This window comes from Segatella copri, assembly GCF_026015625.1.
Lineage (GTDB): Bacteria > Bacteroidota > Bacteroidia > Bacteroidales > Bacteroidaceae > Prevotella > Prevotella copri_H.
In genome coordinates this window covers 2,240,343-2,355,685 of sequence record NZ_JAPDVG010000001.1, presented here as the reverse complement: position 1 = coordinate 2,355,685, position 115,343 = coordinate 2,240,343, and the positions used below count along the sequence as shown (strand labels likewise).

The 115,343-nt window shown below is 43.3% G+C and carries 101 protein-coding genes and 5 pseudogenes (2 of these 106 cut by a window edge); 63 read left to right on the top strand and 43 right to left on the bottom strand.

Annotated elements, in window-relative coordinates:
* Window positions 1-524 carry the 3' portion of a site-specific integrase gene (locus ONT19_RS10110; RefSeq protein WP_264952112.1) on the top strand. The gene continues 508 nt to the left of window position 1, outside the view, so the window shows 524 of its 1,032 coding nt (coding positions 509-1,032); the start codon falls outside the window, past its left edge; the stop codon is at window positions 522-524.
* Between the two features lie 32 nt (window positions 525-556).
* Here ONT19_RS10110 and ONT19_RS10105 read toward each other — a convergent pair.
* A pseudogene (locus tag ONT19_RS10105) lies at window positions 557-1,525 on the bottom strand (IS4 family transposase); the annotation flags it as partial.
* A gap of 161 nt (window positions 1,526-1,686) precedes the next feature.
* Here ONT19_RS10105 and ONT19_RS10100 point away from each other — a divergent pair.
* The 3 genes from ONT19_RS10100 (at window position 1,687) to ONT19_RS10090 (ending at window position 3,479) form a co-directional block, all read left to right on the top strand.
* Window positions 1,687-2,310: a vWA domain-containing protein gene (locus tag ONT19_RS10100; RefSeq protein ID WP_264952534.1), complete on the top strand. Its 624-nt coding sequence runs from the start codon at window positions 1,687-1,689 to the stop codon at window positions 2,308-2,310.
* A gap of 363 nt (window positions 2,311-2,673) precedes the next feature.
* Window positions 2,674-3,129: a hypothetical protein gene (locus ONT19_RS10095; protein WP_264952535.1), complete on the top strand. Its 456-nt coding sequence runs from the start codon at window positions 2,674-2,676 to the stop codon at window positions 3,127-3,129.
* Window positions 3,126-3,479 carry a hypothetical protein gene (locus ONT19_RS10090; RefSeq protein WP_264952536.1) on the top strand — a complete coding sequence of 118 codons (354 nt, stop codon included), beginning with the start codon at window positions 3,126-3,128 and terminating at the stop codon, window positions 3,477-3,479. Before ONT19_RS10095 ends, ONT19_RS10090 begins: the two co-directional genes overlap by 4 nt.
* Before the next feature lie 96 nt (window positions 3,480-3,575).
* On the opposite strand, the gene ONT19_RS10085 is transcribed toward ONT19_RS10090, so the two are convergent.
* From ONT19_RS10085 to ONT19_RS10055, 6 genes and pseudogenes are all read right to left on the bottom strand, one after another.
* Window positions 3,576-3,860, bottom strand: coding sequence for a hypothetical protein (locus ONT19_RS10085; protein WP_264952537.1), 285 nt, complete (start codon window positions 3,858-3,860; stop codon window positions 3,576-3,578).
* A gap of 1,338 nt (window positions 3,861-5,198) precedes the next feature.
* A complete protein-coding gene (locus tag ONT19_RS10080) occupies window positions 5,199-5,384 on the bottom strand; it encodes a hypothetical protein (RefSeq protein WP_264952538.1) in 186 nt (61 codons plus the stop codon).
* Between the two features lie 22 nt (window positions 5,385-5,406).
* The gene (locus tag ONT19_RS10075) at window positions 5,407-5,805 is read right to left on the bottom strand and encodes an A1S_2505 family phage non-structural protein (RefSeq protein ID WP_264952539.1); all 399 of its coding nucleotides are present in this window, start codon (window positions 5,803-5,805) and stop codon (window positions 5,407-5,409) included.
* Between the two features lie 398 nt (window positions 5,806-6,203).
* A pseudogene (locus tag ONT19_RS10070) lies at window positions 6,204-6,374 on the bottom strand (IS982 family transposase); the annotation flags it as partial.
* Between the two features lie 369 nt (window positions 6,375-6,743).
* Window positions 6,744-7,445 (bottom strand): hypothetical protein, encoded by a 702-nt coding sequence (locus ONT19_RS10060; RefSeq protein ID WP_233338427.1) that lies wholly within the window; start codon window positions 7,443-7,445, stop codon window positions 6,744-6,746.
* Window positions 7,446-7,653: 208 nt separating this feature from the next.
* Complete coding sequence (locus ONT19_RS10055) at window positions 7,654-8,343, bottom strand: FadR/GntR family transcriptional regulator (RefSeq protein ID WP_264952540.1); 690 nt, start codon at window positions 8,341-8,343, stop codon at window positions 7,654-7,656.
* A gap of 325 nt (window positions 8,344-8,668) precedes the next feature.
* Between ONT19_RS10055 and ONT19_RS10050 the strand changes: the two genes are divergently transcribed.
* From ONT19_RS10050 to ONT19_RS09975, 16 genes and pseudogenes are all read left to right on the top strand, one after another.
* Window positions 8,669-11,794, top strand: coding sequence for a SusC/RagA family TonB-linked outer membrane protein (locus ONT19_RS10050; protein ID WP_264901373.1), 3,126 nt, complete (start codon window positions 8,669-8,671; stop codon window positions 11,792-11,794).
* Window positions 11,795-11,809: 15 nt separating this feature from the next.
* Window positions 11,810-13,318 (top strand): RagB/SusD family nutrient uptake outer membrane protein, encoded by a 1,509-nt coding sequence (locus tag ONT19_RS10045; protein WP_264952541.1) that lies wholly within the window; start codon window positions 11,810-11,812, stop codon window positions 13,316-13,318.
* 25 nt (window positions 13,319-13,343) lie between these two features.
* Entirely contained in the window at window positions 13,344-15,011 is a 1,668-nt protein-coding gene (locus ONT19_RS10040; protein WP_264952542.1) for an IPT/TIG domain-containing protein, read from the top strand.
* 25 nt (window positions 15,012-15,036) lie between these two features.
* Window positions 15,037-17,199 carry a chondroitinase-B domain-containing protein gene (locus ONT19_RS10035; protein ID WP_264952543.1) on the top strand — a complete coding sequence of 721 codons (2,163 nt, stop codon included), beginning with the start codon at window positions 15,037-15,039 and terminating at the stop codon, window positions 17,197-17,199.
* A gap of 1 nt (window position 17,200) precedes the next feature.
* Complete coding sequence (locus ONT19_RS10030; protein ID WP_264952544.1) at window positions 17,201-19,399, top strand: heparinase II/III domain-containing protein; 2,199 nt, start codon at window positions 17,201-17,203, stop codon at window positions 19,397-19,399.
* A 15-nt stretch (window positions 19,400-19,414) separates the two neighbouring features.
* Window positions 19,415-19,756, top strand: a complete 342-nt coding sequence (locus tag ONT19_RS10025; protein WP_117693322.1) for a cupin domain-containing protein — start codon at window positions 19,415-19,417, stop codon at window positions 19,754-19,756.
* Between the two features lie 7 nt (window positions 19,757-19,763).
* Window positions 19,764-21,227 (top strand): MFS transporter, encoded by a 1,464-nt coding sequence (locus ONT19_RS10020; protein ID WP_117693320.1) that lies wholly within the window; start codon window positions 19,764-19,766, stop codon window positions 21,225-21,227.
* 46 nt (window positions 21,228-21,273) lie between these two features.
* The gene (locus tag ONT19_RS10015; RefSeq protein ID WP_117693318.1) at window positions 21,274-22,029 is read left to right on the top strand and encodes an SDR family NAD(P)-dependent oxidoreductase; all 756 of its coding nucleotides are present in this window, start codon (window positions 21,274-21,276) and stop codon (window positions 22,027-22,029) included.
* Window positions 22,030-22,046: 17 nt separating this feature from the next.
* Window positions 22,047-23,240 (top strand): alginate lyase family protein, encoded by a 1,194-nt coding sequence (locus ONT19_RS10010; RefSeq protein ID WP_264952545.1) that lies wholly within the window; start codon window positions 22,047-22,049, stop codon window positions 23,238-23,240.
* Window positions 23,241-23,294: 54 nt separating this feature from the next.
* A complete protein-coding gene (locus tag ONT19_RS10005; RefSeq protein WP_264952546.1) occupies window positions 23,295-24,290 on the top strand; it encodes an alpha/beta hydrolase in 996 nt (331 codons plus the stop codon).
* A 148-nt stretch (window positions 24,291-24,438) separates the two neighbouring features.
* Entirely contained in the window at window positions 24,439-25,461 is a 1,023-nt protein-coding gene (locus ONT19_RS10000; protein WP_264952547.1) for a PfkB family carbohydrate kinase, read from the top strand.
* Between the two features lie 234 nt (window positions 25,462-25,695).
* Entirely contained in the window at window positions 25,696-26,361 is a 666-nt protein-coding gene (locus ONT19_RS09995) for a bifunctional 4-hydroxy-2-oxoglutarate aldolase/2-dehydro-3-deoxy-phosphogluconate aldolase (RefSeq protein WP_117693310.1), read from the top strand.
* A gap of 25 nt (window positions 26,362-26,386) precedes the next feature.
* Window positions 26,387-27,748: an NAD(P)-dependent oxidoreductase gene (locus ONT19_RS09990; RefSeq protein ID WP_117693308.1), complete on the top strand. Its 1,362-nt coding sequence runs from the start codon at window positions 26,387-26,389 to the stop codon at window positions 27,746-27,748.
* Window positions 27,749-28,157: 409 nt separating this feature from the next.
* Window positions 28,158-28,351: pseudogene (locus ONT19_RS09985) on the top strand (5-dehydro-4-deoxy-D-glucuronate isomerase); the annotation flags it as partial.
* Window positions 28,352-28,362: 11 nt separating this feature from the next.
* Window positions 28,363-28,515 (top strand): annotated as a pseudogene (locus ONT19_RS09980) (gluconate 5-dehydrogenase); the annotation flags it as partial.
* Window positions 28,498-29,514, top strand: coding sequence for a hypothetical protein (locus ONT19_RS09975; RefSeq protein WP_264963890.1), 1,017 nt, complete (start codon window positions 28,498-28,500; stop codon window positions 29,512-29,514). The pseudogene ONT19_RS09980 and the gene ONT19_RS09975, both read left to right, overlap by 18 nt.
* Before the next feature lie 314 nt (window positions 29,515-29,828).
* Here the strand turns inward: ONT19_RS09975 and ONT19_RS09970 are convergent, their stop codons facing one another.
* From ONT19_RS09970 to ONT19_RS09950, 5 genes are all read right to left on the bottom strand, one after another.
* Window positions 29,829-31,115 carry an IS1380 family transposase gene (locus ONT19_RS09970; RefSeq protein WP_264952548.1) on the bottom strand — a complete coding sequence of 429 codons (1,287 nt, stop codon included), beginning with the start codon at window positions 31,113-31,115 and terminating at the stop codon, window positions 29,829-29,831.
* A gap of 916 nt (window positions 31,116-32,031) precedes the next feature.
* Window positions 32,032-32,844 carry an ADP-ribosylglycohydrolase family protein gene (locus ONT19_RS09965; RefSeq protein WP_264952549.1) on the bottom strand — a complete coding sequence of 271 codons (813 nt, stop codon included), beginning with the start codon at window positions 32,842-32,844 and terminating at the stop codon, window positions 32,032-32,034.
* Window positions 32,845-33,160: 316 nt separating this feature from the next.
* Window positions 33,161-33,457: a hypothetical protein gene (locus ONT19_RS09960; protein ID WP_264952550.1), complete on the bottom strand. Its 297-nt coding sequence runs from the start codon at window positions 33,455-33,457 to the stop codon at window positions 33,161-33,163.
* Between the two features lie 2 nt (window positions 33,458-33,459).
* Window positions 33,460-33,996 (bottom strand): tetratricopeptide repeat protein, encoded by a 537-nt coding sequence (locus ONT19_RS09955; RefSeq protein ID WP_264952551.1) that lies wholly within the window; start codon window positions 33,994-33,996, stop codon window positions 33,460-33,462.
* 37 nt (window positions 33,997-34,033) lie between these two features.
* Window positions 34,034-34,423, bottom strand: a complete 390-nt coding sequence (locus ONT19_RS09950; RefSeq protein ID WP_264953078.1) for an A1S_2505 family phage non-structural protein — start codon at window positions 34,421-34,423, stop codon at window positions 34,034-34,036.
* A gap of 1,007 nt (window positions 34,424-35,430) precedes the next feature.
* On the opposite strand from ONT19_RS09950, the gene ONT19_RS09945 reads away from it, so the two are divergent.
* The 3 genes from ONT19_RS09945 to ONT19_RS09935 are packed head-to-tail and all read left to right on the top strand — an operon-like array spanning window position 35,431 to window position 36,935.
* Window positions 35,431-35,970 carry an RNA polymerase sigma factor gene (locus ONT19_RS09945; protein WP_264952552.1) on the top strand — a complete coding sequence of 180 codons (540 nt, stop codon included), beginning with the start codon at window positions 35,431-35,433 and terminating at the stop codon, window positions 35,968-35,970.
* Between the two features lie 47 nt (window positions 35,971-36,017).
* Window positions 36,018-36,404 carry a hypothetical protein gene (locus ONT19_RS09940; protein WP_264952553.1) on the top strand — a complete coding sequence of 129 codons (387 nt, stop codon included), beginning with the start codon at window positions 36,018-36,020 and terminating at the stop codon, window positions 36,402-36,404.
* Window positions 36,405-36,437: 33 nt separating this feature from the next.
* Window positions 36,438-36,935 carry a hypothetical protein gene (locus ONT19_RS09935; protein ID WP_264952554.1) on the top strand — a complete coding sequence of 166 codons (498 nt, stop codon included), beginning with the start codon at window positions 36,438-36,440 and terminating at the stop codon, window positions 36,933-36,935.
* Window positions 36,936-37,082: 147 nt separating this feature from the next.
* Here ONT19_RS09935 and ONT19_RS09930 read toward each other — a convergent pair whose 3' ends face one another.
* The 3 genes from ONT19_RS09930 to ONT19_RS09920 form a co-directional block, all read right to left on the bottom strand.
* Window positions 37,083-38,249 carry a DUF3810 domain-containing protein gene (locus ONT19_RS09930; RefSeq protein WP_264952555.1) on the bottom strand — a complete coding sequence of 389 codons (1,167 nt, stop codon included), beginning with the start codon at window positions 38,247-38,249 and terminating at the stop codon, window positions 37,083-37,085.
* Between the two features lie 458 nt (window positions 38,250-38,707).
* Window positions 38,708-39,406 carry a M15 family metallopeptidase gene (locus ONT19_RS09925; protein WP_264952556.1) on the bottom strand — a complete coding sequence of 233 codons (699 nt, stop codon included), beginning with the start codon at window positions 39,404-39,406 and terminating at the stop codon, window positions 38,708-38,710.
* 11 nt (window positions 39,407-39,417) lie between these two features.
* The gene (locus tag ONT19_RS09920) at window positions 39,418-39,894 is read right to left on the bottom strand and encodes an Lrp/AsnC family transcriptional regulator (protein WP_022120603.1); all 477 of its coding nucleotides are present in this window, start codon (window positions 39,892-39,894) and stop codon (window positions 39,418-39,420) included.
* A gap of 223 nt (window positions 39,895-40,117) precedes the next feature.
* Between ONT19_RS09920 and ONT19_RS09915 the strand changes: the two genes are divergently transcribed.
* Together ONT19_RS09915 and greA are read left to right on the top strand one after the other, a co-directional pair.
* Window positions 40,118-41,248 (top strand): 5-methyltetrahydropteroyltriglutamate--homocysteine S-methyltransferase, encoded by a 1,131-nt coding sequence (locus ONT19_RS09915; protein ID WP_264952557.1) that lies wholly within the window; start codon window positions 40,118-40,120, stop codon window positions 41,246-41,248.
* A 156-nt stretch (window positions 41,249-41,404) separates the two neighbouring features.
* Window positions 41,405-41,869 carry a transcription elongation factor GreA gene (greA, locus tag ONT19_RS09910; protein ID WP_006848453.1) on the top strand — a complete coding sequence of 155 codons (465 nt, stop codon included), beginning with the start codon at window positions 41,405-41,407 and terminating at the stop codon, window positions 41,867-41,869.
* Window positions 41,870-41,939: 70 nt separating this feature from the next.
* On the opposite strand, the gene ONT19_RS09905 is transcribed toward greA, so the two are convergent.
* Complete coding sequence (locus tag ONT19_RS09905) at window positions 41,940-43,805, bottom strand: MutS-related protein (protein WP_264952558.1); 1,866 nt, start codon at window positions 43,803-43,805, stop codon at window positions 41,940-41,942.
* A gap of 204 nt (window positions 43,806-44,009) precedes the next feature.
* On the opposite strand from ONT19_RS09905, the gene ONT19_RS09900 reads away from it, so the two are divergent.
* Window positions 44,010-45,317, top strand: coding sequence for an ATP-binding protein (locus ONT19_RS09900; RefSeq protein ID WP_264952559.1), 1,308 nt, complete (start codon window positions 44,010-44,012; stop codon window positions 45,315-45,317).
* On the top strand, window positions 45,304-45,792 hold the full coding sequence (locus tag ONT19_RS09895; protein WP_117695573.1) for a hypothetical protein: 489 nt from the start codon (window positions 45,304-45,306) through the stop codon (window positions 45,790-45,792). The genes ONT19_RS09900 and ONT19_RS09895 overlap by 14 nt, the downstream gene beginning before the upstream one ends.
* A gap of 67 nt (window positions 45,793-45,859) precedes the next feature.
* On the opposite strand, the gene ONT19_RS09890 is transcribed toward ONT19_RS09895, so the two are convergent.
* Both ONT19_RS09890 and ONT19_RS09885 read right to left on the bottom strand, forming a co-directional pair.
* On the bottom strand, window positions 45,860-46,405 hold the full coding sequence (locus tag ONT19_RS09890) for a nitroreductase family protein (RefSeq protein ID WP_264952560.1): 546 nt from the start codon (window positions 46,403-46,405) through the stop codon (window positions 45,860-45,862).
* A gap of 108 nt (window positions 46,406-46,513) precedes the next feature.
* Window positions 46,514-47,203: a hypothetical protein gene (locus tag ONT19_RS09885; RefSeq protein WP_147347014.1), complete on the bottom strand. Its 690-nt coding sequence runs from the start codon at window positions 47,201-47,203 to the stop codon at window positions 46,514-46,516.
* Window positions 47,204-47,429: 226 nt separating this feature from the next.
* Between ONT19_RS09885 and ONT19_RS09880 the strand changes: the two genes are divergently transcribed.
* The 5 genes from ONT19_RS09880 to ONT19_RS09860 all read left to right on the top strand — a co-directional run bounded on the left by ONT19_RS09880 (window position 47,430) and on the right by ONT19_RS09860 (window position 55,133).
* Window positions 47,430-47,693 (top strand): BRO-N domain-containing protein, encoded by a 264-nt coding sequence (locus ONT19_RS09880; protein ID WP_264952561.1) that lies wholly within the window; start codon window positions 47,430-47,432, stop codon window positions 47,691-47,693.
* A 190-nt stretch (window positions 47,694-47,883) separates the two neighbouring features.
* Window positions 47,884-51,090, top strand: a complete 3,207-nt coding sequence (locus ONT19_RS09875) for a SusC/RagA family TonB-linked outer membrane protein (RefSeq protein ID WP_264952562.1) — start codon at window positions 47,884-47,886, stop codon at window positions 51,088-51,090.
* Between the two features lie 45 nt (window positions 51,091-51,135).
* Window positions 51,136-52,863 (top strand): RagB/SusD family nutrient uptake outer membrane protein, encoded by a 1,728-nt coding sequence (locus ONT19_RS09870; RefSeq protein ID WP_264952563.1) that lies wholly within the window; start codon window positions 51,136-51,138, stop codon window positions 52,861-52,863.
* Between the two features lie 37 nt (window positions 52,864-52,900).
* The gene (locus ONT19_RS09865; protein WP_264952564.1) at window positions 52,901-53,818 is read left to right on the top strand and encodes a hypothetical protein; all 918 of its coding nucleotides are present in this window, start codon (window positions 52,901-52,903) and stop codon (window positions 53,816-53,818) included.
* Between the two features lie 34 nt (window positions 53,819-53,852).
* A complete protein-coding gene (locus ONT19_RS09860; RefSeq protein ID WP_264952565.1) occupies window positions 53,853-55,133 on the top strand; it encodes a C10 family peptidase in 1,281 nt (426 codons plus the stop codon).
* Between the two features lie 93 nt (window positions 55,134-55,226).
* On the opposite strand, the gene ONT19_RS09855 is transcribed toward ONT19_RS09860, so the two are convergent.
* Window positions 55,227-56,870, bottom strand: a complete 1,644-nt coding sequence (locus tag ONT19_RS09855) for a DUF6377 domain-containing protein (RefSeq protein WP_264952566.1) — start codon at window positions 56,868-56,870, stop codon at window positions 55,227-55,229.
* A 216-nt stretch (window positions 56,871-57,086) separates the two neighbouring features.
* On the opposite strand from ONT19_RS09855, the gene ONT19_RS09850 reads away from it, so the two are divergent.
* The 4 genes from ONT19_RS09850 (at window position 57,087) to ONT19_RS09835 (ending at window position 63,765) form a co-directional block, all read left to right on the top strand.
* Complete coding sequence (locus tag ONT19_RS09850) at window positions 57,087-59,189, top strand: glycoside hydrolase family 97 protein (protein WP_264952567.1); 2,103 nt, start codon at window positions 57,087-57,089, stop codon at window positions 59,187-59,189.
* Window positions 59,190-59,255: 66 nt separating this feature from the next.
* Window positions 59,256-60,983 (top strand): alpha-amylase family glycosyl hydrolase, encoded by a 1,728-nt coding sequence (locus ONT19_RS09845; RefSeq protein ID WP_264952568.1) that lies wholly within the window; start codon window positions 59,256-59,258, stop codon window positions 60,981-60,983.
* 269 nt (window positions 60,984-61,252) lie between these two features.
* Window positions 61,253-62,071: a carboxypeptidase-like regulatory domain-containing protein gene (locus ONT19_RS09840; RefSeq protein WP_264952569.1), complete on the top strand. Its 819-nt coding sequence runs from the start codon at window positions 61,253-61,255 to the stop codon at window positions 62,069-62,071.
* Window positions 62,072-62,199: 128 nt separating this feature from the next.
* Complete coding sequence (locus ONT19_RS09835) at window positions 62,200-63,765, top strand: ATP-binding protein (protein ID WP_119238396.1); 1,566 nt, start codon at window positions 62,200-62,202, stop codon at window positions 63,763-63,765.
* A 71-nt stretch (window positions 63,766-63,836) separates the two neighbouring features.
* Here ONT19_RS09835 and ONT19_RS09830 read toward each other — a convergent pair whose 3' ends face one another.
* Window positions 63,837-64,970, bottom strand: a complete 1,134-nt coding sequence (locus ONT19_RS09830) for an AAA family ATPase (protein WP_264952570.1) — start codon at window positions 64,968-64,970, stop codon at window positions 63,837-63,839.
* Window positions 64,971-65,341: 371 nt separating this feature from the next.
* On the opposite strand from ONT19_RS09830, the gene nhaD reads away from it, so the two are divergent.
* Window positions 65,342-66,712: a sodium:proton antiporter NhaD gene (gene nhaD / locus ONT19_RS09825; RefSeq protein ID WP_264952571.1), complete on the top strand. Its 1,371-nt coding sequence runs from the start codon at window positions 65,342-65,344 to the stop codon at window positions 66,710-66,712.
* A 175-nt stretch (window positions 66,713-66,887) separates the two neighbouring features.
* Here nhaD and ONT19_RS09820 read toward each other — a convergent pair whose 3' ends face one another.
* The gene (locus tag ONT19_RS09820) at window positions 66,888-68,774 is read right to left on the bottom strand and encodes a VapE domain-containing protein (protein ID WP_264952572.1); all 1,887 of its coding nucleotides are present in this window, start codon (window positions 68,772-68,774) and stop codon (window positions 66,888-66,890) included.
* Between the two features lie 251 nt (window positions 68,775-69,025).
* The gene (locus tag ONT19_RS09815) at window positions 69,026-69,481 is read right to left on the bottom strand and encodes a DUF6078 family protein (protein WP_264952573.1); all 456 of its coding nucleotides are present in this window, start codon (window positions 69,479-69,481) and stop codon (window positions 69,026-69,028) included.
* Between the two features lie 626 nt (window positions 69,482-70,107).
* On the opposite strand from ONT19_RS09815, the gene ONT19_RS09810 reads away from it, so the two are divergent.
* Window positions 70,108-71,157, top strand: a complete 1,050-nt coding sequence (locus tag ONT19_RS09810) for a hypothetical protein (protein ID WP_264952574.1) — start codon at window positions 70,108-70,110, stop codon at window positions 71,155-71,157.
* Window positions 71,158-71,302: 145 nt separating this feature from the next.
* Here ONT19_RS09810 and ONT19_RS09805 read toward each other — a convergent pair whose 3' ends face one another.
* On the bottom strand, window positions 71,303-71,488 hold the full coding sequence (locus ONT19_RS09805; protein ID WP_117586369.1) for a hypothetical protein: 186 nt from the start codon (window positions 71,486-71,488) through the stop codon (window positions 71,303-71,305).
* 179 nt (window positions 71,489-71,667) lie between these two features.
* Here ONT19_RS09805 and ONT19_RS09800 point away from each other — a divergent pair, with 179 nt between their 5' ends.
* The 9 genes from ONT19_RS09800 to ONT19_RS09760 all read left to right on the top strand — a co-directional run bounded on the left by ONT19_RS09800 (window position 71,668) and on the right by ONT19_RS09760 (window position 81,518).
* Window positions 71,668-72,228 (top strand): hypothetical protein, encoded by a 561-nt coding sequence (locus ONT19_RS09800; RefSeq protein ID WP_264952575.1) that lies wholly within the window; start codon window positions 71,668-71,670, stop codon window positions 72,226-72,228.
* A gap of 97 nt (window positions 72,229-72,325) precedes the next feature.
* Window positions 72,326-75,061 carry a leucine-rich repeat protein gene (locus ONT19_RS09795; protein ID WP_264952576.1) on the top strand — a complete coding sequence of 912 codons (2,736 nt, stop codon included), beginning with the start codon at window positions 72,326-72,328 and terminating at the stop codon, window positions 75,059-75,061.
* A 2-nt stretch (window positions 75,062-75,063) separates the two neighbouring features.
* On the top strand, window positions 75,064-75,405 hold the full coding sequence (locus ONT19_RS09790) for a hypothetical protein (RefSeq protein ID WP_264952577.1): 342 nt from the start codon (window positions 75,064-75,066) through the stop codon (window positions 75,403-75,405).
* A gap of 48 nt (window positions 75,406-75,453) precedes the next feature.
* Window positions 75,454-76,710 carry a protein kinase domain-containing protein gene (locus ONT19_RS09785; protein WP_264952578.1) on the top strand — a complete coding sequence of 419 codons (1,257 nt, stop codon included), beginning with the start codon at window positions 75,454-75,456 and terminating at the stop codon, window positions 76,708-76,710.
* A gap of 10 nt (window positions 76,711-76,720) precedes the next feature.
* Window positions 76,721-77,323, top strand: a complete 603-nt coding sequence (locus ONT19_RS09780; protein WP_264952579.1) for a DUF6939 family protein — start codon at window positions 76,721-76,723, stop codon at window positions 77,321-77,323.
* Window positions 77,324-77,352: 29 nt separating this feature from the next.
* Window positions 77,353-77,934 (top strand): DUF4433 domain-containing protein, encoded by a 582-nt coding sequence (locus ONT19_RS09775; protein ID WP_264952580.1) that lies wholly within the window; start codon window positions 77,353-77,355, stop codon window positions 77,932-77,934.
* Between the two features lie 78 nt (window positions 77,935-78,012).
* Entirely contained in the window at window positions 78,013-78,816 is an 804-nt protein-coding gene (locus ONT19_RS09770; RefSeq protein ID WP_264952581.1) for a hypothetical protein, read from the top strand.
* Between the two features lie 5 nt (window positions 78,817-78,821).
* Window positions 78,822-79,628 (top strand): hypothetical protein, encoded by an 807-nt coding sequence (locus tag ONT19_RS09765; RefSeq protein ID WP_264952582.1) that lies wholly within the window; start codon window positions 78,822-78,824, stop codon window positions 79,626-79,628.
* Window positions 79,629-79,700: 72 nt separating this feature from the next.
* Window positions 79,701-81,518 carry a leucine-rich repeat protein gene (locus ONT19_RS09760; protein WP_264952583.1) on the top strand — a complete coding sequence of 606 codons (1,818 nt, stop codon included), beginning with the start codon at window positions 79,701-79,703 and terminating at the stop codon, window positions 81,516-81,518.
* A gap of 28 nt (window positions 81,519-81,546) precedes the next feature.
* Here ONT19_RS09760 and ONT19_RS09755 read toward each other — a convergent pair whose 3' ends face one another.
* Window positions 81,547-81,693: a hypothetical protein gene (locus ONT19_RS09755; RefSeq protein ID WP_437183502.1), complete on the bottom strand. Its 147-nt coding sequence runs from the start codon at window positions 81,691-81,693 to the stop codon at window positions 81,547-81,549.
* Window positions 81,694-81,872: 179 nt separating this feature from the next.
* On the opposite strand from ONT19_RS09755, the gene ONT19_RS09750 reads away from it, so the two are divergent.
* Window positions 81,873-82,001, top strand: a complete 129-nt coding sequence (locus ONT19_RS09750; protein WP_264952584.1) for a hypothetical protein — start codon at window positions 81,873-81,875, stop codon at window positions 81,999-82,001.
* Window positions 82,002-82,018: 17 nt separating this feature from the next.
* Entirely contained in the window at window positions 82,019-82,354 is a 336-nt protein-coding gene (locus ONT19_RS09745) for an ADP-ribosylglycohydrolase family protein (RefSeq protein ID WP_264952585.1), read from the top strand.
* A gap of 393 nt (window positions 82,355-82,747) precedes the next feature.
* Here ONT19_RS09745 and ONT19_RS09740 read toward each other — a convergent pair whose 3' ends face one another.
* Together ONT19_RS09740 and ONT19_RS09735 are read right to left on the bottom strand one after the other, a co-directional pair.
* Window positions 82,748-83,107: a hypothetical protein gene (locus tag ONT19_RS09740; RefSeq protein ID WP_264952586.1), complete on the bottom strand. Its 360-nt coding sequence runs from the start codon at window positions 83,105-83,107 to the stop codon at window positions 82,748-82,750.
* Window positions 83,108-83,415: 308 nt separating this feature from the next.
* A complete protein-coding gene (locus tag ONT19_RS09735; RefSeq protein ID WP_264952587.1) occupies window positions 83,416-84,078 on the bottom strand; it encodes an ATP-binding protein in 663 nt (220 codons plus the stop codon).
* Between the two features lie 448 nt (window positions 84,079-84,526).
* Between ONT19_RS09735 and ONT19_RS16335 the strand changes: the two genes are divergently transcribed.
* Window positions 84,527-84,646: an SHOCT domain-containing protein gene (locus tag ONT19_RS16335; protein ID WP_367399994.1), complete on the top strand. Its 120-nt coding sequence runs from the start codon at window positions 84,527-84,529 to the stop codon at window positions 84,644-84,646.
* Window positions 84,647-84,765: 119 nt separating this feature from the next.
* On the opposite strand, the gene ONT19_RS09730 is transcribed toward ONT19_RS16335, so the two are convergent.
* The gene (locus ONT19_RS09730) at window positions 84,766-84,948 is read right to left on the bottom strand and encodes a DUF4372 domain-containing protein (protein WP_264952588.1); all 183 of its coding nucleotides are present in this window, start codon (window positions 84,946-84,948) and stop codon (window positions 84,766-84,768) included.
* A 225-nt stretch (window positions 84,949-85,173) separates the two neighbouring features.
* Between ONT19_RS09730 and ONT19_RS09725 the strand changes: the two genes are divergently transcribed.
* The 4 genes from ONT19_RS09725 (at window position 85,174) to ONT19_RS09710 (ending at window position 88,315) form a co-directional block, all read left to right on the top strand.
* Entirely contained in the window at window positions 85,174-86,694 is a 1,521-nt protein-coding gene (locus ONT19_RS09725) for an alpha/beta hydrolase (protein ID WP_264952589.1), read from the top strand.
* A 121-nt stretch (window positions 86,695-86,815) separates the two neighbouring features.
* Complete coding sequence (locus tag ONT19_RS09720) at window positions 86,816-87,292, top strand: ADP-ribosylglycohydrolase family protein (protein WP_264952590.1); 477 nt, start codon at window positions 86,816-86,818, stop codon at window positions 87,290-87,292.
* 22 nt (window positions 87,293-87,314) lie between these two features.
* Window positions 87,315-87,485, top strand: a complete 171-nt coding sequence (locus tag ONT19_RS09715; RefSeq protein ID WP_153072619.1) for a hypothetical protein — start codon at window positions 87,315-87,317, stop codon at window positions 87,483-87,485.
* A 377-nt stretch (window positions 87,486-87,862) separates the two neighbouring features.
* A complete protein-coding gene (locus tag ONT19_RS09710) occupies window positions 87,863-88,315 on the top strand; it encodes a PepSY-like domain-containing protein (protein WP_264952592.1) in 453 nt (150 codons plus the stop codon).
* Window positions 88,316-88,414: 99 nt separating this feature from the next.
* On the opposite strand, the pseudogene ONT19_RS09705 reads toward ONT19_RS09710, so the two are convergent.
* Window positions 88,415-88,549 (bottom strand): annotated as a pseudogene (locus ONT19_RS09705) (exonuclease); the annotation flags it as partial.
* 55 nt (window positions 88,550-88,604) lie between these two features.
* Window positions 88,605-89,810 carry an ATP-binding protein gene (locus tag ONT19_RS09700; RefSeq protein WP_022120340.1) on the bottom strand — a complete coding sequence of 402 codons (1,206 nt, stop codon included), beginning with the start codon at window positions 89,808-89,810 and terminating at the stop codon, window positions 88,605-88,607.
* A 277-nt stretch (window positions 89,811-90,087) separates the two neighbouring features.
* Between ONT19_RS09700 and fldA the strand changes: the two genes are divergently transcribed.
* From fldA to ONT19_RS09660, 8 genes are all read left to right on the top strand, one after another.
* Window positions 90,088-90,582 carry a flavodoxin FldA gene (gene fldA / locus ONT19_RS09695; protein ID WP_118312892.1) on the top strand — a complete coding sequence of 165 codons (495 nt, stop codon included), beginning with the start codon at window positions 90,088-90,090 and terminating at the stop codon, window positions 90,580-90,582.
* Window positions 90,583-90,663: 81 nt separating this feature from the next.
* Complete coding sequence (locus ONT19_RS09690) at window positions 90,664-91,017, top strand: DUF2023 family protein (RefSeq protein WP_022120342.1); 354 nt, start codon at window positions 90,664-90,666, stop codon at window positions 91,015-91,017.
* A 315-nt stretch (window positions 91,018-91,332) separates the two neighbouring features.
* On the top strand, window positions 91,333-95,694 hold the full coding sequence (locus ONT19_RS09685) for a cobaltochelatase subunit CobN (RefSeq protein WP_437183503.1): 4,362 nt from the start codon (window positions 91,333-91,335) through the stop codon (window positions 95,692-95,694).
* Between the two features lie 39 nt (window positions 95,695-95,733).
* On the top strand, window positions 95,734-96,429 hold the full coding sequence (locus ONT19_RS09680) for a hypothetical protein (protein ID WP_264952594.1): 696 nt from the start codon (window positions 95,734-95,736) through the stop codon (window positions 96,427-96,429).
* Between the two features lie 54 nt (window positions 96,430-96,483).
* Window positions 96,484-97,074 (top strand): MotA/TolQ/ExbB proton channel family protein, encoded by a 591-nt coding sequence (locus ONT19_RS09675; protein WP_118201665.1) that lies wholly within the window; start codon window positions 96,484-96,486, stop codon window positions 97,072-97,074.
* 35 nt (window positions 97,075-97,109) lie between these two features.
* The gene (locus ONT19_RS09670) at window positions 97,110-97,454 is read left to right on the top strand and encodes a DUF2149 domain-containing protein (RefSeq protein ID WP_089543796.1); all 345 of its coding nucleotides are present in this window, start codon (window positions 97,110-97,112) and stop codon (window positions 97,452-97,454) included.
* Window positions 97,455-97,517: 63 nt separating this feature from the next.
* Window positions 97,518-98,018: a calycin-like domain-containing protein gene (locus ONT19_RS09665; protein ID WP_153084980.1), complete on the top strand. Its 501-nt coding sequence runs from the start codon at window positions 97,518-97,520 to the stop codon at window positions 98,016-98,018.
* Between the two features lie 6 nt (window positions 98,019-98,024).
* Window positions 98,025-100,199: a TonB-dependent receptor gene (locus ONT19_RS09660; RefSeq protein ID WP_264952595.1), complete on the top strand. Its 2,175-nt coding sequence runs from the start codon at window positions 98,025-98,027 to the stop codon at window positions 100,197-100,199.
* Between the two features lie 105 nt (window positions 100,200-100,304).
* On the opposite strand, the gene ONT19_RS09655 is transcribed toward ONT19_RS09660, so the two are convergent.
* From ONT19_RS09655 to ONT19_RS09620, 8 genes are all read right to left on the bottom strand, one after another.
* Window positions 100,305-101,333 carry a hypothetical protein gene (locus ONT19_RS09655; protein WP_264952596.1) on the bottom strand — a complete coding sequence of 343 codons (1,029 nt, stop codon included), beginning with the start codon at window positions 101,331-101,333 and terminating at the stop codon, window positions 100,305-100,307.
* A 7-nt stretch (window positions 101,334-101,340) separates the two neighbouring features.
* Complete coding sequence (locus ONT19_RS09650; protein ID WP_264909099.1) at window positions 101,341-101,844, bottom strand: hypothetical protein; 504 nt, start codon at window positions 101,842-101,844, stop codon at window positions 101,341-101,343.
* Window positions 101,845-102,041: 197 nt separating this feature from the next.
* Window positions 102,042-103,337 carry an ATP-binding protein gene (locus ONT19_RS09645; protein WP_203068957.1) on the bottom strand — a complete coding sequence of 432 codons (1,296 nt, stop codon included), beginning with the start codon at window positions 103,335-103,337 and terminating at the stop codon, window positions 102,042-102,044.
* A 254-nt stretch (window positions 103,338-103,591) separates the two neighbouring features.
* Window positions 103,592-103,906: a hypothetical protein gene (locus ONT19_RS09640; RefSeq protein WP_147347506.1), complete on the bottom strand. Its 315-nt coding sequence runs from the start codon at window positions 103,904-103,906 to the stop codon at window positions 103,592-103,594.
* Window positions 103,907-104,106: 200 nt separating this feature from the next.
* Entirely contained in the window at window positions 104,107-104,592 is a 486-nt protein-coding gene (locus ONT19_RS09635) for a hypothetical protein (RefSeq protein ID WP_117728492.1), read from the bottom strand.
* A 61-nt stretch (window positions 104,593-104,653) separates the two neighbouring features.
* Window positions 104,654-105,493 (bottom strand): energy transducer TonB, encoded by an 840-nt coding sequence (locus ONT19_RS09630; protein ID WP_264952597.1) that lies wholly within the window; start codon window positions 105,491-105,493, stop codon window positions 104,654-104,656.
* A gap of 40 nt (window positions 105,494-105,533) precedes the next feature.
* Window positions 105,534-106,775: a tetratricopeptide repeat protein gene (locus ONT19_RS09625; RefSeq protein WP_264952598.1), complete on the bottom strand. Its 1,242-nt coding sequence runs from the start codon at window positions 106,773-106,775 to the stop codon at window positions 105,534-105,536.
* Between the two features lie 39 nt (window positions 106,776-106,814).
* Window positions 106,815-107,297 (bottom strand): hypothetical protein, encoded by a 483-nt coding sequence (locus ONT19_RS09620; RefSeq protein ID WP_153082873.1) that lies wholly within the window; start codon window positions 107,295-107,297, stop codon window positions 106,815-106,817.
* A 470-nt stretch (window positions 107,298-107,767) separates the two neighbouring features.
* Between ONT19_RS09620 and ONT19_RS09615 the strand changes: the two genes are divergently transcribed.
* Entirely contained in the window at window positions 107,768-108,322 is a 555-nt protein-coding gene (locus ONT19_RS09615) for a hypothetical protein (RefSeq protein WP_264952599.1), read from the top strand.
* On the opposite strand, the gene ONT19_RS09610 is transcribed toward ONT19_RS09615, so the two are convergent.
* From ONT19_RS09610 to ONT19_RS09585, 6 genes are all read right to left on the bottom strand, one after another.
* On the bottom strand, window positions 108,307-109,530 hold the full coding sequence (locus ONT19_RS09610; RefSeq protein WP_264952600.1) for a serine/threonine-protein kinase: 1,224 nt from the start codon (window positions 109,528-109,530) through the stop codon (window positions 108,307-108,309). The genes ONT19_RS09615 and ONT19_RS09610 overlap by 16 nt on opposite strands.
* Window positions 109,531-110,863: 1,333 nt before the next feature.
* Window positions 110,864-111,811, bottom strand: coding sequence for a cysteine synthase A (cysK, locus tag ONT19_RS09605; protein WP_118085561.1), 948 nt, complete (start codon window positions 111,809-111,811; stop codon window positions 110,864-110,866).
* A 99-nt stretch (window positions 111,812-111,910) separates the two neighbouring features.
* Entirely contained in the window at window positions 111,911-113,206 is a 1,296-nt protein-coding gene (locus ONT19_RS09600; protein WP_217745900.1) for an O-acetylhomoserine aminocarboxypropyltransferase/cysteine synthase family protein, read from the bottom strand.
* Between the two features lie 422 nt (window positions 113,207-113,628).
* The gene (locus ONT19_RS09595) at window positions 113,629-114,522 is read right to left on the bottom strand and encodes a hypothetical protein (RefSeq protein WP_264952601.1); all 894 of its coding nucleotides are present in this window, start codon (window positions 114,520-114,522) and stop codon (window positions 113,629-113,631) included.
* A gap of 63 nt (window positions 114,523-114,585) precedes the next feature.
* Complete coding sequence (locus tag ONT19_RS09590; RefSeq protein WP_264952602.1) at window positions 114,586-115,032, bottom strand: DUF6108 family protein; 447 nt, start codon at window positions 115,030-115,032, stop codon at window positions 114,586-114,588.
* A 66-nt stretch (window positions 115,033-115,098) separates the two neighbouring features.
* Window positions 115,099-115,343, bottom strand: partial view of a hypothetical protein gene (locus ONT19_RS09585; RefSeq protein WP_264952603.1) — the 3' end only. Its footprint extends 274 nt past the window's final position; the window shows 245 of its 519 coding nt (coding positions 275-519); its start codon lies beyond the right edge, outside the window; it ends in the stop codon at window positions 115,099-115,101.

Below are 115,343 nucleotides of genomic sequence, written 5' to 3'. Positions count from 1 at the left end.
CTGTGGATAGTGTGCGCATAACCCATGAGCCATATACCATACGTCTGTTCGGAAAAGGACGCAAAGCACGAATAGTACCGCTTGTAAAGGAACAGGTGTCAATTCTATGTGAATATATGGAAGAGAATCATCTTAACGATTGCAACAAAGCTGCGTCTCCACTTTTCTATAATGGCAGAAATGAAAAGCTAACGCGTGAGGGTATCACATACATTCTTTGTACTTATGCAAACATGGCAAGGAAGGTGTCTCCAGAACTTATTCCGCAAAGGATTAGTTGTCACTCTATACGTCATAGTCGAGCTATGCATCTTCTACAGGCTGGAGTCAACCTTATTTATATTAGAGATTTGCTAGGACATGTCTCTATTCAAACAACGGACATTTATGCTCGTGCAGACTCTAAAGCAAAACGTGAGGCGTTCGAAAAGGCGTATACAGATCTCACACCTAACCGAGAGGCTGATAAATCTTGGGAAAACAATAAAAATCTCAGAGATTGGCTCAGAGGTCTGAAGAAATAGTTATCATTATGAGAAGTCGAACGGAGAAGCATTCTCCTAAAGTTCTGATCTTCAATAATACTTTTCCATTCACTTCTCATAATGTTATTCTTGTCATAAAAGTAAAGTTCCACGTTCCATCTTTCCCTATATAATTCAGATATGGTAAGCGCTTCATATTCCATGTTGTTTGTGAGAAACCTATACACCTTACTTGTTGCATAGTCCTCATAGGTTACCATTCTAAGTTCTTCAGGATACCATTTGGCAGTATGTAGTCCTGTTAATTTGATACGTTCATCAGAAATGATACCAGTACTCTTGTCAACTTCGGCTTCTGATACAACTTCAAAAAGCATGTTATCTTTTGCCCTAGTAACAAAGAATGCATTCTTCTTAGTTATCAACTTGAAGAGTCTGTTGAAATCTACATATCCTCTGTCCATCAAATAGATAGCAGAAGGTTCTATGTAGAGATCATCAAGAGCTTTTACATCATTAACCGATGCAGAAGTCAAATAAACTGAGACTGGAAGATTTCCTCGCAAATCGACTAATGTGTGCATTTTGATGCCACCTTTGTTTTTGCGATACTTTGCCCAAGGACATAATTTGAGACACAGACTTATAGTACTGCTATCAAAAGCATATACCATGTTGTCTAGGTCTAATCTGAACTTGTCTTTGACATAAAGAGGACGTACTTTTTTCAAAAGAACGTCTGCAAAATCTTTATAGATATGCCAATCTCGCTTCTCGTTAGCTTTTGCTAGAGTATTACGTGGTACAGCATAACTAATACCACAATGGTAAAGTTTGCAGGAGAGTGCCGTAAGGCAGTTTTCTATATCTCGAAGACTATCACGACCTGTTAATTGAGCATAGCTCATTACTAGGAATTGGTCTTTGCAAGAGAAGTTTCTTGCTCTGTAGTTTCCCTTATAACGGTCTACACAAGTTTTGAAATCACGTTCTGGTATAAGTGACATAATCTGAGAGAATATAGTTTTGCCTTTGTTCATCGCACACGTATTTTAAATATGCGTGCAAAGATACAAAATCAAATCGAATACACTATAAAAAGTCCGTAAACTTTTGAGTATTAATAACTTATTTAATAATCGTCTCGTTTTAACGGGACACTAGTGTGTTGAACAATTAAAATAAATAGGAGAAACAAGTTATGAAACGAGTATTCAATCTTTTGGTAGTAGATGAGAGTGGCAGCATGAGTATTATCGAGCACCAGGCACTGGTGGGCATCAACGAGACCCTGACCACGATTCAGAAAATGCAGAAGGCGCATAAGGACATGGAGCAGCGTGTAACGCTCATCACCTTCGACAGCACCCACAAGAATCTGTTTTATGATAATGTGTCTGCCCGCCATGCTAAGCCTTTGAAATCCAGGGATTACAACCCATGTGGCGGCACCCCTCTTTATGATGCCATCGGTATGGGTATCGCCAAGATCAACGCCCTGACCACCGAGTATGACAGCGTGTTGGTGACTATCATTACGGATGGTGAGGAGAATTGCAGCGAGGAGTATGATCTGAAGATGATCAAGAACCTCATAGAGAAGCTGAAGAAACAGAACTGGACCTTTACCTTTATCGGCACCGATGATCTTGATGTGGAGAACATTGCTCATGGTATGGGCATCGACAATCATCTGCAGTTCTCGGAAGATGAGGCTGGCACCAAGGCGATGTTTGCCAGAGAAAACAGAGCCCGAGAGCGCTACAACAAGTGCCGTGCGATGGATTGCAAGATGGAAGCAGGTAGTTATTTTGAGGAGAAATAAAGATAAAAAAGAAAAAGTTGACGAAAAAAGTGAATGGTAAATGCTGATTATTCAGAAAGTTTTTGTACTTTTGCAATCAGAATGAATTCTCGCATGAGATTGACTTCTATTTTTTTGATGGTTAAATTAGCGTTTGCTATTCGGTCATGCACATTGGAACGTAGGAAACTTCAATAAAAAGCAGGAATACCGGCAGATAGTAAGCGTCCGCTATAGCGTGGGCGTTACTTGTCGTTTTCCTCAGCTTTTCCTACGGCTGCAATGTGGACAAGTTTCGTCCACGTGTTTTGTATCCGTAGGTGATGTAGAGAACGATGGCTTCGCAGTATCAACTATCGAATGTGCTAATAAATTCTTATGTGTATGAAGCAACAGTCTGATAAGACAATACTTGATAAAATTTCTTCTTCATGGAGAATGGCACTTGCTATATTGTTTTTTATAGTAGGTGGAGTTATTTATGTGTCTTATCGTGTGAAATCACTCTATATGTTTAACTGGTTTAACATCTTGGGACTCGATAATTATGTTGATTATCTTCGTTCAAATATTGGTGCGTATAGAATTCCCAATTTTGTGAAATACTCTTTGCCGGATGGGTTGTGGCTTTTTGCATATTTCCTTGTAATAAAGACTATATATGGCACAGAAATGAGCAAAGTTGCTATAATTTCTTATAGTGCCCTTCCTTTGATTGCAATTGGTTCTGAAATCCTCCAAATCTTTAATTTGGTTCCTGGTGTCTTTGATATATATGATTTAATTTGTTATATATGTTCTATATTAATATTTTATTATCTTAATACGTTTAAATTATGAAAAAATTAAAGTATCTTTTGTCATTATTGACTTTTTTAGTATTTGTTCTTGCAGCAGGAGGTTCCGATGATTCGTCAAGTAGTAATACTCCACAAGTGGGAGAAATGTGTAAAATGACTCATAGTTGTTTTGGAGCAGTTTCTGAAGACGCATATGATGAGGTGATTAAGTGTTGTAATGCTAAAGATGATGTCGGTATGGCACAGTTAGTTTCTTTGGGATTGGCGGCTCCAGTTAATGAGGGTGAACAGGGTAAAGTCTTGGAACTTGGCTTCTTAAAAACTCAGGTTCGCTTTGATAATGGTGTTGCATTATATGTTCCAACAGATTATGTTCAAAAATGGGAATAGAGTAATAACAGGTGTTTTTCATGAGAGTGTAAACTAACTGTGCCAAGTTACATAAAAGTAAATTGATAAAGTTGAGTTTACACTCTCTTTGTAAATTCAACTTTCTTCTTGGATCTTTCCAAGTTGCTGTTCTCTTTTGAAACTGTGTTCTGGCGCAGAGAGTTGATCTGTGCCAACTTCTGCTCCCGCGAGTAAGGATGCAATAACATGTATTGTTCCCCCTTTAACGCAGCCAAGCTGCTCTGACGGTGAAAATCGTTTATATAAGATCTTTCCAGTACTGAATTGTTCTGCATAATCATCTAATTTTGCTAGACCTTCAGATGTAAATCCTTCATTGATTATGTCGCTGATGGACATCCAAAAATCATGGTTTGTCATAAATTATATTGTTTGATAAATTCTATTGGTGGCAAAGTTATAGTTTTTCTTCGATAACACCAAATTATTTGGGCTTTATTTCGCATTTACCAGCAAATTGTTTCAATACATCTTTCATTTCCCGTTGTCCTTGAAATTACATGGCGATGTAGGAATCTCTGCGTCGGGACGTAGGAAAGATTACGTCGCCATGTAGTAAAGTCTACATCGGGACGTAATTTTTGGGGTATCTATAAGGTATCATATCAGATTCTTTTTAGATTTAGCGTCGAGTTTTTACGCACACGGAAAAAGTTTTTTTTATGGAAAAAGTCTCAAAGTATCATCTTTTGGGTTGAGTAATGGTATAAATAACTGATATATAATAATATACAAGAATGATACTATTCGGATTACTTTACAAAAAGTATCATCGAAGTATCATGAATGTGATAGAAGTATCATGAAATTGCCATAGAAGTATTACCAAATCATCATAAAACCATCACAAAATCGTCATAAAGCATCATGCATAATATCGAAGCCGCCGACTTGCGAGAAGTGCCCAAAGTCGTCCGATACTTTGGGCACTCGATGCCTATTATATGGGCAATGAGTGCCCGTTACTTGTTCTCTCAATGCCCGACACTTGGTCCCTGAGTGCCCACTTGATGGTCTCTTACAGACCGCTTACTGGTCTCTTACAGACCACTTTATGTGCTTTTATTCCTAATTCAGGTTGTCAATCTTTTCTCTTATTCCTAGTTTGTATTGACATTCTTTACATTCTGAAAAAGTAGACGCTATTAATTTTATAAAACTGGAATAGTAGATATTTCTTTTTAGCCTTTTAATTTACCTCAAAGCCGAAATTTATGATACTTCTTGCAATTTTATGATACTTCGATGATACTTTTCTGTAAAATATTTCGAAAGTCTCATTTTTGTATGTCGCAATGTATCAGATGTTTAGAATGTTATTTTCTCTAAATAATGATACTTTGATACTTTTCTCACAAAAAAAACTTTTATGTGCAGGAAATAAATGTGGAGAAAATGCAGAAGCTGAGTGCTATTGTGACCACGATTTCTGATAAGCAGTATCAAAGCGATTAACTGTCTGGAGAAGCTTGTAGATAGGGTTGATTTAGTAGAATGAGTCGGTTCTACTGGATGACGGAGTCGGCTCGATGGGATAAAGGAGTCAACTCTATAGGTTGATGCAAGCGTCTTCGTGAGTTAAAAGATATTACTCCTCGGGTTCCAGAAGATACCTTCTCAGCAGTTGCCACTAGGCTCAGCAGGTCTGCCGAGCCTAGTCGGCAGGTCTGCTGACTGCAGTCAGCAGCTTTGCTGAGCCTAGTTGCTACACTTTATTCTAGCCGATATTTCTCTCATTTCATCCGGAAGAAAAGAGACTGCCTTCTCTTTCATATCTTGCGGAATGCCGAATCGGGCTTCGCCGAACATCTCGAAATCATAATCAAACGTATTGTTGAACTCATATTTTGAGCCAGCAATATCTCCTATTATTGCTCCTAACATAAGCTGCTAATTCTCTATAACTTTATTCTATCACCTCCCAGAAACTCTCCGGCAAGCTGATGTTCTTCATCTCCTTTGCCTTCTTGAACAATGGGGCGATGTCTTCGACTTCGAAGCCGGCGATGCCGCAACCTATTGGGGTTACCAGGAAATGAAACTCGGGATGCTGATGGGTAAAGATAATGAATTCCTCCACGTATGGACGGATGGTTTCCACGCCGCCCTGCATCGTAGGGATGGCATAACTCTGCCCCTGCAAGCCTACGCCCTGTCCCATGACGGCACCGAAATGCAGGCGGGCAATGCGGGCTGCTCCACCACCATGCATGCCAGCCAGATTGCTGCCAAACACAAAAATCTCGTTCTCTTTTAATGAATCAATCCAGCTAGGAGTGATTCTTCCCTTCTTCATATCTTCCATATTACTATTATTTAATGTGTTATTTTCTTCAGCCGCTTCCTCATAGCATATTCTCGAAGCCATCATGCTCGGCATCCTTGAAGCCCTGCAGAATCTCATCATCCGATAAACTTTCTAAATTCTTTTCTTTCTTCATATCGATATATCTTTTTGATATCCGCAATTCGATTGCAAATATATACTTTTTTGATGCGAAAGTACGTATTTTTTACAAGTGAATGAGAATGAGATAAGTTTTTATCTCATAAAAAGAAGAGGTTACGAATTAGAAATAAACAGAATGTAGCATCTTGCTGTGATTTGCATAACCACCCAAAGAACTCTTTCGGTTGCAAAGGTACGATATTTAATCGGGGATAAAGAATGTTTTAAGATTTTTTATCCTCGATTTTTTGGATAAAATACAACAGGATTGTCATGATTTCACTGTCTGACAATGAGACAGAACGCCTTCTACGCTTGATGTCACTGCTGTCTTCCAGCAAATTTCCTGCGTTTTCTGCTTCAAAATATTTGCAAAACTCGTCTATAATACAAAATAATTCTGTAACTTTGTAATCGGTAGTCATATCAAATATTTTTATAACTGTTTGATTTTTACCTATAAAGATACAAAATATTTGTGAGACTACAAACTTTTTATTGAACTTTTCTTATCCCGAACTGGGGGTAAATTTTAGTAAGGATAGTATCGAGTCGGCTTATTGCTTCTTTCATCAGAAGCTGCGTGTGTATGAATTTTCTCATAGTCATACGCAGCGTGATAATATAGAATATGCCATTAGCCAATATATAGAGAGAATGAATCCTTTGCTCTATTAATGGTTGGTTAATGGCACTCCGCATTATCTGCTCGACCATACTACTTTTGAGCAAGATATGCTCCATGCCATCGAGTTGCTCGATGGCATGATGTAGAATAAATGTATGTTAGTTAATTATTTATTGGTGTATTTCTTTCCATTGGCAATGATGATGCCTTTGTGTGAGGGTTTCACTTGCTTGCCGTCGAGCGTGTAAAACTTATCGTTGCCTGATGGCTTGCTGATAGTTGTCTGCGCAATGCCCGTGGCGTCGGCTGCGCTGAGGCTGATAGAATAGACGTTCATGGCGTTGGTGCAGCCAATGACGATGTCGCCGTCGTTTATCACTTCAGCTTCGCTGGTTTGTTCTTCTACTGTGGGCTCCATACCGCTTGTCACCTTGAGGTTTTCTTCTGCTGTAAAAGTACGAGCTTCGGTCTTACTTCCGCTCAGCCCCACGATAGTGAGCTTCTGCCCCTTCTTGAGGTTGCAAATCTTGATTTTAGCTTTATTATTGTTCAGCTTAAAATAGTTTTTGTTCTTGCTGCTGATAGAGAAAAGCAATTTGCCTTCACCTCCAATAAACATAAGCCCTTTGGTTGCTGGAATCTCTTCGCCATTGGCTTTCAAGGTGCTCCATTCAGTAAAGGCGATTTTGTTGCTCCACTGTATAGGGACATCAGTGGTATTTGTTTGATACTTGTCAACATTCCAGTTAATGTCATCTGCCTCGATGAGAGGGATAGATTCACTCAGGTCTAAAAAGTCCCATGTTTTTTGTGCTTGCGCACTGAGTGAGAGCAAGCATACGGTCATTAATGATAATAAATGTTTCATAATCGTTTATATTTTATTTTTGGTAACTAAAAACGGTGCAAATATAAACAAAAAAATTGGTAAACCAATTAACGTTTAATAATATTTAAGTGTATTATGGTTTAATTATAATTAATTAATATACCAATATAGCCAATTGTGCTTTTATTATAATAGGTTATGAAGCCAAAACAGCACCCCGATTGTCAGGGTGCTGTCAGGTGTTTGTTCAGTCTTTTCTTTGTGACTTAGCAAAGTTTATCTGATTAGCTAAGTGGCTTAGTACCAACTCTCTCATGCCTTCTGTATCGCGTGCTTTCATCTTAGCAATATAGTCTCTGTGTTCTGTGATTACCTGTCGCTCAGGCACGGAGCAGAATCTATATTTATGATAGAACTTCATGATGTCTGGTGTGATGATAAGCAGTAGAGAAGCCAATACGGGGTTATGGCTACTGCAAGCTATGGCGTGATGGAATGCAAAATCCTTCTCGATCCTTTTCTTAGGATCTTGGCAGTCCTCCAACTCTCTGAGTGCCTTTTCCACTTTGTCGATGTCTTCGCTTGTGCAGTTGGTGGCTGCAAGGGTGCAGGCATCTATTTCTAATAGTACGCGCACGTGTACAAGACTATAAAAATCGTACTTGTCAACCTTCAGAGTTTCGTTGAATAGATTGTCAATTTGACTTTTAGAAAATTCGGTTACGATGGTTCCGCTCTGTGGTCTTGTTTCTACAACACCATAAGTTTCAAGCTTTTGTAGTGCTGCTCTGATGTGCGGTCTTCCTACTTTCAGGAGCTCTGATAGCTTTCTTTCAGAAGGCAAGCGGTCGCCAGGGTTGACTTGTTTCTCTGCAATCTGAGTTTTGATGTAGTCTACTACTCTGTCGACTGGTGAATGGTTGATTTCTTGTTTCATAGACATATTCTGCTTTACTTGTATTTTAGCGCAAAGGTACATAATTATTCTGTATATTTCATGAAACCGGAATCGAATTAACGATAATTCACATAAAGGCAAGAAAAAAATAACGAAACGTTAAACTAATATAATTGGTATACCAAAAAGTTTTGTTTATCATATTTAAGTATTATCTTTGCAGACGATAAGCAGCATCTCAGCATAACATTCAAGCGAGCTTGATGATTCTGCATTCGATTTGCATTATCTTTGCGCATAGAAACTAAAATATCTATAATTCTTAAAAAGAAAGCCTATGAGACTTTTAAAAACAAACTTATTGATGACAATGATAGCACTATGTCTTAGTGCTGCTGTCAATGCTCAGATAGTGATACATGGTACCGTCACTGATACAGAAGGACCTTTAGTAGGTGCTACTGTTGCTGTGAAAGGTGATGCAGGTAACACTGCTGGCACTATTACCGATATGGATGGTAAATATTCCATAGAGGTGAAAAGCAAGAAGACTGTTCTTGTTTTTTCTTATATTGGTTACACTGATCAAATGGTAACGGTTGGTGACAGAAAGAAAATCGATGTAAGATTAGAGATGAACGACACACAGCTGGACGAAACAGTGGTGATCGGTTATGGCGTACAGCAGAAATCTCACCTTACGGGTTCTATTTCCAAACTGGATGGTGGCTCGTTGACCAAAGCTCCTGTTAGCGATGTCACTCAGGCGTTACAGGGTATGATGACAGGTCTTACCGTGAGCAATGAGACTTCCGAGGTGGGTGTTACACCTTCTATTCGTGTGCGCGGTACAGGTTCTATCTCAGCCGAGAGTTCTCCATTAGTGATTATTGATGGATTCCCTGTAAAGGGTGGTTTGTCGCAGGTAAATGCTTCCGACATTAAGTCTGTAGAGATTCTGAAAGATGCTGCTTCTGCAGCCATCTATGGTTCACGTGCAGCCAATGGTGTTATTCTTATCACCACGAAGCAAGGTACTCCCGAACAACCTAAGTATAAGTTCAATTTCTATCAGGGTTTCAAGTATGCTTACCAGTTGCACGACATGATGACCTCTACCGATTGGTTTAACTTGATGCAGCAAGAAGAAGCGTTAGGTGGACGCCCTGTTATGTCTCAGGCACGTAGTGCGGCTTATCTGGAGTCGTTGTATGGTGCTACCGACTGGCAGAAGGAGGGTCTTAACGATGTGGCTTCAATGACCAATGTGCAGTTTAGCGTATCTGGTGGCAAGAAGGACACTAAGTATTTTGTGTCGGCTGCTTATATGAAGGATCAGGGTATCATGCGTTCCAATACACTCGACAAGGTGAACTTCCGCGCCAAGTTAGACACACGCTTATCTAAGAGTGTGGGCTTCGGTGTCAATTTCTCTGGTACTTACAAGCGTGCAGAGCGTCCTCGCAACAACTTTATCGACTTCTATCGCACACCATCATTCCTGCCTGTTTATCACAACGACATCACAACAGCACTTACTGGCTATAGTGGTTTTGCTCGTGGTAGCCACTTCAATAATATAGAAACCCCAACAGGCGAGGTAGACGAAGAAGGCAATCCTTTGACAGAGCGAACCTCACCTTTCTCTTCTTCCAACAACAATCCATGCAGCGTGATGGCCAACACCATGCGTTGGAGTGAAGATTTCCAGGGATTGGGCAACTTGTATCTGACGGTAGAATTGGCTAAGGGATTGACCTTTAAGACTTCTAATGGTTTTAATGTGCGCTTCTCACCTTCTTATACTTATGATAATAAGAATGCAACCAAGGATGGTGAAGCCAGCCGTGCTACTTATTTCAGCAACTTATACATCGACTTGTTGACAGAGAATACCCTTTCTTATCACCTCAACTTGGGAAGTCAGAAGCAGCATAGCATTGATGCCCTCTTGGGCTATACAGCAGAGCGTACACGTGTACAGCGCGTGGCAGAGACAGCCTCAGGTTTTGCTACCGACAACATCAAGACCCTGAATGCAGCTACTATCTTCGAGTTGGCTACATCGGACAATGGCGATAAGGCTGGTACTGGAACCTTCCGTTATCCAGACGTCGTTTTAGAATCTTATTTAGGTCGTATCAACTATAGTTATTTGAGTCGCTATTTGATGTCAGCATCTTTGCGCCTTGACCGTTCATCGCTCTTCGCTAAGGGCAATCGCAACGCTTGGTTCCCTTCTATATCTTTGGGTTGGCGTGTCAGCGAAGAAGCCTTCATGAAGTCTATTGAAGCTATTTCTAATCTGAAGTTGCGTGCCTCTTATGGTATGACAGGTAACAATCAGATTTCTTATCAGGCAGCCTTAGAGGTGCTCAACTCTGCCAATTACGCTTTGGGCGCAGGCAATGGAAGTTTGGTGAATGGTATGGCTAATACATCTTCTACTTTGGCAAACTCTAACATTACTTGGGAGAAGACCAATGAGTTTAACTTTGGTTTCGACTTAGGTCTTTTCAGAAATCGCATCAACTTGTCGCTCGATGCTTACTATTCTGAGACCAAGGCATTGCTCTTTGCACAGCCTACTCAGTCGTTTACAGGTTATTCCAACTATTGGAACAACATCGGAAGGGTGAGCAATAAGGGTGTGGAGATTCAGATTGATACACACAATATTCGCAATAGAAACTTCAGTTGGGAAACCAACTTTAACTTCTCGCTTTCACGCAATAAGTTGTTGGAAATCGGAGGAGAGAGCCAAATCATCAGCCAGGGTGAGCGCAATGAGTGCTACATCGCTAAGGTGGGTTCACCACTTATCCAGTATTATGGATATAAGACCCAGGGTGTGTGGAATTCTCAGGAGGAGATAGATGCTAACCCACACTTTGCTGACGATGTTCCAGGTGGACTCCGCATCGTAGACACTGACAACAGTGGAACACTCGATGCTAACGACCGTGTGCCTCTCGGAAATCCTTATCCAGACTTCACATGGGGTCTTACCAACAACTTGCGCTACAAGAATTTCGACTTCTCTATCCTGATTCAGGGCGTGCAGGGTATTACAGTTTTCAATGGCGACGTGTACTATAACGAAACTTTACGTTACAACAAGGCCTACGCTAAGAACCGCTGGATTAGTGCAGAGCACCCAGGTGACGGCAAGACTCCTTATGAGAAGAATGGTCATAACCTCTTGCTTACCGACTATCCTTTGCAGAACGCTTCGTATGCCTGCTTGCGCAACCTTACCATTGGTTACACCATGCCAAAGGACATTGTCAAGAAAATGCATCTCAACGACTTGAGATTCTATCTCTCGGGCAACAACCTGCTGTATATATGGAGTGGCGACTATCGTGGTATCAACCCAGAGTCAAGATTCACGACAGGACCTTACACCAACACCCTGATAGATGGTTATCAGCGTGGAGGTTTCCCTCTCACATCAACCATATCTGTAGGATTTGACGTAAACTTCTAAAAAACAACTAACAAGATGAAAACAAGAATATTTGCAATATTAGGTATCGTGGGAGCCCTCAGCTTCTCCTCATGTAACCTTGACCAATATCCTTATTCGGAGGTTGCTTCTGACGAGTATGTGACTGAAGACAACTCTGTCAACGATCTCGTGATGGGATGCTATAATGGTCTTCATGACGTGATGTATTACGAATGGGCGATGACAGAACTGCGTTCTGATAATGCCAGAATGTACAATAACAACTCTTCCTCCAACACGACCAAACTGATAGAGCAGCTCGATCAAAGCGTCATCAACACAGAGCACGAGTGGGTGGAGAGTTATTGGAAAGCATGCTATGCGCTCATCACAAGAACCAACAATGTACTTGCCAGTGTGCAGGTGGTGAAGAACGAAGCCAATAAGAAGATGTATGAAGGTGAGGCACGATTCCTGCGTGCGCTGGAGTACTTCAATCTCGTGCGACTTTGGGGACCTGTATTTATCGTAACCAGCAAGACTCCGTCTGACGTGGCTCGCAATATGCAGCGCTCTTCTGTGTCTGATGTCTATGCGCTCATCGAGGGCGACTTGGAGACAATCGTCGACCAACAGCTGCTGCCAGCCAAACAGACTGACGCCCTTCTCGGTAGAGCCGATATGAATGCAGCCAAGGCGCTCTTAGCTAAGGTTTATGCCACCCATTATGCAGTGGGCGATGAGAAGTATCAGCAGGCGCTCAACTTGTGTAAGGATGTGTTGGGAAGCGAGACGGTGGGCAATCCACAGACTGCTGCCGACTTAGTACCTTATGCCTCTGTCTTTGACATCAATAACGAGATGAATAAGGAGATTATCTTTGCTGTGAGATACCTCTCTGGCAAAATAGGTTTGGGCTCACCTTTCGGCAATCTCTTTGCACCTATCAACAATGGAGCTAACGTCATCGTAGGAACAGCCAACTGGTTTAACTCTCCAAGCGACAATCTCATCAATGCCTATATTATGGAAGGTGACGAGACAAGACGCAACGTCAATATCGCTCAGAAATATTACAATGCAACGACTGGTCAATGGGTGGAGGCTACTTACTGCTGCAAGTACACCAACCCTGTGACAACAAATTTTGATGGTGAGAGCGATTGGCCTATTATCCGTGTGGGCGACATCGCGCTGCTCTATGCTGAATTGCTCAATGAGACAGCAGGACCATCTACCGAGGCATTGAAATATGTCAATATGATAAGAGAACGTGCTGGTATTGCTCCTTATGCTTTAGAGCAAGTAGGCAACAAGTATGACTTCCGTATGGCAGTGCGCAATGAGCGCCGTCTGGAGTTGGCTTTCGAGAATCAGCGCTGGTTCGACCTGAAACGTTGGGATGTTGTCACTGAGACCATCAACGAATATCTGAGTAGCGAGTCGTTCTATGCTGGATATACCTATCGTGTAAACCCCATCAGCAACTGGCAGACCTATCTTCCTGTCCCTGTTTCTGTGACTAATATCAATCCTGATGTAGCTCAGAATGCTGGTTATTAATATTAACGAATAAAAAGAGAATCTTATGAAAAAGATGAAATATATATTCACATTCCTACTTGCAGCATGCTTTCTCGTTTCGTGCGATGAATTGTCGATGAACGAGACGATAGCCAGTGCTCCTGTTATAGAGAGTTTTATGCCAGCACAAGGCAGTGTGGGTAGCAAGATAGTTGTCACAGGAAAAGCTCTGAACGGAGTCACCAAGGCTTTGTTGGGAGAGAAAGAATGTGAAATCGCGGAAAGACTCTCTAACACGAGTCTCACGATAGAGGTTCCTAATGAGGCGCGTACTGGCAAGATAACACTTGTCAATGCCGAGGGTGAGGGTGTTTCTGAGAGCGAGTTTGCTGTGGAATATCCTGCTCCTTTGGCTACGGCATCTTCGGTGCAGAGAGAGGTGGAGATGGGTAATAAAATGCTCATCAGCGGTAAGAACATGAATGTCATTTCTGCTGTGTACTTTACGGCTAATGGCGGTACAGTGAAGCACGAGGCTACAGTCATCAGCAAGAATGTCAACGAGATTGTGTTCACGGTACCTTATGTAGAGAAAGACGATGCTCATGTCACCTTTGCCTACTACGATGGTACCACCACTCAGGAAACAGCTGCCGACCTCTTGCCTATGCTCAATGTGAAGCGTTATCAGCCTGAGGTAACTACTACAGAGTTTGGTGACAACAGTGTGGGCGATGAGATAACTCTCACGGGTTCTTATCTGAACAAGATTAATAAGGTGTTCGTGGGTGATGTAGAGTGTATGGTAAGTTTGCAGACAGAGAATACGTTGAAGTTTGTGGTTCCTTATTCCGATAAGTTTGTAGACGGACATAACCAGACTTCGCTGTCAATAACTTATTTCGATGGCATCGAGACACGCACCCTTACCGAACAGTTTGGTGTGAATGTGCCTTTCGTTTACTTCTGGAAGGACAAGGTGATTTACGGACAGGGACGTGACGTAGAGTCATTAGCCTCTTTCTTCTCGCCAGAAACAGGATTGGTTTATGCCAATAGTTTATGGAGAACAGCTGTCGACCCTATATCTTATAAGTATCAAGCTAATACCTGTGCTGGTAAGAATCTACCTAAGGTAACTGAGGAGGAATACAATTCGGTAAATCCTTATTTCTTCTTCTCTGGTGTGAGTGCTGGTACGTTGCAGATCAATACGCCTGCTGGTTCTAACACACAGTTGCGTAACTTCTACATGATCAACAATTCTGCCGACGAATATCGTGTGACGGGAGCCAATGGCAACTGCTATGGAACTCCATGTCTCAGCTTTGTTTATCTCAACCCTACAGAGCCTACTCACAAGGCGATCATCGACCAGATTAAGAATGGTGCTTTGGAGAAGATTGACGAGCATACATTCCCTATTGATGTAGCCGGAAAGAAGATTGGCAATATCAGCGTCGGGGCAGTTAAGCAGTCGGTTAATAATACTGTGTTTGCTCCTGGAGTCTTTGCTGTAGGAGCAGAGAAGTCAGCCGATGTAGATGCCTTCATCTTGGTTATTTATTATAATGTGAAGGGACAAGCGGCTAATGCTGCCGAAAATATCAAGCGCATTGGTTTCTTGCACATCAAGCATGTTGATTTTAAATTGTACAATAATACTAAGGCGCCTTCTTCAAGTAGAGTCACCTTTGATATGTATTGGATGAAGCACGATTATCAGTATTAAGTATTGTTTATATAACGAAAAAAGAATGGAAGTAAGAAAGCATTTATATGAAGGTGTGCTGGCTCTTATGTTGGCAACTCCTATGACAGGCGAGGCACGTGATTATGTGACCTCTCTGCCAGGGGTGGCTGACTGTCTGAAGAAGGCTGTGGCTGGCGACCGTGTCATCATTGAGGCTGGTACTTATCGTGACGTCGACCTCAAGTGGAAGGCTGTAGGTACGAAGCAGGCTCCTATCACTGTGGAGGCAAAGCCGGGCACAGTGCTTATCACAGGGCGTTCTTCGCTCGTCATGAGTGGCAAGCATTTGGTGGTAAGCGGACTGGAGTTTCGCAATGGTTATCCTTCTCGCCGCTCAGTAGTGGAGTTTGCTGGTGGCAAAGATTTCGCACAAGATTGCAATTTGACTCGCTGCGTGATAGACAACTATAATACCGAAGACCGTTCGCAGTCAAAGAGTTATATTTATCTATCTGGCCAGCGCAACAGAGTGGATCACTGCGAATTGCTGCGCAAGTACAACTTGGGTGTAACGCTCCTTGTCAACCTCAATGGTGCCAACAATCTGAACAATCATCATCAGATAGACCATAACTATTTTGGTCCTCGTGAGGTATATGGTTCCAATGGTGCAGAGACCATGCGTATCGGTACTTCTCAGCAAAGCTATGAAACCTCAGCAACTACGGTTTGTGACAATTTCTTTGACAGATGCTCTGGTGAGGTGGAAGTGATATCTATCAAGTCTTGCGACAACATCGTGCGCGGCAATTACCTCTGGGAGTGTGAAGGCGTGGTGGCTTTGCGTCATGGCAAGCGCAACTTGGTAGAGAACAACACCTTTGTAGGTAATGGCAAGCGCAATACGGGCGGTGTGAGAGTGATAGATTCCGATCATGTCATTCGCAACAACATTTTCGTTAGTTTGGCAGGTCAGCGCTTTTTCTCTGCTTTAGGAGTTATGAATGCTGTACCCAACTCTCTGCCCAATCGATATGTGCAAGTCTCTGACATTACAATAACCGACAATGTGTACGTCGACTGCACGAATCTGGAGTTTGGTACGGGTGCTGATGCCGAACGCACTTCGGCTCCTCGTAGCATCGACTTCAAGAGAAACCGTTTGTTCGTTAGCGGCACGCAGAATCCTTTCCAGATGGTAGATAAGGCATCTGAAGTTCGCTTCGCCGACAATATCATGAATAAGAATCTGGAAAGTCTGCCTTCAGGAATAAAAATAGCAAAGGTGAAGCTGCCTATGGTGCCTACTTATCAGCAGATGATTAGTAGGACGATAGGTAAGCTGAGTGAGACAGCGAAAACCGCTAAGGCAGAGGCTCGCACTGTCATGGTAGCCAAGGATGCCGACCTTCCTCAGGTGTTGGCTCAGGCTGAGGATGGCGATGCCTTTGTGCTGCAAGGCGATGAGTACAAGTTGGTGAAGACCGTCTTGGTGCAGAAAAATGTGACTATACGCTCGGCTTCTGGCAAAACGTTGCTTCGCTCGGTGGGGACCTCAGTGCCCCATCTCATGACCATAGATAATGGGGGAAGTCTTGAAGTAGAAGGCCTTGTCTTTGATGGTCGCTTAGAACCTGGCGGGTCTTCGCCAGAGACAGGTATCTCTACAGCCAAGACCATGACAACTCCTTATAAGTTGAAGGTAAACAACTGTAAGTTTATCAACTTTGGTGAGAATGGCTGTGCTGCTATTCGTGGACAGAAATCCACCTTTGCCGATAGTCTGATTGTTACGGGTTGTCTCATTGCCGACTGTTCTGGTGGTGGTGTCGACTTTGCATCCGAGAAGGATGACAAGGGACGTTACAACGCCGAGAATATGCTGATCGAAAACTGCGAGTTCCGTCGTTTGTTGGGCACACCTGTCAATGTGTATCGTGGCGGTAGCGACGAGAGTACGGCAGGACCTTACGTCACTGTGCGCAACTGTTTCTTCTACGATTGTTGCAACAAGCAGCGTGGTAGCGTCTTGCGATTGATGGGGCCACAATACTTGCGTGTTTCTGACTGCCAATTCTTCAATAGTGGTAGAGGCGGAGTAAGTGTTCGCCTGGACGAAACTTCTTGGGAGGATGTGGTGATAGAGCGTTGCAAGTTCGAGAACTCAGGTGCGGTACTTGCCATGCGAAAAGAAGTATATTTGAATCGACAAAATCAAGGTTTGTAATATGAAACGACTATTATCAATCTTTTTCTTCTGTGCCTTGGGGCTTGTTGCTACCATGGCGCAGCATCCCAAACTCTTGCTTACTCAAGAGGAGTTGGGATATATGAAAAAACATATAAACGAAGTTCCTGCTTTCGGACGAGTGGTAGACGACTTGGTGCAAAAAGCTGATGAGGCTTGTGCTGCAGCCATACAAGTTCCTACTCCCATCGACGGAGGTGGAGGTGCAGTACACGAGCAGCATAAAAGCAACTACTATGCAATGTTTCATGCAGGATTGGCATATCAGTACACGGGCAACAAGAAATATGCTGACTTCGTGGCTCAGATGCTTATGGAGTATGCGCAGAAATATCCTAAGTGGGGGCTCCATCCTGTCAGCTTGTCGCCAGTACCTGGTCGCCTCTTCTGGCAGACGCTCAATGAGAGCGTGTGGCTCGTTCATACCGCAATGGCGTACGACTGTGTGTATGATGCCCTGTCTGCCAAGCAGCGTAAGTTCATAGAGAAAAACTTACTCTTTAATATGGCAGACTTCATTATGAACGGCTATGGGGAGCATAAGCGCAACCATGAGATGTTCAACCGTATGCACAACCATGCCACATGGGCCACTTCGGCTGTGGGTATGGTGGGTATGGCTACTGGTAACCAATCACTGGTGCGCAAGGCCTTGTACGGCACGGATGAAACAGGCAAGAATGGTGGATTCTTGCGCCAGATGGACTATCTCTTCTCTCCTGACGGCTATTACACCGAAGGGGCTTACTATCAGCGTTATGCCATCTGGCCCTTTGTGGTGTTTGCTCAATGCATCGATCATTGTATGCCCGAGCTTAACGTCTTCCATCGTCGTAACGGAATCCTTGTGAAGGCATTAGATGCTTTGGTGCAGATGTCATACGAGGGAGAGTTCTTTCATATCAACGATGCTCTGGAGAAAGGTCTTTCTGCTCAGGAGATGGTTTATGCTGCCAATATCATCTATGGTAAGTTTCCTGAAAACAAGTCGCTGTTGGCTGTGATGAAAAACTATCAGACTTATGTTCTGCCTATAGCTGGAGGGTTTATGGCGCAGCGCGATATGGCAAAGGAGGAATCTCATGCCCTCGTACAGCGCAGTTGTGTGTTGAGCGACGGAAGAGATGGTAAGGATGGCGGTTTGGCTATCATGCGACCACGCAGTTCTGAATACAATAGTGCCATCACACTGAAGGCTACATCGCAAGGTATGGGACATGGACACTACGACAAACTTGCCATGGCTTACTACGACAATGGGCACGAAATATTGACCGACTATGGAGCTTCGAGATTCCTCAACATAGAGGCAAAACATGGCGGACATTATACCAAGGAGAACAATACCTATGCCAAGCAGACCATTGCCCATAACACGGTGGTGGTGGATCAGAACAGCAACTATGGCGGTAAGCTGAAAGTGGCAGAGCAGTATCATGCTAACATTGTTGAAGCTGACTTCTCTCATGATGGTTGGCAGATGGTGATGGCTCGCGATACCAATGCCTATCCTGGTGTAGACATGCTGCGAACTATCGTCTATGCCAAGGTGTCCTTCCTCGAACGCTCTCTGATATGCGATGTGTTCAGATTGAAGTCTGACAAGGTGCACGACTACGATTATCCGTTGTGGTATAATGGTCATCTGGTATCGGTGAATTATCCTTATCAGCGTAACTTAGATCAGATGGCGCCTCTGGGTCAGAAAGCGGGTTATCAGCATCTATGGCTTGAGGCTACAGGACAGAATACCGCTTCATCGACTTCATGCCTTACGTTCTTTAAGGCCAATCGATTCTATTCAGTCAATTATGCCAGCAGCCCTACTTCTGAATTTAAGTTTGTCGCCCTGGGAGCTAATGACCCTGACTTCAACTTGCAGCATCGCTCGGGCTATATCATCCGCGAGAAAGGCAAGAAGAACCACACCTTTGCGGTTTCAATAGAGACTCATGGAGAGTATGATGTCTTGCGCGAAACCTCTCGCGATCTCATCACCTCCTGCGAGAAACTGGAGATTCTGTTTGAGGACGACTCTCAGTTGGTGTTGCATGGTGTGTATGCTGGTCATGACCTCTTCTTGCTGTTGGCTGACGATGAGGCTCATGAACATACCGTACAGGTAGGCAACAAGACATTCCGATGGAATGGAAGAGTAGATATTCAGTATATTCATTAATAAAAACGAAAAGATATGAAAACAAAGAGTGAAGTATTTCAGATTGCAAAGGAAATGGGATGGGAAAATCCTGGTCCTGGTATCAAGCGTCAGATTATGGGCTATGATGGTCAGCTGATGATGGTAAAGGTGGTTTTCGAAGAGGGAGCCGTAGGTACCATGCACGAGCATTATCACAGCCAGGCTACTTATGTGGCAAGTGGCAAGTTTGAACTCACCATTGGCGATGAGAAGCGTATCTTAGAGGCAGGCGATGGTTATTATGTAGCTCCAGATGAGTTGCATGGATGTGTTTGCCTGGAGGCTGGCATCTTGATAGATACATTTAGTCCGATGAGGGCAGACTTTTTAAAGTAATAAGTGCATGAAAATAAAAGGATTGCGATGGTATATCATCGGACTTATCATGATGATAACCATCATCAACTATTTGGATCGTGGCACCCTGAACTATATGTGGGTGGCTAATATCGATTATGAGCTGGTGGAAAAACAGCCTATCGATATGAGTTCGAATGTGGCTGTGAAAACAGATAAGGGCTATCGCCTTTTCTCTACGCGTGGCGATGACATGATAGTAGATGAGGGTAGTGTGACCATCAAGCAGAAAGATGCTGCAACGATAGTTACCAACAAGGAGGGAATAGCCATTGATCTGGGACTCATTGACCGCAACGATCCAGACGCTTCGAAGAAGGCAAAAGATATCTTGGGCGATATCACCATCTTCTTTATGATAGCTTATGGTATCAGTCAGCTCGTGTCGGGCAGATTATATGATAAGGTGGGCTGCCGTAAGGGATTCTTTGGTAGTGTGCTGATATGGGGATTGGCTGACGCACTGGCAGCATTCTCTACTGGCAAGTTCTCGCTGACGGCTTTCAGAATGATGCTCGGACTGGGCGAGGCAGGACCTTGGCCTGGCACTACAAAGAGCAATGCGGAATGGTTCCCACAGAAGGAGAGAGCCTTTGCACAGGGACTTTTCGGTGCGGCAGCATCTATAGGTAGCATCTTTGCTCCTGTATTCATCCTGATGCTGTTTATCAGTTTCGGCTGGAAGGTAACCTTTGTCTGTGTTGGTTCGTTGGGTTTGTTGTGGCTCATTCCTTGGCTCGTTATCAACAAGAAAGGTCCTAAGGAGCATCCTTGGATTACAGAAGAAGAGCGCCATTACATCTTGAGCAATCAACCGGAGAAAAAGCCTCAGGCAGATACTCATTGTAAGACATGGGGTGAGTTGCTGAGCGAAAAGAAAAACTGGTCGGTCATCTTGGGACGTTTCTTCCTCGACCCTATCTGGTGGATGTTTGTCACCTTCTTGCCTCTCTATCTGGCTGATGTTTTCCACCTTAATATTAAAGAGGTGGCTTTCTCTGCATGGGTTCCTTATGCGGGAGCAGCTTTGGGAAGTATCGTGGGTGGTTGGTATTCTTGTTGGCTTATCAATCGTGGACATACCATCAACTACGCACGCAAAAATGCCATCTTAGTGGGTGGAGCTATCATCATTCCTTCCATCATCTTGGCCATTATGTCTTCCTCAGCTGTGTTGGCTGTAGTATGGATGGCGTTTGTGCTGGGTGGATTCCAGTTCTTTATGACCAATCTGCAAACCATTCCGTGCGACTTGCATCGTGGTAAGAATGTTGGTTCGTTGGCAGGACTGGGTGGTGCATCTGCTGTGCTTGGCACCATCTTGGCAATCTTGTTCTCAAGCTATATCACCAACTGGGCTGTTTTGTTCAGCTTGTTGGGAGCGCTGGTTCCATTGTCTTGGCTTGCCATCTTCCTCACAGTGGGTGAAATCAAACAAATAGATAAATAAATAGAAAAAATACAATTAATACAAATAACTAAATTATTAAATTAATATGAAAAGATTTGAAAATAAAGTAGCCATCGTTACTGGTGGTTCAAGAGACTTGGGTAGAGCAGTATCAGTGCAGTTGGCAGCCGATGGTGCCAAGGTTTGCGTTAACTATTTCGGTAATGAGGCAGCTGCCAAGGAGACTGCTGAGTTAATCAGTCAGGTAGGTGGCGAGTGCATTCTCGTGAAAGGCGACATGACCAAGGTGGCTGATGTGAAGAATCTTGTAGCAGAGACTCAGAAAGCCTTTGGCGAAAAGATTGATGTCTTGGTAAACGTAGTAGGCGGTATGGTTGGCCGTAAGAAGATTGCCGAGCAGGAAGACGACTGGTATGACATCGTAATGGATGTTAATATGCGTTCTGTATGGTTGGCTACTCGTGCTGTTGTGCCTTTCATGACAGCTGGTGCTTCTATTGTAAACTTCTCTTCTTTGGCTGCTCGTGATGGTGGTGGTGCTGGTGCTTCGCTCTATGCCACATCTAAGGCTGCGGTTTCTACCTTTACTCGTTCTATGGCTAAGGAGTTGGGTCCTGATGGCATTCGTGTCAACGCTGTTTGCCCTGGTACGATAGCTACATCTTTCCACGACATCTTCAACACTCCTGAGAATCGTGAGCGTATGAAGGGAAACTATCCTCTGCGTCGTGAGGGTCAGGCTGATGAGGTGGCTGACTTGGTATGCTACTTGGCAAGCGATAAGGCTTCTTACATCACAGGTGCCAACATCGATATCAATGGTGGTGTATTCTTCTCATAATAAATCGTAGATAATAAATGAGAAAACTCATAGTATTACTGGTCTTTGCAGGGGCTTTGGTCTCTGCAAAGGCTCAGATTCTGCCTCTTGACAAGCAGCGACTGTCTGCTCTTAAAGAGGCTTATCTGCACAACAATGAGCAGGCTGTTAAGATGGTTGGCTTCTATGAGGGGATGGCGGTTAAACTGATGAAGGACAAGGCTCCTACTGTCAAGTCGAAGATATTACCTCCCTCTAATGATGCTCGTGATTACATCTCTTTGTCTCGCTACTGGTGGCCGGATACGACAAAGAAAGACGGACTCCCTTATGTGCGACATGATGGTAAGGTGAATCCTGAAATCGATTCTTATATGAGCGAGAAGGCTATGGTGAAAATGGCTAATGCCGTAGACTGTCTTTCTTTGTTATATTATGTCACAGGCAAGAGTCTGTATGCTGAACATTGTGCGCGTTATCTGCGTGCATGGTTTACCGACAGCATCACGGGTATGAATCCCAATATGACTTATTCGCAGTTCATCCCTGGACGCACCAAACTTCGTGGTACGGGCATACTGGATGCGCGTCATGCTTGTAGAGCTCTGTGTATGTCGGCTCTCATCAAGGATTATGCTGGATGGACAGAGCATGACCAGACACAACTCACTGAATGGGGAAAGGCTTTCTTGTATTGGATGGAGCACAGCACTCAGGGACAAATGGAGCGTAGAGCTAAAAACAATCATGGCTTGTGGTTTGACGTGACGCACATGGAACTATTAGCTTTCTTGGGTTACGAAAATCGAATCAGAGAAGTGCTGCGCGACGACTTCATGCAGAAACTCAACAATCAGATAGCTGAGAATGGTTCACTGCCACAGGAGTTGGCTCGCACTTTGTCCTTGCACTATTCCACCTTTGTTTGTGAGGCATCCTTGCAGGCTTCTTTTATAGCTGCAGGTATAGGTGAAAATCTCTGGACTATGAAGACTGCTTCGCAAAAGTCATTGGCAGATGTCGTTGCTTTCTTGTATCCTTATTACAAGTCGCCAGAGAAGTGGACTTACAAGCAAATCAAAAAGTTTGATGCCCAACGTGCTACTCCAATCTTGCTCGAAGCAGGAAAGGCTTTGGAAAATAAAAACTATACCAAACTGGCTTATCAGCTGGGAATGACGGATAAAAGTGCTCTGTTGATGCCTTATTACGACGTTCAGATCAGTCACTAACCCCATTTGGCAGAACTGCCGAAACATAAATGATTTGCTAATAAGATTCCGAAAATGAAAAAATATTTATCTTTATTATGCTTGGTTTGTGCCATGTTAGGCACTGCTATAGGTGTGAAGGCACAGACCACTCAACTCACCAATCACTATGCCATGAAGCTGATAGAGGATGGACAGGGTGGGTATAAACTCTTGCAAGAAGCGCGTTATGCCAAGGCACGCATGGACATGAGTAAGCTTACTGATGTGCTGGTGCCATATAAGTATGAACCGCAAAGACTGACAAGCAAACTCTACAAGGGCGTAGAAACAGTAGATATCGTCTACAAGAAAGCGAATGGTTATGAACTGATTCTTTCTGTAGACAAGGCGGTTTCGGACAAGCCCGCACCTTTTATGATTTATCTGCATGGCGGGGGATGGCGCACTGGTAACAATGGTTCTTCTAAGATCTTGTCGCAATATCTTGCCAAACAGGCTGGAATCACAGGCGTGAGAGTTTCTTATACTTTGGCGACACAGTTAGGCGCCACGATTCAGGTCACGATACAGGATGTAATGGATGCGCTGAAATATGTGCAAAACCATGCCAAAGAACTTCATGTAGACCCCTCTTGTTTTGGATTCTTAGGTACGTCAACGGGAGCTCATCTGGCAGCTGTGGGTGCCATGAAGTCGCAAGCCAAACTGCTGGTGGGCTATTCTGGAATCTACGATCTGCAGAAGGCTAAGATTACGGCAAAGACGAAGGATGCTCAGCGCATCGCTTATTTCGATCAGCTCAATCCTAAAACGCTCTCTGCCGTGTCGCCCATCAACCTCATCCCCCAGAAGAATATTCCTGCTTGTCTGCTCGTCTGTGGAACCTACGACTTGACAGTGGAGTGCGAACAGAGCAAGATGTTGGCTGATGCTGTAAAGCAGAAGGGTGGTGAGGCTGTGCTTTCCGTCTATCCTTTCTATGATCACAACTTATCGTCGAAAGGTTCAGACAAGATGGAGGAAATCTTTTTCAAATCGGCCGATTTCATACAGAAGAACTTGAAGTGATAGAAGCTTCTCTATGACGTGATAGACAGTTCTCGACGAGAATACTGTAGTATTAAGAAACTATACAAGCGTATCTTAAAAGATAGTCACATTATAACATAGTAGGTAACGAACAAAAAATATTAACGAACAAAATAAATATATATTTATGGCAAAGATTATAACCCTAGGCGAGATTATGCTTCGCCTTTCTCCAGTCGGTAACGACCGTTTTATCCAGTCAGAAACTCTTCGCGTCATCCCTGGTGGCGGTGAGGCTAACGTAGCTGTTAGTGTAGCTAATTATGGTCATGAGGCTTACTTTGTGAGCAAGCTTCCTAAGCATGAGATTGGTCAGATGGCAGTTAACGCATTGCGTCGTTATGGTGTAGATACAAGCTTCGTTGCTCGTGGTGGCGATCGTGTGGGTCTATACTATGCTGAGACAGGTGCTTCTATGCGTCCGTCAAAGGTTGTTTACGACCGTGCTCACTCTGCTATTGCAGAAGCTAAGCCAGAGGATTTCGACTTCGATGCTATCATGGAAGGTGCTCAGTGGTTCCACTGGAGTGGCATTACTCCTGCTATCAGCGACAATGCTGCCGAGCTTACACGTCTTGCTTGTGAGGCTGCTAAGCGTCACGGTGTAACAGTGAGTGTTGACCTCAACTTCCGTAAGAAGCTCTGGACATCAGAGAAGGCTATCTCTGTAATGCGTCCTTTGATGAAGAATGTTGATGTTTGCATAGGCAACGAGGAAGACGCACAGCTCTGCCTTGGCTTTAAGCCAGACGCTGACGTTGAGGGTGGACAGACCGACGCAAGCGGCTATCACAAGATTTTCGAGCAGATGAAGAAGGAGTTTGGCTTCAAGTATGTTGTTTCTACTCTGCGCGAGAGCTTCTCGGCAACACATAATGGTTGGAAGGCTCTTATCTATAACGGCGAGGAGTTCTATGAGAGCCGTCGTTATGACATTATGCCTATTATCGACCGTGTAGGTGGTGGCGACTCATTCTCAGGTGGTCTTATCCATGGTTTGCTTACAAAGCCTACACAGGGTGAAGCTCTTGAGTTTGCCGTTGCAGCTTCGGCATTGAAGCACACTATTAACGGTGACTTCAACCTTGTTACAGTTGATGAGGTAGAGGCTTTGGCAGCTGGCAATGCTAATGGTCGTGTACAGCGATAAATAAAGGCTAAAAGCCTCACCTACGTCCCATCCCAATGGTGGACGATTTGTATGCTGATATTGCTTATAAAAGTTTTAATACAGCTTTTATACCTATAATATATAGCTGATAAAAGGAAGGAGAGAGCTTAAGCTTTATATAATAATAACTTTATTTTAAACAATAATTTGCCCAACATACCACTCCTCTCCCTATGGGGAAGGGGATGGGGGGAGGGCTTTTCATTTATCATTATGGCTAAATTCAACAAACAGCAGGTGCTTGCAAAGATTACCGAGACTGGTATGGTGCCTGTATTCTATAATAACGACGTAGAGATAGCAAAGAACATCGTAAAGGCTTGCTATGATGGTGGTGTTCGTGCATTCGAGTTTACCAACCGTGGTGACTTCGCTCACGAGGTATTCGCTGAGGTAGTTAAGTTTGCAGCTAAGGAATGTCCAGATATGGCAATGGGTGTAGGCTCTATCGTCGACGCTCCTACAGCATCTCTTTACATTCAGCTTGGTGCTTGCTTTGTAGTAGGTCCGTTGTTCAACCCAGACGTAGCTAAGGTTTGCAACCGTCGTCTTATTCCTTATACACCAGGATGTGGCTCAGTAACAGAGGTTGGTATGGCTCAGGAGATGGGTTGCGATCTTTGCAAGGTATTCCCTGGTGACGTTCTTGGTACTAACTTTGTTAAGGGCTTGAAGGCCCCAATGCCTTGGTCGCTTATCATGGTTACAGGTGGTGTATCTCCAGATGCAGATAACATAGCTTCTTGGATTAAGGCAGGTGCCAACTGTGTAGGTATGGGCTCTAAGCTTTTCCCGAAGGCCACTATCGCTGCTGGTGATTGGAAGGCAGTGAGCGACAAGTGCCGTGAGTCTTTGGCTTTTGTTGCACAGGCTCAGTAACTTTAAAAATAGGAGAGTAACAAGTATGAGTGAACAGGAAGAAAAGAAAGATATTAATTTCCAAGTGGTAAACGAGGGCTTCTCTACCCGAGAGGCTATTGAGGAGGCCAAGCGCTGTCTGCACTGCAAGATTCCGCAGTGTCGCAAGGGCTGTCCTATAGAGAATGATATCCCCGACTTTGTACACGAATTGTCCATGGGCAATATGGGTGCGGCGATGAGCATCATCAATGCCAAGAGCAACCTGCCTGCCATCTGCGGTCGTGTGTGCCCTCACGAGAAGCAGTGCCAGGGTCACTGTGTGCTGGGCAAGAAGGGCAAACCGGTGCAGATAGGCAAGTTGGAGCAGTTTCTCGCCGACTTCGATACCAAGATGAATCTCTCTCGTGAGCGCTTGCCACAGAAAACTCGTGGCAGGGTAGCCGTCATCGGTTCAGGACCTGCAGGTCTGACCGTAGCGGGCGATTTGGCTCGCCAGGGCTTCAATGTAACCATCTTCGAGGGACAGGCAGAGCCGGGCGGTGTGCTGATGTATGGCATTCCTGAGTATCGACTGCCTAAGAGCGTGGTGCGCGATGAGGTGAGCAAGATTGAGGCATTGGGCGTACAGTTTATCACCAACAGCATGGTGGGTGAGAACAATGTTACCATCGACAGCCTGTTCCGTGCCGGCTATGATGCTATCTTCATGGGCACGGGTACCAGTGTGCCACAGAACATGGATTCCACACCGGGCAGCAAGCTCCATGGTGTGAGCCAGAGCACCTACTTCCTGCACAATGTGAATGCCTATAATGAGGGTGCCTTGACTAGAGAGATGGTGCCTCTGCGTGATGGCGAGAAGGTAGGCGTCATCGGCGGTGGCAATGTGGCGATGGATGCCGCTCGTACCGCTATCCGACTGGGAGCCGACGTAACTGTGCTCTATCGCAAGACCCAGGAAGAGATGCCTGCCATCCAGAGCGAGTATGAGGAGGCTGTGAAGGAAGGAGTGAAGTTTGAGTGGAAGACCACCGTAGAGGCTTTCCTCAAGGGCAAGAATGGTAGACTCGGCAGCTGTGTGCTCAATACCCCAGAGGGCGAGAGAGTGGAGAAGTTCGACCGCATCTATCTGGCCATCGGTTCTCGTCCAGCCAATCGCATCGTGTCTACCACGGCAGGTATCGAGGTAGATGAGAAGGGCTATGTCAAGGTGGTGGAACGTCCATACGGTATGACCACTCGCCGAGGCGTATTTGCCGGAGGTGATGTGGTGCATCGTCCTCAGACTGTGGTTCTTGCGATGAAGGCAGCCAAGGAGGTGGCACAGGGCATCGCCCAGTATGTGGATGCCATCAAGCTCTTGGAAGAGGCCAAGCGCATTGAGCAGCAAGGCACCGTGGAATAGGTGCTTGCTTAAAATAATTGACTAAAGTTTCGCAAGTGAAAATTCACAAGCGTGATTTAACGTAATTTTGGAATAAAAAAGGCTCTGAAGTTTGTATAACTCACAGAAAATGAGTATCTTTACAATCGCTAAAGAATAAAGATAAAACTTCAAAGCCGTGAGCAAAGATACAAAAATTATTTCAGATCTGCGAAGCTTTTTCGCAAAAAATGACGATAATCGTGCAATTAAGTGCATTATGGGTGTGATGGAACATATAAATATACGCTCCAGCCAGATTGGAGTAGAGAAGAAAGAGAACTGCAAGTTCACCACTTTGCAGGTACTCAACCTCCTCATGCTCTTCCCGTTCTTCGTTGTCAAGAATGCGAGTCGATACTCAAACTCGTCTTTGAGAAAATTGTTCAATTTATGCCACTTGATGGGCGAGCCACAGGAAACACGCCCATCAAGTGGATGGACAACGAGCAGGCTGTTATCTCTCCGCAATGGTCTATCCACTGCGCTGCTGGTACAAGCAACTACACCTTTATCTGGGGTATGGCAGGCGAGAACCTCGACTACACAGATATGCAGAAGATTAAGACTACTGATTTAAAATAAATAATACTACTATGGACAAAATGTTTTCACTTGAGGGCAAGGTAGCTCTCGTTACCGGTGCCGCTTATGGCATTTGCTTCGCTATGGCGGAGGCTCTTTATAATGCAGGCGCTAAGATTGCGTTCAACTGCCGTTCACAGCATCACATGGATCAGGATCTTGCCGACGATATGAAATATCTAATTTTGGCAGTTGTGATGTTACCATTGTCGGTGATGGCAGGTGAACCTGACGGAACACTCATTGCCGATGGTAAAAGCTCAACGACCTATCAACTGATTACTTCTTCGGGATATATGTATGAGTGTCCTGATTTCTCGCGCGACCATGCTTCTGAGCCTTTTCAGCACATACAGCAAGTCATGGATGAGACGCTGAAAAAATATGTGTTTCAGTTTTTCATTCATGCCCAAATAGATGATGACCGGGGCATTGAGAGTACTACCGATCGACAGCGCAACGAAATCAAGACTTTCGATAATTCGCCTGAGGCTATGATTGGCTTTGAAGGCGAAACGATGGTTTTCAAATGGAAGTTTCTGCTGCCTAAGGGATTGCTGACAACCAAGAATTTTACACATATCCATCAGTTGAAAGGCATCGACAATAAGGCTGGAACGGCTGATGTGTCTACGCCGCTCATTACGTTTACTTGTCGAACCACGGGTAGCGGGAAGAAAGAGAAGCAGGTGCTACAGGTAAGACATCATGATAGGCATACGAATACTCTGAAGACTATGGCTTCGGCAGACTTAACCTTACTGATGGGCCATTGGGTAGAGGTGACCGAAAGTGTTCGTTTTGGGGAGAAAGGGCTGTATTCGGTGGTTATTAACGATGTTAAGACTGGCGAGCAAGTGCTTCGCGTAGACGCAGAGTCTTGCGATATGTGGCGTACTGACTGTGCTGGACTACGACCCAAATGGGGAATTTATCGTTATATCGGCGATAATCGCTCGATGGAAAACCTACTGCGCGACGAAGAACTCAGATTTGCTGATTTCTCCATTCAGAAAATTTTGCAGCCTAATCATATCTGTCAGCCTATAGTGAAGAGAGAGTCTGAGCACAAGACTTATGATGTTTTGGGAAGGCGGACAGCTCAAGTCAATCGACAAGGCCTTATTATAATAAAAGGTCGCAAATACTTTTCAAAGAAATAGCAACTTATGATAACTAATCAGCCTGCGTGTGTCAATATTACCATTGGCACACGCTTTGTTATATAGGTACCGTAAACATTCAAGGGCGAGGCTCCCGATAGTTACATATCTTCGGCAAACTTCCAGTAAGGGTGTTTATTATCATCCTCAAATCCGCAACCTATTGGGTTTCGTGGGATTTTGCTTGTAAAACGACAAAAATTCATTTTATTGTACATATTCCTTGCATAACAGAAACGTCGCAGACACAAAATCCCCTTACCCCATAAAGCGACTTGAGGTAATACGCTGGTTTAACCAGAAAAGCATGGTCTTTAACCAAAATCTGTCTTGAACAGGTTGGCATAAGTATTGTTGTCTGAGTAAATGTTCAATACATGCCTGCGTGATGTCTTAATCCATTTTGCAGGAACAGAGATGAACTTGAAAACAAAGGTCTTGATCCTGTTGGTGGCACGCAATCCAAATTCACGGGTTTTCAATCTCTGCATAATAGCTTTGTAGAAGTTTCTGATGAGAGCTGTCATAAGCAGGAATACAGTATTCTGTGCCATGAACGATTTTGGCAATCGATTCCAGCCAAAGCCATTGTTCATGTCATCGAAGATGCGTTCCTTGCCACCACGAAGATTGTAGAATTCCACGATGTCTCTTGCACTCGACTTGTAATCGTTAGTCAGTATACATCTGTAGGTATATTCGCCTTCCCAAATGTCAAGGTCTCCCTCTATTCGCCTTTGTCTCTGTATGACAAGACGATACGGTTTTCCTTTCCATTTCTCAACAAGGATAGAATTCAACTCAAACTCAATACCGTTGATTTCAACAGTTTTCCATCCAGTTAAGGCAAACATGGAATCGTAGAAAGAAGAGCATCTGTTGGCACGAATATAAAAATGCCTGCAATAAGCCTCTACCATATCTACGATTTCCTCCGAACATGAGCCGCAATCCATGCGGGCACGAGAAATATATATTTCCGAAGCCTCCAATCGCTTGAAGATTCTTTCCAAAGTTTCTTTTTGGTTGAAGCGCACGTTTGTGTTGCCGTCTCTATTTTCAATACCAACAATCATGTCGTTAATGACAGCTACACCTGGACTATAGCCTAAGAACTTCTTGTAGGTTGGTTTTGCATCATACTTCTCTGTTTCAATGAACTGATGGTCAAAGTCAAAATCATACTCTTGACCGGATTTCAATTGACCAGTAGCAAGCAGGGCATTGACCAGTAAGCAGTTCATCTTGTCTGCAGTATTGAAATCATAGGATTTGCCAGAAGCAGACTTATAGGTGATGCTCTTAAAAGTCAGTTCTTCGATAGCACGTAATATGGTGTCTGCGCTGCAAGTGCAAAGAGTTGGATGAAGAGACAAATGTTTCATCAGGTGAGTTGTAACATCCTCAATACATGAGCCACCACAAAGATATACGCACATCAGAGAGCGTAGAATCTCGCTATATTGATAACCAAACATAGTGCATCTCAATCCCAAGGTGGAATCTATGGTTTGAGCTAAAAGAGCATCAAATTGCTCCATAATCGAAAAAAATCCCCCAAAAGGAGTGAGTTTCTCAGATTTTATTTGTACTTTTGCCATGTCAGAAAAATCAGTGAAAAACAGAAAAATGTAGATAAAACTGAAAAAAATTAGCTAAAAATTTGGTGGTTCGTGAAATTGTTTATACATTTGCCGATGAGTTATTTTCTTGATTAGAAACCGGAGGAATAGCTCCTTTTTTTTTCTCTTCTCTATGATATTAAAAGAGAAAAGAGAAGGAAAAATTTTCTTTCAAGAATTGCCATATTGCCATACTGCTCTATAACTGTTTGATTATAAGAATATATTTGTATGGCAATAGCTTTTTGATTTGCTATAATCTGCCATATATTGCCATAAAATCAGCGAAATATAGGTGTTTTAGAGGAGTTTTGGGGCTAAAAATAAGAACGCATTGAACAAAAAGACCTTTTCCCCGGTTCAATGCTGGGCGTTTTCAATCGCTTTTTTGCAATTTTGACTGACGACGTAGAAGAAATTACGTCCCGACGTACAGTCTGCTACATCCCGACGCAGTTTCCAAGACGTCTGCCTACTCTCAAGTAAGTTCTTAATCAGGCATGACGTAATTTAAGCCCTCATAATTAGGCTTATTGAAATTCTAGTTCTTATTGGGATTCATTTACATGTAATATCGACTTTATAGCCCGCCAGCATCGCAGACAATTTTATTGGAACCACGATTTCTGATAAGCAGTATCAAAATGATTAACTGCCTGGAGAAGCTTGTAGATAGGGTTGATTTAGTAGAATGAGTCGGTTCTACTGGATGACGGAGTCGGCTCGATGGGATAAAGGAGTCAACTCTATAGGTTGATGCAAGCGTCTTCGTGAGTAGAAAGACATTACTTCTTGGGTTCCAGAAGATACCTTCTCAGCAGTTGTCACTAGGCTCAGCAGGTCTGCCGAGCCTAGTCGGCAGGTCTGCTGACTGCAGTCAGCAGCTTTGCTGAGCCTAGTTGCAACACTTAATTCTTACCGATATTTCTCTCATATCATTCGGAAGATAAGAGATTGTCTTCTCTTTCATATCTTGCGGAATACCGAAGCGGGCTTCGGCGATGCTGCCAACGATGGCTCCGATGGTATCGCTATCGCCGCCATGAGATATAGCTAGGCGGATGGCATCCTCGAAGGATGAGGCTTGCGAGAGGAGATAGAAAGATAATGGTACGGCATCCATGCAGGTTTCGTCGAATTTGCCTTTCGGATAATCTCGCGTATCGAAATCCTCGTAATAGCTGCGGGCGATATCCTTGAAGGCTTTCATTGCCTTATCATCAGATTCTTTAGAATTCTTATCTTTACACTCCTTAGATTCTTCTGAGAATCTGCTCTTGCGGAAATGCCAGATGGCATGAGCCACGGCTTTGGCTCCTTTGATTCCTTCGGGATGGTTATGGGTAGGAAGAGCCGTTTTCTCTGCCTCTTCCAAAACCTGCGACAGGTCATCGAATAGCCAAGCCACCGGCGATACTCGCATTGCCGAACCATTGCCAAAACTATTATATGGCTGCGGATCAAGAGAACGAATCCACCCCGCGAATCTACCGCCATACGCTCCCTTGGGTGATGGATAGCGGCGGCACCAATCCAGCAGGCTTTCCTGATAGCTTCGCCCGTTCAGTATCGCATCAGCTATCGCCACCGTACAAATTGTATCATCGGTGAAGTCGCATCCATCGCCGAACATCTCGAAATCATAATCAAACGTATTGTTAAACTCATATTTTGAGCCAGCAATATCTCCTATAATTGCTCCTAACATAGTTACTTAATTATATTTTTTGTAATAAGATTTGCCTAATTGCCATAGATATTTGTCTATCTCTTTTAGATTGTATGCTGTTAACCCATAGCTCTCTTGGAACTTATGTATGATATTGATGAAAACTGGGTAGTTTCGCAAGTCGGAATTGTTGAAATTGTAGAACTTGTCGCGTCTTTTGAAATATAGTAACACTTTCTCTACATAGTTGTCGTAAATAGCATACATTAATGGTTGATGATGGCTGCAATATTTTGATGCAAATGAGTAGAAGAAATGCTGCTTCTTTTCTTTTCCAACTTCGACGTGAGCAATTTCATCCACTAATGTTAAATCTCCATTTTTTCAGTCTCTTGTCAATATCTGGAATTGATAGTATATGCTTGGCAACAGCATGAATATCAAAAATATTGGTACTATAGAAGTCATTTAGTGTAGAGCATTTTAGCAGAACATCTTCAATGGTATCATTCTTTTGGCATAAGTTGAAAAACAATTTGTCAAGAGCTTTCTCTTGATTTACATAATTGTCTAAGCTGTCCCACAAGCGAATGTATTTTTCAACTTCGCTTGGGGATGGCTCATATTCTTGTGGTATAGTTTGATTTCTCATTTTTAATCCTCTAAAAAATTCCACTCTTTTAGTTTATTTTTAGCCAAAGAATGTCCTTCTGAGTAGGCTAATGAATAGTAGCGTTTAGCTTCTTCTATATTTTTATCTACTCCCCAACCTTTCTCGTAAAACTCTCCACAACGATAGTGGGCGTATGGCAAACCACAGGCCTTATACAATTCAAATGCTTTCTTTAGGTCAACTTCTGTACCATCTGTACCTTTACGATAGATGTCTGCCAAGTTGCTACGAGCTAAGTCATTGCCTTGATCTGCAGATTTGGCAAACCAATATTTAGCAAACTCTACATTTCTTTCAACGCATACACCATCATTGAAGAAACAACCTAAGTCGTTTTGTAGCTCGTCATCTTCAAGGTCATAATTGTTTGGATCATTCTTGACCATATCCAAAACATTCAATACAGCCTCCTTTGTGTAACCATAATCTTCAGGTTTTGCATTTGTCTTTTGTACCAATACAAAATCCTGATAATTCTTTGGTATATCAAAATACTTATCTTTTTTATTTGTCTTCATATCTTATGATGTTTAAATTGTATATTACTCTGATTCTTTACTCTATCACCTCCCAAAAACTCTCCGGCAAGCTGATGTTCTTCATCTTCTTTGCGCTCTTGAACAATGGGGCGATGTCTTCGGCTTCGAAACCGGCGATGCCGCAACCTATTGGGGTTACCAGAAAATGTAGCTCGGGATGATGATTGGCAAAATCATGGAATTCCTCCACGTATGGACGAATGGTTTCTACGCCGCCCTGCATCGTAGGGATGGCATAACTCTGCCCCTGCAAGCCTACGCCCTGTCCCATGACGGCACCGAAATGCAGGCGGGCAATGCGGGCTGCTCCACCACCATGCATGCCAGCCAGATTGCTGCCAAACACAAAAATCTCGTTCTCTTTTAATGAATCAATCCAGCTAGGAGTGATTCTTCCCTTCTTCATTTCTTCCATATTCTTCTTATTATTAAATATGTTATTACCTTTATCTGCCGATTCCTCGCAGCGCATGCATTCGGACATCATTCTCGGCATCGACATCTTCGGAGCACTTTCGATACATGTGTCTTCCTCCGCGAACGACAGGTAGCTTCTGTATTCAGATGCATCGAAGTATCTCTTGAAATAAGGAATCACTACATCGTGCATCATCTTCTGGCAACGCTGGGTAACGGCAGAATGGGATATGCCCAACTGAGTGGCTACGTCCTTGCCCCGGAATCCCTCTATATAGAGCATCTTCAGAATGATGCTGTTCTTGCTGTCTCTGCCATAATAGAAATTGCCTATGTCTTCTATCGTCTGATAAAGATCGTGCTCAAACTGGTTGTCGGTTACGTCAAACTGCATCTTGCGGCTTTCCTGCCGTGCTTCGAAACTTTCGAAGCGATGCTCCTTTACCACCTCCTTCAGTTTATCCAGCAGCAGGAACCGGAAGCCATTCACCATCCAGGTTTTGAGCGACATGCTCGGTTTCCTGTCTTCCAGCGGCTTGAAGTCGTGTTCGCAGAGATAGAGATAATATTCGTGGGCCAGCGAATAAAAGTCCATGCCCGGCTTGTGCTGCAGGTCGTATCGCTTATCGTAGATGCAATAAGCCACCCAGCAGTATCCGTAGTAATACTCCCTCACGATTCTGGCATCGGCATCCTTGAAGCCCTGCAGAATCTCATCGTCCGATAAGCTTTCCAATGCCTTCTTCTTCGAAAAATCAGTGTTTGAAAAATTCTTTTCTTTCTTCATATCGATTCGATATTCTAAATCCGTTTGCAAATATATACTTTTTCTTTGAGAAAGCGGAGAAATAGCTCCCTTTTTTCTCTTCTCTATGGTATTAAAAGAGAAAAAAGAAGGAAAAATTAAGCAGGTATCGAAAAAAAAATGCATCCCGCTTTTTACTTTTCCCATTTTGGAAGGTCATATAATCGTAACGTTCATGAAAATAAACGAATATGAGTGTAAATGACAAAGGCATAGTGGATACGCTGAAGGAATGTCCGGAAAACGGATTCAGAATGCTGATGATGAAGTATCAGGAACCGGTTTACTGGCACATACGCCGATTGGTGGTTTCGCATGATGATGCACAGGATGCTTCGCAGGAAACTTTTGTGAGAATCTATCGCTCGTTCAATCAATATCGGGGCGACTGCTCGCTGAGAAGTTGGATTTACCGCATCGCTACCAACGAGGCCCTGCGACTCATCAGCAAACGGAAACAGGAAGAAGTTTCTCTGGAATCAGATTCAACGGGCATCAGTCTCATGCCAGCCGATAATTATATCGACTTCGATGATAAGGTGGCAGTAAAACTGCAGAAAGCGATTCTCTCGCTTCCGCCTAAGCAGCAGCTGGCATTCAATATGAGATATTACGATGAACTCGGGTTCGACGAAATAGCGAAGGTCGCTGATTCCACGCCAGCCAGTATCAAGGCAAGCTATCATGTTGCCAAGGAGAAAATTATCAAGTACATGAATTCGAACGATTAAGTGAGAGTTCTGTGAGTTTTTAATGGTTATTCAAAATGGAAAAGAATATGGATACAAATTTTGATTTCAATAACACTGAGAAATTTGATTTCGGTAAGGTGGGTAAGCGAATGCCTTATTCTACACCCGATGATTTCTTCAAGGATATGGAAGCGAATATCCTGGAACAGGTGAAGGATGACAGACCGAAACCTGTCAGGATACAGCCGAAGAAACGACCTCTGATGAAGGTGATCTGGACGGCTGCAATAGCTGTGGCTGCATCGGTGGCAGTACTCCTGGTACTCAACATCGATTTCTCAGCCTCTTCTTCTCAACCTTCACAGGTGAATAACGGAATACAGGAGGTAGATCAGGCTTTCGCACAGCTGTCTTCTGCCGATCAGGCTTATCTTCTCTCTGTATATCAGGAGGATGTGTTCCTCAACAATTAAACGGATTCAATAATAATTTAAAATGATAGAGTTATGAAACGAATTTTGGGTATTTTAATGATGGTCATCGCCATGATGACGGTTACTACAAGTGTATGTGCACAGGCGCCTAACCAGAAGCAGCGCCTCAGTCGTGAACAGTTGGCAGAAAAGCAGGCTCAGTACATCTCTCGTAATTTGGGGCTTGATGAAAAGACCAACGCTAAGTTTATCGAGACCTATACTGATTATCAGAAAGAGGTATGGGCTTTAGGTCCTCGCCCTCATCACAAGAAGGGCGAAATGAAAACGGATGCTCAGACCGAACAGGAAATCAAGCAGCGTTTCGAGATGAGCGAGAAGATTCTCAACATCCGTCAGAAATACTACAAGAAGTATTCTCAGTTCCTGAGCCAGCAGCAGATTCAGCGTGTTTACGAACTGGAGCGACAAATGATGAAGCGCTTTGCCCAGAGAGGCCCTCGCAAGGGAATGGGTAAGAATGGAAGACCAGGTCCGAGAAGAATGCATGGACCTGCACAGCAGAAGTAAAAAACGGCAGAAATGTTTAGCGTAATAATATATTAGTCCTCTTATACAAGGAAAAAAAGATTACTTTCTATATTCAAATATATGCGAACGACGATTGGTGCAAGAGCGTGCGCCAATCGTCTTTTCTTTCTCATGTAATTATTTCTGTCATCTTTTCATAAGAGATTTTTCCTGCTTGTTCTCCCAAGCCAGAATCAGACCGATGACGCCGGCGTAGCTCTTTCTGCCGCCTTCTACATGGTTGCCTCTCAGATAGAGTTCGAAGAAGAAATCCTGGGCGGCATCCAGTGCCTTGCATCTTTTGCCCTGCCAGTATTGGCGGTCGCTTTTCAGCAGCCTGATTATCTCAGGACGGATATATTTCAGATATTTCTCACCTTCCTTTTCGCCGAGGATGTCGAATACATTATATAATACATGGGGCAGAATGTGGTAATATCCGCTGAATTTCACCGCCTTATCCTGTGATGCCGTACAGACGAGATAACTGTAGAAATTCGCCTCTCCTTCGTTAGCAATGCCCAGAAAATGAGCAAACTCATGGGCATAGGTAGCCGGATAATCGTGTGCAAGAATATCGCCGTTCAGCGTAAATTCGCAGAAGAACGGTCCCATGCTGCCGGTTACCCCCGACATCGAACTGATGGGTGTAAACACCATCGTCTTGGCATGCGGATGCTGGTTGAAAGGCGGATTGATGCCCTCCCGATAGCCTATCTTGTTATATTCCTTCAGAACCGCATCCCGCACCCGATTCTTCAGTTTATCATCCACAATACAATTGAATTCTTCCCTCTTCCCTCTCCGTTCTTCACTCAAAAGGTTGAGGCTGTCAGCATACTGGTAGGCAAATTTCCGGAACTTCTCTTCCGAAACCTCAGCAGGCTGCATGCCAACTCTATAATAGATAACAGGCTGCGAATAGTTCAGTCCCCAAGCTGCATAAAACCATACATATACCCACAGCAGATATTCAATTACCCTTCCGAAAACCGCCTTTTTCTTCGGATAGCCGCCGCTCTTGGCAGCAAGAAAGATAAACCGACGGGCGAGTTTCTTCCGTAATCCCATCTCGTAGATAGGATAGAGGATGACCCAGGCGATGCTGAGAGCTATGAAAATATCGCCCACGGCAAAGGGAAAGATGCCCGAGATGGGCGAGAGAAGGGTGCCGATAACGGGATAAACATGGTAGGTGTAGATAACTCCCCAGAGAGGAATCATCTTGGTAAGGGTGACGAGGATGAGCAACAGCAGCAGTACCCAGTGGCGCCACTTCATTCTGTCGAGTCGTAAAGTATGTAATATCTTCATCTTGTTTCTTGTTTTTTATCTTGCATGGCTCTTGAACAGAGCTGTTTTTTTGCACTTTTTGCCCCTGATGTGCAGAGATGGTGCAAAAATACAAAAGTTTTCTGAAATATTGACATCAGAAATCTGTTTTTTTACTAATTTTGCCATATTAAAAGTTGAACATAATAAATAGAGGAGGAGTTATCATGAAACAGACACTGGAATCATTCGAGGCTATGAACCTTGAATATGAGAACCTCTATAATGAGGACGATGAACGTAGAGAATGTAATTCTATCTGGTACAGCTAGTTACAATGTATTATAAAAAGGCTGTAACAGGTGAATTAAATTAGTGTTACATATAAAAAAGATCGTTAGGATAATAAAAGACTATGCCATAGTTACTAAAGAAATGATGTAACATAGGCATAGTCTTTTTTTATGTCCTTTCCTTGCTGGCTGTTCTTTCCTGCATTTCTATTTTTCGAAGTGCTGGTAATCCTTGCTGTGTTTCCAGTCACCTCCCCATCTGAATCCCTTCGCCTTGAAGAGCCGGTAGCAGAGGTCGCCTTTTTTTATCATATAAGCATGGTTCTTGCTGCGGTCCAGATAGGGACGGGCGGTGGCAGGCTCCACCACTTCCTTGCCGTTCTTCAGTCGTTTGTGGTAAGGATTGTAGAGGGTGTTGATGTCTACGGCCAGTCCCCTTCCGTGCTTCGATACCGTATGGGTATGTGAGATGAAGCGGAAGTTGAAACTGGAGGAGTTATTGTCTCTCATAGCCCTTTCGTCGTCGGCATCCCAGTAGTCAATGAGTCTCATCCGCTCTATCGGATATTTCGCCTCGTAGAGCTTTTTCAGAATATCGAGCACATCTTTGGCTATCGCCCTGTTCACCACCATCTCTCCTACGATGTTTCTGCCGTCCTTGTCTACGTGCAGGCATCTTATGTATCTCAGTTCGCTTCTTGCCACGGTACAGTTCTTCTTGTATGTCTTGCCCTGCATCAGGCGGAAGATATCATCAGGAATAGTGGAGATGGAGAAGAAATGCTTCTCGCCCAATTTTCTGATGGTTTGGTGACTGACGTTTTCTCCAGGCTGCTGTGCCTTGGATGGAAGGCAGAAAAGTCCGGAAATAAACAGGCATATCATCAATATATTTTTTGCTTTCATCACGTTTCTCCTTATTTAGCTACGGGTATATAATGCGAATCCTTGATTTCACCAATCACGATGATGCTGTGCAGACTTCCTATGCAGTCGATGTTTCCCAGCGTGTTGAGCATGAAGTCCTGATAGGCTTTCATATCCCGGGCATATACCTTGATCTGGAAGTCATAATCGCCGGTGGTGTTGTAGCACTCCGTTATCTGGTCGATGGCCTGCACGGTATCCATGAATTGCTGAATCAAATCGTGGGTGTGCTGCTTGAGCCGGATATTGCAGAGCACGATTACGTTGTGCCCCAACTTGTGATGGTCTACGATGGCTCCATATCGCTGGATGTATCCCTCACGTTCCAGCCGCTTCTGCCGCTCGAAGGTTGGAGAAGGGGAGAGGTGTACTCTTGCAGCAAGTTCCTTTACGGTGAGTCGGGAGTTCTGCTGCAGTAACTTCAGTATTCTGATGTCTGTTTCATCAAGTTTTTCTTCTGTTGTCATTGTTTCTTTATTACTGATTTTATTCATTTTTGCAGAATAATATTCTGCTGAATTGCTTAATTCGCTGCAAAGATAGTATATTTTTCTGAATTACGGAGAATATTTGGCAAATAAAATTCTTCTTCTTATCTTTGCACCCGCAATTCCGGATGCAAAGCGTCATTCATCGGTAATGACAGGATAAAGAGTCATTCACATCAAATAATAATAAGGAGATAAAAATATGAGCAACGTAAGAAATATACATTTTGAGGCAGTGGGCAGCTATTTGCGCCCTGCAGAGTTGAAGGAAGCGAGAGCTAAGTTTGCTGATGGCAAGATTTCTGCCACCGACCTTCGCGCCGTAGAAGACCGGCTGATTACTGAGGTCATCAGTCAGCAGAAGGCGCATCGCCTGCCTTATATCACCGATGGCGAGTTTCGCCGCAGCTATTGGCATCTCGACTTTATGTGGGGATTCAATGGCGTGGAGCATATCGAACTGGAGCATGGCTACCAGTTTCATGGCGAGGAGACAACCAAGGGTTCTATCCAACTGACCGGCAAGATTACCGGCGAGAATCATCCTTTTATCAGGGATTTCCTTTTTGTAAAGCAGTTTGAGGAGTTGGATGCCAATGGCGAATATATCTTCGAGGCAAAGCAGACGGTTCCTGCTCCTGCACAGTTTCTTGCCGAACTGTTCCGTGGCAAGAATGCCGAGAATACCCGCAAGTTCTATCCTAACACTACCCAGCTGATTGAGGATATTGCTCAGGCTTACCGCACCTTCTTCCAGGAGATTTATGCAGCCGGTTGCCGTACCGTCCAGCTGGATGACTGCACCTGGGGAATGATTGTGGATAGCGATTATTGGAAGGCTAAGGTGGGCACAGGTTTCACCCTTGAGCAGGAAGCCCTGCAATATCTGAAGGTGAACAATCTTGCCATCGAGGGCAAACCTGAGGGGTTGACCATCAACACCCACGTATGCCGTGGCAATTATCATTCCTGCTATGCCACCAAGGGTGCCTACGATGCCGTGGCTCCTTATCTCTTCGCTCATGAGGAGGTAGATACCTTCTATCTGGAGTATGACGATGAGCGTTCGGGTGGTTTCGAGCCGTTGAAGTATGTGGCTGATGGCAAGAAGGTGGTGCTGGGTCTGGTAACCTCCAAATCTCCGGTGTTGGAGGATAAGGCTACGGTTATCGCCCGCATCCGAGAAGCAGCCAGATATATCCCCCTCGATCGGCTCAGTCTCAGCCCTCAATGCGGTTTTGCCTCTTGCGAGATTGGCAATAAACTGACCGATGCTGAGCAATGGGCAAAGATAGATCTGGTGAGAGAAATTTCAGAAGAAGTTTGGGGATAATGATATATTCAAGGAGAAGATGTACCGTCTGTCATGGCTGCACATCTTCTCTTTTTTTATTTACTTTTTATCAAAAATGTTTGGTGTTTTCATGAATTACTAGTAACTTTGCACCCCGAAAATTAAATACATCATTCATTAAGATTATCAGAGAAGATGGAATATATGTCTCAGGAAGGCTACGATGAGCTCGTGGCCGAACTTCAACACATGGTTAACGTAGAGTTGCCAGCCGTTCGCGATGCGATAGCTGAGGCCCGCGATAAGGGCGACCTCAGTGAGAATTTCGAGTATCATGCAGCCAAGCGTGAGCAGGGCAAGCTGTTGAGCCGCATCAGCTTCAAACAGAAGGTCTTGGAGAATGCCCGTGTCATCGACAAGTCTCGATTGAAGAGCGATACCGTTGGCTTGTTGAGCAAGATTAAGATTACCAATCTCGCCAACAAGTGCAGCATGAATTATACCATAGTGAATCCTCACGAGGCAGATCTCCATAGTGGCAAGATTTCCATCAAGTCGCCTATCGCCAAGGCCCTTCTGGGTAAGAAGGCAGGTGAAGAGGTAATGGTAAAGGTACCAGCCGGCTTGCTCAAATTCCGCCTGGATAGCGTGGAGCTATAATGTATTCTTTAAAAGGAAAACTCCCGATAATTTGAAACTGATCAAACTATCGGGAGTTTCTCTTTTTATTCTAATATTTTTCCAGAATCTTATTCAGTAAGAAGGTGGCATTCTGGTTTCTTGCCACACCCTTCTGTATCTTATAAGTATAGGTAACATCTGTGCCTAAATCTATCTCGAAACAATAGTTGTGGAATTTTCCTGATGCATCATTCTCCATCTTGGAGAGCTCCAGATCGTGGGTAGCGATGATACCGCTCACCGGCTGCTTGGCAATGGCTTCGAGGAACTTTCTCGAACCATTCAGCTTATCCAATGAATTCGTTCCCTTCAGAATTTCATCCAGAATAATCAGCGTTCGGAGTGGCTCCTTATAGCCCTCTGCACTTTCTTTGCAGAACTTCAGCAGCTCCTCCAGTCTTATCAGCTCAGCATTAAAGTAAGAGATGCCATGCGTCAAATCATCGGTGGTTCTCATACTCGAGAACAATCTGAAACGGGAAATCTTCAGCTGATCCGCAAATACCGGCATACCCGCCATTGCCAGGATATAGTTCACGCCCAGCGAACGCAGGAAGGTACTCTTTCCCGCCATGTTGGCTCCGGTGATGATATAATAGTTGTCGTCCTTGATGGTGAAATCGTTCTTCACCGCCTTGGCACCCAGGAAAGGATGATAGAGATTCTTCCCCTCGAACACGATTTCCTGCTTTCCCGAAACAAATTCCGCCTCTTCCGCCTCCGGATGATTATATCTGAAATCCGCCATCGAAACCATCGCATCCATCTCGCTGATGATATGCATCCATTCCTCCATCTTCACCATATAGGTATTCTTCCATTTCAGGAAACTGCGAACCAGGAAGAAATCGCTCAGCATGAAGGCATCGGTGAAGAAAAGACCCAGGAAGTTGCCTCTTCTGTCATACCCCTTCAATATCTTTTCCAGTTGGGCAAAGGAAGGTAGGGCATCTGCTAGGGATTTCTGCATCTCCTTGCCTGATTCGCTATGGAAATTGCGCCTGTTGATAAGCTGAAGTATCTGGGCATAGGCGATGAGCTGATGGCGAAGCTTGCCGCCATTGCTGTCTATCTTATCAAGTGTCTGCTTGCAGACGAAGAACACCACCATGTATTGAACCAACACCCACCACAAGGCGAAATCCACCGAAACCATATTGCATATCGATAAAATCACGGAACCGATGACTCCGATAATCAGCAGCCATCCGATAACGAGCGAAACCGGAGACCCAAACCATGCCGGCACCTCCATCTTCGAAACCTTCTGCATCGCATCCATCACCGCAGCAGAATCAATCTTCTTCGTCTTGCCATTCACCATTTTGCCATCCGCAGTTTGGGTTCTGTTCTTTTCGCCAAGTGCCAGGAATTCCATTCGCCAGTTTTCGCCTTCACCAGCCAATTCCTTCTGCAAATCTTTTCTTCTTTTGATATTCTCCAGGCTCAGAGGCGTTTCCCGGGTAAGATTCCTGGCGAGTGCCTCCGAACCGCCCGATGTGATGGTTCGGCAGATACGGTTGAACAGCGAACTCTTGCCGAAGACATCGAGGTCGAAGGAATAAGGATGCTGCGGATTCTGATAGGAATCGCCCGTTTCGAAAGGTGAAAAATCGCCCTCCAAAGCCTTGATTTCGTCCTGATAAACCTTGAACAAAGCCGAAAGATGCTCTATCTTCTCCTTGTTCTTATCGTCAAGTCGTCTGATTCCCGAATAGGCAATCAGGCACAGCGCCGCCCCCATCAGATAATTCTGCGTATCTCCATCCATTGCGAAATAGCAGATCAGAAAGGCGAGGATGCCGCCAAAAGCCAGCAGCTCTCCCGTTATGAATCCCGTATTCTTACGCTTCAGGGCAGCCACCTCAGAAGCGTATCGGCTTACATATTGTTGATAATTCTCCTTGATATTCATTCTTTTTCTTTATTATGAATTTTTTGATGTGCAAAATTAGGGATAAAATCTAGATTTCCAAAATAAATTCTCTCATTTTAAGTCTTTTATACTTATATTCGTGATAGGAATCTGGCTTTTATGAACCCTTGGCAGTAAAAAGTGCTATGAAAATTTGGAGGTTACACAAAAACATCGTATTTTTGCATTAAAATAGTTTGAATAATGAGCAAGTATAATTTTAATATAGACAATTATCATGCAATAGGGCATGCTGATATCGAAATAGAGGGTATCACAGTTATCGTGGGTAGCAATGGCTGTGGAAAAAGCACTATGTCCCGTTGGTTGTATTATATCGTCAATACATTGTCAGTGTTAGACAGCTTCTTTTTCTCTGATTTCAGAGATGTGATTATCAAATCATTAGAGAAATATTCTAATGCGCTGGATGATATCTCAAATTATCTGGATGATGATAAAAAACGATTTTTTGACCATACCTTATCATTAATGACAATGGTAACATTGAGTAATGGTGGTGTGGAGAAGCTCGATTTTTATTATAAAAGAGCGATTGGTTCACTTGATGACATGCTGGTTAACTTTCTTCAGAAAGAGCAGAATCCTCAGCAGGTGCGTCGAGTGCTTAATCTTTTTGGGATTACTGAACAAAATCATGTTCATGAGGATATAGAACGAAATTCCATTCAGTTGTTTTCTGAATATCTTCAGAAATATGAACACAACAAAAAAAATCGTCCCATCAGTTACTTGAAAGAGAAAATCGCTTCTGTATATCGGGAAAAGGATGGCTTTCCTGCCAGCATAAGCTTTAAGGAAGATGAAGTGGAATTGCTTGTTGATAGACTTGGAAAGATATATAGTTTAAATAATGCCATATATATAGGAACACCTGCAGCTATTTCTCTTCGTCAATCAGATAGGGTTCTGATGACTTCCTTGGCACATAAAGTGGTTCACGTAAATGAAAAAGGAAGTGAGATTACCGGCAAACTGGAATTACTTCATTCTATTAATAAAATGATAGATGGTTCTATTGTAGAAAAGGAAAATTTCGATGCTGTTGATTTAGTTTATCACAGCAACAATGGTAAGGATATTAGAATTGAAGATATAGCATCGGGCTTCAAACCGCTGGTTTATATGCTTCGTCTGATAGAAAACGGGTGGCTGACAGAAAACACTTTGTTGGAGATTGATGAGCCTGAAACAAATCTTCATCCACAATGGGTGGTTGAGTTGGCGCATCTTCTTGTTCGCATCAACAAAACATTTGGAACCAAGATACTCATCACGAGTCACAATCCCGATATGGTATCGGCTATCAGGTATATCTCTGAAAAAGAAGGCTTGTTGAATACTACTCGCTTTTATCTGGCAGAGCAAAGTGAAGGTACAGATTCGTTCTACTATAAGAATTTGGGTTGTGACATCGAACCTGTATTTGAATCATTCAATAAATCTTTTGATACTCTTCAGAAATACGTAGAGAACTATGGCGAAATTTAAGATTGGCAATTATCAGGGAATCAAGATTGATTGTTGGACAGCAAAAGATTTAGTCGGCTTGCATCATTTGATGAAGCAGGAGGGATGCCCAAATTCAGAAAATCTTTTCTCTGACACAGATAAGGCAATAGAACTTGATGATGTTCAGAGACGAATTTCTCAAAAACATCATGCTGATAAGAAATCTTCTGCAGATATGCTATTGCATGTGAATGATAAGAGATTACTTTTGGCCGATGCAAAATTCCGACTAAGCAATACCAGGAATTTGGATTCAAAGGAGATAGCAAAAAAAGTTAGTGAATCAAAGGCAATGGTTACTTCTAACTATTCTTTTGATAACAGTTTCTATGTTTTGCTGACAAAGAAAGCTGCAACTCCTTCCAATTTAAATAGGCTTAGAAGAAATGTAGGAAATAATCCAAATTATCAATTTATGGATGCCGTTGAATTTCATAAACTGTTCGAGGATTAATGTTTGAACTCCGTTCCTGATGTCTAGAAAACTCAGAAACGGAGTTTTTTATAACTTTTTTCTAGTATTATGAATTTTTCTCCATCCATTTATTATAGGATACATTCTCCTCTTTCCACTTATCCTTTGCTTCCGCCTGATTCTTTGGATATCCGATGATGAGGGTATTGAGCGGAATCATCGTCTTGGGCAGATGCAACAGTTGCTGCATTCCCTCGTATCGTTCTTTCAGGGGATAGAGGGCTGTCCATACTCCGCCAAGTCCTAAGCCGTGAGCCATCAGCAGAATGTTCTCCGTGGCTGCCGAACAGTCTTGAATCCAGAACTCCTGCTCTGTGCCTTCCAGCGTCTTGTCCAGGCATCCGCAAACCACAATGGCAAGCGGTGCCTGCTTCACCATGCTGGCATAAGGGCTGAACTGTGGTATCTGGTCGAGAATCTCTCTGTCGTTGATGACCACAAAATGCCAAGGCTGCTTGTTGCAAGCCGATGGAGCGGCCATGCCGGCACGCAGCATCATTTCAATTTTCTCTTGCTCTACAGGCATGTCTGTATAACTTCTCACCGATGTGCGGCTTATGATATTTTCAAAAATCTGATTCTTTTCCATCATAGCTTTTATTCATCTTTTATTCTATCTTGATTGCTAAAATTGCAATGCGCTGCAAATATACGAAACTTTTTGGAGAAATTTGCAGTGCATTACAAATTTCTTGTGCTTCTAGGTAAAATTTGCAGTGCATTGCAAATTTCTTTCTATCGCCCGATACATCCTATAATATGCGTATATATAAACCGATGTTGTGGTTATCATACTGATGAGATTCATGCTGGTGATGGCTGCCTGCTGGGTGTTACCTGCCAGATAAAACACTGCAACAGGGAGTATATTTGAGCATATCAGCCATACCATGAAAACCAGGATAAGGGCTATGCCCAGTTTGCGCATGTTGCCCCTGTGCTTGCTGCACAGATGACAGCCGGCTACCAGGGAGGCGATGACGGAAATCAGGCCCATCGTGCTTTCTGTCCAGGTGAGTATGGAAGCCATTGGGGTAATCTGTCCGTTCTGCATCATCGTTACGAGATGAAGATTGAAGCATAGACCCAGAATGAATGAGAGCACATAGTAAAGCACCATCACCTCGCTGCAGCGTCGTAGTAATTTTACGCCTGCCGGTAGCGTGTAGCGGAATATTCCCCATAAAGCTATAGGGGCGAGCTGCAAGACCAGTTGCTTGATGGTAACCAGGATGGGACTTATTGGAATCAGGATGGGACTTGTTCTGAAGGATAAGCCCGCTTGTCCGCAAACAGAAAATGCCAGCGAAAACAATGCGAAAAAGCAATATGCATACATGGCATATTGTGCAATGCGGTTTATATCTATAGAATAACTTTTTCTTTCCATAATTCTACGTTTGATGATTTTATAAACAGCTTATCTTGCATAAAGCCATTGCAAAGATACGAAGTTTTTGGGAAATTCTAGCAAAATAGGTGGAAAATGTCTGGCTATGATATATACTTGTTAAAAGAATGGCAGAGAGACCGATAAAAACTCTTAAAAATCATAACTTATCTTCTTGAATACCAGTATTTGTTGTTATTTTTGTATGGTATATACTAATAACGCAGTGTATCAATTAGTTAACCAATATGACACCTTGAGACAAGGGGCATGGGTAGTGACAGGTCTGAAGAAGGATGGAAGCGAGGCGATGCGTCGTACTCTGATACTCTATGTCAACGAGAGCGGATTCTATGCTTTAGTTCTCGGCTCTAAGCTTTCTACTGCCGTGAAGTTCAAAAACTGGGTTACGGCTGATGTGCTGCCACAGATTCGCAAGACGGGTGGTTATCCATGTTTGTTATTGCATTTAGATATTGATTTAGGATAAGAAAGTAACTTTTTGTAACTCAAAAACATAAATATTTGAATTTTTGTTTGGTGGTTAGTGAATTTTATTATACCTTTGCAACCGAATATATTTTTTTATATAAAACTTGTAAAGGATAACTGGCAATATATAAAAAAAGAGGTGTATTCAAGATAAAGAGAGATAATAATTATAAGAAGAGACAGATATTATGAGAATGAAGGTTTTATTTGCTTCCCTGTTGCTGGCTGCTTCGGGGCAAGTGCTGGCACAGTCTTCCGGACAGGTTGGGGGACAGGTCTTCGATGAGAACGGAGACCCTGTAGTAGGTGCCCAGATCATGGTGAAAGGTTCCAAGACTGGAACCGTGACCGACATTGATGGTAAGTTCAGCTTACCGAGTGCTAAAAAAGGAGAGGCGATAGTCATCACCTATCTCGGTATGGATTCCCAGACCTTGAAGGCGGCTCCAGGCATGAAGGTAAGCATGCACTCTCAAGACCGCCAGCTCGACGAAGTGATTGTTGTGGCATACGGCGAGCAGAAGAAATCCGCTTTCACGGGTTCAGCAGGCGTAGTGGATGCAGATAAAATAGCCGTGCGTCAGGTAACCAATGTGGTAGATGCCCTCAATGGTCAGGTAGCTGGTGTGCAGATGATAAATACATCTGGCAATCCGTCTTCTACCCCTACCATCCGTGTGCGCGGTATCAGCTCCATCAATGCAGGTCAGGATCCGTTGATCGTGGTAGATGGTGCACCTTATTATGGTTCCTGGAGTGACATCAACCCAGCGGATGTGGCTTCTGTTACCGTATTGAAAGATGCGGCAAGTAATGCACTCTACGGAGCCCGTGGTGCCAATGGTGTCATTATGATTACCACCAAGAATCCGCAGGTGGGCAAGACCGTCATCACTGTTGATGCCAAATGGGGCAGCAATAGCCGTGGCTCTCAGACTTATGATATGATTTCAGATCCCGGTCAATATTATGAGACACACTATAAGTCATTATATAATTACTATACCAATGGCAAGGGTATGTCAGCTTATGCGGCTCATATGGCTGCCAATAATGCGATTGGTGGTTCTTCAGAAAAGGGCGGATTGGGTTATATCTGCTACAATGTGCCTGAGGGACAGTATCTCATTGGTGATAATGGAAAGCTGAATCCTAATGCCACATTGGGCAATAAAATCTCTTATAACGGAAAGGACTATACGATTAGTCCGGACGATTGGCTCAAGGCGGCTTACCGAAACACCCTCCGGCAGGAGTATAATATGAATGTGAATGGTGGAAACGACAGTTCCCAGTTCTATGCTTCATTGGGCTATCTGGATAACCCTGGTATCGCATACGGCTCTCAGTTTAAGCGATATACTGCACGCCTGAAGGCTACCTATAAGGCAAATGAATGGCTGAAGGTGGGTAGTAACGTAAACTATGCCCATACTGTTACAGATTATGCCACAGAGGTAGATTCTAATGGAAAAAACAGTTCTACCAATACCTTCTACATGGTCAATACCATCGCTCCTATCTATCCGCTGTATCTCAGAGATGGCAATGGCAATATCATGACCGATGATAATGGTAAGATATATGATTATGGTAACGGAATGAATGCAGGCTTGAATCGACCTGTACTCTCTCAGGTCAACCAGTTGAAGAATGACCAACTTCAGGCATCCCATTCTGTAGGAAATACTTTCGGTATTAATGGCTTTGCTGAGATTACCCCAACATTTGTCAAGGGACTGAAGATTACCTTGAACGGTACGGTGGATGACTATGAATATCGCTATCAGAGTACCCAGCAGCCTTATTATGGATTTGGTGCAACGACTTATCCTAATGGTGAGGTAACCGTAGGACATTACCGTTATTATACTGTCAACTTCCAGCAGTTGGTAAACTATGCCCGTTCTTTTGGTCTGCACAACATGACATTGTTGTTGGGTCATGAGAACTATAAGCAGACTTATGAATACGTATATGGCGGCCGTTCCAACATGTTCTCTTTCAAGGAAAACCATGAGTTGGCAGGTGCTATCACTAATGAGCCGACATATTCTAATCAGACCAATTACAACACCGAAGGTTTCTTCTTCCGTGGCATGTATGATTATGATGGCAAGTATTTCGGCCAGGTATCTTATCGCCGTGACGGTTCATCCCGCTTCTCTCCAGCCCATCGCTGGGGCGATTTCTATTCTTTCGGTGGTGCCTGGATACTGACCAAGGAAGATTGGATGGCAGGCACCAAGTCTTGGCTCAACATGCTGAAGGTGAAATTCTCTTTCGGTCAGCAGGGTAACGATGCCATCGGTAACAATCGTTATCTGGATACTTACGGCATCGGTAGCATGAATGGTGACATGGCGCTGACCTTTGCTTCAAAGGGTAATGATAAGATTACCTGGGAGACCAATACCAATATCAACGCAGGTCTTGAATTCGAACTCTTCAAGGGTCGTCTGACCGGTGATGTGGAGTATTTCTACCGCAAAACCACTGACATGCTCTGTTTCATCAGCGTGCCTATGTCAATGGGTTATGCAGGCTATTACTCTAATGTGGGTAACATGGTGAACCGTGGTGTAGAACTGAATCTTGCAGGAGATGTAATCCGCACCAAGGATTTTGCGTGGAACATCAATCTCAATGCCACACACTATACCAATGAGATAACGAAGCTTTATGAAGAGAACAAGAACGAGATGCTGAGCGGATATGCCGGTTATCATAACGGTTCTTATTATTATGGTGAAGGATTGCCTATCTACACCTGGAGATTGAAGAAATATGCGGGCGTAAATGAGAAAGGAGAATCCACATGGTATGTTGAGAACGAAGATGGTTCGCTGGGCAAGTCTGCAAAATGGTCGGAAGGCTCTTACTTTGCCTGTGGCGACCCTACTCCTGATCTTTATGGTGGATTTGGTACATCGTTGTCGTTTAAGGGTATCGATGTCAGTGTGAACTTCACTTATTCCATCGGCGGCAAATCTTACGATTCAGGTTATCAGAGTCTGATGGGTGTTCCTTATGACAGCTGGACAGGTTTCAATTTCCATAAGGATATGCTGGATGCCTGGTCTCCAAGTAACAGAGGATCCAACATCCCTCGCCTCCAGTATAATGATACGGATGCAAACTCATCTTCTGACCGTTTCCTGATCAATGCAAGTTACCTCAACCTGCAGAGCATCAATATCGGTTATACCTTGCCAAAGAGCCTGACACGTCGTTTGGGCTTGACTAAGGTTCGTGTCTATGGTGCGGCAGACAATGTCTATCTGTGGAGCAAGCGAAAGGGATTCGATCCTCGCACAAGTTTCACCGGCTCACCTAGCAATGAGCAGTATGCGTTTGTTCGTACCATCTCTGGTGGTATTACACTTCAATTTTAAACTGTTAGATTAGGAGATTTTTATATAGATTAAGGAGATTTTTATATGATGAACAATATATTTCGCAAGGTTTCTCTGTTCACTGTAGTGCTCTCTTCATGCTTGATGATGCAGAGCTGTCTGGAGGAGGAACTGCCAAAGGATTATGCAACAGGCAGTCAGGTGCAGGGGTCTGAGACGGCTCAGCAGGGCTTGTTGACCGGCTTGAGTGCCTATATGGTAAAGAGTGGTGTGTATGGAAACGGTTCGGCTTACGACAACGGTTATCCCAGCCAGATGATTATCCGTGATGTGATGACGGCAGATATGCCTGTTTATAATGCAGATTACGACTATTTCTCATCTATAGAGAATGGTAAGGGGCTCCGTAGCCCTTTCAATTACACCTATTTCTACTATTATGGTTTGGTGAACAATGCCAACAGTATCATCTCGTCGCTCGATGTGGAAGGAGCATCTGAATCTGCAAAGGCGTCTGCCGGTGTGGCTTATGCTTACCGTGCTTTGGCATACCTGGATATGGCAAGAATGTTTGAATTCAAGAAGACCGGATTCTCTGAATTTGATGCCAAGGCAGCCAAGGTTATGGGACTTACCGTGCCTATCGTGACCGAGAAGACTACTGCCGTTGAGGGTAAGAACAATCCTCGTGTACCTTATTATACCATGTATCGCTTCATCCTGCACGACCTGAATAAGGCTGAGGCATACTTGAAGGGCTATAAGCGTACGGGCAAGGAGCAGCCGGATGAGAGCGTGGTAGATGGTTTGAAGGCACGCTTCTGGTTGGAACTGGGTTCTCGTTTTTATGATTCGGCAGATGATCTGACAGCCCAGTTGGCTCATGAGAATGATGCTGACGGCTATGATGCCTTGGGCATTACGGCGGTTAATGACTGTTTTGCCAAGGCTGCCTCATACGCACAGGCTGCCATCGACAATTCCGGTTGCCAGCCAATGTCTCAGAGCGAATGGTATAATAAGAAGACAGGTTTCAATACAGCTAATTCTTCCTGGATATGGAAGGCTTCGCTGGGAACAAAGGAACAATTGGGCAGCTGGTACCATTCCTGGATGGGTACGGTATCTTCTGAATCTACCGCATTCTCCATGGGTGGTTATGGCAAGGCTTACCGTATGATAGGTGCTTCGCTCTATAATCAGATACCTGATGCCGACTGGCGAAAGAAGACTTGGGTTGCCCCTGAGGATGCTGGCAAGGCTGAGGTTCCAGCAGGCTATTCTACCTTGCTGGATGGAGCAGGATGGGCTAAACTGCCTGCTTACACCAACCTGAAGTATCACCCAGGCTCTGGTAATTTGTCTGATCTCTATGTGGGCTGTTTGTGTGATATTCCATTGATGCGTGTAGAAGAGATGTATCTCATCTATATTGAGGCCATTGCCCATACAGAAGGGGTGGATGCTGCCAAGACCGTATTGAATGATTTCATGAATGCTTATCGCTATACAGATGGCTCTTATAAGTGTCAGGCTACAGACATCGAATCACTTGAAGATGCCGTGCTGCTTCAGAAACGTATCGAACTCTGGGGAGAGGGACTGCTGTATTTTGATTATAAGCGTCTTAAGAAAACTGTTGTCCGCACCTATACGGGTACCAACTTCCTGGAGAGTCACCGCTTGAATTCCAAGTATGGTTTCGTGGCTCCATGGATGGATTGTTATATCCCTGAATATGAGAAGAGTTCTAATCCGGCTGTGGTACTGAATCCTGACCCTACAAGTGTGGTAGAGGCAAAGAGTGAGTAAATGAGGAGATTTTTCAATCTTAAAAATGGAATTGACAATGAAGAATATAAAGTTTTTTAGATATTTGGGGCTTGCCATCTCGGCTGGTCTCCTGTTGGGGTTCTCTTCCTGCAGCGATGACGATGATTATGCGCCAGGCAATCCTGCACCAGACAATTGCATGGGAGTGTATTTTGCTGCTGGCAATGCGGCAGAGTTTATTCTTACTCCAGACCAGGAAACCGTTAATGTGAAGGTTTGCCGTAAGGTAGCCGCTGAGGCTGCGAGTGTTCCTGTCAAGGTAGAGTATACTGATACAACTGCTATTCAGGTGCCTGCAACGGTGGAGTTTGCCCAGGGCGAGAAAGAGGCTACGCTGACCATTTCCGTAAAGGGCTTGACACCTAAAAAGAAATTTGGTTTCAAGATAGATGTCGATGAAGCCTATGCCGATCCTTATACCAAGCAGGATGGCAGTACGGTGCTGCAGTCGTCGGTGCTGGTTTCTCAGTGGACGAAAGTACTGGAGAATGTGCAGTTCTATTACGCAGGTTTCACAGATTTGCCTGTTACCTATTCTGATATCTACCAGCTGGAAGGTGTCAATCAGTTTTATATCACCAATATGTTGGGTTCGGGTGCTGATCTTTATTTCAAGATTAATGGCACTTTCAATGCCGATAATCTGGCTGATTGCTCCGGTGAACTGGTTCCTGAGGAAGGAAAGGGTGCTGCCATATATGACCATCAGACCTATAAGGAAAACTATATCGTAGCTGGTGTTGATTCTTCTACAGGTGACTATTTGTGGAACTGGACGGTAGGAGATGTAAATATCAACTCTTTCATGTGGTATGGTGGATATGGCTATAGTACCTATTCTTATATAGACTTCACACAGAAATACATCTATCTGAATGGATATATAAATTCCAGTGTTGAGCAGCAGTCTGTAAATGTGTATGGCGTTTGGTAGAAATATCGAATGATTTCCTAAAGATTTTGGACTTATGAAGAAGATTTTTATATTTTCTCTGATGTTGGCTTCTTTCCTTTTCTCTGAGGCAAAGGAAAGGAGCCTTCAGCAGAAATTGGAGATAGCCAGTGAGGTGCTGGGGGAGCGTTTGCCTTCTGTTGGCGGAAAAACTTCTCGTGGAGGAGCAGGTGAGAACCTTCGGGTTATGCGCCAGACGGATGCTTATACGGTTGTAGGACGCAACCGGAACGGATTTGTAGTTCTCGCCAATGATGATGCGTTCAAGGCTGTGATAGGTTATTCTGACGAGGGTACTTTTGGTGATAATCCTGCCTTGGGCTGGTTCTTGGATAGAATTAATGACGCTTCACTTCGTGCTGCTTCTACGGGTTATCAGGTTATCCCTGCAGGTTGCAAGTCGAGTGTTGAGCATCTGGTTACTACAAAATGGGGCCAGGATGCTCCTTTCAATAGCCAGTGCCCACAAGTGAATGGTAAAAACTGCTGGGTGGGTTGCGTGGCTACGGCTATGGCACAGATTATGTCTGTATACCAGTATCCATCCCGTGGCAAAGGTGTCGCTTCTTATAGCGTCGGCGATGAGAAACGTACTGCTATGCTGAGTATGGGAGAGTATAAGTGGACGGAGATGTTGCCTGCTTATTCGGGTGATAGCTACAGCTCGGAACAGGCTGCCGCAGTAGCCAAGTTGATGTTTCATTGCGGTTGTGTGGCTGGTATGAATTATTCTCTTGATGGCAGTGGCGCATCTTTGCAAGATGCTGCGGCTGGCATGAAGAAGCATTTCGGCTATCTTACCCAGTATTATGGCTATAAGGATTATCCCCAGACCAATAACTATGATGATGCAGCCTGGAAAAAGGTTATTTATCGGGAATTGAGCGCCGGGCATCCTATTCTATATGCCGGTACATCCAATAAGCAGGGAAACGACAAGACTTCTTCCCATGCCTTTGTGCTGGATGGTTATGATGCTGATGGAAACGTAGGAGTGAATTGGGGGTATGGTGGTTTAGGTGATGGCTATTTCGACTTGAGCCTCCTTCCTCTGGAGTATACGGATAATGGTGTCTCCGTTGATGAGGAGTATCAGTGGTATCAGGAAATGGTGGTTATTCATTGCCCTGATGATGGTGAAATAGATTATGATTTGACTTCGGAATTAACTCCTGTTGTCGGTGTTACTAAGCCTTGCAGTTCCGATGTTTATGATATCAATGGCCGAAAGGTATCGCTCCCGGCGAAATATGATGGTATCTATATCCGGGGTGGCAAGAAATATATAGTAAAGTAGATTTCTCATCAATTGCAGATAATTAAAAAATCCCGACAGGTATGTTGTTGCCTGTCGGGATTTGTTATGACCTATAGGTATTTTTTTCTCTCATCAGTCGGCTATCACCATGCAGAGTTTGAGCACATTTTCTTCGAAGTGCTCCTTGTCGATGGCATTGTTCTTGAGCAGGGAACGGTAGTTGTATACGGTTTGTGGCGAATAAGACAGGATGCCGGCTATCTTGGAACTTTCGGTGATGCCTAATCTTAACAGGGCGCACACACGGAGGATAGGGGGCATTTCCCCATTCTCTTTCAGTTGGATGTGAGCCGATTCTGTGAGTTGCTGGTTCAGCTCAGTAATAAAAGTTGGGTACAGAGACAGGAATGCCTTGTCAAATTCCGTCAGAAACTCCTTGTTCTCTTTCTCTGTATTGGTTGAGGAAGAAAGGAGGCTCAGTAGCTCCTTACTCTGGTTGGCCTTGATCTTTCTTACTGCCAAGGTGCGCAGTTTGCAGTTCCTCTCTATGTTCTTATAGCACAGGTCTATATACACCTTTATCAGTCTCTCGCGCTTCTGGTTGGTATCCTTCAGTTCGTCGTTGATGAGGTGCAACTGGCTGTTGAGAACTTCCATTTTTGCCGATGTAGCCGTGATTTCGTCTTTCTTCTGTTTCAGAAGTTTGTTCTTCTTACGGATGAACAGACTGCTAAGTCCCACTCCGAGCAAGAGCAGGAAAATGACCGACAGCGCGATGTAGAGCATGCTGTTGGTGGCTCTGATGTCATCTGTATAGGCATTGGTAATCATCTGCAATTTGGATGAAATCTCAATGCGGCGCAACCGGTTGTTGTATGCATAAGCATCTTCCAGGGATAGGTTGATGTATTCCTGGGCTTTGTTCAGACTTCTGGTCTTATGTTTGTAAATGAAGAGTGCGATGTCTTGCAGGGCTACATTTTCTTTTGTGGCAGAAGTGACGTCTGAGATGGCTGCAACCAGCAGGTAATGCTCCATTAGCTTTAGGTTGTTGGCTTTCTTGTATACTTCGGATAGGGCAAAGGCGGTCATGGCATGGAGACGGCTGTCCGGCTTTTCCATACTCAGTGCTTTTTTGTAGTATTGGATGGTCTTGTTATTGTTGGAATGATAGCTGTAATAGTAAAACTCTCCCAGCAGGTAGTAATAGAATGCATCTTTCTTTGGCGACAGTTCTAATGTTTTCTTCAGGTATTCCACTTTCTGCTGGTCGTAAATCTTGCTGAATTCATTGTTTTCACAATAGGTTGACCAGTTGTTGTATAGTCCGTAAAGTGTATAATAGTATTGAAACTGATAGTCAAGCGGATCTTCTTCCTTGGGTTCTATCTTCTGCATGATGTTTTTTGCTTCAGCATAGAATCCACGTGTGATAAGCAGGCTGGTTTGGCTAAGTTGGAATCTTTTATGATATAAGATGTTGTTGCTCTTTTGGGCAAGAACAAGGCCTTTTTTTACGTAAGTCATCGCCGAATCATACTCGTAGGCTTTGTATCCATTGGCGAGTTGCTCGTAAAGCTTGAGCTTGTCCTCGTTGCTGGTTACATATTTGGCACCCTGCTTGATGTCGTTCAGACTTTTCTCTTTTACTTCTACATAATGCGCACGTTTTTCTATGGCAGCATCCAGCTGTTTGTAGAGCTGGCTGTTGTCTGCTTTTGCGTATATCGGCTGTAGCATCAGCAGTGTGATGATTATAACGAAAAGATGTCTCATTTTTCCTATGTTTTTAGATTCTGCTGCAAAAATAATAAAAAACATTGAGAATCTCGCATCTACTAGCCGTTTATTTTTGAGAATTTGCAAAATGTTGATATTCAGAGAGGTGAGGAGGTTGGTAGATAGCGGTAATCTACCAAGAACCTACTATTCGTACCAACTTATCGATTTTTGCCGTACTTTTGCAGCAACAAACAATTTTAAACAAAAAATATGAAAAAACTCTTTTTGCTCGCAAGCCTTCTGATGGCTTTTGGCATCTCGGCAGATGCTGGAGACATTACTTCTCCTAACGGACAGATTAAGGTGAATTTCACTTTGGATGGCACAGTGCCTACCTATAGTGTGACCTATCAGGGCAAGACCATCATCAAGCCTAGCCGTCTGGGTTACAAACTCGCCAAGGGCGGTAAGGATGGCAAGGACCTGCTTGCCGATTTTAGTGTTATCAATGAGAAGACTTCCACTTTCGACGAGACCTGGACTCCTGTTTGGGGAGAGAACAAGTCTATCCGCAATCATTATAATGATATGCTGGTAGAGTTGAAGCAGAATTCCACCGACTGTTATATGAACGTCCGTTTCCGTGTCTATGATGATGGAGTAGGATTACGCTATGAGTTCCCTCAGAAAGGCAGTCTCAACTACTTTACCATCAAGGAAGAGCGTACAGAATTTGCCATGACGGGCGATCATACCGCCTGGTGGATTCCGGGTGATTATGATACCCAGGAGTATGAATACACCAAGACCCGTCTGTCGGGCATCCGTCCAGCCCTGCATGCTGCTGTCAGCAGCAATCTCTCACAGACTGTCTTTTCAGATACCGGTGTACAGACCTCACTCCAGTTGAAGACAGATGATGGTATCTACATCAATCTGCATGAGGCTGCCCTGGTAGATTATCCAGCCATGCATCTGAACTTGGATGACAAGACCATGACTTTTACCTCTTGGCTTACCCCTGATGCACAGGGTATGAAGGGATACATGCAGACTCCGTTCAAGAGCCCTTGGCGTACGATGGTCATTACAGATGATGCCCGTAAGGTGTTGTCTTCCAACCTGATTCTCAATCTCAATGAGCCTTGCAAGATTAAGGATACCTCCTGGATCCATCCTGTGAAGTACGTAGGTGTATGGTGGGAGATGATTTCCGGTAAGGGTGAGTGGGCTTATACCCATGATTATCCTACCGTGAAGTTGGATGGAACCGACTATGTACATGCCAAGCCATCGGGTAAGCATTCTGCCAACAATGCCAATGTGCGCCGTTACATCGACTTCGCTGCAGCCCATGGTTTCGATGCAGTTCTGGTAGAAGGATGGAACATCGGTTGGGAAGACTGGAGTGGCTATATGAAGGAAAAGGTATTCGATTTCCTGACTCCATATCCTGATTTCGACATCAAGGCGCTCAATGAGTATGCGCATTCCAAGGGTGTGAAGCTCATCATGCATCATGAGACCTCCTCTTCTGTAATGAACTATGAGAAGTATATGGACAGAGCTTATCAGTTGATGAAGGATTATGGCTACGATGCAGTGAAGAGCGGTTATGTGGGCAACATCATCCCTCGTGGCGAGCATCACTACAGTCAGTTGGAAATCAATCACTATCTGCATGCCGTAACCCGTGCTGCCGATTATCACATCATGGTAAATGCCCATGAGGCTGTGCGTCCTACCGGTCTCTGCCGCACTTATCCTAACCTGATTGGCAACGAGAGTGCTCGCGGTACTGAATATCAGGCTTTCGGAGGTACCAAACCGGGACATACCGCCATCTTGCCTTTCACCCGTCTGCAGGGTGGTCCGATGGATTATACACCGGGTATCTTTGAAATGGATTGCGCCAATGGTTCTCATTGCAACTCTACCATCTGCGGTCAGTTGGCACTTTATGTAACGATGTATAGTCCATTGCAGATGGCTGCCGATTTCCCTGAGAATTACGAGAAGCACATGGATGCCTTCCAGTTTATCAAGGATGTGGCTGTAGATTGGGACAAGTCTATCTATCTGGAGGCTGAACCAATGGAGTATATCACCGCTGCCCGCAAGGCAAAGGGTTCTGATAATTGGTTTGTCGGTGGCGTTACGGGCATGAAGGCTCATCAGTCTACCGTAAAGCTCGATTTCCTCGAGAAGGGCAAGAAGTATGTGGCTACCATCTATCAGGATGCAAAGAATGCCAACTACAAGACCAATCCGCAGGCTTATGTCATCACCAAGAAGACTGTAACCAGCAAGTCTGTCTTGAAGTTGAACTCCGTTGCAGGTGGCGGATTCGCAATTAGCCTTCTTGCACAATAAAATGCAGAATTTTGAGTTATTATGAAAGAAAGTTTTCTTGAATTAATAATGATGCTCATGAAAAGAATGAATAAAATGTTGTTGGTTGCTGCCTTGGCGGCAACCACACTTTCTGCTCAGGCAGAACAGAAGAAGGGACCGGCTTGGTTGAGTGATGCACTTTTCTATCAGATTTATCCATCTTCCTATATGGATACTGATGGCAATGGTATTGGTGACCTACCGGGTATCACTTCCAAGTTGGATTACATCAAGTCGCTGGGTGTGAACGCCCTCTGGCTCAATCCGATCTTTGAGTCGGGATGGTTTGATGGTGGCTATGATGTCATCGACTTCTATAAGGTGGATCCTCGATTCGGTACCAATACCGATTTGGTTACATTGGTCAATGAGGCCCATAAGCGTGGCATGAAAGTTTGTCTCGACCTGGTGGCAGGACATTCCAGCACCAAGTGTGCCTGGTTTAAGGAGTCTTCCGAGAAAGATCCTAACCAGCGTTACAGCGACTATTATATCTGGATGAACGATATTCCTGAGAGCGAGAAGAAAGAAATAGAAGCCCGTCATCAGGAGGCAAGTCCGGAGTCTAGTACCCGAGGCAGATATGTGGAGGCGAATGCTCCTCGTGCCAAGTATTATGAGAAGAATTTCTTCGAGTGCCAGCCAGCCTTGAACTATGGCTTTGCTCATCCAGACCCAAATCATCCTTGGGAGCAGAGCGTAGATGCGCCTGGACCACAGGCTGTTCGCAGGGAAATACGTAACATCATGGCTTTCTGGTTTGATAAGGGTGTAGATGGATTCCGTGTTGATATGGCGTCATCGCTCATCAAAAACGACCCTGACAAGAAGGAGGTTTCCAAACTCTGGAATGAGATGCGTGCATGGAAGGACAAGTACTATCCTGAGACCGTCCTGATTTCAGAGTGGGCTAATCCGCAGCAAGCCATTCCTGCCGGCTTCAACATCGATTTCTACATCCATTTCGGTCTTAAGGGTTATGCCTCTCTGTTCTTCGACCGCAAGACTCCATGGGGCAAGTGGGAGAAGAGCTATCAGAACTGCTATTTCGACAAGCAGGGCAAGGGTTCGCTTAAGGAATTTAGCGAGAACTATACCAAGGCATATAATGCCACCAAGAATCTCGGCTACATCGCTGTTCCATCTGCCAACCACGATTACCAGCGCCCTAACATCGGAACCCGCAACACGCCAGACCAGTTGAAGGTGGCGATGACCTTCTTCCTCACCATGCCAGGTGTTCCATTTATCTATTATGGTGATGAGATTGGTATGAAGTATCAGATGAATCTCCCTAACAAGGAGGGTAGCAATGAGCGCTCTGGTACCCGCACTCCGATGCAGTGGACCAAGGGCAAGAATGCCGGCTTCTCAACGAGTGCGCCTGATAAACTCTACTTCCCTGTAGATACGGAAAACGGAAAGTTGACCGTTGAAGCTCAGCAGGGAGATCAGAATTCTCTGTTGTCATATACCCGTAAGCTGACCGCTTTGCGTCATTCAGCCAAGGCTCTTGACAATGAGGGAGATTGGAAGCTTCTGAACCAGAAGGGTCAGGAATATCCGATGGTATATGAGCGCACTTTGGGTGATGAGAAGTATGTTGTTGTCGTGAATCCTGGTGCCAAGGCAGCCTCTCTCAACATCAGCTCTGTAGGTGGCAAGGCAGTTTCTGTTCTTTCTACAGGCAAGGTTGTATATAAATCAGGCAAGAAGACCGATGCTATCAAAGCTTCAGGCATTAGTGCCGCCGTATTCAAGGTGGCTAAGTAACCTGTGAACATGATTATTGCTAGCTTTATTAAATATCAGAATCCGCATGGCTCTCTGGGCTGTGCGGATTTTTTTTATACCGATTTTTCTATTGCAATAACTAAAGATATTTAAATATTTAACCCGATATTTGGCGATAAATAAAGAAATAACTATATTTGCAGCATGATTACGGAATATGGTATAGAGGCAAAGTCTAATTCTGAGATTATATTAGAATTGGGAGGCCGATGCTATACATATAAACATAAAATTTTAAAGCTATGAATATGAGGAGATTTATATTTCTTCTGATTGTCTGCGAGTTCTTTTCTTTGGCATGTATTGCTGCAAATAAGACTATAAAAGGACATATTGTAGATGAATTTGGTAAGAACGTTGAATTCGCTAGCGTATATGTAGATAGTATATATGCGGTATCTGACAAGGAAGGAAAATTCTCTCTGGTGGTGCCCGATGGTATGAAACAGGAACTTGTGATTAGTCATATCAGTTATCAGACTAATAAAATTCCTTATGATGTATATAGCAAAAAGACTTCGCTGCAACTTACGTTGAAAGAAAAGACTTGTGATTTGTCAGATATAACAGTCGTTTCCGGTAAAAAGCAGGAAAGTATTCTTGGAAAGGGAGTTCGGGCACCAGGTGATGTTGCATTTCATAACGTTAGAAACACGAAATATGAAACGGGACCCTTATTTGTTGTAAATAAAGACTATTATGTGAAAACAGCCAAATTGCGAGTACAAAAATGTACTTTTGCTTCATGCACAATTCGTTTAATCATTTATGAAGTAAAGGGAACAAATTTTGTGCCTGTACAGCATCGACCTTTGTACGTCCGATTATCCGAAATTTCAGATAAGAAGGATTTATCTGTTTGGATAGAAGAACCGTTGAAGCTGGAGCGCAATCATAAATATTATATAGGTGTAGCTGTTATGGCAAGTAGTGGTAATGGCGAAATTCATTTTCCTGCTTATTTCAAGAAGGGCTGCGTAAGAAATCTGTGTACAGATAGGAAAAAGAATTTGCCAGTAACCTTGGGCGTTTCTCTTTATGGTATATCTGCAAAGCATCTTCAGTAAGTCTCCCCCACACGCTTACTTTTTATGTAACTATTGCCACTTCTTTTCCTAATAATTTTTAGAATATGCTTGGCTAATTCAGAATTTCTTCGTAACTTAGCAGCGCAAAACGTAAAGCATGTAGGAATATGGCAAAAATAGTAAATAAATATCCTGTAGGAATTCAGACATTTGAAAAAATCCGCGAGAATGGCTATCTCTATATAGATAAGACCAAATATATTGTGGATTTCAGGGAAAAGCAGATGTCGTATGTCTTTCTGAGTCGTCCAAGACGATTCGGCAAGTCGCTCTTTGCCTCTACCCTTCAGGCTTATTTTGAGGGAAGAAAGGAACTTTTCGAGGGATTGGCCATTGATGATTACGAGAAAGATTGGGTGAAGCATCCTGTGCTCCACTTCGACCTGAGCGGTGCCAAGCATTTTGATGAGGAAGGCTTGAAGCATTATCTCGACTTGCAGCTGAAACCATACGAGAAGCTCTATGGCAGGGATGATGATGAATTGTATCCAAACGACCGATTGGATGGAATCGTAAAGCGAGCTTACAAGCAGACTGGCGAAAAGGTGGTGGTCATTATTGATGAATATGATGCCCCATTGCTGGATGTTGTGCATGAGAAGGATGTACTCAAGCAGTTGCGTCTCATTATGCAGAACTTCTATAGTCCTTTAAAAAAGCTCGACCCATATCTGGAGTTTACCTTCATTACGGGTATTACTAAGTTCTCTCAGCTCAGTATCTTCAGCGAACTCAACAACCTCGATAATATCAGCATGTTCGACCAGTATTCGGCTATCTGTGGTATCAGTAAGGCTGAACTTTGTACGCAGATGAAACCGGATATAGAGGCTCTTGGTGAAGCTCTTGGCATGACGTACGAGGAATGTCTGGCTGAGTTGACAAGATACTATGACGGCTATCATTTCAGTGAGAAATCAGAGGATGTCTTTAATCCGTTCAGTTTGGTAAAGGCCTTGAACGCCCAAAAAATTGCCCCTTACTGGTTTGGTTCTGGAACGCCAACTTATCTTATCAAAATGTTGCAGAAGTACCATGTCAGCGTGATGGATATAGAGAAAAAGTCATGTGATATAGATGACTTTGATGTTTCGCCCGAACTGGTGACCTCTGCACTTCCGCTGCTCTATCAGAGCGGTTACCTCACCATCAAGAAGTATAATCCGATATTGCATCGTTATACGCTGGAATATCCTAACAAGGAGGTTAAGACGGGTATGCTCAAGAGTCTTGCGCCCAACTATCTTTCGCCAATATCGCTGGATAACAACAGTCTGGTAGGTGATTTCCTGGAAAAACTCTATGATGCTGATGTTGAGGGAGCGATGGTGCGCCTGAAGGCCTATCTTGCCAGTATCTCCAACCGCTTGAGTAATAAGAACGAACGGGATTTCCAGACGGTGTTCTATCTTATCTTCAACCTGATGGGTGCCTACATGAGGGTAGAGGAGAACAGTGCGATAGGCAGGGCTGATGCCGTGGTGTATATGCCTGATGCCGTGTTTGTTTTTGAACTGAAGTATGATGGTTCTGCCGAAGAAGCTATTAGACAGATTGATGAAAAGGGATATCTGATTCCATATTCTGCAGATGGTAAGCGCCTGTTTAAAATAGGTGTAAATTTCGATAGTAGTCAGCGTACGATTGGTGATTGGATAATCAGGGAAGAATAAGAAAGAATACAAAAAGATAATCCGAAACAGAAGCGTTGTCAGCTATCTGTTTCGGATTTTTTTTGCAATGATTAATTTCCAGCGCAGTTCTTCCTCAACCACATCCCGAAGAAGCGGTCGTAGATGATATAGCTGCCATTGTACTTGTAGATGAATTCTCTATTGATCAGCGTCTTGAGAGCAAGACTCACGCTGCTGGCAGCAGGCAAGTTGTGGCGGCTGATGAAATCCTGCGAAAGAATGGAGGTGACAGCCTTATCCTGGGCAATGGCAGATAGAAGGGCTGCCTGATTGTCAGTAAGGGAATCGTAGTAATTCACGAATGCCACTTCCTGCTCGTTCACCAATTCCAGGATTACATCATCAATTTCCGCTGTCGTAATTTCCTTTCCGTTCTGATAGAGTCGGTTCAGAATATCCTGGATATACCAGGTTTGACCATCCACCTTATTATATAGATAGGCAAAGGTGTCAGGATTCATAGTCAGATTCCGGGTCCTCATCCATCTGTTGGCAAAACGATGATACTCATCCTGGTTGATGAGAGGAAGGTTGAGAATTTGCGAACTCTGATAGAATGGGCGCTTTGCCGACAGGAACATATCGGTCATCATGTGCTGCTTGCTGCCTGCAAAGATGAAATATACATTCGGCAAAAACTGGATATAGGAGCGTAGCAGGGCCTCTGTGCCATCTTCGGGATATTCGGCTATCTGCTGAAACTCGTCGATGGCAATATAGATTCGTTTCTCCGATTGTTTCAGATACTCGAAGATATGTTTGAGAGAATCCTCGCTCTGGCTTGGTGAAACCGTAATCGAGAACGTAGGGATTCCCGTCATCTCATCAAACGACATCGTAGGCTTGTAGCCGGCAAAGAAAGTGGTAATCTTGCGCATGGCAGTTTGCGAGAAAGTATCAACCTTCCCGATAACCGTCTTTGCCAATAATTGGATGAATTGGCTCAGATTTCTTGTGGCATTGATGTCGAGATAGAAACAATGCGTCTCAGGCTCCTGCTTGCAGATGTTCTCAAAGACATGGTGTATGAGTCCCGTCTTTCCGATGCGTCGGGGAGAGATGAGGACGATGTTGCGCTCATTCTGCAAAGCCTTCATGATGACTTCCGTCTCTTTCTTGCGGTCGCAGAAGTATTCTGCTCCCTTATATCCGTAGATAACAAATGGGTTATTCAGCTGTTCCATAACGTTTTATATCTATTCCATGTTTTATGTTACATGTTTTATGTAATGCAAAGGTAGTAATAATCTTTTAGGTAAGAGATATATTAGTAGGAACTTTATTACTAATTAACTTTTTACGAGTTCTACTGATGTCATTTTCGGGTTCCCAAAATTCAACAAGCATGTGTTAAACAACGAAATGCCTCAACCATACTGGTCGAAATCGGTTATTATTAGGTTAAAACAGTAAGTAAGTAAACGATTTCATACAATTATAATAAGGAATCGTGTGGATATTGCTTTTCTTTTTGTATCTTTGCAGCCGTTTGGCAATTGTGGATACCAAATCATACATAAAGGAAAAAAGAATATCTAATAATAAATAAAAAGTAATGACTACACTTACAATTTCTATTATTGTCGTTTTCGTGCTCGGCTATGCACTCATAGCTACCGAAAGCTTGACAAAGGTAAACAAGGCAGCGATAGCCCTGTTGATGTTGGTAGGTTGTTGGACCCTCTATATGGTGGATCCAATGCAGTATCTCCAGTTGATGCACCCTGATTATACAGGCGGTGCTGCTGGAATGGTGGAGAAAGTGACCGGAATCATCCAGGAACATCTGGGCGATACCGCCACAACACTCTTCTTCCTGATGGGTGCGATGACCATCGTGGAAATCGTTGACCAGAACGGCGGATTCAACTGGGTTCGCAAGGTGATGAAGACCAAGTCGAAGCGTGCGCTCCTCTGGCGTATCGCTGTCCTTACCTTCTTCCTCTCTGCAATCCTCGACAATCTGACCACCAGTATCGTGATGATCATGATTCTCCGAAAGCTCGTCACCGACCACAAGGATCGCATGGTTTATGCATCCCTCGTCATCATCGCAGCCAATTCGGGTGGTGCCTTCTCACCAATCGGCGACGTTACCACCATCATGCTCTGGAACAAGGGATTGATTACTGCAGCCGGCGTTATCGCCGAAATCTTCATCCCGTCTGTGGTTTCCATGGTGATTCCAGCCCTCATCCTTCAGACCATGTTGAAGGGCGAACTCGTGATGCCTGAGGTTTCTGCCCAGCAGAATGCATCGGTCAGCGATTTCACCGAAGGTCAGCGCAAGGCTGTGTTCTGGTTGGGAGTAGGCGGTTTGATCTTCGTTCCTATCTTCAAGAGTATCACCCACTTGCCTCCATTCGTAGGAATCCTCCTGGTACTGGGCGTTCTCTGGACTGCCACCGAAGTTTTCTATCGCGGTTTGCATCGTGGAGCTGATGCCGAGGGCACTCAGAAGCGAGTAACCAAGTTGCTTTCTCGTGTGGATATGAGTACCATCCTTTTCTTCCTCGGTATCCTGATGGCTGTATCCTGCCTGGCTGAAATTGGCGTGTTGACTGCTTTGGGTCAGGGCTTAAACGTCGTATTCGATGGCAACCATTACCTCGTAACTGGTATCATCGGTGTGCTTTCAAGTATTGTTGACAATGTGCCTCTGGTAGCCGGATGTATGGGAATGTATCCTGTGGCAGCCGCTGGCGATATGGCTGTGGATGGCGTCTTCTGGCAGTTGCTCGCCTACTGTGCCGGTGTCGGTGGTTCAATGCTGATTATCGGTAGTGCTGCTGGTGTGGTAGTAATGGGTTTGGAGAAGATTACCTTCGGCTGGTATATGAAGCACATCTCCTGGATTGCTTTTGTAGGTTACATCGCAGGTATCGTTTGCTACTGGTTCATCCGTACCTTCCTTTATGCTATCTAAAGGATAAATGTTTTCTCTTACGTGAAAAAGTTTTTTTGAGAAAAAAGTCTCAAAGTCTCATTTTCTATTGAAAATATCGGCTTAAAGACTTGATAGATAATAAGATAAAGAAAATGAGACTTCTCGGCTTTGGCGCCGAGAAGTCTCATTAAAGTCTCATAGAAGTATCATTAATTCACTTTTTCTTTACAAGATACTTCATTCCATCTGCAAATCTCTTATGTTTTAACTCACTCATATTCGCCAGTTTTCTGCCGAATCCCATCAAACTGTTCACCTTGAGCGATGAACCTATCTGCTTTTTCAGATAGTCGAAAATCTCGGCGGCAGTCAGATATTCACCCTCTTTCTCATTCTCAACCAAATCAAAATAAAGCTGGAAATACTGGTCTATCGGCTCAGCCACCTCAAATTGGCAGTTGTTCTTCATGATCAACTTCACCTGTTCCGTATCAAAATAACTCTTCTCGCCATTGTGCAGGGCGGTCAGCGCCTGGGCGAAAAGTTGCTGATAGTTCGGACGCACACTCACATCGATCGGTCCCGTCAGTTCCACACCGATGAACCTTCTGTTGCCGGATGGGTCGGTGAGAATATCCGTCATGTTGCTCGTGGCGATGAACGAGGCGAGACGAGGAAATTCCATGACATGACTGCCATACGGAGGCTTGTATTTCAGCGTAGGCAACTGGATGAGGTTCTTCAGAAATCCCTGCTGCACCTGTGGCGAAATCTGGTTGAACTCATCGAGATTGATGACCATAAACTGCGCCATCGCCTGATAAACCTGACGTTTTTCTGACAGAATCAGATTATCGCTATATCCCCATTGCAGCTCCGGTGGTAACAGCCGGCGACAGAAAGTACTCTTGTTGTAACCCTGCTTGGAAATGAGAAGTGGAGCCACTGAGTTGCCATACTGGCGATGGGTAAAGCCGCGCCACTGGTCAACCATGCCCAGAAACCAGGTGTAGAACCAGTCTGCCCAGTAAGGATTGTTGGTAGGAACCGTACGAGCCAAGGCACGTATATGGTCCTTCCCGTCCCATTTGTCGTAGCATTGGAAGAGATATTCATCTATCGGATTATAATTCTTGATGTAATCAGACTCCAGAAAATTCCTGACATCCTTGATGCTCACTCGGATATCAGCGAGCTGCACCTCCAGCGTCATGCGTTTCTGCACTCTCGGATCTACGGGCTGGAAACCATACCAACCCTTCTCCTTCGGCATGTATTCCACGAATTTCATCACCGTGTTGTATCTGAAGTTATATTTACTTTTCAGCAGCTGCATCATGCTCACGATATTCTCGCGAACGCTGTTCTTGTCAACTTTCTTTTCTTCTTCCGAAGTATCGGAACCAGGAATCATCTGCTGATTATCTTCCGTGTTGAAAGCCTGGTTCTGAGGGTGCATGTTGCTGTCAATTTTCATCGCTACCGCCTTACTGTTGAAATAAGGTTTCGCATCGAGCGTCATCATAAAACTGTTGTGCATCGAAGGCTCAAAAGACAGGTTTGAGCCCGCTTCTATAGAAGGTTTCGGCCCGTCTGTGAGCACCGAAGCCTTGGCAATCGCCTGATATACAGGCAGAATTTGCTGGTAAGCGATGCGGTACAGTCGTTCGGCATCCGCCTCCTCAGTAGGCAGCAAGTCATCTTCATTGCTGAATTTCACCAATACGATAACCGACTTACCATCAGCACCTTCCAGCGCAGCAAAGGTAGAAGGCAGCATGGCAACTGAGCGCTTCACGCCCTCCACGCCGTCCGCATCCGTGATGTTTCCGAATTTCAGCAGCAGGATACCGTTGCACGCCTTCATCTTCAGGTTGTTGTTTTCGTCTTTGGCGAATTCAGCAGCGGGGTAGATGTGCATCCATGTTGGCATATCCTTGTAATATTCGTAGCCGCTTTCCATATAGGTCACGTATTCGCGGAAATGGGTAACAGTAAGTCTGCTGTCATCTTTTGCGATACGTTGCAGCAACTTCTCCATCGTCTTTGTGCTGACGAGGAGCTGCTTCTTGTTGTTTGTATGAACGATAGTTACTTTCATTGAATATATTGATTAGGATGTTTGTTTGTTAACTATTAACTATAAACTGTTAACTATAAACTATAAACTCTTATCAGCGTTGCCCAAAGTTTGGTTGGCAAATTGGGCACTCGTTTCCCGTTGTACGGGCAATGACTGCCCGTCACTTGTTCTCTCGTAGCCCGTCACGTGTTCACCGGTAGCCCGTCACGTGTTCTCTGTGGGACCGCTTAAATGGCATGGCTGGAACATCTGGAGGGCAGAGAAAAAGATTAGCTTTTAGTGAAATCAATCTCTTCTGAGAAATGGTCGAATTCAACATCTTTATATCCGTATCTGTCGAAGAGCTGTTTGATATATACCTGTTGTTCCGGCAGGAGTTTCAGTTGTCCCAGTTTATATCGGTAGTATTGTCCTTTGCTGCCGAGGTAGTCTCTCATTTCGGTGCGCAGAGCAGGAGCGTCTTTCACTTTCATTTCGGCAAAGAGTTTGTCGAATCCCCATGCCATTTTCACGACACGCAGCGGAGCGAAGTACTTGCAATTCCCGTTTTTCAGGGCATTTGGGAAGATGGCATCCCCTCTATCAGTCTTCTCGTTTTTGTAGAGACCGGATAGATAGTGGATACATTTGTTTTTCATCGGACATGGTTCGGTGAAACAGTAGGTGATGTTGCTAGGTACGTTTCCGTACTCAAAAGCCTTTTTCAGTAATTCCTTTTCATCCATGTTTCTTAAGTTTTAAGAATAAAACATTCTGTTTTACTAAACGCAAAAACATCCTGTTTATTGCCTTATAAATGCTATTATTATCACTTCATAAAGCATTTTTTTTCGATGCAAGCAAGAAATCATGATACTTCTCGCTAATTTATGATACTTCGATGATACTTCTCCCTTCATTTTCAGAGAAGTCTCATTCGTGATAAAGTATTGTGTATTAAAGAAATAAGTCTTATTTTATACCCAATAATGAGACTTTGATACTTTTTTCGAGAAAAAAGATTCATACGTGCGTGTAATTGTTGGTCCTTTATCGCTTGCGTACTTCCTTCTAAACTTCATCCTAGCCTCATCCCTTTTGTTGGAAGAATCATGTGCTGCTGATACCCCTCCTTTTTATTATAATTCCCCATCACACAACTTTTTTCGAAACTTTTTCGCTAAAAGTTTTGTTGTTTCGAATAACATGTGTACCTTTGCAGCAACATACTCACCCCGCTTCCCTTTAGAATAGCGCGCTCAGGGTGAGTCTTTTTTTTGCCATGTTCAGTGTTTAACTATTCGATAAATGCAGAAGAAGATAGCTCTGATATTGACAAATTTGTACTCAACCATGTAATAATAGGTAAGCAATGACCGGAAAGATTGGAAGAAAAAAGGTATTGAAGTTTCGTGACTTCCCAACATGCCTACGTGGCGAGGTATTCTTTGTAGAGAATGGGTATGATGAAAAGTTGAACCTTTCCATCATTAACCATCTCGTGGATATCAACAACTTGTTTATCGGCAAGTCAATCCATTTTAATTATTTTCCATTTCTAGGTCCTCATATCAAGAAGACTGCTCTCTATAGCTATCCTGCGATGGATAAAGAGGATTTGAACATCTCTGTTCCTTCCGATTTGCTGTTGTCGCAATTGGTAGAAGAAAAGAATAAGGAGAAATTACATCCTAGCATCTTACAGCTAGACCATGAGGAGGATGGCATATATTATGTCAATTCCTATTCTTTGTCTATAGAGGAAGATGAGGATTTTATGCCATTGATGCAGGCTGCGTATGATAAGTTGCCGGATTGCAAAGTGATGTTCAGTTCTGTCGATGATTTTCCATACAGTATATTTGATCCGACACCGATTCCGGCAGATGAAACATTCAGCTATGATATCAGGCAGAAGATGAAGGAGGTGTACCGACAGGTACAGGACTTACGCCTTGGTGGGGTAAGCGATTGGGTGCTGAAGCAGTATCTCTTTCCACCCAAGAACCTGAGTAGAATGGTTATCACAGAGAATTACGATATCATACTGCCCGACTATCATGATATGACTATCAAGATGGAGCCATTGGTAAAGGCGGTGTATATTCTCTTTTTGCGTCATGAGGAGGGAATCCTTTTCAAATGTCTGTCGGATTATAGGGATGAGCTATATGATATCTATGTGGATATTCGCAAGAAATCGAACAACAACGGGGCACATCTTTCAGAAGAGAAGATTCGCCAGAGCATCGAAGCCCTGACGAACCCATTGTCTAATTCTATCAATGAGAAATGTGCCCGTATCCGCCAAGCCTTCACTCTCCAGTTTGATGAAAGTCTAGCCGGGAGTTATTTCATTGATGGCAATCGTGGCGAACCCAAGAAGATACCATTGGATAGAAAGCTTGTGGAGTGGAAGTGAATTTTCTTAGGTATTCTTCCTGTATAACAAATAAACTCCTATGGCAACCCAAACGCTCGGTCCGAGGTTTGGGTTGCCACGCATAATGATACTGATAAAGCCAATTACTCCAATCAGAATACATGCCCATCCCCAAATCTTCAACTTAGTTCTTCTTTTCAAGCTCATTTGGCGTTTTCTTCTTAGAGCATAATACGACAATGAGACCAATCACCACATTGATGAGTGAGATACCAAAAGCCCATCCGAAACCAATCTTTCTGTTTCTTCCCAGGCAACCAACGCCGAATGCTAACGCAACGGCAATCACGAAAAAAAAAAGTCTTTCCATATTCCTATTATTTTTATTGTTATTTTGGCTGCAAAAATAATAAATGGTGGTAGATGCTGCAAATGTTTAGGCTCCACAAGGCTTGTGGAGGTAAGTATTTCCCGAGTTTGTACATCTGTTTGCAAAAAAAGAACTAACTTTGCCATCTCATAAAGTATTAATTTAAAAAGATTATAATTATGATGTTACCAATTATTTCAGTATTGATTGGCATAAGTTTGATGTATTACATCCGCCAGAAAAGAGCAGAAAAAGAGATGGATGAAATCGTTAGTTCTATCTCGCCATCTAATGATAGCAATGAGAGTATTGGTACTAGAGACTTGTGCCTTGAGTTGCTTCGCCAGCTTAATTGTGAAGTTCGTATAGAGCACGATGACATTTACTTCACGTATCAAAATGAGAAGTTTATGATAGAGGCATCAAACGAATCAGCCTTTATTACAATTTGGGACCTTCATTGGGATATGGTGGATTCGGAGAATCTCCAAGATGTAGAGAATATGAAAAAGGCTGTTAATCGTACTAATCATTTAGTGCATAATACAGTCTTGTATATTCTGTATAAGGAAGAAAAGACTTATTATATTCTGTCTAAGTTGCAATGTTTGCTAATACGCAATATTCCAAATGCAAAAGCCTATCTTGCTGCGACTCTTGATGATTTTTTCAGAACCAAGCAATGTTACTCTCAGGTTCTTGATGAAATGGATAAAGAAGTATTGGATGGTACAAAATAGCACTCTATATTAAATTAGGTGAAAAAATAGCTAATGGTTTGGTAGTATCGCAAGTCTTTTGTACCTTTGAGGGCAAAACAATTAACAGGAAAAGTCAATGCAATATCCTTTGATATCAGAATATGTTAGAGCCATACAGGATGCTAGTAACAATCTTGATGAGTTGGCTCATTTAGTACCAGTGCTAGATGATCATGGTGAACCATATCGTAGCAGTGGTGCCTTTGCCGTCGTGTTCAAAATGAAAGATGAACAGATAGGAAAGTGCTATGCCTTAAAGTGCTTTACTGAAGAGCAAGAAGGTAGAGCCGAGGCTTATCGCCAAATTGCTGATGAGTTGGAATTCGTAGATTCCTCTTATATTACTTCTGTAAAGTACTTAGACAAAGAAATCTTCGTGGATAGCAGTTGTGAGGAAGACGAGTTTTCTGTTCTTCTGATGGATTGGATTGATGGGGAAACGATGGAGACTTACATTGCAGAAAACTATCAAGACAATTATGCTATGGCTATGCTTTGCTATCGCTTCTGTAAAATGGCAGCGTGGCTTCGTTCTCAACCATTTGCTCATGGAGATATTAAGCCAGACAATATCATGGTTCGTCCTGATGGAAGTCTGACTTTGGTAGATTATGATGGTATGTTTGTTCCTGCCATGAAGGGACAAAAGTCTCCGACAATTGGTACAAAGGACTTTTCTCATCCTTTGAGAACCGTCGATGATTTTGATGAAACCATCGATGACTTTGCTTTGGCAAGCATCGCCTTGTCGTTAAAAGCTATTTCTTTGAACCCTTCGTTGCTTGATGAATATGGTGCAGCAGATAGATTACTCTTTTCTGCTGAGGACTATCGTGACTTGAGTAAGAGTAAGGTACTGGCTGCTTTGCAAGAATTGATGAATGATGAAGAAGTTAATATGCTTCTCTCATCATTTCTTCAAGCCAAAGGTATAAAGCGTATAAACTATAGAGCTTTTAGTGATATTCGTCTACCGAAAACTTCAACCCAAAACGAGCAGATTAATTTATTTGTAGATTATACAGAGGAGTTGCGTGATATAGATAATATGTATAATGCCCGTATAAATCTAGGTTTTGTTTTTGACTCGTATAAGCGATTAGCTGATATGGGAAATCTTTTTGCAATGGTTGGTTTAGGAAGTTGTTATTGCTATGGACGTGGTGTTCCTGAAAATATTCAGAAAGGTGTTGAATTAATTAAATTTGCTTTGGATAAGTCTAATCCTAAAGCTTATAATGCTATGGGGATATTATATGAATTAGGTTTAGGGGTTAATAAAGACCTTATAAAAGGATTGTCTTTGCAGAAAAAATCGGCAGAGTTAGGTTATGTAGCAGCACAGTATAATTTAGGACGTGCTTATCTTTTAGGTCAGAAAGGAATTGCGAAATCTGAATCTTTGGCTTTTATGTGGTTTGAAAAAGCAGCGAGGCAAGGATATGGTGAGGCTTTGTGTGAATTAGGAAATGCTTACATGAATGGTATTGGTGTTGCTAAAAACATAGATTTGGCTTTGTGTTTATATAAGTCTGCTTTTTCTAAAGGAGTACCTTCTGCTAAATTAGCTTTGGGGGAATTGTATTTTGTGGGGAAGTTATTGGAGCAAGATAGGAAAAAGGCATATAATTATATAAAACAATCTGCTGAGTCTGGAGTAGGAAGAGCTCAGGCTTTACTCGGACTTATTTATTGCACAAATGAATTCATACAAATAGACTATAGGCAAGCTGAAATATGGATAGAAAAAGCTTTGGATAGTGGATATTCAGATATAAAAAGTATATTTGAAATGGAGGAAGGTTACTATGCAGTGTATATAGACGACGAGGTGTTGACAAAGTTTTATTTGTGGGCGCAGAATCATCATGATGAACGTATATTTGAAATTTTAGCGAAACTTTTTGAAAAATCCTCTTTTGATGAGTTTGGGGTTGAATATAGTGCAGATAAAAGAATTTTGTTAAATGCCCATAGTTTTACATTGGATTCGTATGTAATAGACGTTCATACAAAAGAGATTAAGGCTGGAGCTTTTGTTGAATGTCGTAATTTGGCAAAAATATTTTTGCCAAATGCTTTGGAAAAAATAGGAGATGGAGCCTTTGAATCCTGCGATATGTTGGAACGCTTAACTATTCCTCGTTCTGTAAAAGTTTTGGAAGGCAATCCTTTCTCTAAATGGGATGGGCAATTAATATGTCTATCTCCTAATTTTTCATATAATGCTGGTGCTCTAATGGATGATAAAAGATTAATCTCTTATAGAGCCTATATGTCTTCATATAACGTGAGGGAAGGAATCGAAATTATAGAAAAGTATGCATTTGAAGCCAATGAATATATAAGAAAAGTTCAATTGCCAGCGACATGTCATACTATTGGGAATGATGCTTTCACAAGTTGTGCTAATTTAAATTATATAAATTTTTCAAATGCCATAAAAGAAATAGGTTGTGGTGCATTTTATTGTTCTGGTCTGACGGAATTTGAGGCAGAAGGAGTCTCTGTCATAAAGTCAGGTACGTTTGGAGGCTCAAGGTTGAAAAAGATAAAATTGGGGAGTAATGTGAAGAAAATTGAAAACCAAGCTTTTATAGATTCAATATTGTTGGAAGAGGTAATTCTTTCTGAAGGATTGCAAGAAATTGATGAAGTAGCTTTTGCAAACTGTAAAAGGTTGAAGAAAATAAATATACCAAACAGTCTTAAGATAATTAAAAAAAGTGCGTTTGTAGATTGCACTTCATTGGATGAAGTAACAAAATTGAATTTAATAGAGCGTTTTGGTAAAGATATATTTGAATGGTAACTATGATGTCGGTAATGAAGTTAATGCAGCTTTTAATGTTGCAGAATGTAGAGGTGGACTATTATCATATAAAATTATGTGCAGATTATTTAAAAGTCTTAATAGTTTTCTTTTTATGTTGTAGCATACCAAAAACGTCGTATTTTTGTGGCGTGAAACAAAGCCGTTATGGTGGAGTGCGTAAAATTTTTAAAAATATGAAAAAAGGAAGATTTTATTTTTGCTGTAATTGCGGCAGAAGAGATGTTCTTAACTATTGTCCTTTTGCTCCTCATGGAGATGCCGCAGATGATAGGGACGCTCATCAGTGTATTGAAAGTGGTGATTTTATCCTAATTGAGTAGTTCCTTAGTTAGAGCCCACTTGGTGGGCTCTTTATATATATAGTAGTTATGCAATATCCTTTGATATCAGAATATGTTAGAGCCATACAAGATGCTAGTAACAATCTTGATGAGTTGGCTCATTTGGTACCCGTGCTAGATGATCATGGTGAACCATATCGTAGCAGTGGTGCCTTTGCCGTCGTGTTCAAAATGAAGGATGAACAAACGGGGAAATGTTATGCCTTGAAGTGCTTTACTGAAGAGCAGGAAGGTAGAGCTGAAGCTTATCGTAAGATTGCTGATGGGTTGGAGTTCTTAGATTCCTCTTATATTACTTCTGTGAAGTACTTAGAAAAGGAAATTTTCGTAGATAGCAGTTGTGAGGAGGACGAGTTTCCAGTCCTTCTGATGGATTGGATTGATGGAGAAACAATGGAAAGTTACATTGCTGAAAACTATCAAGACAATTATGCTATGGCTATGCTTTGCTATCGTTTTTGCAAAATGGCAGCTTGGCTTCGCTCTCAACCATTTGCTCATGGAGATATTAAGCCAGATAATATTATGGTTCGCCCTGATGGAAGTTTGACTTTGGTGGATTATGATGGTATGTTTGTTCCAGCGATGAAAGGACAGAAGTCTCCAACAATTGGTACAAAGGACTTTTCTCATCCTTTGAGAACTGTTGATGATTTTGATGAAACCATCGATGACTTTGCTTTGGCTAGTATTGCTTTGTCATTGAAAGCTATCTCTTTGAAGCCATCTTTGCTTGATGAATATGGTGCAGCAGATAGATTGCTCTTTTCTGTAAATGATTATAATAAGTTATGTAAAATAAATCTATGGAAGAAACTGTCTAAAATCAAAAATATGGAAATTAAAAAATTACAAACTTGTTTACGGTTGGCTGAAAATCGCCAAAATTATGATAATTTGTTAATTAGTTGTGTGAAAGAACCTACAAAAGATACTACCTTGGAGAAAGTTGATTTCCTAAAAGCAAGGGCGATATCTGCTGTATGTTCAAGTAGACAATTGCAAGAGCACTTAACTTCTAATACTCATTATGATTTGATTGATTTGACATCTCAGAAATCAGAAAACTCATACCCGATAAAAGAAATTTTAGCATTATTGGCAGTGTTGTCTTTTTTTGCTTTGTATTTCATAGACGAGGAGTTGTTTTTAAACGTGTTCCTCTTTTTTATGGCAAGTTCATCGGTTATATTTATGATTATAGGTTTTGTTATTTATGCTGGAATAATTTTATTGGGTGGTTATTTGCTTTTTGTAATAATAAAAAAGATATTGAAAAAATAAGAATGCAACTATGATACTGATTGAATCTAAGCGAAAGAAGCAGGAGAATATCTTGAAGAAATATCCCGATGCAATCATTGCAGATGTGACAAGCCATGCGGAAGATGATTTGATAAAGTTGAGTCCTTTTTATCCGCATGGTGGAATACCTGTGCCATTCAGCGAGGGTGTTACTGCTACATGTGTTGAGGCTGTGTGGCAAGGGCTGAAGGTATTTGAATCGGATGACGTAGATATGAAAATGTTTAAGAACGAGTCGATGAAGAATATCAAGAGAACTGTTCGCAAGTTTGGTAAGCCACTTGGACATCGTAAAGGAGTAAACGGAACAGAACTGCTCGGATATATTGAGGCTCGAAAGCTGATTTATATCCCTACTTACAGGTGGGTACTTGAACATAAGGTTCAAAGTATTATCGAAAGATTACGAGAGGCTAGCCAAACTAAGACAATCGTACTTTTGGATTATAATACAAATTGTGATGTGGATGACCCGAAGAAGCCTCTTTCGCATGCCTTTCTAATCAAGGCATACGTAGAAGGTCTATATCCTTTTGGTGATAAAATGTGTAAACCGCAGACAATAGAACCAAAGCAACTAACGTTATTCTAACATACATATATTATTGGAGGACAAAAACAATGAACAGAAGAAGTAACTGGGAGGATTTTAAGAATATCCTCGAACAAAATCATATCACCAAGCTCTATCACTTCACAGACCGTGATAACTTGGAGAATATTATCAAGAATGGAGGACTCTATTCTTGGAAGGATTGTGAGGAACGTGGTATCAATATTCCTAAACCAGGAGGTGGAGGACCAGGTTCTCCATCCTGGTCGTTGGATAAGCGTGATAATCTGGAACATTATGTTCGTGTCAGCTTTACCATGAACCATCCAATGATGTATGTGGCAATGAATGAGGGCAGAATTTCTAACCCTGTCATTCTGGAGATAGACCCTGAGGTGATTTATGATGAGAATACCAAATATGCAGACAGGAATGCTGTGCGAAATGGTGCTCATGTGGGTGGAAGTCTGGAGGATTTCAAGAAGATTCACTTCCAAACTATCAAGGCTCGTAATCACTTCGATTTCGATGTGGATGAGCAGCCATTCTATCAGGCGGAGATATTGGTAAAGAACACCATTCCTCTGAAGTATATCAAGAACATCGGCAACTTTGGTATTCCAATCCCAAGCCAGCCACAGATGTTGTAGAGCAAGAATGCATATACGGCTCGTGTTGATCGTGAACATCCTACGGCATTCATCTTCTTGGTTGACCAAAGTGTATCTATGCGTAGAATCACCACCTTTAATGGTGAGGATATGACTTTATCTGAGGCCGTAGCCCGTATCGTAAATGCCCAAATCAACGAGTTGGTGGAGCGATGTGTGAAGAATAATGAGACTCGTCATTACTTTGATATTGCCATGATAGGTTATGGCACTGAGGCTTATAGTGCCTGGAATGGCAATCTTGAAGGACGAGACTTTGTTACTCCTGAAGAGATTCGTGATAATCCTTACCAAAAGAAAATGGTGAAGGAAGAGGTGCGTACTCGTAAGGGTATAACCATCAAAGAAGTAGAGAAGAAACAATGGATGGTAGCTCGCCATGATGGTAGTTGGACACACATGGATAAGGCTTTCAAACGTGCAGAAGGTCTGCTCGAAAGCTGGATGAAAGACCATCACGACAAGGATTGTTATCCTCCTACAATTATCAATATTACTGATGGTGAATATAACGGAACCTCGCATGATGAAATGCAACAACTTGCTAATCAGTTGAAGTCGATGTTTACCAATGATGGTAATGTATTATTCTTCAATATTCACGTTATACCTGGACATGCAGAATCAGTAGTGTTCCCTGCAACTGTAGATGAATTGAACGGAAATGGATATGGTGAGAAACTTTATAATATGTCAAGTCTCTTGCCTCTCAACTACAATGAGCAGATTCGTGCCATCTTTGGTGATAAGCAAACAGATATTCGTTATCATGCTATGGGTGTGAACACCGGTATGGAACGATTGGTTAAAATGATGAAGATTGGTACGTTGTCGAGTATGCTCGTTAATCAAAACCTATAATGTATATGAATAGAGGTGTAAGCATAGCAAAATGGAATGATCATGTAGCAAACGAGGATTCCTTCTTCTCATCTGATACCTGCATAGCGGTATCAGATGGGGCTGGAGGTTGCGGTTTGTTTGCTGATGAATGGTCGAAGTATCTTGTAAAACATCTTCCAAAAGATAAACCTATCGTTTCCTTTAAAGAACTTGACGAATGGGTAGATGGCATTTGGGAGACCTTTTATAATGAGCATGAGGAAAGAGCAAAAGAAGGTGATGGTATTCTTTTGAATAAGTTCTATAACGAAGGTTCTTGTGCTACGATTGCTGCGGCATGGATAATAGGGGATAAGAAATGTAAATGGATGGCATACGGTGATAGCGTAGTCTTCCATTATAGCAAAGAAACTGGTGTCTTGGAACACAGTTTTACAAAATTGTCAGATTTTAGCAATCCTCCCAGGTTGGTTAGCTGTAAAGACCCTCTAGAAGAGGAAGGTTTCAGATGTGGTGACTTTGATTTGGAAGAATCTTCGGTAGTCTTTGTTGCCAGTGATGCCTTATCGCATTATATCATGATGATGTATGAATTGACAAAAATCAAGGAATATGGTGAGGAACTTGCTGAAGAATATCTAAAAGCATCTGGCAATTCCCAACTTTTGAAAACAGCAGAGACTATGAAGTTTGATTTTTGGAAGGATGTGCTCCAATCTTTGTTAGATGCAACATCATCTAACAGTCGGTTTGAACTATATTTGAAAGAACTGAATTTGAAAGGAATCTTAGATATGGATGATTTTACGCTGGTTTATTTCAAAGGCTAACGTCAATCTTCTTTATGCCCCTATTTGTTGTCATTAAAATTTGTAGAAGCAGATAAAATAACAGTACACAATATGCAGTATCCATTAATATCAGAATATGTAAAGGCCATTCAAGATGCTGGTGATAATCTAGAACAATTGGCTTACCTGACTCCCGTACTAGATGATCACGGAGAGCCATATCGCAGTAGTGGTGCTTTTGCCGTGGTGTTTAAGATGCTGGACAAGAGTACCGGGAAATATTATGCCCTGAAGTGTTTTACGGAAGAACAGGAAGGGCGAGCTGATGCCTATCGTCAGATTGCGGATGAATTGGATATGGTTGATTCTCCATATATTACTTCTGTAAAGTATATGGAGAAGGAACTCTTCGTGGACAGTCAATGCGAGGAGGATGAATTTCCTGTATTGTTGATGGATTGGGTAGAAGGGGAGACGATGGAAACTTATATCTCATCAAACTATTGTAACCAATATGCCATGTCAATGCTTTGTTATCGCTTTGGCAAAATGGCTGCTTGGCTCCGTACTCAATCTTTTGCTCATGGCGACATCAAGCCAGATAATATCATTGTACGTCCTGATGGCTCTCTTACATTGGTGGATTATGATGGAATGTTTGTGTCTTCTATGAAAGGTTGCAAATCTCCAACTGTCGGTACCAAGGATTTCAGTCACCCATTGCGTACTATGGATGATTTCGATGAAACAATAGATGATTTTTCATTGGCAAGCATCGCCTTGTCATTGAAGGCTATCTCGATGAAATCTACTCTGTTAGATATCTATGGTGCCTCAGACAGACTTCTCTTCTCAGAAAATGATTATCGCAATCCTTCAAATAGCAAGGTAATATCTGCCCTGCAGGAATTGATGTGTGATAAGGATTTCTGCACACTTTACTCTCTTTTCATGCTTGCTTTGGCGAGAAAGGAGCTTTCAGCATATTCTTTTAGATTGTTTATTGGCGAAAAGCCTAATATAACTTCTTTGATGGATGAAGATTTATCGACAAAACCAACAGAAGAAGAGTTAAAAGAAGCTTTTGTTGATGAATGGGGAGTGAAATATAGCAAGGATGGAAGAAAATTGTTGAGAGCTCCAAAAGTATTAATTGGAGCTTATTCTGTTAAAGAGGGTACAAGGATAATATGTGATTTGGCTTTTTATTTTTGTGATTCTCCGTCAGAGATAGTCATCCCTTCTAGTGTTACTAGCATAGGTGATTGGGCATTTTCTTTTTGTCGTTCTCTGTCAGAGATAGTCATCCCTTCTAGTGTTACTAGCATAGGTGATAGAGCATTTTGTGGTTGTTCCTCGTTGAAATATATATCCATTCCTAAAAGCGTAATTTGCTTAAACGGTAATCCGTTTGCTAAATGGAATGGCAAATTAGAATGTTTATCTCCTAATTTTGTTTTTGAAGATGATATCTTGTTCAATAAGGATAAAAGTAGAATTATTTCTTTCAGAAATCAAAATATAAAATCGTATGTCATCCCTTCTACTGTTACTAGCATTGGTGATCATGCATTTTCATGGTGTCGTTCTCTGTCAGAGATAGTCATCTCTTCTAGTGTTACTGGCATAGGTAAAGGTGTATTTTCTTGTTGTGATTCTCTGTCAGAGATAGTCATCCCTTCTAGTGTTACTAGCATAGGTGATAGTGCATTTTCTTGTTGTGATTCTCTGTCAGAGATAGTCATCCCTTTTAGTGTTACTAGCATAGGTAAAGATGCATTTTCTTGTTGTGATTCTCTGTCAGAGATAGTCATCCCTTCTAGTGTTGCTAGCATAGGTGATAGTGCATTTTATAGATGCAAATTCCCAGACAATCTTAAACAAGAATTAATTTTCCGGTTTGGAGATAGAATATTCAAAGAAATTTAGAAGAAGTTGCAAGAATTTCAGAGGGAGATTACAGAATTCCCTTCTCTCTTTGTCTCAGTGGCAGGAAGTCAGCCAAGTCTTTCGAATAATCATTATCATACTCATGTATATGAGTCAAGAAGTAGGTTGTCCATTTTCGGAAGTCAACACCAGTCAGCTTGCTGCATCCCATCATAGTGTACATGCTGGCTGCTTCCTCAGCCGCATCATGGTTCCGCAGAACATATAGTTGTATCTGAAGGAGCATGAAAGGGAATAAGTGATGTCGTTAAAAAGTGAAGTTGTGTAATCGGTACAGCACTATTGCCAGATATGGATGACTTTACGATTGTTGGTTGTATGAATAGAAAAAATATGGAAAATGAAACTTTAAAAGAAAGATTCCTCGGTACCATCTTCGGACAAACTGTAGGAGATGCCTTGGGACTGAGCACGGAGTTTATGTCCAAGCAAGAGGTGAATCGTTTTATCCTAATGGGATAGAGGACTATTCACAAATCGTGCAGGATGATCATCGTCGTCGTTGGCAAAGAGGCGACTGGACAGATGATACTGATATGATGCTATGCATCTTAGATTCCTTTGTGGCTTGTCAAAAGGTAGATATTCTTGATATTGCCAGAAGGTTTAAGGAATGGATGATGAACGGAGGCATGGGAATTGGTCGGCATACATATAATGTAATGGCTCTTGGCGACTATACTCCGAATCCACAGAAGGCTGCAGAGATTATCTGGAAGATGGGAAAGAAAAAAGCTGCAGCTAATGGGGCTGTTATCCATTTTAAATTCGTGCTAAACGTTTGTCTATATCATTTTTTGAAACTAAACGTTTGAAAAACAAATAGACAGACCCTCTATTAACCATGTTTTTGAGAGAGAATGCTGGAGTTAGTTTTTTGCCAAAACGAACCTCGACAAGTGCATCTAACTCTTCCGCACTCATCTGCAATATCTCATCGTAAGTTTTTCCTAACTTCCGACTTAATGTTTCTCGTGTCTGTTCATTCAGTATATGCATAAAACTCATTCTTACATTAATTAATACAAAGGTAATCATTTTTCAGTTATCTTCCAAGTATTTTTTACGAATTTAACACAAAAATTTATCAATGCGTAATAATAACGCAGAATCCTGCTGGTATTACAGCCAGCAGGATTCTACGCTTTTCTTATATGTCGATTGCAAAATGAACTCAATTGAACTTAATAGAACTCTCTTGTGATTTCTTATTCAGCATTTGTCTGCTGCTCTGTCTCTGCAGACTCCTGCTGCTGAGTTGTCTCCTCTTGAGTATTCTCCTGTGGAGTCTCCTGAACAGTAGCTGGTTGCTCTGCCTGGGTGTTCTCTTCTGTTGCTACAGGAGTATCTGTAGTAGTTTCGGCTGGTGTCTCCTGCTGAGTAGAATCCTCAGTGGTAGCCTGTGGCTGGATAGGAGTGCCAACTTCTGTTGTATCTGAAGGAGCATCTGGAGCTACGGTATCAACAGGTGCTACCTCTGCGTTACCTACCATTCTGCTTGATGCAAAAACGTTGCTTACTGAAACCATTACCATAGCTGCGATAGCTGCAAACATAAACTTCTTCATAATCGTATATTTTTAAAATTGTTACTATTTAATGTTACTTACTTTCTTTCTTTGTGGATTCATTTTCGAATCCGCTATTCATAGTCACAATCTGTGTGCCAAAAAAAAGCGAGAAAATAATATGCGTTGATTATCAGACGTTTATGTTTTTTGTGTCAAAAGTAGATAGTGTGGAACATGAGGAAAGTATGTGGAAACATTCCACAAAAAGTTGGGGAATGTAAGGTACCCAACCATGTAATAATAGGTAAGCTATGATTTTCAAAAGAAAGAGTCCACTCATGACGAATGGATTCTTTCTCCGATTTCTATAATTGTTCCATCAAATCTGGCTTTAGCAAGAAATCCATTAACCCGACAATATAAAAGCCATTGTTGTCATGATATGGTTTTATGTCATCGCGCATTATGATTATCTTCTTAAAGGAATCGTCGATTCTTTTTAATGAAGCGCATTCTTGCTCTCTTTTTGCATCATCAGGCATTGCAAATGCTGATTGGATATAATATCTACAGTCTGCCATATTTGCAACGAAATCCACTTCCAGTTGTTTGCGTTCTTTTGCAGTCCTTGCCTCTACCATACCCACATCAACGCAAAAGCCTCGTAAACGAAGCTCATTGTATATGACGTTTTCCATGATATGATTCTCTTCCACTTGTCTAAAATTCAGTAAGGCATTGCGTAATCCGATGTCTTGAAAATAGTATTTCGAAAGTGTACCTATATATTTTCTGCCCTTTATGTCATATCGCATTGACTTCTCTATAAGAAAAGCATCTTCCATGTAGGAAAGATATTTGGATATGGTTTTTCTGTCAAGGGTTTCATTCTTTATACTTTTGAATGTATTTTCCAACTTACTAGGATTGCACGGAGAACCTATACATGAAGCCATCACACGCATCAACTCCATGAATTCTTCGCTGTTCTTCAAGTTGTTCCTCTCTATTATATCTTTGAGATACACTGTTTCGTGTAAAGATCGGAGGTATGCATCTTTCTTCTTATCACTATCTAATTCCAGTTACAATCTTTATGAGATTGTTAGACTTGCTCGATATGAGTTGCTGTAAATAATAATCTCTTTTTATAATCATAGTCGTTCCCGAAAAGTGTCATTAATGACAAAAATCGGGAATAAATCGGCTCCTTTGTGGACTTTTGCATTCAAAATCTTGTAACGTAAGCCCCAGAAAGTAAGATGTTAATGGCTTTTCGTGTGTTCATTCCCGAAAAATGACACAAATGTCAAAAACTGGGAATGTTTAATAAAATTACCTTTAAAAACTAAATCCTATTAATATGAATAACGCTGCAAAATGAACTTCTTCATAATCTTATCTTTTTAAAATTGTTACTATATTAATGTTACTTACTTTCTTTGTGGATTCATTGTTGATGAATTGACAAAATAGGTGCAACTCAGAGATTCCGGAGTTCTTACAGAATATGAATTCCAAGCTCAGAAAGCAAAAATATTGCAATCACTGCAGTCCCGTTTAGAAATCGTCGGGGCTGAAAAGGCTAGGATATAGCCAATCTTCCGTCTCTTCTGTTGGAACAACTTTGTTAAACAAATCATTTAAAGGAGTCTTGTCCGTAAGGAATAGACCCACGTTCTTTGAAATAGTGTGTAGCGATTGATCTATGTGCATCACTTTCTTTGCATATTCCATGTTGTTTGTGAGAAACCTATACACCTTATTACTAAGAATTGGTCTTTACAAGAGAAGTTTCTTGCTCTGTAGTTTCCCTTATAACGGTCTACACAAGTTTTGAAATCACGTTCTGGTATAAGTGACATAATCTGAGAGAATATAGTTTTGCCTTTGTTCATCGCACACGTATTTTAAATATGCGTGCAAAGATACAAAATCAAATCGAATACACTGTAAAAAGTCCGTAAACTTTTGAGTATTAATAACTTATTTGCTAATTGTCGGTCTCGTTTTAACGGGACACTAGTGTTATTATTTATTAAAATCGTAATTTTTCACTGCTAATTGTTCTGTTTCTTCAGGATTTGAAGTAACTTTGCATCGTTTAAATATATCAAGTAACAATGAAGAAGTTTTTCGTAGCATCGCTGGCCTTGGTACTTTGTGTATGTGCCCAGGCAGCGAAGAAGCCTACACCAAAGTTGGTGTTTGATGCTTCGAAAGGCGTGGCGGGGTCTGTTACCCTTCCTAATGGGAAGAAGGTCAACTATACTGCTTACACAAATTTGTATTATGTTACTCATGTAGAGGATTCTACGTATCAGTACATGAATGTGTTTGTTCCTGAGGGTGCAACGCAATCCACTCCTATCTTTATGCCCAATTATGTGGGTGGCTATATGGCAGCTGCTCCAAGGATGATAGATGAGGGTGATGCATCAGGTAGAGCTTTGGCAGAAGGCTATGTTGTAGCTATACCTGGTGCAAGAGGTAGAAACTCTATGATTGTACAGAAGGGAAAGACAGTTTATACGGGTCGTGCTCCTAAGGGACTGCTTGATTTGAAAGCGGCAGTTCGCTATCTGCGTTTCTTTGACAGGGATATGCTGGGTGAGGCCGAGCATATTATTACCGATGGAACAAGTGCAGGTGGAGCTATGTCGTCTTTATTGGGTTCCACCGGCAATAATCCTTCTTATGAGCCTATGCTCAAAGCCATGGGAGCAGCTGATACAAGAGACGATGTTTTTGCGGCAGTTTGTTTTTGCCCTATCATCGATCTTGACCATGCGGATATGGCGTATGAGTGGTTGTATGGAGGTGTGGATGAAAAGATTCGACCTGTAACGAGCGAGCAAGTTGCTGTTTCTAAGGAGTTGGCTGCACAATTTCCTGCTTACATCAATAGTTTGGGACTAAAGAAAAAGGATGGAAGTGATTTGAACGCAGACAACTATCGTGGTTATATCAAGCAGCTTTTGATGACAAGTGCTCAGGATGCAAAGGATTATGGTGCTGATATACCAGATAGTATTGGATTTTCATTCTCTTCAGGCATGAAGTTCATTGCTCCTATGAATGGTGGCAAGAAGCAGGGAGAAATGAAGTTTCCAATGGATGTGCCAAAAGATGGTCCTAAGATGATGCCAATGAGAAATAAGTCAAAGGGAGAATACATCACTGGTCTTGACTTGGATAAGTATCTTTTTTATGTGGCAAGTAAGACAGCCCTAAAAGGTGTGCCGGCTTTCGATAGTAAAGGAGTAGCAGGAAGTAAGGCCAGTGGAGAAAATGAGGAGTTTGGCAATAGCAAGGGTAGTTCTGTTAACTTTACCACCTATTCGTTGGTAAAAGCCATAGGAAATTCCAAAGCTGTTCTTGGCAAGGAAATAGAAGAGAATGTAAGGTTGCTCAATCCGATGTGCATGATGGATGAAGAAGGTTCTTGCATTGCACCTCATTGGTACATCCGTCATGGAGCCATAGACAGAGACACGGCGTTCCCTATTCCTATCAACTTGGCTACCAAGCTTGAAAACAAGGGTAAGGATGTTAACTTCAAGCTGCCTTGGAATCGTCCTCACTCAGGTGATTACGCCTTGAACGAACTTTTTGGATGGATTCGATCGATTTGCGGTAAATAGAGAAATATTTGGGATGAAACTCTTTCTCCTCTCTTGTGTCTTTGCAAGAGAGGAGATTTTGTTTTATTCTGATTTTACTGCTCTTTGAAGGCGTTTGGTGGTAGGACTTCTGAAGAAAAATGTGACTAGTAATGCTGAGAATATCTGTAAGCTAACTCATTTTGATCCACGCTGTGTGGGCTCTTGCGTTATCGTTTCTTCTATCATACATGCTCTTGTCTTTGAAAACAGGATATTGGATTATGAAGATGTGATTGGCATAGCCAAACAATATGATGAACGAATCGTTCCATTTGTTGACTTGGCATATCATGAAGGTCTGGATTCTTTGTGTCTGGATGATGAAAAGAGTATGGGATATACGCTCAGAACTTTAGGGGCTGCCCTATGGGCTTATTGGCATGCAACCTCGTATAAAAAGGGTATCTTGAAGATTGTTTTATCAGGAGGAGATGCGGATACAAATGCTGCAGTAGCAGGAGCTATCCTGGGTGCTAAATTTGGAATATGCCATATTCCTGACGAATGGAGAAATGGTCTTCTCCATGCTTCTATGCTTCATGACAAGGTGCAGGAATTCTACGCAATGTATCGCTAAAAGAAAGGATTCGATAATGAATGTGATGCAATTGAATACTGATATTTATAATAGCTTGGGCGTACTTTCTAATGACGAGAGCTATTTGGAAGAAGCCCTTGCTAGTATCAATCAGGCCTTTACGGAATTGAAGCTTCATCGCGAAGGAAAAATGGATTTTATTCCTGCGGAGGATTTGCTTAATGAGTTATAGGATAGAGGTTGCACCTGAGTTTGCCCGTAGATTGAAGAATTTAAGTAAGCGCAGTCTGCATTAGAGTATTATAACGCAGAATCCTGCCGGCATCATTGCCAGCAGGACTCACTTTCAAAAACCGAACCTAAAAGTCTACCTTGTAATTTCTATCTATGCAATATCTATTGTAACCTGAATAAGTCTAACAACTAAGAACTATGGCAGTAGAACAAATGGAAAAATAAAAAATATTGAATTACAGTTAATTTGAGTTTGAAATCATTGTAGTTTAAAGTAAAACTATTATATTTGTGGCTGATAGATTTCGAATCTGTATCATAGATATTGGTTCTAGAGATTATGGTATAAATATAGTAATTTTAAATGATAACATTATGAAAATGAAACGAACATTTATTACTGCATTCTTTGCGATGTTACTTGTAGTTTTTTCAGTTTCATGCAGCAGTGAAGAGAAAGAGTTTGATTATGCAGCATTGCCGATGTCGGCACAGCAGTTTGTAAAGCAATATTTTGCTGGTGCATCATACAGCCGTGTGGAAAAGGAGAAAGATAATGGCTTTTGGGAATATGAAGTATTGCTCAGTGATGGCTCTAAAGTGGAGTTTAATGAGAAGGGAGAGTGGACGAGTGTTGAGTGCAAATACTCTGAGATCCCTGTAGGCATTATTCCTACTGTCATAGCTGAGGATATTGCAAAGAAATATCCTGATTTGAAGCCTTACAAAATTGAAAAAGAGGTTGGCGGATATGAAATTGATATTCCTGACTACGATCTCTATTACAGATATAATGGTATGTTCATACGTGCTGAAATTGACAAATAACAGAAGAGGGTGTGTCATGGATTTATGACACACCCTCATGCAGTTCTGGTACTTACTATAACAGCTCTCTTGCTATCCAGGCACAGGCTTCGGCATCTATTCCGGTTCGGGCTTGATGAGGCTGTAGTAGCTGTCTGCAATCTCGCCATCCCTCACTATCACAATGCCCACCGAGCAGACACTTGTACGCTGCTGGTTGGCCGTTTCGAAATTTATCGCTGCAAAATCTTTCATAGAATTATCATTTTTGTGCCTTATATATTATGGTGTTACTCTGAGGAAATATAGGCTATCCTATTTCTCCCATCAGCCATCTTAGGGCATTGATTCTCTTGATACCGTTGTAATCGGCAGTAGGGTCTTCATCAAGTGTAAGGATATACTTAGGATATTGGTCATTGATCTGCTGCAGAGATGCCAATTCACGTTTTAAGGTAGTCTCATCTCTAACGGTAGCAGCTACCTGATAATACGTGATATTGTTTTCATCAATCGCTACAAAATCTACTTCCAGATTATCCATCTTTCCTATATATACTTTCTGCTGGCGATGGAGTAGTTCCAGATAAACGATGTTCTCCAGGATGCGGCCGGCATCGAATGAGCGGGAACCTAGGAGCATTCTTCTCAAACCGATATCTACTAGATAATATTTACCCAATGTCTTGAGCAGCTGCTTACCCTTGATGTTGTATCTTTTGGTTTCATATACGAAGAAGGTTTCGCAGAGTGCGGTCAGATATCGTTCTACGGTTTTCTGGTCTATTTTCCTTCCATCGGCAGTCATGATGTCGGCTATGCGCTTGGTGGATAGGATGTTGCCGATATTGTCGGCTGTGAAACGGATAACGCTTTCCAGCATCATGACATCGGGTAACTTCTTCCTGCTCATGATATCCTTTACTACAATGGTGTTATATACGCCATTCAGGTAGTCGCTGATTTCTGCGGGAGTATCCAGTTCAAGGGTATATGGAAAACTGCTCCTTGTGATGTAGTCTGTATAGGCTTTGGGAAGATTGTCGGTTCCTCCGATACCTTCAACATACTCTCTGAATGAAAGGGGAAGCATTGCGATTTCCACATATCTTCCGGATAGTAACGTGGCGATTTCGCTTGACAGCATATAGGCATTCGACCCCGTAATATAGAGATCTACTGTTGGCTTCAGGTTGAGGCTGTTGATGATGTCAGGGAAATCTTCCACATGTTGTATCTCATCAAAGAAGATATAAGTCATCTTGTCTTGATGAATTAATGGCTTGATATAAGCGTATAAGTTATGTGGATTACGAAGTTCATAGAAGTCGTAATCCTCGAAATTGAGATAGATGATTTGGTCGGCACTGACACCTTGCCTCTTAAGCCAGTCACGATAAATCTCCATAATGGTGGATTTACCGCAACGGCGAATGCCGGTTATCACTTTGATAAGAGACTTGTCTTTGAAAGCGATCAGTTTATTGAGATATTCCGTTCTTTCTATTCGTTTCATATCATTTCATTGCTCTTTGATTATATATTTGCTGCGAAGATACTATTTTTTTTAGGATAAATCATCCTAAAAGTAGAATATTTAAGAAAGTTTTAGGATGAATCGTCCTAAAACTTTTGAAATTAGAGAAGTTTTAGGATAAATCGTCCTAAAACTTTTTATCTATCCCCATATTTAGGTATTTCTGCGAAACCATCATTTTTAGGTATTGCAGATGATGGAAAAAGGATGTATCTTTGCACCCGAAAATAAATGTAACTAAAAGTAAGATAGACAAATGAAAACAACAATCGTAATTTATGGCTCTTCTACTGGCTCATGCCAGTCGATTGCCGAAACCATCGCCTCTAAGTTGGGCGTGGAAGCTGTAGATGTAGCTAACATCGATGACGCTACTATCGCAAGTCATGAGAATCTTCTTCTCGGTACTTCTACCTGGGGTGCCGGTGAGATGCAGGATGACTGGTATGATGGCGTGAAGACATTGAAGAGTGCCGGCTTGGCTGGCAAGACTGTGGCCCTGTTTGGTTGTGGCGACAGCGAGTCTTACCCTGATACATTCTGTGGCGGCATGAAGGAACTCTATGATGCTGCCGTTGAGGCTGGTGCTACCGTATTGCCTGGTGTTTCTACAGACGGATACACCTATGATGACAGTGAGGCAATTGATGGCGACAAGTTCCTGGGACTCGCACTCGACGAGGTGAACGAGGACGACAAGACAGAGGAGCGTATCGATGCCTGGATTGAGGCTATCAAACCAGCGTTATAATTTTACAAAAATATTTTTCAAGAATTGGAGAATGATGGAATTCTCTGATTCTTGGTTTAAAAACAGATAAATTCGGATAGTATGCAGCAGGAAATCGCAACACCAGTAGATTTGAAGGTTCTGATGAATCATATTTATGAATATAAGAAGGGCGTGCGCCGTCTGGTGCTCTACACCTTCAACAAGAAATATGAGTCTTTTGCCATAACAAGATTAGAGCGTCAGAACATTGATTATATCATCCAGCCGGTTGGCAACGACCGTCTGAATCTCTTCTTTGGTAAGAAAGAATGTCTGGATGCTATCCGCATGATAATCACCAAACCATTATGCCAGCTTACGCCGGAGGAGGATTTTATCCTGGGTGCCATGCTGGGATATGACATCTGCGCCCAATGCGAACGCTATTGTGAGCGGAAGAAGAAGGTTTGCTAAGCTTTTCTTTCATCTTCGTAATGTTTTATGTTTATAAGTAGAAAGAGCGTGATTGCCGTAATGGTGATTACGCTCTTTCTGCATATTTCGGAATAATTCCTCTTTTTGAGGGCTGAAATGAAAGAAAAAGTCCTGAAAGCACTACTTATTTATTAGTACTGACTATATCAATGCGTTTAACCTGATACCAACTTCTAAGTATAAAAAATGTGAAAATCACAATTTCTCGGTATTGTACAATTTCTAAATAAGCCTTACCTTTGCAGCCCGAAAAAAGGAATAGATATGAAAAAAGGATTAGGAAAAATCAGAAAGATTAAAAAGAAACACATCTTCCTGGCCTTATTGGCCGTGATTGTTCTGGGAGGTTTGGCGAAGGCTTACTCTGCCTGGGTGGGTACTACCCGCATCGCTTTCCTCAACTATCAGGCTATTGCGCTGGGACAGATTTCGCATGCCAACGACAATGCGATGATTAAACTGAGTGAAATCACGACCGATGATTTCGATCATCTGGATGATTACGATATGATTATCGTGAATGGTATGGGTCTCCGAATCGACGAGAACCAGCGCAAGCAGTTGGAAGAGGCTTCCTACAAGGTGCCAACCCTGACTCATGCTGCTACCAACCCAGCCAACAATATCGTATCAGTAGATAACTTCGATGCCGATTATCTGATGCAGTACATCGAGAACGGCAGCAAGAAGAATTATCATAGCATGCTCGCTTACATCCGTAAATTTATCGACGGAAAGAAGTTCATGGCTCCAGAGCCGGAACGTGTGGATGAGCGACCAGACTATCTCCTGACTCATTTCGACCCGAAGGATGAAAAGGGCGATGAGCTGGGTTTCAACAGCATCCGCGAGTACAATGCATTCCTGGCAAAGAACGGTTTATATAAAGAAGGTGCTCCTACCATCTTGCTCACCGGTTTTATGGGTGCGGCTCCTGATATGGAGAAGGCTTTCGAGAAGAAGGGATTCATGGTGTATCGCATCAACCAGCTGCAGAGCTTTATCGCCGGTCATCATGCCGACAGTATTCAGGCGAATGCCGTAGTAAATATGGCGCATGGCAGACTGGGCGATTACTTCGTAGAGTTTCTGAAGCAGAAGAATATTCCACTGTTCTCACCTCTTAATATCAACCGCTTGACCACCGATTGGGAGAACGACAAGCAGGGAATGAATGGCGGTTTCATGTCGCAGAGCATCGTGACTCCGGAGATTGATGGTGCCATCTGTCCATACGTGGTTTTCGGACAGCGCATCAACAAGGAGGGCTTGCAGGAGGTTTACGGCATCCCTGACAGAATGGAGAGTTTCGTAGAGAGCGTGCAGGGCTATGTGAATCTGAAGAACAAGAAGAACAGCAACAAGCGCATCGCCATCTTCTACTTCAAGGGACCCGGTCAGAATGCACTTACCGCTTCGGGAATGGAAGTGGTTCCATCGCTCTACAATCTCCTGGTTCGCTTGAAGAATGAGGGATACAATGTAGGCAAGTTGCCAGCCAATCCTCAGGAACTGGCAAAGATGATCCAGGCTCAGGGTGCCGTCTTCGGAACCTATGCCGAGGGTGCTTATACCCAGTTCCTGAAGTCTGGACATCCAGCCCTGGTTACTGCCCAGCAGTTTGCCGGATGGACCCAGAAGGCTTTGTCTAAGAAGATGATCAAGGAGATGAACCAGCTCTATGGTTCCTTCCCAGGCAAATATATGGCTACCGATGACGGTAAGTTGGCTGTGGCAAGACTGCAGTTCGGTAATGTGGCTCTGCTTCCACAGGTGATGGCAGGTGTGGGAGGCGACTCCTTCAAGATTGTGCATGGCACCGACCAGGCACCTCCTTACACCTATGTTGCCTCTTATCTCTGGGCACGTTATGGTTTCAGTGCCGATGCACTCATCCATTTCGGAACCCACGGCTCGCTGGAATATACTCCGAGAAAGCAGGTGGCACTCGGCAGCGACGACTGGAGTGACCGATTGATTGGTGTGGTTCCACATCTTTATATATATACCATCGGCAATGTGGGAGAGGCGATGATTGCCAAGCGCCGTACCTATGCCCAGACCCAGAGCTATCTCACTCCTCCTTTCAAGGAGAGCGAGTTGCGACAGACCTACAAGCAGTTGAGCGATGCCATCCAGTCATACGAGAAGAAGGCATCTGCCGAACAGTCGCTCAAGGTGAAGGCGCTGACCGTGAAGATGGGAATCGCCCGTGAACTGGGGCTCGATGCCAAGCAGATGAACAAGCCTTATTCTGCAGATGAAATTGCGAGAGTAGAGAACTATGCAGAAGAGTTGGCTAATGAGAAGATTACCGGCAAGCTCTATACTCTGGGTGTGCCATACGATAATGATGATGTCCGCACCAGTGTCTATGCGATGGCTACAGATCCTATTGCCTACGGAATGCTGGCAGTAGATAAACTGAAAGGTCGTGCTCAGGAGGGTGTGGAGAAGCACAAGCAGCTTTTCGACCGTCTCTATCTGAGCAAGGCACGCAATACCGTGACCCAGCTTCTGGGTTCAGCCTCGGTTTCTGATGAATACATCTGCCGTTATGTAGGAATCACTCCTGCCGAACTCCAGATGGCCCGTAAGGTAGAGGCGATGCAGGCTGCTCCAGATCCTATCCAGATGATGATGCAGATGGCAGACCAGATGGGTGGAGCGAAGGAGGCGAAGCCGAAGAAGGTGGACCACCGTACGGTAAGCGAGCTCCGTGCTGCCAAGGTTTCTCATAAGAAGAAGATTCCGCAGATGAGTCGTGAGGCTTTTGAGAAGATGGAGCAGACCGGTCACTTCCCTGACAAGATGATGGAAGCCATCAAGAAGGGACAGAAATGGTATCAGGAGGATCAGAAGAAGGCGAAGATGGCGAAAGCCGGCAAGGGCAAAGCACCTCAGAAATCTTCTAAAGATAAGGGTATGATGATGTCGAAAGCACCTAAATATACCCGTCAGCAGATTCATCTGGCTCAGGCGATTACTACCGTAGAGCATGCCTTGCAGAATGTGGGCAAGTATTCGGAGGCGCTCCGTCAGAGTCCGTTCAACGAGATGTCTTCTCTGATGAATGCCCTGAATGGCGGCTTTACCGCTCCATCTCCTGGTGGTGATCTGATTGTGAATCCGAACACCCTGCCTACCGGTAGAAACCTCTTCTCCATCAATGTGGAGAATACACCTTCGGAGGATGCCTGGGAGAAGGCGAAGGAACTTTGCGACAATACCATCAAGATGTATTGTGAGCGACATAAGGGTGAATATCCTCGTAAGGTAAGCTACACGCTCTGGAGTAGTGAGTTTATCGAAACAGAGGGTGCTACCATCGCTCAGATTCTCTATATGCTCGGTGTAGAACCGGTAAGAGATGCCTTCGGTCGTGTTACCGATCTGCGTCTCATCCCATCCAAGCAGTTGGGCCGTCCTCGCATCGATGTCGTGGTTCAGACTTCCGGTCAGCTCCGCGACCTGGCTGCATCCCGTCTCTTCCTCATCAACAAGGCGATAGAGATGGCGGCAAATGCCAAGGGTGACAAGTACGACAACCTGGTGAAAGCCGGTGTTACCGAATCCGAAAGAGTGCTCGTAGAGAAGGGTATGTCGCCAAAGGAGGCCCGCGAGGTTAGTATGTATCGTGTCTTTGGTGGCGTAAACGGCAACTATGGTACCGGTATCCAGGAGATGGTAACCGCAGGCGACCGCTGGGATAAGGAGAGTCAGATTGCCGAGGTCTATATGAACAATATGGGTGCCTACTACGGTGATGAGAAGAACTGGGAAACCGTTCGCAAGGCTGCTTTCGAGGCAGCGCTGACCCGTACTGATGTGGTGATTCAGCCACGACAGAGCAACACCTGGGGTGCTTTGAGTCTTGACCACGTATATGAATTCATGGGAGGTATGAACCTCGCAGTCCGCAACGTAACCGGTAAAGATCCGGATGCTTATCTCGCCGACTATCGCAACCATAGCAATATGAGAATGCAGGAGGTGAAGGAGGCTATCGGCATCGAGGGCAGAACCACCATCTTCAACCCTGCCTATATCAAGGAGAAGATGAAGGGTGGAGCCAGCAGTGCCAGCACATTCGCCGAAATCGTAACCAATACCTATGGTTGGAATGTGATGAAGCCAAAGGCAATCGACAAGGAGATGTGGGACGAGATCTATAATGTATATGTCAAGGACAAGTACAATCTCGGCACCAAGGAGTTCTTCGACAAGCAGAATCCGGCAGCGCTGATGGAGATGACCGCCGTGATGATGGAGAGTGCCCGCAAGGGAATGTGGAAGGCTACTCCTCAGCAGCTCAAGGACATCGCCAAGCTTCATACCGAGACCGTGAACAAGTATAAGCCTTCATGCTCCGGTTTCGTCTGCGACAATGCCAAGCTGCGCAACTATATAGCCAGCAAGACCGATGCTGCTTCTGCCAAGGAATATCAGCAGAATGTAGAGCAGATCCGCGATGCTGAGGCTGCGAAGAACAGCAGCGACAAGGGTATGGTGATGAAGAAGGAGACGCTGAATGAGGATGCTCAGAAGACCACCACTGTGGTGAGCGGCATCGTAGTAGGTGTCATCGTCATCGTAGCTTTCGTTGTGCTCGCCGTATATTTGCGACGTCGTCGCAAAATGATGAGTGAAGAATAATTCAACATTCAACATTTAACATTCAACATTTTAAAAAAAGTGGAGACATTAGTTTTAGTAATGATGATATTGGTTTGCTTCAGTTTTGTGCTGAAGCAGACCTTCCACGGAGTGAAGGAGATTATGATCATCTCGGTGCTCGTAGCCTTCTTCGTGGGAATGACCTGGCCACTTGCCATCGAGCAGTCGAAGACGCAGATTGTGGCTTGGATAGCCGACCAGAAGCTGATGCTCGATATGGCGGTGCTGCTGAGTATCGACGTGGCACTCACGATGCTTTTCTGTGTGCACCACGTAGATCTGAAGACTTCGGAACATGTGAGTCGCCGCAAATGGGTGTTCTTCATCTTCCTGAAGTATTTCCCGGGTTTGCTGGTTTTCCCAGTGCTGTTCAGCGTTCTGGTGATGACCATCTTTCTGCTTCCTGGCGTATCGTTCCAGGTAGTGGCATGGGTGCTTGCCGTAGTGCTGCTGGTCTTGACTCCGGTATTCACCTACGGTTTGAGATGGCTCTTGCCGGAGCGACCAATCCGCTTGGAACTGCTTTTCCTGGTAGAGGTGCTGCTCGGATTGATGGGCATCATCGGTACGGTGAATGGCAGGACTGCGGTGGCAGGATTCAACAGTTTTGATGCCCTCTCGCTTCTCGGCGTCATCGCCATCGTCATCGTAGGAATGGCGATAGGATGGGGCTGCTATCGCATCAAGATGCAGCGCTTATCACAGAAACTGTAAAGGCGCAAGCCCCAACTTAACATTCAACATTCAACATTTAACATTATAAAAAAGATGAATTACATATCAGACGTATTGTTTTGGATTTCCACAGGCATGCTGGTTCCTGTGATTATTTTGTTGATTTTCTTCTTCCTCAGAGCCTTGCTGCTCCTCGGAGGTTTCTTCGGACAGTATCTTGTAAAGCGCAAATCGGGGGCGGAGATTCGTGAACAGATGAACACTCTGACGCTCGATAACATCGATACCCTGGGCGATCGCTTGCCAAAGAACAAGCAGGCTGTCATCGTTTCCTATATGAAGAAACTCGTGGACAACCGTCAGAGCAAGGCGCAGGTAAACCGCATCCTCGACCAGTATGCCCAGTTTGTTGAGAAGGATCTTTCTCTTCCTTCTACACTCCTGAAGATGGGTCCGATGCTCGGTTTGATGGGTACCTTGATTCCGATGGGTCCTGCCCTGGTAGGTCTTTCTACCGGTGATATTGCTTCGATGGCTTACAATATGCAGGTGGCTTTCGCTACCACCGTAGTGGGATTGTTCTCTGCAGCCATCGGTTTCGTAACCAAGCAGACCAAGAACCGCTGGTACACCGAGGATATGAGCAACCTCGAGTTTATGGCAGACCTTGTAAGTGAAGAGTGAATAACGAAGAGTGAAGAATTCAATAGTAATAATTTATGAGACAAAGACGTAGAAGTCGTCTCTCGCATGATGGCGAGGATGATGATCCCATGAGCGTAGTGAGCAACCTCTTCGATGTGGCGATGGTGTTTGCCCTTGCCCTGATGGTGGCACTCGTTTCGCGCTATAATATGACGGAAATGTTCAGCAAGGATAACTTCACGATGGTGAAGAACCCTGGCAAGGAGAATATGGAAATCATTACCAAGGATGGACAGAAGATAAATCGCTATACTCCTTCTGAAGACCAGAGTAAGAAGTCGGGCAACAAGGGAAAGAAGGTAGGCATTGCTTACCAGCTGGAGAATGGCGAAATCATCTATGTTCCGGAAGATAAATAATCGGGGATTGCAAATCCCCTCAAACAGAAAATATTATTGTAACTAAAAGAAAAATAAAGAAAAATGAAAAAGTTTAAGACAATGATGGCCATGATGTTGGCTTTGGTTTCTATGTGTGTAGCATTCAGCTCTTGCAGCAGTGATGATGATGACAATAATGGTGCTGGCTCTTCAGCAACAGCAGAACAGGTTGTTGGTACTTACGTTGGTGAAACAATGTCTATTGCTTTGGCAGGTCAGGGTGATATGGACCCATTGGAGAATGCAACTTTTAAGTTGGAAAAAGTTGATGATAGTCATGTAAATATCATCCTTCCTGCATTTGGATCTGCACCTATGGCTTTACCTTCAATTACAGTGAAGAATCTTGCTGTAACAGAGTCAAATGGTACTTATTCTATTCCTGAAACCAGTTTTGATCAAACATTGGAAAATGGCAAAGGTCTTTCTAAAACTGCTATAAAAGCAACTATAAAAGATGGTAAAATGCAGATTACTTTTGTTTTACAGTATGGTAAAATGCCTTTTATCATGAACTGTTCTTCAAATGCAACAAAGAAGTAATTGTCGATGAAACAAAAGATATTCGCACTATTCCTGATCCTTTGCGGATTGTGCCTGAATCTGAAAGCCGAAACCCAGGGCGATGTCGTGGGTAGGGTGCTCGATGATTCGGGCGCACCTCTGGCGGGTGCTACCGTCCAGATTTTGCATGCAAAGAGTGGGGTAACAACTGATGAAGACGGATATTTCCGCATTCCTTACAGCAAGGATGGAGCGGTGAGAGTGAAGGTGAGCTTTGTGGGCTATCAGACTCAGACCTTCGTACTGAAAGCGGATGAGAGAAAAGGTGAGCAGCATGTGCTTCGCCTTCAACCGGATGCTACAGCCCTCGATCAGGTGGTAGTTACCGCAACCCGAACTCCGAAGGCTTTGAAGGATGCTCCTGTGGTAACCCGTCTGATTACCGCCAATGATATCAAGATTGCAGATGCTACCAATATCCAGGACCTCCTCACCGAGCAGATGCCGGGTCTGGAATTCGGCTATGCCATGAATCAGGAGACTTCTCTCAATATGAATGGTTTCGGTGGAAACGCCGTGCTCTTCCTCGTAGATGGCGAGCGATTGGCTGGTGAAACCATGGATAATGTAGATTATAGTCGTCTGAACTTGGATAATGTAGGACGTATCGAGATAGTAAAGGGTGCTGCTTCGGCGCTCTATGGTGCCAATGCCGTAGCCGGAGTTGTCAACATCATCTCCCGTGAAAACAGCGAACCTTGGACTGCCAATGTCAATACCCGCTACAACGACTTCAACAAGGAGTGGCGCCACGGTGGAAGCTTCAGCTTCAATGCCGGAAAATGGAATTCGCAGACCAGCATCCAGCGCACCACATCGGATGAGGTTCAGCTCACCAGTCCTTTCGATACAGAATCCAACATCCTCCATATCTATGGTGGAGAGACCTTCAATGTGAAGGAGCGTCTTACCTACAAGCTCTCTGATAAGGTAAAACTGATAGGTCGTGGCGGTTATTTCAATCGTATCAGCAAGCGCAGCAACTATGATGATCATTACATGGATTATTCTGCCGGACTGAAGACCGTGATGAATCTTTCGGGGAATGATAATCTGGAGATTTCTTACGGCTTCGACCAGTATGACAAGGCTCGATATGTGAATGATGAGCGTACTCACGACCACGATTATACCAACCGTCAGAACACCGTCCGTGCCCTCTATTCCCATATCTTCGGCAAGAATACATTGACGGTAGGTGCAGATTTCCTGAACGATTATCTTACCACCTATCAGTTTGAGGATAATGAATCAAAGAATCAGAATTCATGTGATGCCTTCGCCCAGTTCGATTACAATCCTTTGCAGTGGTTGAACATCGTGGCAAGTCTTCGTCATGATTACTTCTCTGCATCCAGCCAGCATGCTACTACCGGTCGTCTGGCTCTGATGACCAAGTGGAAGGGGTTCTCCATCCGTGCCAACTATGCCGGCGGATTCCGTGCCCCAACGCTCAAGGAGATGTATATGAACTTTGATATGGCAGGTATGCAGATGATTTACGGTAATCCGGATCTGAAGCCGGAGAAGAGCGACAACTACAACCTGGCGCTGGAGCATACCGGAAGGGTGAAGAATGCTGGCTTCTTTACCGGTCAGTATAGTCTTACCCTGATGGGCTATTATAATAAGTATGATAAGCGCATCACTACCGAGGATTATGCCGATTATATCCCGGGAACCGGTCAGCCGGATGTGGCTTCGCGTTATTGCAACGAGGATGGAGTAGAGGTGAGCGGCATCGACTTCAGTGCCCAGTACCGTTCGGATATGGGACTCGGTGTGAAACTCGACTACAGTTATCTCCATGTGGGTGGCAGAAGTGTAGATTCCCAGTTCTCCCAGCCTCGTCCGCATTCTGCAACCTGGCGTCTCGACTACGATCGTCAGCTCTGTTCGTTCTATCGCATCAATGCCGCTTTGTCAGGCAGATACCTGTCTGCTCCTGATACGAACATCAAGAAGCATGACAGCAGTTATCAGTTGTGGAAGTTCACGCTTCAGCAGCGATTTCTGGATGCCGTCAATCTGAATTTCACGGTAGATAATCTTTTCGGTTATACGCCAAAGAACTATTATTGGAGTTCGGCGATGACCACCGGTCGCACCTTCTCAGTAGGTCTTTCTATCGATATCGACCGTTTTGTAAAGGTATTCTAATAAAAATAGCAGGGTGGACCAGTCTTCCATCCTGCTTCTTTTTTATTAATAGCACCCCTCTAACTGTATAAAAACAGGTAGTTAGGGCGATTTTTCTTGTTTTGCCTAGAACCATCTCTTCTTCATTTTCTTCAAGAAATCCTTGGTGATAGGGAAGCCGGAGGCATCACCTATTACGGAGTCGATATGGCAGAAGGGACATTCGGCTGTAGGCGGCTCATCAGGGAAGTAATCTGTGATTTCGGATGGCGTGAAGATTTCGCAGCAGCTGAAGCAGCCGCATTTTTCTGACTTCTCAATCTGTTCCTTGTTGCTGAAACTGCAATCGTGAGCTTGGCGGAAGATCCTGTCTTTCTCCTCCTCTTCTTTCTGCTTTTTCTCAGCCTTTTCCAGATAACCCTTGAATCGTCTCTGAAGATAGAGCGGCACATGATAGTGAGGGGCGAAGACATGCAGCGACGGAACGTGGTCGTGGTATTCGTAGCCGGGACCATCTATCACGGTATAGCTGTCATCCGTTTCATCGTATGGCAGTTCATCCAATCCCCTTTTATCCTTGGCAGCCTGGTTTCTCTCCCAGATCCATTCGGTGGTAAGCGGAGTTCCGACAACGATGGCAAGTTTTACCTCATCGCCACGATATACTTCCACGATGTCACCCTTCTTGAATCTGATCTGTTCTGCGTTTCTGCCTCGGAAGGTCTCGTCAGGATGACGGTCGTATGCAGGCAAATCGCAGACTCCGGGATAGTAAATGCTGAAACGCGAACAGCAGTAAGACTGGTCGATCAGTTTTCCTTCCCCATCATACATCCTTTCCGAAAGACATTCGCGGTCGTAGTGCAACAGTCCCAGCGGAATCTCCGAGATATAATAGCAGAAGGTATCCAGCGGATAGTCGTCTTCCTCCTTCATCTTCTTGCGGTAAAGGACATCCTGGTGCATCAGTCTCTCTGCCTCCTCCAAAGTTGTAGTGAAGGCTTGCGGACAATAGGTGTTCACCTTATATTTCGGATAATGTGAACGCTTTTTCTCCTCCAGCTCTTCTGTTTCTAATACTTCGAGCTTGAAGATGGCAGGAACATCCCGATGCTGTGGATGTTCAGCCAATTGCTTGAATTCTTCGTATGTCATGGGATGGTTATTTTAAGAATTTATGAAACTTGAGAATCTGAGATCTAAGTTCAGGTATTCTGATGCCTTCAGAGTCTTTGCCTTCTTGATTGTTAAGATTCCTTTTGCTGATAGTTTTATGAATTTTCAGTTTTCTCATGCCCGACTTGCCGTTAGCTTTATGGTTCCACCAAGGCTTGGGATATGCATGTCTTTTTTTGTATCTCGTGCCATCGCAGTTCTGGATAAAGATTTCCAATACTAATCCATCCATTTGACAATCATGCGGGATGTTGATGGCACGTCTTTGGATATCCATTTCGTAGAAGATACTTCCGTCCTTTTTGCAGAGCACGATGTCCAGATAGTCTGGCATATCAGGTATAGTTCCAGGCTCTGACATTTGTGGTTGAAACTCCCCAAACTCTTCCTTCACATACTCGAATAGTCCCCGAGTATATTTTTCGATATCCACCCCTACATATCGAGTATAGGTGTATTTGATGATACATAAAGACATTTTATTTGCCATTTTATTCTTTCTTTTTGGTTATACCTTTATAATATAGTAATATGAAGGGAAAATTTCAAAAAAAAACGCCAATATTTTGAAAAAAAGTATTGGCGCTTGATTATTGAATTCGCGGCTTATAAGTCCGCCCTAACTATGTTAAAAAAGGTAGTTAGGGCGGTGGTATCCTAAGTGAGGTAAGGATGAGTGCCCTTTTCTTAGTCTTTTAATGTAGCCAAAGGTATAACCTTTACTCCATCTTCCCTTGTATAAGCCATTTCGCCTCCTGTCATGACAATCAGCAGGTCTGGCTCTCTGAGTGGCATCTGATGCTCTGTCTTGTTCTTCTCACGAATCAAATCCCGTAGTTGCAGGAGATGCTTGGCACCATCTTCTATCTCCCGACTACCCAACTTGCATTCTATCAAGGCATAGCGGCCATCTGCAAGATGAAGCACGATGTCTGCCTCCAGGTCATAGCGGTCGTGATAGTAAGAGACTCTACCTCCCAAGGCTTGCGAATATACCTTCAGGTCGCGAATGCACATACACTCGAATATGAAACCAAAGGTTCGAAGGTCTAATTCCAGATTTCTTGGTGACATACCCAAAGCAGCAACAGCTATGGAAGGATCTACAAAGCAACGCTTGGCTCCCGAACGGATTGCTGCGGCTGAGCGGATTGCCGGACACCATGCCTCCACATCTTCTATGACAAACAATCGTTGCAGGGCAGAAACATAATCATCAAATGTTGGCATCGACGTTTTCTCCATTTCTACCGTGATGTCTGCCAACATCTTGGATTTCTTGACGAGGGTGCAGATGTTCCGGGCATAAGAACGCATGATGAGTCGAGCCAAAGCTGGCTGTCTTCTTACGCCATCTACCCTCGATATATCTTCATCGCAAATCACATTTACGTAATCCTGTGCTATCAGTAATTGTGCCTCCTGCGAAGTGACGTCCAGTGATGCTGGCCAACCGCCTCGGCAAGCAGCGAAAATCAGTTTCTCCACGGTCATGTCTGACAGAAATCCATCAATATCGTAAGCTGGGTCATCAAACAATAAACGTAAAGATATGGAGCCTGTTGATTCCTTTGACTCATAAAGGCTCATAGGATACATGGGCATCTTGGAGATGCGACCAGTACCCGTATGCATGATTTCTCCGTTTTTGTCTTCGACGACTGTAGAACCGGTTAAGATAAACTGACCTTTCTGTTTTCGCTCATCTACGGTATTCCGAACAGCATCCCATAAAACTGGTGCTACCTGCCACTCGTCTATCAGTCGTGGTGTTTTGCCTTTGAGCAGCAAGGATGGTTTGGTGCGTGCCGTCGCCAGATATCCTTCACGCTTATCTGGATCTTGCATCTTGATTACGCTCTTTGACTGCTGCATGGCCGTTGTGGTTTTTCCGCACCATTTTGGTCCAACAATCTGTACTGCTCCAAAGGCTTCCAGACGAAGTTGGAGCATTCTGTCTGCTATTCTATCTAAATACTTCATGTTCAATATGTTTTTGTTTGCAAAGATAGTAATAAATAGTGGAATCTACAAATAATTTTGTATTTTTGTGGTATTTTATTTTGTGTTTTAACGGTATTTTACTTTGTATTTTTGCGGTACTTTACTTTGTGTTTTTGCGGTAAACGGTATTTTAATGTCCGTTTTCAAAACTGATACTATTCTTAGGAGGAAAATAAAAAACATTCATGGCAATTCGCTATTATATCAATAGGAAAGCCATGAGTGTAATTGGTTTATTGAAGTCTTAATTTCCTTGAACCTGTCCAACTTACTTTGCTGATAGATTCTGAGGAAAGTTCAAGTGTCTTGTAATCTTTGGAAACGGTACCTCGTAGGACTAAATCGTTGGCGTAAACGGTTATGTCATAGCCATTCGCTTCCCATTCTCCACTCCAAGTGGCGTCGTCTTGCAAGGTTTCCTTGATGCTGACTTTGCCATTGTTCTTGAAGGTAATGCGCAATGACTCAGTAAATGTGCTCTTATCCAAGTCTCTTTCGTCATCATATACGATGTCGTCTTCTACTTGGCGTGTTACCTTATATACCATTTTCCCTCTTTGTGCAACTGTGTCGCTAAAGATTTTTGTAGAGTCCACTTGTGGCTCTACTTTTTCGGAAACGATAGTGTCTTTTATTGCCGTACTGTCTACGGTTTCTGCATCTTTAGTCTGTTTGTTGCCACAGGCGGTAAATGATGCGACTAGGCAAACGCCTAATGCTGTGATAATAGAATGTCTCATGAGGCTTGTTATTTGATTTCCTTTACAATTTTTGCGGATGCTGCACAGTCCTTGGCTCTAACCAGAGTGATGTCACCTTCATAACTGTCTGGCAAAAGGTTAAAGTTGAGATGATCACATTCTGCAAAGCCGTTCTTCATGTGATAACTAACATTTGTGAGAAACTTCTTGCCGTTTTGTATCAAAACTAAGGCATCTCCTTCGTGTTGACCATCAAATGCATCTGCGCAATCTTTCTTGACGCCAGGCTTCTGTAATGCCTCCTTTACAGACATACCTACTGCCAAATTGTTTGATTTAGCAATACTGTCTGCTTTTGCAATACTATCAGCACGAGCTATGCTATCGCATCTGGCAATACTGTCTGCTTTAGCTTGCGCTATGGCAACTGAATCTATTCCATTCTCCTCCTTGTTATTCTTGTTGTTTGAGCAACTTGTGATGCTTGTTGTGAAACATACAAACATCATGATTAAAAAATGTTTCTTTTTCATTGTCTTGTAATTTGAAATTTACACTTTATAGAAGCTACTTTCCCGTTTTGGGTATAGATCCTTATTGTAATCTAAAAACGACAGGTGTTGTACATTTGGTTCGTACAGGTATTCCTTTTAGTTTTGCTGGTGTCCATTTCGGCATAGCCTTAACAACACGCAGGGCTTCCCTGTCAAGTGACGGGTCAACACTTCTAATAACCTTAACGTCAGACATGGAGCCGTCTTTCTCTATGATACTCTCTACGATTACACGTCCTTGTACGCCATTTTCCTGTGCTACATCAGGATATTTTACATTGCTGTTCAGATAAGACTTCATTGCACTTTCACCACCAGGAAAAGATGGCTTTTCATCAACTTTATCAATTTCATTGACTTCGTTGTAAACTGACTCTTCGTTTGGATTCCAATTTACAAGTTCATCGTATTTAAGTGAGTCGCTCTGCAATTGGAAAAACAGATCTTCTAAAATGACCCCATCGGGATTAGTTTGCCATGTTATCTTCTCCTCCTTCATCTTGACGTTGTCAATCTTGATATAGATACTTCCGTTTGCAGTGATGTTGTATGAGAATGAGAGACCAAGTTTAGATATAGGTATCACGATATTTCCACCGCCTTTTCCTTCAGTATTGGCAGGTTTGAATACTATGTCCCACTCATTATTGTTCGACTTATTGTTGAAGAAATAATTGTTTTTGATTTTTTTGTTAAAGTCGTTTACTAAATTTGGGCTTGGCTTAGTGACAGTTGTTGTATTGGCTTTTTGTGTAGTGCCTCGTCTTGCTTGTCCGAAGGTTGGGCTTCCTGTTAGCATAACGAATATTGCTAAAATGATACTTTTTCCGATTTTAGAGGAAAAAGTGGTGCTTAATGTTTGTAAAAATGAATGCTTCATAATAAATGTAATGCTTTTATGAGTCCGCTTATTAATGTTATTAATATATGACATTTGTAACCTTTCCATTTCTAACCTTTACGATTCTAGGGAATACCTTCCCAAGAAGATTGACCAGTCGGAGAGCATAGGAAGGGATATATTGTTTGTAAGTACCAACTAAGTCTCTGTAAGGACCATTGTATTTGTACATTTGATATCTGCTACCATCAGTCTCAAAAGTCCTGAATTCGGTAAGGATACCTTCTGGCATACCTATATAAACCTTTCCCTTTTTGATGTTGTCGTATGCTCTCTGTCCATATTTCGCTACAAGACTTTTTTCTTGTGCTATCATTGATTTTAAATTTGGTAAATTGGTCAGAAAAGTTTTCATGTTTTGATCTCCTTCTTCTGCGCCAATTTTTATATACTTAACAAAGTCAGCGTAAGAAAGATATTTGCTAATACCAAAATCATTCTCACCTGTCATTTTCGAGTAATAGGCACCAACCAAAGCCTGAATTGCATCAAGGTTTTTTAGATCAGCTGCCTTGCGCAAATATTTGACTCCTTCTGGTATGTTTTTTGTTACACCCTTTTGCTTGTCACCCGCTAAGAGCATTGCACCATAATAATAGGCTGCTTGTGGGTAATTGTTTTTTACCGCTTTGAGATACCATTTCATAGCTTCCGAATCGTTCTTAGCTACACCTTCGCCTTTATCATAGGCTTTTCCCAGATAGTATTGAGCCTTCGCATATCCTTGATTGGCTGCTTTTGTATACCATTTCACGGCTTCTTCAAGGTTCTTTTCTACCCAGTCGCCATTTTCATAGCAGGCTCCCAAGTTGCATTGTGCCAATGGTAGTCCTTGTTCTGCAGCTTTTGTGTACCATTTTACGGCTTCTTTAAGATTCTTGTCTACTCCTTCGCCAAATTCATAACAGTATCCTAAGTCGTTTTGTGCTTCAGTATATCCTTGCTCTGCCGCTTTTGTATACCATTTTACGGCTTCTCCACGGTCCCTGTATTGTACTCCATTGCCATAGTAATAGCAGTTGCCTAAGTTGTATTCTGCTTTAGCATTTTCTTGTTCTGCAGCTTTTGTGAACCATTTTACAGCTTCAGTTAAATTTTCCGTAACCCCTTTCCCATCATAATATGCTTCGCCCAGAGCATTCTGTGCTTCTGCTTCGCCAGACTTGGCTTTTAGCATGAGGGTGACAATGTTGGTTGTTTGTGCAAATACTCCCGATGCTGTCGCAAAGAAGAGTATCATGATTAGATAAATCTTTTTCATATTCTTCTTGTTTTTAATTGTTATTATTCCCAATATTGTTTACAAGTGTAAATGTATCATATCTAATAGATGGTTTGCAAAAATTGCGTTCCAATAGTTTGCAATAGGTGAGCCCTTAGGCAAAACAGGCATCTCTTGAAAATATGGATGCGTTACAACCATTGTATATTGATGAGTCCTTGCAAAATTTTTGAGATAGGCGAATGTCCCATGTTTTGTACGACAACATCCAACGATGATTTTGATAGTTGGAATGCTTGCTACAATATTATACCAATCTTCAAATCTACTATCGACTCCATCACCAATGGTAATAACTGCAATTTCTGCCGTTCCATTGCGTTGTAGAATAGCCAGTTGCTCTTTCTTGAGATTGATGGAACGGCTATCATAAAGCCATCCTTCACGATGTGAAATTAAAAGTTCTATCAATCTGGTAGCACTTAGTGTCTTGCCATGATTGCCTAATGCGCTGATGGCTATCAGTAGCTTTTCTGGCTTTGTGTTTTCTAATTTTTCCATAAGCTAATCATTTACTTTTTGGTTATTTCATTTTTAGGCATAAAAAAGGTGCGAACCGATTTCATTCTGTTCTGAAGGTTCTGGACTACCTGTACACAAAGAATGAAAATCAGCTCACACCAAAGGGTATATATCAATGTCCATCCCGCCGAAGCGGAATGGATACAATAATACACGGTTGGGTGAACAACTTCTGTCTTCGTTCTTGTGTACAATGAATTGTCCAGATTCTCAGTACGAACCAAGCATGGTTGTTTCCTTAACATGTCTGCTGCTTGTTTAGAACAGCACTGCAAATATACCATTTTTTTTCTAAAGTTGTTCATTGTGAGCTGATTTTTTTGCAAAAATAGGTGCTTTTTCTGCTTTTTCAGCGTTCCATTCCGTTCCAAGTTCAAAATATAGGGCGTTTTTAGTCGAAATATTGGCTTTTTGTGTGTTGGTTGGATTTGTTTCAGTATCTTTGCAGCATGGAACAGATATTACGTGAAATGATAGAAAAAATGGTGGGGCGCAAGATGGTTGTTCCTCGCGACTTCGCTTGGTTGAGCGAAAAGGTGGAGGAACGTACCCAGCAAAGGGTGAGTGCCTCTACGCTGCGACGATTCTGGGGATACGTGAGCGAAGGGGTTTCTGCCAGTAAGTTTACCAAGAATGTGCTGGCTAATTTTCTCGGTTATGCAGACTTTGAGGAGTTTGGATTGTCGCAAGGAACGGGAGAACGGCAGAGCCAGATGGTTATAGACAAGGAAATCTCATGCGATGATCTTTATGAGGGACAGATGCTCAAACTTTCCTGGCTGCCCGACAGAACCTGCATCATCAGGTATCAGGGAAACGGAAGTTTCAAGGTGGTGTCATCAGAAAATACCAGATTGGCGAAAGATGATACTTTTGAGTGCCATCATTTTATCAATCATGAGCCTGCTTATCTCCATGCTTGGAAACATGGAGATGATGAACCGGTTACTTACGCTATAGGTAAGAAGAACGGCATCATCGTAGAGCATTACTTAGAAGATTGAAATCTCGACAGGGTTGGCTTCACATATCTCTCAGTGGTATAAGAGGACAGTTCATAGATGATATCTGCCTTCTTGCCGTCTATGTCCTTAGAGAATGTCTGTGGATAAGTCGTTGTGATGAATTCATTACTCTTATTTACAAACTGAAAGTATGCCTCGCTCTTTTTCACAACAGACCGGATGGTGTCTATGCCGGATTCCTTCCACATCTTGTCGATAGTCTTCTTTCCCTTGGATATGAGTTCGGCGCTTTGTAAATGGGATGCAGAAGATGGCTCGGTAGCTGTTGGCTGCAGGGATTTCCGGCCATTGGAAAGTGGGGCAGGCTTCTTGGCTTGCTGGCGGATGACAGTATCCTTCTTGGCTTCGTGATGTGCCGGGGTGATGCTAATGCTCTTTTCCTGCTGATGCAGTAAAGGATAACTGATGAAACCTAATAAGATGATACAGGCCAAAGCTGCGATTCCGATACGCTTGATACCGGATAGATGCCTGTTTCTGTGAGCCATGAAATCAGCTTTGAGTTCGTCAACATTGGCATATCGCTGGGTTATGGGTGCCTTGCATCGTTTGATGATGGCAGTATACGGTTTGCTTGGAAGTATCTTTTCCAGGATACAACCGATGCTGAAGATGTCGTTGCGGATGTCTGCCTGTTGGGATGCAATCTGTTCAGGTGAGATGTAGCCCGGTGTGCCGGCAGGCTGTTTGAGAATGGCAAAGTCGTCGGTATCTGAAAGTCCGAAATCGATGAGCTTTACATGATTGCCGTTATGGGTAATCATGATATTGGAAGGTTTTAAGTCTCTGTGTACTATCTGCTTGGCATGGATATAATGCACAGCATCAAGCAACTGGAGGAAGATGTCTTCTCCCTCAGTCTTCCTACCGCTCCAGTGTTCCAGCGTGATACCATCTATCCATTCCATTACGATACAGGTACCCATTTCCGGTATTTCTTCCATGCTGTAGGCTGATACGATGTTGGGATGCTGCAGGGATATGAGGATATCGAACTCTTTGTGCAGCAGGTTCTTGTAGTTTTCGTCTTGACGGTATGGGTCCTTCAATCCTTTGAGTACCCACCATCTGCCATAGCGCTTTGCCTTGCAAAGAATGTTGAATCCTTTGCAAGGTATGGGAGTAAAGTCTGAAAATTGCTCAGACCTTCTGCTTTCTTCTATGATGATTCCAGAATATGAATCCATGTTACGCAGACTGGGTTGATAATTCGGTTGCAAAATTAACTAAATAGAGATACCCATCCCACAGAAGCGGGATGGATATTAGTATACATATTGGGGCAAACAACTGGAACTGTCATTCTTGTGTACTGCGAACTGTCCAGATTCTCAGTCCGAATTAAGCGTAGTTGCTACCTCTTTATGTCTGCCGCCATTACTAACGGCATTGCAAATATAGGCATTTTAAAAGAAATTTTCAAGCGAAAGAGAATCTTTTAGTATTCTTTAAACTTTGACGATTGGTTCAAACTCATTCCTCCCCGAGCTTATACCTTATTTCATATTGGAACTGGTTGTCGCAAATCCACTCTCTTTTTAATACCTGGCTGGTTGGCTATCAAATCACATCAAAGCGGTCTTTGCCATGGTTGTGCGGGATGGGACCGCCTGGGGATAGCTTGCTATGGGGACGCCTTACTATAGCTTGCTGATTGGAACCGCTGAGTATCTCTGAATCACAATGCAAAGATACGAAATCGGTGAGGAGGCAACTCACAGTTGCTCATACTTGCTCACAGTTGCTCATACTTTTTCATAGATTCTCTTTGCTCTGGTGTTTGTAAGCCCTTTTACATGCCTTGTTTGGTATCACTTCTAAATGCCTGGCTTGTTTGATTTTTAAGGGCTTTATGATTGGATTGCGGTTCGTAAGCCAGGGGATTACGGGGCGTAAGTGCCTGACTTTTGCATCGTAAGTGCCTGACTTTTGCACCGTAAGTCTTTGACTTTTGATTCGGAAGTAACCTGCTTCTGGATGACAGGGTGACACGTATGACAGTGATTTCTGAAGATTTACTCTCGCGCGGGCAGGCAGGAAAAATCAAGCCGAAAGTTCCTGCCTGCCCGCGTGCGAGGCGAAAAGTTGAAAAACTAGTGTCATCGTGTCACCGTGTCACCGTGAACAGAGCAGAAGATGTTTGGTATCGCTCTTTGGCTTCGGACACAAATTCCCCTGTCTCTGCCTCCGTTGGCTTTCGGAAGTAGAGATCCACAAATTACTGTTTTTGTCGTGGCGCCTCCAAAGTGGTAATCTTTTGCAAAGATAGAAAAAATAAAATAAATGAGAGTTCCCACTATGGGAACTCGTAATGATATTTATTGATTTTTAAAATCTTTTAAATGATAAAGGCTAGAATTTATACTCGATTCTCGTAAGTTGCAGAAGGAATTGGGGTGGTATCGCATTTGCAAATATATATGAAGTTCCGAAAAATGAAAATCCCCAACCTGCTATGGAAAAGCTGGTTGGGGAAATTATGATAGATTTTGCTTTCTTCAGAAAATATCCGATTGTGAATTACAATGGATACTCCTCGAAAGCGTAGAGTACAGTGCTTAAATAACGCTCACCAGTATCTGGCAAGAGGGCTACAATCTTCTTGCCCTTGTTCTCAGGACGCTTCGCAATCTCGGTGGCTGCAAAGGCGGCAGCACCTGATGAGATTCCTACCAAGAGGCCCTCGGTCTGAGCCAGGTCACGACCTGCCTTGATAGCATCATCGTTCTGAATATCCAATACCTCATCGATATATTCTGAAGAGTAAGTCTCTGGAATGAAACCGGCACCGATGCCCTGAATCTTGTGAGGACCGCTCTGTCCGCCGTTCAATACAGGCGATGTGGCAGGTTCTACGGCAATCACCTTCACGTTTGGATTCTGCTCTTTCAGGTACTTGGCGATACCCGAAATGGTTCCACCTGTTCCTACACCGGCTACGAAGATATCAATCTCGCCATCGGTATCTGCCCAGATTTCTGGTCCGGTTGTGGCATAGTGCTTGGCAGGATTGGCTGGGTTGGTAAACTGTCCCAGAATCACAGAGCCTGGGATGGAATCGCGGAGCTCCTCGGCAGCCTTGATGGCACCAGGCATTCCGTCCTTGCCGCTGGTCAATCTCACTTCTGCGCCGTAAGCCTTCACCAGGTTTCTGCGCTCCACACTCATGGTTTCTGGCATGGTGAGGATGAGGTGGTAGCCCTTTACGGCTGATACCAGAGCCAGACCTACACCCGTGTTACCGCTGGTTGGTTCAATGATGGTGGCACCTGGTTTCAGAATGCCCTTCTGCTCAGCGTCTTCGATCATCGCAAGGGCGATACGATCCTTTACGCTTCCGCCAGGATTGAAAAATTCTACCTTAGCAATCACAGGAGTCTCCAAACCCTTGGATGCTGAATACTTACCCAATTCTACCAATGGGGTCTTACCGATTAAATCAGTAATCTGTTTATATATCTTTGCCATAATGATTTTTTTAATGTTAAGTGTTGAGTGTTGAATGTTGAATGCCGTTATTGTCCGTCAGGCAATTCAACATTTAACATTCAACATTCAACACTGAAATTACTTTACGTAGGTAAATGCCTCATCGAGTGCCTCAATCAGGTCGTCGATGTTCTCGATACCGATGCTCAATCGAACGGTAGAAGGATAGATGTGCTGCTCCTCCAACTCCTCTGGGCTCAACTGAGAGTGGGTGGTTGTTGCTGGGTGGATAACCAGTGACTTCACGTCGGCTACGTTAGCCAGCAAAGAGAAGATGCGCAGGTGGTCGATGAACTCCCATGCTTCTTTCTCGCCGCCCTTGATATCGAAGGTGAAGATAGAACCTGCACCATTTGGGAAGAGCTTCTTGTAAAGTTCATGGTCTGGATGAGAAGGAACGGCTGGATGATTAACCTTAGCCACCTTAGGGTTGTTCTCCAGATACTCTACCACCTTCAATGCATTCTGAACGTGGCGCTCTACACGGAGGCTCAATGTCTCCAAGCCCTGAAGAAGAATCCAGGCGTTGAATGGAGAGATGGTTGCACCGGTATCACGAAGGATGACCGCACGGATTCTGGTTACGAAGGCTGCTGCTCCGGCTACATCTGCGAATACGGCACCATGATAAGATGGGTCTGGCTTAGCGAGAGTAGGGAACTTGTCGGCATTTGCCTTCCAGTCGAACTTACCGCCATCTACGATGACGCCACCGAGAGATGAACCGTGACCGCCGATGAATTTAGTTGCTGAGTGAACCACGATGTCTGCTCCGTGCTCGATAGGGCGGATGAGGTATGGAGTGCCGAAGGTGTTATCGATAATCAATGGGATGTTGTGGCGATGAGCAATCTCTGCCAACTTATCGATATCGGTTACATCAGAGTTAGGATTTCCGAAGGTCTCTGCATAGAGTGCCTTGGTATTGTCCTGGATGGCAGCCTCTACCTGCTCGAAGTTGCGAGGATCCACGATGGTGTAGCTGACACCCTGTGTGGATAATGTATGAGTGATGAGGTTATAAGTACCGCCGTAGATGTTGTCGGCAGCTACGATGTGGTCGCCGTTCTGAAGGATGTTCTGCAGAGCGTAGGTAACGGCGGCAGCACCAGAAGCGACAGCCAAACCTGCTACACCACCCTCGAGGGCAGCTACACGGTCTTCGAATACACCCTGAGTAGAGTTGGTCAAGCGACCATAGATATTACCTGCGTCACGGAGTCCGAATCTATCGGCAGCGTGCTGAGAGTTGCGGAACACGTAACTTGTGGTCTGGTAGATAGGCACCGCACGAGCGTCGGTAGCTGGATCTGGATTTTCCTGACCTACATGCAACTGAAGTGTCTCAAAGCGAAGTTTCTTTTCTGTACTCATAATCTATGTCCTTTCTTTAATTTTACGTTAATATTCAATCTTATTCATTTATATAAATTGTCGCCCAGTTATCCAGTCATGATTGGCATCAGACTGTTTGTTCTGATTGACGCTGCAAAGGTACGGCGATTTCCTGGATTCTGAAATAGCATATGAGTAGTATTCCTGCTACCACGTTTGTGGTATTCGGGCATTTTTTAGCAGAAAAATGGGCAAAATTACCTAATTTGGCCGTGATTTGTTACCCAATTTGGCTGTGATTTGCGAATTTCGTTACCTAATTTGGCTGTGATTTGTTACCTAATTTGGCTGTGTTTCACTTCCGAGTTTGGCCGGTAAACAGCAAAAAGTGGCGATAGGTGTGCGAAATCTATGTTTTTTTATGAGATTTCGCACACTTATCGCCACTTTTTTGAGAGAAATTACAGTCTAAATCCTAAGCCGATGGTCATCGGGTAGCACTCGGGAGCCTTGGTCTTGTTGAGCAGCGGGGTTATTCCGGCACGGGCGTAGAGCATCACTCCTGAGTAGCCGGCACGGGCCTCGAGGTTCAAGCCGATAGGGTTGAGGTTGATATCGCCTGTTTCGGTATGCTTGTGCTTGCCTATGAAGTAGCGGGAATGCTCGTGCCAGCGGTACTCTACCGATGGACCTAGCGCCAGGAAAGCATCATGGCATCCTATGCGCTTCTGCCACTCCAGCATGATAGGCAGGCGGAGCACATTGTAGCTGATATAGCTTTTCTTCAGCGTCTCGCCTTCTATCGGAGTCATTGCCGATACCCCGTTTTGGGTGCTTAATACATAATTGTCCTTGAAATGGTGGTGTACCTGTCCGATGGAGAGAGAGGAGGTGAGCGCCATTTCGTTGGAAAGGCGGAAGCAGAGACTGGTGAGGGTGATGCCCCATTCCCACGACTTGGAGTCGCGACTGTGCATCTCGTTGTTGCCTCCCATGCTTCCCCTGCTGCCTGGCAACTGGCTGCAGCCGAAGAAGAAGGTTGGATAATGACTCTCCAGACTGCGCTTGCGCTTGCTCAAGGTCTGAGGGATGAAAGGCGAGGTGACAAATACCTTTTCTACTTCCTGACCATCTACGAATTGGGTTTCGGAAATCTTGGTCATCTCGTTGCCGTTCATCTTATATATCTTCACAGAAGTCTGTTCACCATCCTGCTTGATGACGATGTTCTGGTCGTTCACTCTGATTGTGGTGTCGTTAGCCTCTACAGAGGCTGGTGCACAGTTGCTGTTGGTTTCAGCAAGGGCGAAGGCTGGCATCATGGCAGCCATCATCATTACGTTTTTGATATTCATAATACTATATTTTATGTTGTTTCTTATTCTTATTGAGAAGATTCCTGTAGGAAAATGTTGTTTCTATCTTCTGGAATAGCAGAGTTTCATGATATCTTCGGGCGACAGGTCGCCTTCGATATAAATCACGGTTCCCTTGCTTTTACTCGGGTTACTGAAGAGGATGAAGCGGTTGTTGCCATTGCTCAAGGGGGCCATCATGTAATAGCCGCTCACCATCTTGCCATTCTCCACCACCTCTCTGATTTTTTTCGCAGCCTTGCGGTCGGCTTTCAGATAGTGGGCTATTTCCGTGGCATGGTTCTTATATACCAGGCTCTTGTATATCTTGAGCCTGTAACCTTTGAGTTGCGCATTCTGCATCGTAACCATCTTGCATCCCTTGGCGTGTCCGAAGCGTTGGAATATACTTTTTACGTACAGCCCCTCCTGGGCATTAGCCGAAATCGAGGCTACTACGATAAGAAGCAGTCCGATGAAGAAGCGTTTTATCAAGTTGCATCGTTTCATATTCTATACCTTATTATATATATTATACTTTATAGTTTGATTGATTGTTTCATCTAAAAGATGAATTTATTGTTTCATCATATCCAGGGCACTGAATGGATCTTCGGAATCTGCCGAAACATCTTCCAGGGCATCCAGGGCTTCGTTATGAACGAACTCCTGGTCGGTATAAACCTTTCCATCGATAACCGCATAACATTCAGGCTGAGGCTGGGTTATCTTCTGGATGCCCACAATCAGGAATGCGATGATAACGGCGGCTGCCACAGAAGTGCCGAAATATTTGAGCCATCTGCTGCGAGAAGCTTCCT

Coding starts and splice junctions, on each gene's coding strand:
- ONT19_RS09625 (WP_264952598.1), bottom strand. CDS start 106,775: ATGAAAAAGATTTATCTAATCATGATACTCTTCTTTGCGACAGCATCG.
- ONT19_RS10015 (WP_117693318.1), top strand. CDS start 21,274: ATGAAAAGATTTGAAAATAAAGTAGCCATCGTTACTGGTGGTTCAAGA.
- ONT19_RS09840 (WP_264952569.1), top strand. CDS start 61,253: ATGAGGAGATTTATATTTCTTCTGATTGTCTGCGAGTTCTTTTCTTTG.
- fldA (WP_118312892.1), top strand. CDS start 90,088: ATGAAAACAACAATCGTAATTTATGGCTCTTCTACTGGCTCATGCCAG.
- ONT19_RS09675 (WP_118201665.1), top strand. CDS start 96,484: ATGAATTACATATCAGACGTATTGTTTTGGATTTCCACAGGCATGCTG.
- ONT19_RS10030 (WP_264952544.1), top strand. CDS start 17,201: ATGAAACGACTATTATCAATCTTTTTCTTCTGTGCCTTGGGGCTTGTT.
- ONT19_RS10100 (WP_264952534.1), top strand. CDS start 1,687: ATGAAACGAGTATTCAATCTTTTGGTAGTAGATGAGAGTGGCAGCATG.
- ONT19_RS09785 (WP_264952578.1), top strand. CDS start 75,454: ATGCAATATCCTTTGATATCAGAATATGTTAGAGCCATACAAGATGCT.
- ONT19_RS10040 (WP_264952542.1), top strand. CDS start 13,344: ATGAAAAAGATGAAATATATATTCACATTCCTACTTGCAGCATGCTTT.
- ONT19_RS09875 (WP_264952562.1), top strand. CDS start 47,884: ATGAGAATGAAGGTTTTATTTGCTTCCCTGTTGCTGGCTGCTTCGGGG.
- ONT19_RS09650 (WP_264909099.1), bottom strand. CDS start 101,844: ATGGCAAATAAAATGTCTTTATGTATCATCAAATACACCTATACTCGA.
- ONT19_RS09900 (WP_264952559.1), top strand. CDS start 44,010: ATGAGCAAGTATAATTTTAATATAGACAATTATCATGCAATAGGGCAT.
- ONT19_RS09790 (WP_264952577.1), top strand. CDS start 75,064: ATGATGTCGGTAATGAAGTTAATGCAGCTTTTAATGTTGCAGAATGTA.
- ONT19_RS09930 (WP_264952555.1), bottom strand. CDS start 38,249: ATGAAGATATTACATACTTTACGACTCGACAGAATGAAGTGGCGCCAC.
- ONT19_RS09890 (WP_264952560.1), bottom strand. CDS start 46,405: ATGATGGAAAAGAATCAGATTTTTGAAAATATCATAAGCCGCACATCG.
- ONT19_RS09940 (WP_264952553.1), top strand. CDS start 36,018: ATGGATACAAATTTTGATTTCAATAACACTGAGAAATTTGATTTCGGT.
- ONT19_RS09870 (WP_264952563.1), top strand. CDS start 51,136: ATGATGAACAATATATTTCGCAAGGTTTCTCTGTTCACTGTAGTGCTC.
- ONT19_RS10080 (WP_264952538.1), bottom strand. CDS start 5,384: ATGTTAGGAGCAATAATAGGAGATATTGCTGGCTCAAAATATGAGTTC.
- ONT19_RS09970 (WP_264952548.1), bottom strand. CDS start 31,115: ATGGCAAAAGTACAAATAAAATCTGAGAAACTCACTCCTTTTGGGGGA.
- ONT19_RS10000 (WP_264952547.1), top strand. CDS start 24,439: ATGGCAAAGATTATAACCCTAGGCGAGATTATGCTTCGCCTTTCTCCA.
- ONT19_RS10085 (WP_264952537.1), bottom strand. CDS start 3,860: ATGACAAACCATGATTTTTGGATGTCCATCAGCGACATAATCAATGAA.
- ONT19_RS09885 (WP_147347014.1), bottom strand. CDS start 47,203: ATGGAAAGAAAAAGTTATTCTATAGATATAAACCGCATTGCACAATAT.
- ONT19_RS09700 (WP_022120340.1), bottom strand. CDS start 89,810: ATGAAACGAATAGAAAGAACGGAATATCTCAATAAACTGATCGCTTTC.
- ONT19_RS09850 (WP_264952567.1), top strand. CDS start 57,087: ATGAAAAAACTCTTTTTGCTCGCAAGCCTTCTGATGGCTTTTGGCATC.
- ONT19_RS09795 (WP_264952576.1), top strand. CDS start 72,326: ATGCAATATCCTTTGATATCAGAATATGTTAGAGCCATACAGGATGCT.
- ONT19_RS09965 (WP_264952549.1), bottom strand. CDS start 32,844: ATGTTAGGAGCAATTATAGGAGATATTGCTGGCTCAAAATATGAGTTT.
- ONT19_RS09820 (WP_264952572.1), bottom strand. CDS start 68,774: ATGAAAGTAACTATCGTTCATACAAACAACAAGAAGCAGCTCCTCGTC.
- ONT19_RS09780 (WP_264952579.1), top strand. CDS start 76,721: ATGATACTGATTGAATCTAAGCGAAAGAAGCAGGAGAATATCTTGAAG.
- ONT19_RS09960 (WP_264952550.1), bottom strand. CDS start 33,457: ATGAGAAATCAAACTATACCACAAGAATATGAGCCATCCCCAAGCGAA.
- ONT19_RS10095 (WP_264952535.1), top strand. CDS start 2,674: ATGAAGCAACAGTCTGATAAGACAATACTTGATAAAATTTCTTCTTCA.
- ONT19_RS09730 (WP_264952588.1), bottom strand. CDS start 84,948: ATGAACAAAGGCAAAACTATATTCTCTCAGATTATGTCACTTATACCA.
- nhaD (WP_264952571.1), top strand. CDS start 65,342: ATGACTACACTTACAATTTCTATTATTGTCGTTTTCGTGCTCGGCTAT.
- ONT19_RS09915 (WP_264952557.1), top strand. CDS start 40,118: ATGAGCAACGTAAGAAATATACATTTTGAGGCAGTGGGCAGCTATTTG.
- ONT19_RS09595 (WP_264952601.1), bottom strand. CDS start 114,522: ATGAATATCAAAAACGTAATGATGATGGCTGCCATGATGCCAGCCTTC.
- ONT19_RS09895 (WP_117695573.1), top strand. CDS start 45,304: ATGGCGAAATTTAAGATTGGCAATTATCAGGGAATCAAGATTGATTGT.
- ONT19_RS09645 (WP_203068957.1), bottom strand. CDS start 103,337: ATGAAGTATTTAGATAGAATAGCAGACAGAATGCTCCAACTTCGTCTG.
- ONT19_RS10010 (WP_264952545.1), top strand. CDS start 22,047: ATGAGAAAACTCATAGTATTACTGGTCTTTGCAGGGGCTTTGGTCTCT.
- cysK (WP_118085561.1), bottom strand. CDS start 111,811: ATGGCAAAGATATATAAACAGATTACTGATTTAATCGGTAAGACCCCA.
- ONT19_RS09860 (WP_264952565.1), top strand. CDS start 53,853: ATGAAGAAGATTTTTATATTTTCTCTGATGTTGGCTTCTTTCCTTTTC.
- ONT19_RS09855 (WP_264952566.1), bottom strand. CDS start 56,870: ATGAGACATCTTTTCGTTATAATCATCACACTGCTGATGCTACAGCCG.
- ONT19_RS09635 (WP_117728492.1), bottom strand. CDS start 104,592: ATGAAAAAGAAACATTTTTTAATCATGATGTTTGTATGTTTCACAACA.
- ONT19_RS09725 (WP_264952589.1), top strand. CDS start 85,174: ATGAAGAAGTTTTTCGTAGCATCGCTGGCCTTGGTACTTTGTGTATGT.
- ONT19_RS09835 (WP_119238396.1), top strand. CDS start 62,200: ATGGCAAAAATAGTAAATAAATATCCTGTAGGAATTCAGACATTTGAA.
- ONT19_RS09935 (WP_264952554.1), top strand. CDS start 36,438: ATGAAACGAATTTTGGGTATTTTAATGATGGTCATCGCCATGATGACG.
- ONT19_RS10055 (WP_264952540.1), bottom strand. CDS start 8,343: ATGAAACAAGAAATCAACCATTCACCAGTCGACAGAGTAGTAGACTAC.
- ONT19_RS09975 (WP_264963890.1), top strand. CDS start 28,498: ATGGATCAGGATCTTGCCGACGATATGAAATATCTAATTTTGGCAGTT.
- ONT19_RS09805 (WP_117586369.1), bottom strand. CDS start 71,488: ATGGAAAGACTTTTTTTTTTCGTGATTGCCGTTGCGTTAGCATTCGGC.
- ONT19_RS09865 (WP_264952564.1), top strand. CDS start 52,901: ATGAAGAATATAAAGTTTTTTAGATATTTGGGGCTTGCCATCTCGGCT.
- ONT19_RS09665 (WP_153084980.1), top strand. CDS start 97,518: ATGAAAAAGTTTAAGACAATGATGGCCATGATGTTGGCTTTGGTTTCT.
- ONT19_RS09670 (WP_089543796.1), top strand. CDS start 97,110: ATGAGACAAAGACGTAGAAGTCGTCTCTCGCATGATGGCGAGGATGAT.
- ONT19_RS09815 (WP_264952573.1), bottom strand. CDS start 69,481: ATGGATGAAAAGGAATTACTGAAAAAGGCTTTTGAGTACGGAAACGTA.
- ONT19_RS09710 (WP_264952592.1), top strand. CDS start 87,863: ATGAAAATGAAACGAACATTTATTACTGCATTCTTTGCGATGTTACTT.
- ONT19_RS10035 (WP_264952543.1), top strand. CDS start 15,037: ATGGAAGTAAGAAAGCATTTATATGAAGGTGTGCTGGCTCTTATGTTG.
- ONT19_RS10005 (WP_264952546.1), top strand. CDS start 23,295: ATGAAAAAATATTTATCTTTATTATGCTTGGTTTGTGCCATGTTAGGC.
- ONT19_RS10050 (WP_264901373.1), top strand. CDS start 8,669: ATGACAATGATAGCACTATGTCTTAGTGCTGCTGTCAATGCTCAGATA.
- ONT19_RS09630 (WP_264952597.1), bottom strand. CDS start 105,493: ATGAAGCATTCATTTTTACAAACATTAAGCACCACTTTTTCCTCTAAA.
- ONT19_RS09615 (WP_264952599.1), top strand. CDS start 107,768: ATGGAACAGATATTACGTGAAATGATAGAAAAAATGGTGGGGCGCAAG.
- ONT19_RS09905 (WP_264952558.1), bottom strand. CDS start 43,805: ATGAATATCAAGGAGAATTATCAACAATATGTAAGCCGATACGCTTCT.
- ONT19_RS09620 (WP_153082873.1), bottom strand. CDS start 107,297: ATGGAAAAATTAGAAAACACAAAGCCAGAAAAGCTACTGATAGCCATC.
- ONT19_RS09830 (WP_264952570.1), bottom strand. CDS start 64,970: ATGGAACAGCTGAATAACCCATTTGTTATCTACGGATATAAGGGAGCA.
- ONT19_RS10060 (WP_233338427.1), bottom strand. CDS start 7,445: ATGAAACATTTATTATCATTAATGACCGTATGCTTGCTCTCACTCAGT.
- ONT19_RS09810 (WP_264952574.1), top strand. CDS start 70,108: ATGACCGGAAAGATTGGAAGAAAAAAGGTATTGAAGTTTCGTGACTTC.
- ONT19_RS09920 (WP_022120603.1), bottom strand. CDS start 39,894: ATGACAACAGAAGAAAAACTTGATGAAACAGACATCAGAATACTGAAG.
- ONT19_RS09845 (WP_264952568.1), top strand. CDS start 59,256: ATGAATAAAATGTTGTTGGTTGCTGCCTTGGCGGCAACCACACTTTCT.
- ONT19_RS09750 (WP_264952584.1), top strand. CDS start 81,873: ATGGAAAATGAAACTTTAAAAGAAAGATTCCTCGGTACCATCTTCGGA.
- ONT19_RS09990 (WP_117693308.1), top strand. CDS start 26,387: ATGAGTGAACAGGAAGAAAAGAAAGATATTAATTTCCAAGTGGTAAAC.
- ONT19_RS09660 (WP_264952595.1), top strand. CDS start 98,025: ATGAAACAAAAGATATTCGCACTATTCCTGATCCTTTGCGGATTGTGC.
- ONT19_RS10025 (WP_117693322.1), top strand. CDS start 19,415: ATGAAAACAAAGAGTGAAGTATTTCAGATTGCAAAGGAAATGGGATGG.
- ONT19_RS09755 (WP_437183502.1), bottom strand. CDS start 81,693: ATGATGGGATGCAGCAAGCTGACTGGTGTTGACTTCCGAAAATGGACA.
- ONT19_RS10045 (WP_264952541.1), top strand. CDS start 11,810: ATGAAAACAAGAATATTTGCAATATTAGGTATCGTGGGAGCCCTCAGC.
- ONT19_RS09740 (WP_264952586.1), bottom strand. CDS start 83,107: ATGAAGAAGTTTATGTTTGCAGCTATCGCAGCTATGGTAATGGTTTCA.
- ONT19_RS09765 (WP_264952582.1), top strand. CDS start 78,822: ATGAATAGAGGTGTAAGCATAGCAAAATGGAATGATCATGTAGCAAAC.
- ONT19_RS09925 (WP_264952556.1), bottom strand. CDS start 39,406: ATGAAAGCAAAAAATATATTGATGATATGCCTGTTTATTTCCGGACTT.
- ONT19_RS09800 (WP_264952575.1), top strand. CDS start 71,668: ATGATGTTACCAATTATTTCAGTATTGATTGGCATAAGTTTGATGTAT.
- ONT19_RS09770 (WP_264952581.1), top strand. CDS start 78,013: ATGCGTAGAATCACCACCTTTAATGGTGAGGATATGACTTTATCTGAG.
- ONT19_RS10075 (WP_264952539.1), bottom strand. CDS start 5,805: ATGGAAGATATGAAGAAGGGAAGAATCACTCCTAGCTGGATTGATTCA.
- ONT19_RS09600 (WP_217745900.1), bottom strand. CDS start 113,206: ATGAGTACAGAAAAGAAACTTCGCTTTGAGACACTTCAGTTGCATGTA.
- greA (WP_006848453.1), top strand. CDS start 41,405: ATGGAATATATGTCTCAGGAAGGCTACGATGAGCTCGTGGCCGAACTT.
- ONT19_RS09775 (WP_264952580.1), top strand. CDS start 77,353: ATGAACAGAAGAAGTAACTGGGAGGATTTTAAGAATATCCTCGAACAA.
- ONT19_RS09950 (WP_264953078.1), bottom strand. CDS start 34,423: ATGAAGAAGGGAAGAATCACTCCTAGCTGGATTGATTCATTAAAAGAG.
- ONT19_RS10090 (WP_264952536.1), top strand. CDS start 3,126: ATGAAAAAATTAAAGTATCTTTTGTCATTATTGACTTTTTTAGTATTT.
- ONT19_RS09995 (WP_117693310.1), top strand. CDS start 25,696: ATGGCTAAATTCAACAAACAGCAGGTGCTTGCAAAGATTACCGAGACT.
- ONT19_RS09610 (WP_264952600.1), bottom strand. CDS start 109,530: ATGGATTCATATTCTGGAATCATCATAGAAGAAAGCAGAAGGTCTGAG.
- ONT19_RS09655 (WP_264952596.1), bottom strand. CDS start 101,333: ATGACATACGAAGAATTCAAGCAATTGGCTGAACATCCACAGCATCGG.
- ONT19_RS09760 (WP_264952583.1), top strand. CDS start 79,701: ATGCAGTATCCATTAATATCAGAATATGTAAAGGCCATTCAAGATGCT.
- ONT19_RS09945 (WP_264952552.1), top strand. CDS start 35,431: ATGAGTGTAAATGACAAAGGCATAGTGGATACGCTGAAGGAATGTCCG.
- ONT19_RS10020 (WP_117693320.1), top strand. CDS start 19,764: ATGAAAATAAAAGGATTGCGATGGTATATCATCGGACTTATCATGATG.
- ONT19_RS09955 (WP_264952551.1), bottom strand. CDS start 33,996: ATGAAGACAAATAAAAAAGATAAGTATTTTGATATACCAAAGAATTAT.
- ONT19_RS09690 (WP_022120342.1), top strand. CDS start 90,664: ATGCAGCAGGAAATCGCAACACCAGTAGATTTGAAGGTTCTGATGAAT.
- ONT19_RS09640 (WP_147347506.1), bottom strand. CDS start 103,906: ATGGTATATAAGGTAACACGCCAAGTAGAAGACGACATCGTATATGAT.
- ONT19_RS09590 (WP_264952602.1), bottom strand. CDS start 115,032: ATGAAACGATGCAACTTGATAAAACGCTTCTTCATCGGACTGCTTCTT.